Here is a 115343-nt window from a genome sequence, read left to right on the forward strand (position 1 = left end):
TAGACGGGTAACGGAACCAAGCGCACTTTCTCTTCGGAGATGATGAAATGAGCGGGACCGTCATGGCCGAGCATAATCACATCGTCGTTAAAGTCCATCGCGTAGAATTCGGAGAAGCAACCGCCAATCCCCATCAATGCCATTATCTTCATTGCCTGGGCATTTTTGATTTCATATTCTCCGGCTACGGGTATGTTTCTTCCGGTTAGTAAAGTGTTTCCGGCAATCACGGAGGTGATGATATTCTCATACTCGTTTCCGTTCATGCCGGCATAGTAATATGCCATTGATCCCAACCGATGTTTCTCTACTAACCTGTCCAATGCGACGGAGGTCTGTGCTGCCCTTTCGATTTCATCTGAAGAACAGGAAGGATCGATCACAAATGCACCTTCAAACTCCCTGACTTTCCCTTCGATATCCTCCTTGCCGACAGATTTTCTTATGGCTGCCAACTCGCACATCTCAAGCACTTCAATATGCGTGCCGAAAGTTGTGGTCTGCAGGGTCATGTCGGAATAAACATCGACCATTCCCCCGTAATAATTGCCAAGTACTCCCATCCGGTTTTGCCGCATTCCTGCGGAAATTTTTGCGGCTGTGATCCATTCGGCGATCTCTTTCCACGCCTCGTCATCATCCAGGTATCCCGAAACGATGTCATATTTGATATGGGCACGGTTGAAGACCGATGAGAATTCAGGAACAGAACAGGCTTGGCAGTTCGCCAACCATTCACCGGTCATCGCACCCCGGTCGGTCATGCTGTTCAGCTTGTCATATTCAATGGCCGGTAGCGGCTGCATATTGAGTAATATGACCGGTACTTTCAACCAGTTGATAATGGGTATGAGGGTAGAGGAGAGGGCATAAGTGGAAATGAAAATAAACAATAGCTCCACATCCTGTTTTTTCATGAGAGAAGCAGCGTCATTCGCCTTGTCAATGTCATCTACCATACCGGCATCTACCACCTCGATGTTTTTATAAGAGAGCATCTTCTCTTTTATCCTTTCCTGATAACGGGTTAACCGGTCGAGAAGACCATCGAACTGGTTCCAATATGTATTTAGTCCGACGCCTATTAAGCCTATTTTTACTTTTTCCATGTAATTTAGAGTGTTATATGCGCTAAAAGTAGATATTAAATATATTGGGTGGATGTGATAAATGATATGGATGCTGTGTTGGATGATATTTGATTGTTATGTTCTATTTCATCCTATTGATTCGCTTTGGCATCATCTTTTCCGGCGTTTGATTTGTAACCCGATATCAGTAGTGTATTGCGGAGTCAATAAAAGCAATTTACCTCCGGGGTGCTTTATCTTAGGGCTGTTATCATAGAAGAGGCCGGTGGAAGGGTTCATCCACCGTATCTCATATTTTCCTGCCGGAAGGTCAATCGTAAGTTCATCCTGGCGAATGCCGCCGAATGCCTCGTAACCCCATACTTCAGGCTTACCGTCCCCTTTAATCTTGCTTCGATGCAGATATATTGCATATTGTTTCCCTTTCTCACCCAGTACTCTCACAAAAGAAGAATCCGGTTTGGCCAATACCATCTCATAATCGGGAGCCATGCGTGCATAATCGAATCCACTCATGAAACGCTGTAGATTCTGCAGATATTTATTGATCTTTACTGCATCTTCCGTGCCTTCTGCATTGTGGGGAGTATATTCCCAACTGAGGTTATTATAGGCGCCTCCTCCTCGCAAAATATGATCCCATGCTTCTATACGGGTATCGGTGGGATTGGAATGGATCACTGACCCCATCGTTTCATCCATATTTACCACTTTTTTCAGGGTGAGCAGGGTTTCCAGCGGTTTCATCTCTTTTACCCGTACGTAGTGAAAATTGAGTACAGAAACATCAGGGTTATCGAATACGGAGAAACAGGTAGCAATCAAGTGTTTCTTGGGCAGTCCTGCTTCCGTATCCTTGATGAGTTTCACCATATGATTGTGCCACTCGTCCACAGCGGTCGTGTCAGTAATGCCATTATAGGGCTCATTGGATATTTCATAGAAAAGATTGTCAAAATCATTCAGTTCTGTAACGATTTTTCGTACCATAGCCTCCTGATAAGCGAGCAACTGATGGTCATTTTTTGTTTGGAACTTACTCCAGCTTCCTTCCCCTGAAGGACCGATTCGCTGGATATTATTGTCCGGATGCAACGGGCTGTTGCACCATAGTCCGTCACCGTATTGATTCCCGAAAAGTGTAAGTTCTACAATGATATCCTTGGCTTTTGCCTCTGTCAGCAAATCTTTCAGGCGTTCAAAATAGTGTTCGTCCCAACTCTCCAGATCAAATTTATTCCCTCCATTGCGGTATCCCGGCACATTACTACGCGCCCAGGGTACGATAACCCGGTCGGGGCGGGGAGCGAGGGTATTGTTATACTTCATCCAGCCAATATCCTCTTCACGTTCAACAAAAGAGCCGGTAAAGAGCCGGGTATAATTCATCCTGTATTTACTGATAGCATCAAAGTACTTGACATAATCAAAATCGAGGTTGATCAGTGCTCCGTAATGTTCTGCGCTTGTAATCAACAGAATAGGCTTATTCTTATAGCTAAAATAGTTGCTGTTCCCAGGGTGCAGTTTTATCGGCTGACCCAGCAGTGAACCGGTTGAAGGGCCAAAGGCTATCAGGCACATTATTGCTAAAGATAGTAGTCGGCTGTGGCCTGTTTTACCTTTTTGTCGCATAGACATCAATTTTTTGTATTATAAAAATCCCTCTTTTTCCAGTAAGGCCATTGCCTCTATGAGCATGCAGCCACTGGTCTGGCCACGCAGGAAGGAATTCTTGGGTTTGAAGTACCAGCCATAGTTGTATATTAAAACTTCTTTTTCGGCTGTCGCAGAAGCGTAGGCCACCATCGCTTTTGCATTATATTCAATAAACCTGATATACTTATCCTTCTTGTCGGCCGGTAGGTCGGGATGCATGATCAACCGTGTAAAATACCGGATGAAGATACCTTTAAACAGATTGACATCATGGTCTTCCTGTTCTGCCCAGTCGCTCAGTATACGATTTGTCGAGGTGGGGACGGACAGATTCTCCAAAGTCCAGTCGGCTGTTCTGATAGCATCATCCATATAACGCTGCTCTTTTGTCACATCGTATAATTCCATGGCAGCCCCCAGGAAAGTACCGGTATTATAGGTCCAGGCACCGGATTTATTGTTGAAATCATCATAGACACCTCCGGTTGCGGGATCGTGTCTTGCTTCTCTCATCCATTCGTACATCTTTTTTGCCCATGCCAGGTTATTCAGCCCGTCGGTAATCTCAGTATCGCCATATTTCACCCATCTCCTCACTCCGATGATGGTGGCAGGTCCCGTGGAAGGCACACCGGGAGTACTCCCCGGCTCATCGTTCCATTTTATACCGCCTCCGTTATAATCCCATCCTCCCAATATCCACTTCCATAGATCTCTCGCAGACTCTTCATACCGGGAGTCATTGGTCGCTTCAAAAGCGCGGAGGTGGGCAAGCCCATGCCACGCCATATCATCATAAAATGAATTTTTAAATTTATTACCGTTTTTCCTCTTTACGCCTTCATAAAAGTCATAAATGATCTGTTTGTATTTATTATCCTTACTTCTGATATAGGCATCAATGATCACGTCAATAGCATGTGCTTCCGGCCAGTAGTCATACTGGTTGACCTTCCCGGTTAGGCTGTTGTTGAAATGTTTTGCTCCGGAGTTCCAGAATCCTTTCACGAAATCGGAACTGCTCTTCTCCGCGAGAGTCACCCATGAGCTCCCTACACTGCTGAAATCTTCCGACACAGCTTCAATACTGTGGGTGTGGCTGCACATATCCACCATCACTTTCGCCCATTTGTTTTTCAGATTGGATGAGTATCCCCAGACACCATCCCAGAGTTGTGTGTCATGGTTGGTGATTACACTCTCTTTCATGGAAGAGGAGCCGTCAGACACTTTTTCCAGGAATTTATTCACATTTCCTTCGGTCATCCTGAATTTATACCGTGTTTCATCTCCCCATGCTTCTTTTGAGAAATTAATGAGACAGACTGTTTTCCATATTCCACGTCCTTCATATTGAAGGTTTATCGCCCTGTGCTTTATACAATAGTACAGCGAGATGTCTGTGACCTCCTTCATATCGACAGTGGCTGTTGCGATATTGACATGTATCCTGTAAACGCCGGTTTTTGCAATTTCTCCTTCCGAGCCATCTTCCAGGAGCTTATTATTCTTCACTGAAAAGGAGCGGATCTTATCACCTTCATTATTGCTTATAAACCTGAAGGGTTGTCCCGCAGTCAATTCAGAGTAGATGATATATTCGTTGCTATTGACCTTGGTAAATTCCATCGACTCTGCAATATTTTCCCCAAATTCACTCCCTCTCCCGGTCAGGAACAATTTTGTAACCGGTATTTCGGCTTCGGGTCGTGTGATGACAATACGGCGTATCTCCTTTGAAAGGGCAGAGACCGATTCGTGGTAGGCCCGTACCGTCCATTTGATAGTGCCGCTCGAGCCAACTTCAATGCCCGCTTTGACAGAGATCTCATCCAGTTTGGCTTTGTTCAGATTTGCACTATTGGTGGTAGTGGTAATCGTATAAATGGGATCGGAAGGTGCCCCGTTTTCTTTAAAAAATATGATTTCATACTTGGGGGTGATACCTTTGCTTGCTTCGGCTTTTTGCCATTCGAATTTGGTTGAGGGTAGCTCTTTCGTAAGCTCGAATGCGCTGTTATCAGCCGGTGAGATAAGTTTTTCTACCGCATTGACTACTATTATCGTGTTCGTTTCTTCCTCAATTGGGTCTGAACAGGATAAGAACAGGCCTGTGGCAATCAATGAAAACAAGAGGTAGCACCATTTTTTCTCCATAATTTCAAAATATTTTAGTCGTTCATTCATTCGGATTGTGATGTGGTGAGCATATTCCGGAATTTGATTTTTAATGTGATCCCGACCGCAAGATAATAAAATCTTCCATTAATCCATAATCGAGTAAATTATAATCATTCCCCGGGATTTGCTTGTGTACGCCATTCCAATGCCATGGCCCGGCGATACCCTTGTCGCGGTTATAATGAGGCCCTAACAAATTCTTTAGGCTGCCGATCACTCTCACCTCTATCTTGTTATTGCCTTTTTTCAGATAAGGCGTCAGGTCGAAGTGATAGGGTTGGTAGGCAATTATCCCGGCCTTCTTGCCGTTCACATACACCTCCGATAGTGTTCCTTTCCATTCTTTCAATCGGAGTGTATAACGGGAGGAAGTATCGTCTATTCTGTAGCTCTTGCTGTAAGACACATCCCATGAATAATAAGGTTGACCCTGCGTTTTCCAACTACCCGGCTCCAGTCTGTCGACAGGCTTTTGGATGATCCATCCCTTATCTGCCGATTGCAAAGCGAAATCGCCCAATAGATATACCGGTGCGATCTCGGCATATATGCTCATGGGATTCACACTCAGTTCCACGGTGTTTATGCCCGTTTCAACATATTTCCCGATTTCATATACGCTAAAGCGGGAATCCAGCCATCTCTGTTGCGGATTGGCCGATATTGGACGACCGTTTATCTTTACTTTCCAGATATCCGGCTGTTCTGCCACTACCCGAAGTCTCTTTTTGTTGATATTCCCGGGCAGTGTGAAATGATACACTACTTTTATATCGCCGGTTTTGAAAGTGTCTTTCTCCACGATCGTCTGGCGGTATTGAATGGCGGAATTCCAGGGGTTATTCATCCCGAAGTGCCTGTAAAGAAGGATCGCTGCTTCCACGGTATAGAGATCTTTATCACCGTTGCCGTTCTTTATCGTATCGCCATCGATGATCAGGTTGCAAAAGTCGATATTGAGCACATTGTCCTGCTCCCTCTTAATCTTCAACGTACTATTGGCCTTGAGGGGTATGCCGTCAGCCGCCTGAGGCCTCGACGGATAATCACCCTCCTTCGATGCTGTACTGAACAAAATTAGGCTGCCGGCAGGCGATAAAACGAATTCGGCTTCCACAGACTCTCCCCGGGGTGTAAACGGATAAGTGAAAATGTCCCCCGACATTCCATCAATTTCAATCAATGACCTGCTTTCCACCGATATCTTTCCCCCGGCGGTTTCTGTCAGGGACGAATTCACAAGAAATATCAATTCACCGTCGTTATAACTCCGCCTGTGGTGATAGAGGTCGTTGCCCGATATGTTGCTGAAACGGATCTTATGGCTTTGCAACGACTCTTGTATCGCTTGTGATGTCATCTCTCCGGTGTATGTCCGGATCGCCGATGCGTTTTCAGTGAAGAACTGCTTCAATTCGGGGCTCTCCTTTCCATCTACTAAAGTGGGTGTAGAAAATGCAACCAACACCCCGCCAGCATCCACAAACTGCTTTAATAACCGGAAAGTTGCTGCATTCAGGTTTTCGGTCATGGGTGGAATGACCACCTTTTTGTAGGCTCTTTTCCCTACAACAAATTTGTTTCGACTGACCTTGCCATGGTCTTTTATGATATTCTCTGAACCGAGGTCATACTCCACCTGGCTTTTTTCGAGTTGGGTGACGAAATGCTGGAAATTGACACCGATCTCCATTGTTTTGGGATGTCCCTTGATATATGAATAGTAGAGCCAGGCGGTAGTGGTCGGCTCCAGTATCAGTATATCATTGACCTGCTCTCCCTGGCTCAATAGCATTGACAGGCGTGCGAAATAGTCATTCTGAGATTTGTAGTTCGACCACCAGGGTGAGAGGGAGGTGAATACCGGTGGATAATCATATTTCCTTGCACCGGTGATGGTCATATGCGACAAGTGTTGATTCATGAAATTTACACCCAATACATATTCCCAATCGCCCAACCTTTTCAGGTCTTCGAAGGTGACGTCCCATCCTCCGCCGCCGTAGGTCTCACTGAGGGTGCGTACATATCCCATCTGGTTGGCCACACTGCTCAACTCCTTCACCGACCTTATATTCCCAAATTGAGCTTGGGGATGAGAATCGTTGAACTGGTTGAATAGCATGTCAATGGCCGGCATCTGGTGCCATGCGTACATGGCCATGTTGTCGCCTCCATGCGACATGTCGGGCCATCCATGTTCCCAATAATGGCCGGTCCAGTACATACCCTTCTCCTCACAATAGTCGTACCAGGGTTTAGCCCAACGGTCGATAAACATCTGGGTGAGTGTCTCCATATAGTTATGGCGAACCTGTTTCCAGTTTTCTTCCGTTTCACCAAGCAAAGGAAGCACGTTTTTCAGGTCGTAACCCCATTGTTTCTGAAAGATATCGAATAGATCGGGGGTCCAGCGCATGCCACCGGGACTTGATACGTTCGGTTCATCGGTAAAGATACCTTTGATTTCAGTGCCCAGTTTTTCACCGAGATATTTTTCATAGCCCTCCGACATGGTGACTTCTATGAATTTTTCGGTGACGCCGGGATATAGCAGATCTACGTATGAATATCCTCCATGCCAGGCGCTACGACCATAATAGGTCTTATTGTAGAGCCAATATTCTCCTTCGATATTCTTGTATTGGTCCGGATTAGAAGTAATGTCGATAAACGAGTCGCCCTCTTTTTTCAGGCAGAGGAAATACCCATTCGCGTTGTCAGGCAATATCTCTTTTTTTTCGGGATTCAATCCTTGTCCCTGATTGTATGATTCCGGCATCCGGGCCGGTACGTGGCCACCGGCAAAGCCGCTGGGATAGGAGTTCTCGTCATAGATCCAGATATCCAGTCCCAGTTTCTTCCCTGTCTCAAGGCTATATTTGTAGAGATCGAACCACTCGTCCGAAAGATAGTCGCTGATCAAACCCGGCCGGGGATGAACAAATGCCCCTCCGAATCCCTGATCTTTGAGTTCTTGCAACATCCTGTCGATATCATTCCGTGTTACCTTTGTATTCCATACCCATAATGGTGCGGAACGGAACGATCCCGGAGGGTCGTTCAATTTCTTCTTTAATGCTTCGAATTCCATTTCCCTCTTTTGGGAAGGTGATGAATAGGTTGTTAATGTGGCACTGCTCTCGTTTTCTATTTTTATCTCGTAGCCCACAGGTGCTTTTAAGGAGTACATTATTTTGTTATCTGAACGCCGCCATTCTAATTCCAGCAGTTCTTCACCAATAGGAATGGACCCACTGCACTTCTCCAACGCCAGGTCAGTGAAACGGATGGTAATAATCTTATTGTTATGGTCTATATCTTTTATCCCCAGTACATCACGGTATAATACATGCCCGATATATGAGGCAAAACCGTGATTACAACTGGCATGGCTTTGCATGTGTTCCCAGAGTGTGCCGGTTTTTTCTGCCATGGCATAGAAGAAATCCTGCACTTCGTTGATAAGCCGGCTTTGCAGATTGTAACGTGACAGGATGTCCATGCGTAAATAATTTCCTATAAAAGCATTAGCCCGGTACACTTTCGGATAAGTGACAGCAGCATCGCGGTTAGGGCCAAACTCATATACCAGTTTTTTCCATAACTCAGGGTGAGAATCGGGGGTGGCCACATTGAAAAAGAAGGCATAATACTGACATACTTCCGTGGTATTGCCGGTGTTTTTCAGTTTGCCGTTTTCGCGAACAGCATTATCCACGAAAAACTCACCGTTATAGGATTGACGGAGCACGGTTTGACGGATGTTTTCGGCCTTCTTCTTCCATTCACCGTTTCCGTATAGATTGCCGGCGCATGTCAATGCTGCACTATAAAGCATATTGGAAGGGTAACTGACATCCTGGACCAGTTCATTGGCTTTCGACCATTCCACAAATACCCAACGCTCTAACTTTTCGAGCAAACCATCTTCATTCTCAAAACCGGAAAAATAGGAAAGCAACTTTTCTACACGGGGTTGGAGTCGGGCCACCAATGCCGGATCACCTCCGTTCCGGGCATAGTCTTCTAACTGCAGGATAAACCATAGGGACCAGTTAGGTATAAAATTTCCATCGTTATGGTCAGCGGGGTAGCACATCGGTATCATTCCTTCGGGCAGGAACTCGAATTTTCCGGGTAGTGCATAATTCTCCAGAAAGTTGTATGCCACGGTGGAATATCCCGTGAGACTTCTTTCGGTAATGGTGCTGAAATAACTGTCACAGAGCCATCCTGCACGTTCGCGCGAAGGACAATCCATGAAGACATCTACCGAATTCTGCCGGAATGTCTGTTTGGCGGCATCAAATATTTTATTCAGTTTCTCGTTGCTACTTTCAAAAGAAGCTTTTTTATCGTCGGGATAGGCAAATTCACGTAAATAGAGCTTTTCGATTTCACACTCTCCTTCCAGAACGATTACTTTCAAGTATCTGAATGTATAGGATTCCAGTGTTTCCAGATCATATTCCCCCGGCTGAAGTTCATATACGATATGATTGCAGATATCGGCGATTCGTTGTTTAGTCTTTACATCATCATTTGTCAATAACTCATCAAAATAAAGCAGCAATCTGACTGGTTGAGAACATTTTATTTTCGTGCCGATAAAACCGGAAAAATTGGTGCCGAAATCGTAGATATTATATTCATTTTTTTTCAGGTTCCATTTATCCTCTGGAGTAACCGGTTTGCGAATAATCTCCTGTGATGCGGTGGCAATTTCCTGAATTTCCTGCGAAACTGGATATACTTCCAGTTCCTTTTCGGTAAATCCTTTGAGCTTTTCACCTATGGCGGCTAAAGAACGGTCTTTGTGATAGTTTTGTGGTGTAATCTTCTTTATGGTTCCTGTAGAATGAATTTGGCGTGGTTCCTCTATTTCAAATTTCGGCATAGGTACATTACGGGGCAGAAGCTTTACAGCGGGAAATTTCACCAATTTCAATTTTTCCACGGTAATTTTTGGAGATATCCGCCATTGATCATACCCCTCTTTCATTCGATAATATTCCGTGAAAGGACGTTGAAAACTGTATCGTTCCACCTTTTGGAGGCGTTCCTTGATCTGGAATGCCTCAAAATCGTCTGCCGTTCCGGTTGCCAACACCACTTTACCGTCAGTCTCGGCCTCTGCCAATAGAAACGAAGGCTGATCGAGGGTATAATAGGAATTTATATTATAGCCGGCTACTTCTATGGCAAGCACATTCTCTCCTTCCTTCACCCATTTGCTGACAGGGTATTCATCAACCCGATAATAGCCATGGGCAGCCCGTGCAGGACCGGAACCGACAAATTGACCGTTTATAAAGACCCGATAAATGGTGGATGCAGCTATTTTGATCTTGATGTCCTGATCGGGTTTAGCGGCGAATGTACTCCTGAAACCGAGGTTCAGGTTCATTTCCTTCTCCCGTCCTTCTGCCCATACAGGAATAGCTTTTTTTATCTGTCCGCTTTTATCGGTGGAAAAACTTGTCAAACAACACAAGGCTAGAAGGAAGATCATGTATACAACGGAGGCTTTTTTGAAAAGGTACGTTTTCATCTGTTTTACGGTGTTAAATATTGCAGGGACATACTGTGGAGTACGCCCCTGCAAAGTAAATAAATTTTATTGGATTTAATATCCATATACTTCCAATTCCATAAAACTTATATATTGTGAGGTGGAATTGGGGAATGACAACGTTAAGTAACGGCCGGTTGATGGAGTGGGGAAATTGATCCGGAAACTATCTCCTCCACCATAAGTGGCTGAGGCCACAGGCGTCATCCCATCCAGAATAGTGGTAATATTCGGGTCATTGGCATCTATCGGAGATTCTGTCAGGTAGATCTTAATATCTTTTAAATAGCGCCAGTTTGCCGGGCCGGGAGGATATATTACAATATAACTGATTAATACTGACTCTTTCATGTCGGTTACCACACATTGTGGAAACGGTGCGCCTACTTTACTATGCCAACCGGTACCCTTGTTACCGTCGAAAAGAAGTGATGTTTGTCCACCTCCGCCATCACCCCAGGCGTGGTTCCCGTTTCTGGCTTCGGCTGTCCATGCCGATCTGTCGGGTTTATAGGCAAACGGATTATCATACTCTTCCCATTCTTTTGCGATTGGATCAATTCCATTCTTAGGTAAAAATACCGAACGGTATTCGAACAATTCCCCCGGTTTTGCATCCGGACACTCTAGCATAATTTCTTCCGGAAGAGCACGAACGATTTTCTTTTCACCCGAAGAGGTGGTATAACGTACTTCCGTGTATACCAGATCGGACGTTTTCGCATTCCATGTAATGGTCCCCTTGCGATTTGCATCCCGCACGGCTGACGAAATTGTGCGGTTGGTGGTGGTCATTACATAGTTGTCGCCATATGATGTGCCTGATATTTCGGAGGGTATGGAGATATTCCCTTGATGGTCAAAAGTTTTAATATAGAAAGTATAGGTACTTTCTCCCAAATTTTCGATATTTACGGTAATTGTGTCTTTATAATCACCGAGATTGACTCTTAGCGAATCCTGGTAATTATTCCAATAGATCATTGCATGTGTTATGCTTGGGTCTTTTGCCTCAAGCCAGGTAATCCGGAGCCGGTTATAACCGGCGAAAATTTTCAGAGAATCCGGTCTTTGGGGATATTTTAGTCCGTTGGGAATGAGAAATTCCTTATAGACATCGTCCATATCCTTGCAGGATGATATGCTCCCCGTGATAAGCGTTATCAGCAGTAAATATATTATTTTCTTCATACGATTTTTATATTTTTATGAATGTTCTATTCATCATCCTTTAATTGTCCCCAGAAAGTTAACTCTCCAATAATGATCTGGCTCATAGTTGCATCGGTGCCGTAAGTATTGAACGTGGATAATATCTTGAAGCGCAAATGAGTAACCGTTTGATAGGGATCAGGTGCATTTTCGGTAGGAACCAGATTAAATTCTGTTCTGTTATACCAGTAATCTTTATCCTCATCGGTAATAGGCCCAACTTCGCGGCCTTCTCCATAACCTGAAGGCTTGGATTGTTCAAATTCACCCAGCAATTTCCAACTCTCATCCCAACTCCCATTCGGGTTGGGGTTGGTACTACCCCATACCTCGAATGTACGAGGCCCGGTACCGGAATAGAGTTCATAGTTTGAACGCGGCCATTTCTGGATACGGCTGATTGACATTTTATGTCCGAGTTCAATAGTGAACCATTGTGGCATGGGCGCACTGTGTGAGGATGCATAAAAATCACCTGTGTGAGATGCTTCGGGGCCTATCCATAGATTTTCAAGCCTGTATCCGTTATTGCCCTCTGCCGGTGTAAAATAATCTGTGGGAAGTGCAGCATTTCTGAATCTGTCTTTGGGAAGTTTGATCTCCTCGATCGGAATCAATGTCCTATAGATGGTGTCCGATACATTGTTCCATCGGTCGCGCAAATATGCTCCGAAATAGCCCGGTTTGGGATCAAGACCTCTTCTTGCGAACTTCATCGTAGGTGATTTTGTATGGAATGTCTGTAGGTCAACCCACTGTGTACGCGACGTATTTTCTATCGTATCGGCAAGCATCAATACTATAGCCAGGTCGGCACTGGAATGATTTTCCGTCAATGATACCATGACACCACCGAAACTGGCATCAATATCAAAGTTAACCGTTTGTACCGGGGGATTGAGAGGATGTATCGTAGTGGAGACGGGTGTCGACAACTTTTCGTTTACACCCACACTATAGAGTTTCACTTCCTGCGGATCGGTATTTCCAAATCCTTCTACCACCAATGTGTCTACATATCGGGAGGCTTTCGATTCGCATATCTCTCCGTTCCGTGTGTAGACTACCTTTACTCCCAAAAGGTTGTCATCATTGGGTGTTTTGTATTTGATTGTAGCTCCACCCGGTATACTTGTCGTGCCAAGGACTGTAACGGGGGCAGGAGCGGCCACCGAATCGTCGATCTGGTCGATCCGACCCTCTTCTTTACATCCGTAGATGTATAAGGGAATAATTATATATAATAAGTAGAATATTCGTTTCATATGATTCAAATTATTTCATTGTAAGTTAATCCATTCTGCTACCATCCGATATTTTGTACCAGATTCGGATTTTGTTCGATTAGACCTGTCTGGATCGGCCAGAAATAGTCTTTCAATCCGAATTTTTGTTCTGAGAGAAGAATTCTCTGGTAATAATCTTCAGGTTTACTGGCGGTAACCTTGAAGCCGTAGATGCCTTTCTCATATTCTGAAGGTGCTATTTTCCAGCGTCTCAAATCCCAGAAGCGTTGTCCTTCGAAAGAGAGTTCTATCAACCGTTCACGCTGGATGATCTGTCTCATCCCGACCTGTGTGTTGTATTTTCCCGGGTTGTTGCTGTAATAGTCCCAGGCTTCTTTCACTCCGGGCAGCCCGGCCCTGGCACGTACCTTGTCGATATAGAAGAAGAGGTCGCTACTATTTGCTCCGTTAGGGCCTTCCGATTCATTAATGGCTTCGGCATAGAGCAGGTAGAGATCGGCCAGACGTAGCATAGGCCATGGGTAAGTGACTGCATCATAGCCGGTTGCGGAAGTCTGACGATTCTGGTAATGAACTACTTTCTTGAGATAATAGCCGGTAACTGGTCCCCAGTCATATCCTTTCTTCTGTTGTGCTCCACCGGCACGACAAGCTACCCAAAACAGGTCGCCTGGAACAGGATCGTTGACCTCCGGTTTCTGCCCGTACCATAAACCGCCATCGAAACCCATCCATGCGTAGAATCTGGGTTCGCGGTTGAAGTTCATTTCAATAGTGGTGTAATTCCTGCGAAGATACCAACGGTGTGATTCGTCTGCTGTGCGAAGGTTATAAGGATTTACTCCATCCCATTCCGGATCGTTTTCAATCGGTAGGCCGTGATTTGTATAAAACATTTCAACTACCTTTAATGGTGGGTTGATATGGTTATATAAACTGGGCATATCGGGATATTGGTCCCACTGCAGGTTGGGAGAAGATGCCAGTTGCAGGTTCCTGTTTGCTCCCAGAGAAGTATGGGTGTTGGTCCATATAATTTCACTGTTCCATTTCTCGGTAATCACGTTTCTCAGATCCAATTCCTGGTGGATGGTGTCATTCACTCTTACCCGGCTTTGATGCTTATATAGCTCCATATTGGCTTCCTGGCACAGATTGATGGCGTCACGACAGGCGACAACAGCTGCATCCCATCTGGCTTTTACCTCTTCGGCCGTCTTGTCGGTTTTAAATAACTTTACCCCTCTCTTGTCGACCAATGTAGATTGATCGCTGTTGTTGTTGAAAAGAGGACTGGCGGCATAGACCATAATCTTTGCCTTGATCGAGGCTGCGATCGGTTTGGTAATTCTTCCCAGTTCATCCCGGCTCTGTACATTCAGCGGGAGATCGACTATGGCTTCATCAAGCAATTGAATTATATAATCAAAACAATCCTCCATGGGATCACGGTAAACGCGTACCTGTTCCGTACTTGCAGTAATAGGAAGGTTCTCCCTGATAAGCGGGATAGGTCCCCACTTGCGCATCAGATGAAAATGAAACCACGCTTTCAGGAATTTGGCTTCGGCAATCCATTGTAATCTTTCCCATTCGGGAAGGTCGGGTACTTTTTTTGCACTTTCAATGAGGATATTGCAACACCTGATTCCTTCATAAATACCGTCCCAGTCGTTTGCGATGGGACCGCTGGCATTTTGGAACCCCCGTGCTATATTGAACAATCCTCCTCCCCATATTCCTCCACTTTCTCTTCTGTCGTAGATAGACCACAATTCATCACCGGTGATATAACCGTGATCACCGTCCAGGTTTCCTTCAGAGGTTAAGAACCCATAGCAGGTATATAAGTAGCGGATTGCCGTAGAACGCATGGAAAAGGCGGTCTCCATGGTAGCCATACCGTCATCGGGAACAATATCGAGATAATCATTGCAAGCTGGAAGAGCCATCATACAGACGATAGCAAATACCTTCAGCTTGTTTCTGTATATTTTTGGAATATTCATTGTCATATAATGTTATCGGTAAATAGTAATTAATTAAATGTCACATTCACGCCAAAGTTAAGTACCCGCTGTATCGGGTATCCGAGGCCATTCCCAGCCATTTCTACATCCCACAGCTTGAATTTGCTGAATAACAGTAGGTTTGTTCCACTGAAGTAAACTCTTAACTGATTGACATGTAGTGGTTTTTGCCATTTTCCAGGTATGGTGTAACCAACTTCTAGTTGTTTGAGCCTCAGGAAAGAACCGTCCCGCATAAACCATGTGCTTTGTTGAGAGTTATTCGCATTGACGGTTGGACTTAATCTGGGCCAAAATGCATATAAATCTTGGTTATCTTCAGACCAGTGACTATCTGCAATTATTTTGAGGAGCTGCGTTTGATTGGCAAAAGGAGATATCCCTATGAAATTACCACTATTATCGAACCCCGAAGTATTTATCCAGAAAGATTCATTAGCAAGACCCTGAAAAAATATGGAAGCATCGAATCCTTTGTATCCGGCAGAGAATCCGAATCCATAGATTATTTCGGGAGAGGTGGGATTTCCAATTGGAACCATATCTGCCGGAGTGATTTGCCCATCGCGGTTCACATCGGTGTATTTAATATCTCCACCGCCATATTGTCCACCGAACATCTGAGGAGCTGAATTCCGTGCTTCGGCGTCATCCATGAATAATCTTTCCGCAATATACCCCCAATTCTGGTTGAGCGAGCGACCTACACGTGAACGCCAATACTCTTTGTAATCGGGTTCTTCATAAACTTTGTACTTGCTAGTCGACCATGTGAAGTTACCCCGGGCAGATGTCCAGAAATCCTTATTCCATATATGTTGGTAGTCCGACTGGATATCTATACCATGAGCAGTAGCTTCGCCGATATTCGCTCTTACAGGGGCCTGTAATCCCATAGTCGAAGGTATTGCGGCTCGGGTCATCAATATATTTCGACGGTGCTCGGTGAAATATTCCGCAATCACATTGAGCTTATTCCATAATCCGACTTCAACGGCATAATTCTGTTTTGTGGAGGTTTCCCATGTGATGGCATCATTGGCATAGCGGTTGATCCGGATACCGGCGCCTCCTTTATCTACGTTTTCCCCAAAATAAGTACCTCTTGCTCCGTCGTTCATATTTACTTGTGACAAATAAAAGAAACGGTCGCTGCTGCTGCCGATCTGGTCATTTCCAACCAAACCGTAGGAATAGCGTAGTTTCAGGTTGCTGATGGTCGATGAGAGTGGTTCCCAGAATGATTCGTTGGATATTAACCATGCTGCACCTGCAGAGGGGAAAAAACCCCAGCGATTGTTCTCGGCAAAACGTTCGGAACCATTATAACCGAAGTTGAATTCAGCAAAGTACCGGCTATCGTAGGAGTAGGTAGCACGTCCTGCCAAACCCACGTTGCGGGAAGGTAACGAAAGTTGCAGGCTTCCCTGGTTTGCTGCCAACCATTCACGGGTAGTAAATACCAACAAACCGCTCACACTATGAACGCCGAACGTATTGGCATAATTGAGCCGAGACTCGGTATAGGTCGTAGATTCAACCGTCTTGGGACTTTCACTGTATCCGAGGTACTCGGTTCCGTTTTCATTGATCCTTTCCAGATGGTATTCTCCCGTATAACTGTCGTAGTTACCACGCAACTGGTACCAAAAAGGGATATAGGACCTGTTTACACTGTATTCGGCTAATCTGGAGATATTCATCAATGCCATCAAACTGAGTCCCTTGGTGATAAAGTCAAGGTTCTGATTCAATTCCAACATAGCCAGCATCTGGGAACGGGATCTATCCTGATATCCTCTTACCATTTCAGCATAAGGATTCCTATAATTCCCCTGATAATTGCCGAACATAATATGTTTTACATATTTGAAATCTTCATCAATGGGGTAGTAGGCGGGAAAAAGTACAGGGTTAGAGTGCATCACCATTTGATATACCTCTTGTCCTGTATACATAGGCCCAGTGTAATCGTCGAAGTTACCAGAAAGCCTGACTCCGAGTGTAGTCTTTTTGGTGATATCGATATCCACATTTGCCCTTAGGTTGTAATTCTTGAAATCGATATTATTATTAAAACTATTCCGCTTATCCACCTTTAATATTCCGTTATCTTTTGTGAATGCGGCTGCCACGTAGTAGCGGGCGATATTACCTCCTCCCGTTACACTCACATTTCCACGCATATTTTGGGTATAATCATTAAACAGCATCTTATACCAGTCATTTGCCGGATAAATATAGGGGTTCGAACCGGGACGCATTGTATTTTCGATTTTATCCTGGCTGTAAGGAAGTTCGCCCAAAGGATTACGGGTTAATACTGCCTCATTATGTAGCTTCATGTAGGTAACAGGATCAGCAAGTTCAATATTGCTCGTCGGTTGCGATATGGAGTTCTCCAAACGAACGAATATTTTAGCAGGTCCTTCTATCCCTCGCTTGGTCGTCACTAATATTACTCCATTTGCTCCGCGGGCGCCATACAAAGCTGTAGCCGTAGCATCTTTCATAATTGAGAAACTGGCAATATCGTCCGGTTGAAGACGGGCAAGGTCAGTGGAGGTTAATTCTATGTTGTCGATCAATATCAAAGGTCGGGTATTTGCTCCGAAGGTGGTGATACCGCGTACAAAGAAGTCGGCATTATCACGACCAGGCTCTCCACTTCTCTGGTAGGCGATAATACCGGCCATATTACCGGCTAGTGCGGTGGTCAGGTTGCTCGATGGTATTTTCAAATCCGCAGGATTTACCGTGGTGATGGCGCCGATTACACTCTCTTTCTTCTGCTTACCGAAGGCCACGATGGTTACTTCATCCAGTTCGCTGGCCGCTTGACTCATTTTTACTTCGATATAAGTTTTATTCCCTACCTCTATGGTTTGGGATTCCATACCGAGGAAAGAGAATACCAGTTTGTCGGAAGAAGAGGCTCTTATTTCGAAGCTACCATCTATATCGGTGATTACACCTCTGGTTGAACTTGCTATAAGGATACTGACTCCCGGCAGGGGCTCGTTAGTCTCCGCTTCCGTAACTTTCCCCTTTATAAGTGCCTGTTGCGCAGATAGGTAAAGAGGAAAGCACAGTAAAACAGATAGTAGAAAATTTAATTTTTTTTTCATCTCATTTTCATTTGCTTTAGATTAATATTCAGGATTTATTTGCTTTATTCAATACTTCTTTTAGAAAATATTATTACTTATTCGGTACGATAATTATAATTATAATTATCAGGATACTACCGGAATTTCAATCCGGGAACGATTTCTTTGCCAGGGGAAGGATGCAATTCATAAGTGTAATTTCATTTTTAAGTTGTAACTGGCTTATTGATACTTCGAACAATATTGGATAGAAGAGATGTATCGATCGATTGCTTATAACAATAAGAACAGACAATATTTAAATTTTTTATTCTTCTATTAATATAATACAAATATACATGAACTTCAATTTTTGAAAACTGTGATAAATGATATGTAAACTGCGTTAAATGATGTTTTATGTCAAGTTGTGGGGTTGCAATTTTGACAAGAGAGTTCTATTATGTGCTTTTTATCGTTCAACTAAAAAAAATGACTCCCCAATCTGCCTGAAAAATAGGATATTATTCCTCTATTTTTATGAATTTCAGATCTTTTAAGAATAGTTTTTGTCTATTTTTCTTTACCTCTGCCCCGGATAATGGTGGCATCTTTTTTAACTATATAACCAGTAGTATATGAATTCTCCAGAGTTTGCTCTACTATATTTTTAAAAACAACTCTTTTATACTTGCTGTAAATGTATTGTTGATGTAATAACTTTTCTCCCGCTAAGAGAAGAGAAAAGTTAAAATATCATTTATCTAATGTGTTTTATCATATAGATTAGCATCATTTAATAATTTAACATGTATTTTTGTAATTATATTAAAAATGTAATTTTAGAGTCAGGTTGCAAACCTAATAATTTGATTAGATATTCTATTCATTAAGATTATATATGTCTTGAGAGACATTGAGATTCTAAAATTATGTAGTTCGCAAGGAATGAGCATGACTAAATCGTCAAAACCAGTGTAAACCCCGTCACGGATAGTAATTGGCCCGATTTTTTTCGAACTTCATTGTATTTCATTTTGCAATACTCATTTTTCATTTTGCAAAATTATCTGAAAGAGTGCTATAATAAACTAAATATAAACTCTATTAAACTACCATGCTGAAAAGAATCATTAAAATTCATTTATTATTGATACTTTTCTCTTTTCCGGTTATTTTGTATGCTCAAACTCAAAATACGGTAAAGGGAAAAGTAACTGAAGCTGAAACCGGAGAACCTTTACCGGGTGTAAGTATTATGGTTGAGAAATCGACGAGAGGGGTTATTACCGATTTAGACGGGAGTTTCGAAATTAAAGTATTGCCTTCCGATAAATTAGTGTTCTCCTTTGTCGGAATGGAAACACAAGTGATTGAAGTAGGAAATAAAACCTACATCGAAGTAGAATTAAGACAAGTACAAAGCGAATTGGAGGAAGTAACCATCGTGGCTTTCGGAAAACAGAAGAAAGCAAGTGTTATCGGGGCCATTACTACGGTGAACCCGAAAGATCTGAAAGTCCCTTCGAGTAACCTTACCACAGCGCTGGCCGGTAATATGGCCGGTATAATCGCCTATCAGCGAAGCGGAGAACCCGGACAGGATAATGCCGATTTCTTTGTCCGTGGTATCACAACTTTTGGGACAAACAGAAACCCGTTGATATTAATTGACGGTGTTGAACTCACATCAACCGATCTCGCCCGTCTTCGTCCGGACGACATTCAAAGTTTCTCTGTACTGAAGGATGCTACTGCCACAGCTTTGTACGGTGCCCGCGGTGCAAATGGTGTTATTTTGGTAACCACTAAACAGGGGACTGAAGGTCCTGCAAAAATTTCGTTCCGCTTTGAAAACTCGATGTCGGCTCCGACGCAAACTGTTGAACTAGCCGATCCGGTCACCTATATGAAGATGCACAACGAAGCAGTCCTTACCCGGGACCCCTTAGGAACCATCCTATATTCGCAGGAAAAGATCGAAATGACGGAGGCCGGCAGGTATCCTCTTATTTATCCCGCAAACGATTGGAAAAAGATGTTGTTCAAGGATAATACCATGAATCAGCGCGCAAATCTGAATGTCAGTGGTGGAGGTGGGGTTGCCCGCTATTATGTGGCCGGCTCATTTAACCGTGACAACGGTATCCTGAAAGTGGACAAACGCAATAATTTCAACAACAACATCGCGATCAATAATTACGATTTACGTTCGAATGTCAATATTGATGTAACCAAGACCACCGAATTGATTGTACGTTTGAGTGCCAATTTTGAAGAATATAAGGGCCCTTTGCTCGGAGGAACCGATATGTATTATTTAATGATGCATTCCAATCCTGTGCTTTTCCCCGCCTATTACCCTGCGGATGAGGAATTCAAGTATGCAAAGCATATTTTGTTCGGTAACTATAACAATAGTAAAATCAATCCCTATGCAGAAATGGTCCGCGGTTACAAGGAGAAGTCGCGTTCACAGATATTGGCGCAATTGGAATTGAAACAGAATCTGGATTTCATTACCCAGGGACTATCTGCCAGGGGGATGATGAATGTCAGTCGTTTATCGCAATTTGCAGTCAATCGGGTATATAATCCGTTTTATTATGAAATTGCCACATATAACAGATTAACAGGGAATTACAAACTGATGGAAAGTTATATTGGTACTGAATATTTAGGATATGGAGAGCTGCCTGGGGAAAGAGAACAGTATTCCTCGTTTTATTTTGAAGGAAGTGTAAACCATGTGCGTGATTTCGGGAAACATAATATCAGCAGCTTGTTGGTATTCCAGGCCCGTCAGACCTTGAAGGCCAACGCAGGTTCATTACAATTGTCACTCCCCTCCAGAAATTTAGGTCTGTCGGGACGTGCAACCTATTCGTATGACTCTCGTTATTTTGCCGAATTTAACTTTGGTTATAACGGAAGTGAACGTTTTGATAAAGACAACCGTTTTGGCTTTTTCCCGTCGGCAGGTGCTGCATGGCTCATTTCCAACGAAGCCTTCTGGGAAAACATGAAACCTGTTGTGAACAACCTGAAACTGCGTTATTCCTATGGTTTGATCGGTAACGATCAGATAGGAGATGCATACGACCGGTTCTTCTATCTCTCAGAAGTGAATATGAATGATGGGGGCCGGGCAGCTACTTTCGGACAGGAATATAATACGAGATATAACGGAATTACGATTAACCGATATGCCAATCCATATATAACCTGGGAAAAATCATACAAACAGAATTTTGCGCTTGAATTAGGTTTATGGAACGAATTGAGTCTTATCGCTGAGTATTTTACTGAAAAAAGAACCAATATCCTGATGACTCGTTCAAGTATTCCCAGCACAATGGGGTTGACTGCTACTCCGAGGGCGAATGTAGGCGAAGCATCGGGTAGGGGTGTGGATATGACTTTGGAGTACCAGAAAAACTGGAACAAAGATTTTTGGACATCGGCACGTGCTAATTTTACGTATGCCACCAGCCAATATGAAGTATACGAGGAGCCGGAATACAAAGAACCCTGGCGTTCGAGGGTAGGCCTGTCGTTAAATCAGGTAAGCGGTTATATTGCCGAAAGGCTTTTTGTGGATGATGAAGAAGCTGCCAGTTCACCGCCACAATACATAGGTACTTCTAAATATGGCGGAGGCGATATCAAATACCTGGACGTAAACCGTGATGGTAGAATTACAGAAGCTGACAGGGTCCCCATCGGTTATCCTACGGTTCCCGAAATTGTGTATGGATTTGGGATTTCAATGGGATATAAAGGATTCGATTTCTCTGCATTTTTCCAGGGGGCAGACCGGCAATCATTTTGGATCAATGCAAGCGGAGATTCTAAAGGAACAGCTCCTTTTATTAATGATGCTCAAATCCTCAAGGCATATGCCAACAGCTATTGGTCTGAAGAAAATCAAGATGTGTATGCGTTATGGCCAAGATTGAGTACGATAGGGATTTCAAATAATATTGCAACGAGTACATGGTTTATGCGCAATGCCAGTTTTCTGCGTCTCAAACAGATGGAGTTTGGTTATACAATACCCAAGCGTTATACTCAAAAAGTGGGTATGAATAATCTCCGCTTCTATGTCAGCGGAAGCAATCTGCTCCTTTTCAGTAAGTTTAAGATGTGGGATGTGGAAATGGCCGGTAACGGTCTGGGATATCCTATTCAGAGAGTGTTTAACTTTGGATTAAACTTTACTTTTAACTAATCAAAATAAATGGTTTTAATCATATGAAAAAATATAAAATTATAATATTTGCCGCAATAATGAGCTTAACCGCTTGTGGTGATTGGTTGGACGTAGTACCCGACGGTGTTCCTACCTTGGATATGGCATTCAATTCGAGAGCGCAAGCCCTTAAATATCTGTCTACCTGTTATTCGTATATGCCTAAAAATGGAGGCTCGGGTGATCCTACCACATTAGGAGGCGACGATGTATGGACCAGAAAGACTACTCATTTTTCTAATCGTTTCTCCCTTGCCGGCCTTGATATAAGCGAGGGAAATCAGAACGCTACCAGTCCGGTACTTCCGAGATGGGGGAGTATGTATCAGGCGTTGCGTGTTTGCAATACTTTTTTGGAAAATGTGCATCTGGTTCCCGACTTGCAAGCCTGGGAACGTGAACAATGGACTGCTGAGGCAAAAGTTTTAAAGGCTTATTACCATTATAGTCTGGTACAGATGTATGGCCCAGTACCCCTGATCCGGGAGAATATGTCGGTGGATGCGGATGTGTACGCTGTAAAGGTAGAACGGGAACCGGTTGACGTATGTTTTGATTATATAGTGCAATTACTGGATGAAGCTACTGACGGCGACATGCTTCCCACGTTTGTGCTTGATCCGGCAAGTGATTATGGACGCATTACCAAACCTATTGCTCTTTCTCTGAAGGCAAAAGTGCTGGTAACAGCTGCAAGTCCTTTGTTCAACGGCAATAATGATCAGGCGACGTTGAAAAATCGTGATGGCAAACTCCTGTTTGATACAACATTCAAACCTGAAAAATGGGAAGCGGCAATGAGCGCTTGCAAAGCGGCCATTGATATCTGCCATGAGGCAGGGATGATGTTGTACACATATGAAGATGCGGCCAACAGGTTCAATGATACGACCGTCCTGAATGTAACCTTACGGAATGCTTTTAACCTGCGTTCGAGCAGTGAGATTATTTGGGCAAACACGCAAATGATTTCAATTCCTTCCAGTGGCGGGATGATTCATGCATCGATGCCGAAACTGAATCCCGATTATATCAACAGTAATGATATTTGCAAATGGTTGGGTATGCCGATCAAAATTGCCGAAATGTTTTATACCGAGAACGGAGTACCGCTTGAAGAGGATAACACCAGGAATATCGGAGATCTTTACAATCTGAGAACCGCACAGGCGAAGGACAGATTTTATATACGGCAGGGAAGAACCACCGTCGATATGCATTTCGAGCGCGAACCCCGTTTTTATGCATGGGTTGGCTTCGATGGAGGTGTCTGGTTCGGAGCAGGGCAATATAATGATAAAGATGCCTCATCGTTGAGATATCTTGGCTTTAAAATAGGCGAAACGGATGGTACCGAGGGGCAGGGTAACTGGACTGGTTATATTCCTAAAAAATTTATTCCTTATGAAGCCCAGCTTAACGCCATCAACTCTATATCTTCACCAAGCTATGCCTGGCCTATCATGCGGTTAAGCGATCTCTACTTGTTATATGCCGAAGCGATCAACGAAGTAGAAGGCCCTAACGGAGCCAATAGTAACGAATTATTCCAATATATCGACCTTGTTCGCGCCCGTGCGGGTTTAAAAGGAGTGAAGGAATCGTGGAATACCTATACCAATAACCAAAAGTATAGTAATCAAGGTGGTATGCGTGAAATTATACAAAAGGAACGTTTGATCGAACTTTCGTTTGAAGGACAACGCTTTTGGGATATACGCCGGTGGAAAACTGCTCCCAATGAGTACCATGTTCCCCTGAAAGGGTGGAACATGATGGTGTCTGTCATTGACGGGACGGAAGAAGAAGTCAACCGGATGATGTACCAACCGCAACTTTTGGCAGAACAAAAGTTCGGCATACGTGATTATTTTTGGCCTATCAGAACTGCAGATATTGAGGCGAATCCGAACCTGGTACAAAATATTGGATGGTAACAATTAAAATATTACATGATGATGAAGAATAGAATATTATATATCATTATTTTACTAATGTCGATTATCGGGATTAGTTGCAAGGAAGAGGGTCGCGCCGATTTTATTGACGAGAACGCACCGGCTCCTCCTCAGGTGACCAATGTGACAGTAGATAACAGGCCGGGAGGGGCTCTGTTGAAATATACCTTGCCGGTAGATAAAAACCTGTTGTATGTCCGTGCTGAATATGAGATCAAACCAGGCGTAATACGCGAAACGAAATCCTCCTATTTTAAAGATTCATTGGTTTTAGAAGGATTCGGCACCCCGGCCACTTACGATGTGAAACTCTATTCCGTAGGGAAAAATGAAAAAGAGTCGGCACCTCATATCGTACAGATCAACCCCACGACAGCACCCGTGCAACTGGCAACCAAAAAGTTCAGGGATACTTTCGGAGGAGTAGCTATTGATTTCGAAAATCCGGAAAAAGCAAACCTTGCAATCGTGTTGATGGCAGATACTGCGAATTTGGGTTACATGAGTGAGTTAATCACCTATTATACCGCTATGCCAAAAGGAACTTTCACTTACCGCGGTGTGGATGGATTAGATCCTGTGGAGCATGAATTTGCGATGTATGTGCGCGACAGATGGGGTAATTATTCAGATACCTTAACAGCTAAGGTGAAACCTTGGTTTGAAGAGTTTATTCCTAAAGCTACCTGGAAAGATTATACCCTACCCGGTGATATACCTCCGGTTAATTCAGGTTACCCAATAACAAGAATATGGGATGAGAATTATGGCCCAGATGGATTTCATGGTATGGAAACCAAAATGCTTCCCCACAATCTCACATGGGATCTGGGAAGAACCGTTAAATTAAGCCGTTTAAAATATTGGCCTCGCAAGCATGCGGACGATAGATGGAAGAGAGGACATGCAAAGATCTTTGAAATATGGGGCTCTGTTTCGCCCAATCCTACCGGAGTGATGGATGAGAGTTGGATACCGCTCGGACGATTCGAGAGTTTGAAACCATCCGGCCCCGGAACGCAAATTACCCAGGAAGACATTGCTTTTGCAGATGCAGGTATTGAATTTGAGTTCGGCGTGAGTGATTTTGCCCCGAATCCTTTTACTCCGGTCAGGTATATCAGGTTCAGAACCAAAACTACCTATGCTAATGCTTCATTTTCGACTGTTCATATTGTGGAATTGAGTTTCTGGGGAGAATTAATGAATTAAAAATAAATTATTAAAAATCATTTATGATGAAGAATATAATATTTATCATCTTTATTGGGGTCATTTTGGGATTCGCTTCATGCGATAGCCAGACAGACATTTACGAGAAATATGTCGTTCCCAACGGATTGATATACCCGGGACCCGCACAGAGTCCGATTGCATATCCCGGTGATAAACGTATCAAAATATCGTGGTTGAGAGGTACCGATCCCAGAGTACAAAAAGCAAGAATATTCTGGAATAATTACACCGACTCGGTTGAACTATCTGTACCTGCAGGTATAGATACAGTCAGCTATACTATTGCTTCGATTCCTGAAAACACATATTCTTTTATGGTTCGCACTTATGACGATGAAGGCAATATGTCTATTCCTGTTGAAGTGTTGGGTACGGTGTATGGCGATAATTACAGGAACATGTTGATAAATCGTTTGTTGAAGAGTACCTATTATGATGGGCAAGATCTTAAACTGAACTGGGGTGTAGCAGAGAGTTCTGAAGTAGGCATCCATGTGAGTTGGACTGATACAAATGGTGCCAGCCAAAGCGTGGATGTTGATCGATCGGAAACTGAAACGGTGCTTCCATATTTCAACCTCTCTAAGGCCTTGTCTTACAGCACTACTTATAAACCGGACTCGCTGGCAATTGATCTGTTCCAGTCAACAACACTCAACAGAATGATTGATCCGGTGATACAGATCCCAAAGGCCACCTGGGTTGACAAGCCAATGCCCGGGGATATGGGAATGAATGGCAGTTATCCCTTAAGGAACTTATGGAATGGAAATACAACCGATTTCATGCATTCGGACAATCCTATAGCGCTACCCGGTACATTTACATGGGATTTAGGACTGAAAGCAAAACTGAGTAGGATGAGGATCTGGCCCCGTAACAATAATGACGACCGTTGGTCCAAAGGACATCCGAGGATATTTGAAATATACGGATCATTAGATCCAAATCCGGATGGCAGTCTGGATGATAGTTGGACGCTTTTGGGTAAATTTGAATGTGTGCAGCCATCAGGCAATGGAATCGCCAATCCTTGGCAGGCTCCTACTGCTGAAGATATTGCACTTTCCAATAGAGGTATAGATTTTGAATTTGTGCCTGGGGCTTCTGTCGATCCCGACGCCACGATAAGGTATATCCGATTCAGGACTCTTGAGAATTTCAATCCCACTCAACCCCCGCGTGTTTTACTGGCTGAGATCAGTCTCTGGGGAACGTTGGTGAGATAAACCATTGTCACTTCAAAGAAGAGCCTAACAGGTTTTAAAACCTGTTAGGTTTTTATTCTTACTGTATATAGTGTTTAATATACATACCGTCATTATGAAACCAAAATTTCATTATTTAGCAGCAGCAGTAACAGCGACGTTAACTGTATTTTCCTGCATCACAAAGCAGGAAACGGCCCCGACAGTATTTCAAATCTCTCAAGTCGAGATGGAGCAGGGATTTGTCAACCCTCCGGCGTCGGCTAAGCCACATACGTGGTGGCACTGGATGAACGGCAATATCAGTAAGGAGGGTATCACCGCCGACCTTGAGGCAATGGCGGAAGCGGGTATCGGCGGCGCCCAGATATTCAACGCCGCGGAAGGTATCCCTCACGGAGGGGTGATGTTCAACAGCCCCGAATGGATTGAAATGGTGCGCTTTGCATCCGAAGAGGCGGCGCGGCTGGGTTTGGAGATATGCCTGCACAACTGCGGTGGCTGGTCGAGCAGCGGCGGTCCGTGGAATACTCCCGAAAATAGCATGAAAATAGTGGTGATCAGTGAGATACATGCTGAGGGGGCAGATAAGGTGATGAAAGCGCCGCCACAGCCCAAGACCAACAAGGACTTCTACCGCGACATCGCTATTCTTGCTTTCCCCACGCCCGAAAAAGATGGAGAAAATACCGATATCGAACGGCTTAACGACAAGATTTTCATTAACCGCGGGATGGTGCATTACGACGACCCGCTGAAACAACCGGGAAAACAGGCTATCAATCCCGATGCGATTGTTGATATAACCGATTTATTATCAGGATATAACCCTAAAGGGTGGAATGTGCCGTCGGGCGACTGGACAATCCTGCGTCTCGGTTACACCAGCAACGGCAGGAACAACCACCCCGCACCGACGGAAGGCACTGGGCTGGAGTGCGACAAATTGAGCCGCAAAGCCCTCAAGGCCCACTGGGACGGACACGTGGCTAAAGTCCTCGACGTTATCGGAGCTGCAAACATCAACGGTAAGACAGGCTTAAATAATGTATTGATAGATAGTTACGAAGTAGGGACACAAAACTGGACACAGGGCTTTGAGAAAGAGTTTCAAAAGCGAACCGGCTATTCAATAATAAAATACCTCCCTGTATTGAACGGAGTTGTAGTAGGGTCTCCCGAACTGACTGAGCGCTTCCTCTGGGACTTCCGCCGCGTGATAGCCGATATGTTCGCCGAGAACTATTCGTTATACTTCGGCGAACTGGCGCATGAAGCCGGATTACTCTATTCATTAGAACCTTACGGCAATAGTCCGTCCGACGATATTCAGTACGGCAGTTTCTGTGACATCCCTATGGGCGAATTCTGGCAGAACAGTGGACACAGCGTTGACATCGGCAACTCGAAGTTACCGGCGTCAATAGCGCATGTTTATGGCAAGAAATTTGTTGGTGCAGAGGCGTTTACAGCGGCTCCTGATGGCGGAAAGTGGCTGAAAGATGCGTATGCTATTAAGGCTCAGGGAGATGCGGCTTACTGCGGGGGAATCAACCGCATGATATACCACCGCTACGCACATCAGCCGTGGACTAACCCGACACGTTATCCGGGCATGACGATGGGGCAGTGGGGAACACATTTCGAACGCACGCTGACGTGGTGGAAGCAGGCGAAGGACTGGCTCCGCTATCAGGCGCGCGTGCAGTTCATGCTTCAAGAAGGGCTTTTCGTTGCTGATGTACTTTTTTACAGCGGTGAGGGTGCGCCTAACGATCTTAGAAACACGCCCCTCCCTTCTGGTTACGATTACGACGGATGCGACACTAAAGCTCTTAAGATGCTGAAAGTCAAGAATGGATTATTGACCCTCCCATCGGGAATGACATACCGGATGCTCGTTCTGCCGAAAGACGAAACGATGTCGCCCGAAGTACTGGAAACCATTGACCGTCTGGCTGATGCGGGTGCCAAGATAGTTGCGCAGCAGAAGCCTATACATGCTCCTGGACTGAAGAATTATCCGGAAAGTGACCACAAACTGAAAGCCTCACTCGACCGTGTCTGGGCGAAACTCATTACCGACAAGACACCCGAACAGGCTGTACAGGAGATTATTCAGCCCGACTTCCGTTCCGGAGACACATCAGCCGCGCTGAAATATATTCACCGCAACATCGACGGTGCCGATGTTTACTTCGTCTGTACCCCCACGCTTCGCGGCTGTGATGTGGAGTGTACGTTTCGCGTCTCCGGCATGACACCCGAACTGTGGCACCCCGAAAGCGGACAAATTGAGACGGCAGCCGTTTACAGCGAGAAAGACGGTCTGACTACCGTTCCGCTACGCTTCGACCCCTCCGGCTCGGTCTTCGTGGTTTTCCGCAAGCCCGCCGCCGAAGAGCATCTCGTAAGCCTTGGTTTTCAGGTGGAAAAAGATCCTACAGAGCGTCGTCCTGACTTGAAAATTCTCAAAGCGGAGTATGGCTTCTTCGCCGAAGAGGGTTTTGAGAAGTGCTTCGACGTGACAGCCCGAGTACGGAAAGCCGTCGCGGAGGGCAAGCGTGTCATCCGTGCCAACAACGGCGAGATGGGCGGTGATCCCATTTACGGTACAATCAAAAACCTGCGGATAATATACACATTATCGGGTGCCACAAAAGTGGAAGAGGTGAAAGAAGACCAGAGCATCAAGTTGCCCGAAGAAGCGGTCGTCAAATATGCTTACTACGGCGTAACGGCGAATGTTCCTGAAGTGGAACCTGTGCAGCAACTGTCCGATATCACCAAGAATATCAACGCATTAGTTCGGGAAGGTATCCTCAATGTGAAGGTAAGCAATGAACTTAACGGCGGCAAGGACGCTGCTCCCGGCCTGCCTAAGCAGGTTCGCGTGGAATACTCCGTTGACGGCGTGAAAGGTCTGGCGCGCGTGGCCGAGAACGGACGACTGCTGCTGCCACCCGAACCCGAAGAGGATATCACAGTGCCGCTGTGGGACGTGACAGTCATGCCCGATGGCAAGGCTGTTTTTGGCGCATGGCGTACAGGTGTGTTCGAAGCAGTCTGGAAATCAGGTAAAAAAGAGACGTTTAAATCCGTCGTCGTGCCTAAACCGGTGGAAATCACCGGCGAATGGACACTGTCGTTCCCCGCCGGATGGGGTGCGCCAGAAAAGGTTACGCTCGGCAAACTTATCTCATGGACGGAGCATCCCGACGAGGGTGTCAAATACTTTTCAGGTACAGCTGTTTATGACAAAACTTTCGAGTGGAATGCCACCCGCGACGCCTCGCAGCGCCTTATCCTCGACCTCGGCAATCTGAAGAACTTCGCCGAGGTAACACTCAATGGAAAGCAGTTACCCCTGCTGTGGAAGCCGCCATACCGCTTGGATGTATCTGATATCCTGAAACAAGGCGCCAACACGCTGCAAATCAGTGTTACCAACCTCTGGCCCAACCGGCTGATAGGTGACGAGCAACAGCCCGACGACCTGCAGTGGGAAGGTATTCGCCTGAAAGAGATACCCCAGTGGGTCAAAGACGGTAAGCCCAGTACTACAGGACGTTACACCTTCACCACCTGGCATCACTGGAAGAAAGACGACAAACTGCTACCCTCCGGACTCTTCGGACCTGTCATCATCCGCACGGTGGCGGAGAAGTAGATATAGTATTCAAATATTTTGTTGTTCATGAAAAAACATACAAACAATTTTTTACTTCCAATCCTCGTCTTCACCGGGATGATCCTATCCTGTGTCTCTTCTGTGAAGGCCCAGGATTTGCTGGTAACCATACAGCGGGACACCTTGAATTGTAAAATGGGGAAGTTGGCCGGTGATTTTTATCCCATCGAGTTTCAATGGGATGATAAACTGATGACAGGTACGATTCATAGGGATTCTGTCTTATTTTACAGGAAAAATATGTTCAGAAGCATCAATGACAATCGTTTGCGTCCTTGGTACCCAATCGTTTCTTTGGGTATTCATGTCGGTGGAGGCCGTCAATTCGGCCAACTGCGAGTCGGATTGACAGAGGATTTCAAACCGAAAGAGGCTGATTCTTCCGACCGCGGTCTCTTTTATGCAGGGACTGATCTGGTAGTCTACCTGAGCGCACTCACCGGATATGGCTTAAAATATCATTACCGCAGCATGTTGGGGGGAGATATCCGACAAAATTATATCGGCCCTATGATATCTTTCCGTTTCTGGGACAATAAACGGAAAAATCATTGGGTTATGCATGGTTCTGTCGGTTATGGCAGGATGGTGCACCATAATGCCATGATTAAAATAGGAACAAAAGATCCGGAGCCTATTACTCTGACAGCCAATTCGCTCGCGGGCGATATTGGTGTGGGCTATAATCTGAAACTTTCCCGTAATATTTCTTCGCAATTCAAATTATCTTTGACAATAGCTTACCCCGATCATGTCAGGATTTTTGACTATAGCCGGATAAATCCGGGAGGTGCAACCCCTGCTCCTGATATTAGTGGATATTGTCAGAATATGAATAGCGTCAACCTTTCGGTCGGATTTGAATTTCATTAACTTTCTTAATATTTAGACTATTTCTTATTTGAAACTGGCATGATAATCAATCAAAAATATTTTTGGCTATACCTGTTTTTTGTAATTGTTGCATTTGTGGGATGTAAGACCGATGATCCAATTGCAGATGCCCCCGATCCATATGAAGAGGAAAAGCCTACTGACAAGGAACCGGCTACACCGGTGTTGCGGTTTTTATCATTTAGTTTCAACAAATCATTCAATCCTCAATTGACAGATGATGTTCGTGGAACAATAGTAGATAACAAAATAACGATACTACTATCCGGTACAGCATCAGATATGAACCTGAATCTAATCCCGTCGTTTGTCGGCGAATATAAGAGTGTGGAGGTTGCCGGTAAGATTCAGACTTCCGGTGTTACGGTACAAAACTTCGATCGGCCAATTACTTATGTGCTAACCAGCGAAAAAGGAACAACAAAAACCTATGAAGTAACGGTAAAAATTTTCACGGGAATACCGATTGTATGGATAGAAACGGAAAACAGGCAGGCAATCACCAGTAAGGAAGATTATGTGAAAGGGAGTGTTACTATTTCCAAAACGCCTTTTACACAAGGGTATGATGGAACAATGCGTATCAAGGGTAGAGGAAATGCTACATGGGCATCCTATCCCAAAAAACCATACCGGATAAAATTAGATTCCAAATCAATGATATTGGGTATGCCTGCTGATAAAGATTGGGTACTTTTGGCTGAATATTGTGACAAATCGATGCTGCGCTCCACTTATGCCTTTGAGTTGTCGAAATTGATGGAATTTCCATGGACTCCGCGTGGATATCATGTGGAAGTTTTTCTGAACGGCTCGTATAATGGTACTTATTTTCTCTGCGAACATGTAAAAGCAGCTTCAAACCGTGTTAATATTGCCGATGATGGCTATCTGATAGAAGACGATAACTACTGGAATCAAGAACCTATATGGTTCACTACCAATCGTGGATTACATTTTACGTTCAAGCATCCGGATAGTGATGATATGGTGAAAGGCGACGAGAATTACAATTTCATTCTGAATTACATGAATGAATTTGAAAAGGCTTTATATTCCGATCATTTTGACGACCCAAATACCGGATACAGGAAATACATTGATGCCAGAAGTTTTGCCAAATGGTATATTTTGCAGGAAACTTTGGGTAATGCCGAGCCCAATCCTTATTATGTACTTCAATCACGTACAGGAAAATTGGAAATGTATCCTGCCTGGGATTTCGAATGGAGTCTGGGGCTAGCTTACAGGGAGAACAACCGATGGATTTTACCACCCGCAACTTCACCTGTTGCCCATTTATATCATAGGAATGTATATTTCAGCAGATTGTTCCAGGATCCTTATTTCGTTGATATTGCCAAACAGGAGTGGAAGAAAGTAAAAGGTCATTTACCTGTATTAACCACTATCATGAGCGAAAAGGCTGAAAATATAAGATTTGCACAAAATAAAAATTTTTCACGTTGGCCGATACTTGGTAAATACATAAGTGTAGGACTTGTTAAGTTCGACACATGGGAAGAAGAAGTTAATTATGCAAAAGAGTTTTTAGATGCTCGGGTACAATGGTTGGATTTTGAAATTTCAAATTGGTAGCAATATGATTCATTTTTATCGTTCAACTGAAAAAAGATAATTCCCCGATCTTACTTCAAAAACAGCATATTGGCCTTCCATTTTTACAAATTTCATATCTTTCGAAACTGGTTTTTTCCCATTTTCTTTTACCTTTGTTTTAGAAGGTGCCGGAATATAGACAGTTGCCGTAGTGTTACAAGGGATCGTTATCTTCCATTGAAATGAAGTGTCATTCCTTTTCCAGGAACTCCTGATCGTGCCATATACCGAGTGAAAAGATGCATTCACGTGATCTAATTTATCTATAATCTGTGGTTTCATGGTTATCCTTTTGAATCCATAATTTCCAGGCCTGTTTTTTATACCGGCCAAATCCTCATACAACCATATAATCAGGTCTCCTAATTGCATGACGTGATTCTGGGAGTCTATCCAGAGGGGCATCCGATCACCATTCCAATGCTCCCAAATGGTGGTGGCACCTTTTTTAATCATATATCCAAAACCCGGATAGTCTGTTTTCTGTAGCATATGGTATGCAATATCTGCTCTTCCATTATTGGTTAATTCACGCATGAGCCACTGACAACCTATTATTCCCGAACTTACATGTCCCTTGAACTCTCCAAGAGTGCGCTCTGCTATATTTTCAAAGACAACTTTTTTATACTCTTCAGGCACTAAGTCAAAACTTAACGATAATAAGTTCGCTGTAACTGTATTGTTGCTGTAATAACCTTTTTCCCTGTTCAAAAATTTATTGTTATATGCCTCTTTCACTGCAATAGCCTGTCCCGAAAACTCCATAACATCATCGGGTTTATCCAGGATAAGGGCAAACTTTTCAAGAAGTTGAAGCATGTAGTAATAATAGGATGTTCCGATCAATTCCTTATCGGTAATAAGTGTTGGATCTTTGGGGTCCTGGAAAGTAGGATCTTCGGGAGGCGTACACCAATCTCCATATATGTCTCTTGGCATTATATGATCATCGGTAAGATATTTATCCCGCATGTAATAAAGCCACTTCTTCATTGAATCATAGTATTTTGCAATCGGCTCTTTATCGCCAAATTGTTCATACAGCATACTGGAAACCGTCAGATAGGTGCCCGGCCAGGTCATGTTATCGGTATATGAACTCCAATAGCTGGGTGCTATATCGGAAACACTCCCGTTTTCCTGTTGCGTGATCCGTATATCATTCACCCATTTGGCGTATAAATTATGATTATTGAAAATAAAACTTTCACCGTATGAGCCAATTGCGCGATCACCTGTCCATCCCATTCGTTCTGATCGCTGAGGGCAATCGGTGGGCATTCCACGATAATTGCCTTTTATACTCCAATAGGCATTTTTGTATATTTGGTTGACCAGTTCGTTTGATGTTTCAAAGAACCCGGTCTGTTCCATCTCATCATAAACGACACGGCCTTCAAAATCTGATATCGCAGGAGTACCCGGATATCCAGTGATTTCTACAAACCGGAATCCATGGGATGTGAAGCAGGGCTCCCATACTTCGGTTTCTTCTCCTTTCAGGGTATATTTATCGGTTGCAAGTGCACCTCGCAGGTTCTCCTGGTTAATGGTTCCGTCATCGTTTAAAAACTCGGCAAATCGTAATTGCACCTGATCTCCCCTGTTACCTTTTACTTTCATTTGCAACCAGCCGACCATATTTTGCCCCATATCCAGAATAAAAATTCCTTTTCCGAGCTCTTTTATTCCAACCGGTCGCATAATATCCATTATCTTAATATTCTGATTCAACTGTGCGCTTAATATCCCCTGTGGTGGTGAGATCAGTTGGGCATTCATCCATAATTGATCGTCGAACCCGGGCTTATTCCAGTCCGGCATTTCTTTGCAGGCGTCATATTCCTCTCCATCATATTCATTATTCGCCCTGATAGGTCCGTCGGCGGTAACCTTCCAACTCTCATCGCTTGTTATAATTTGTTTGCTTCCATCCGCGAATTCCAGTTCCATCTGCAGAATGAGTTTTGGATATGATGATAAATTGCTACGACGCATATGGAAAAAACGTCCGTTACCTAAAATTATACCAATAGCATTTTCTTCTTTGTTGAGAGTTTCAGTGATGTCGAAAGTGTTATATTTTACTTCTTTGCGGTAATCAGTGGGAGTGGGGGATAGTTCTTGTTCTCCTATCATTTCCCCATTTATATACAATTTATACAAGCCAAGCCCGCAAAGGTAAAGGGTCGCTTTTTCCGGTTGTTGTGACGCGGTAAATTCTTTCCTGAAATATCTGGCCGCAAGCCGTGTATTGTCAGCCGTCGGATCTTCCCATTCGAATGATTGATCCAATCCAATCCATTTCGCATCCCATTCCTGAGGCGTGAGAAGCCCCATTGTCCATTTGGCCGGCTTGCTCCATTCCGATTTTCCTTTATTGGTATTTACGCATACTTTCCAATAGCATTCCATCCGGCTTTTTAATATTTCTCCTCCGTAGGGTATGAATACCGATTCATCCGACTTCACTGTCCTGGAATCCCATAAATCGCCCTCGTTAGCATTCAGTTTTTCCAGTGAAGAGGATACCAATATCCGGTAACTTAGCTGTATCACAGATCTTTCTTTACTATCCAGTTCCCAACTCAACCGTGGAACGGCAATATCAATGCCTACCGGATTGTCAATCAATTCGCACCGGAGATTATTGATCTCAATTTCTATGGTTTTGTCTGCAATACAGGAGGAAAAAACTGTAACAGTTATGAATAATATCCACAACGGCTTTTCGATAAAAGATAGGTCTGTTTTCATTATTTACGGATGAGAATATTGCAAGGACACATTGAAAAAGTGTGTCCCTGCAAGGTGAGAAAATTATAGAAGCTAAGGAAGAGGTTACTAATCCCTTGAAATAACCCTGGTGTAAACAGCGCTGTATCTTCCCGAGGGGAGTAAAACAGCACATTTCAATTCGATGGAATCCCCTTCTATCGATAGAGTGACCGGACCGTTTAGTTCTTTCCCATAGACCGTGGGATCGCTGCCGTCAATAGTGTAGTGCAGGACAGCATCTTCTACAAGCGGCTTCAGGTTGAGGGTTGCCTTGTTGTTGGCAACGGTTATATTGTCCCATCCTTGAGGTTCCGGGATACGGAAAGTAACCCATTGTTTATCCAACTGCTTTAACCGGGCAGGAAGCCTTTTCAGAAAAGAGTCATAATCTTTCTTTGAAATGGGAGACCATCCGATTTCCGACAAAGCCAGTGCACGCGGATAGGCCATATAATCGACATGGTTCTCCTGATGGATGAATTCACCCCATACATTTGCTTGTACGCCTTTGATAAACTTTTGTTGCTCTTTGGATATCTTTTCGGAGTAAGGCTCATAACTGTAATTTCTTTCCAAGGTCACCGGCGGTGCCCAAGTGGCTCCCAATGGTTCATTCACCTTGTCATCACTTTGGAAATAGTCCAGATACATATAATCGTTAGGCGCCATAATTACATCATGTCCCATATTTGCTGCTGCGATACCCCCGGCTTCACCCCGCCAACTCATTACCGTAGCATTAGGAGCAAGCCCTCCTTCCAGTATTTCATCCCATCCGATAATCCTTTTTCCTTTACTGTTAATGAATTTCTCCACCCGCTGAATGAAATAACTTTGTAACTCATGGGTGTCTTTCAGGCCTTCATCCTTGATCCTCTGCCGACACTTCGGACATTCTTCCCAACGTTTCTTGGGGGCTTCATCTCCACCTATATGAATATATTCACTGGGAAACAATTCGATGATTTCAGAGAGTACGTTTTCCAGAAATTCAAAAGTTTTTTCATTCCCGGCACAGAAGATATCTTCCCTGATACCCCAGGTGTTTGGTACCGGAAAAGGCCCTCCTGTACAGGAGAGTTCCGGAAAGACAGAAAGAACACCTAACGTGTGCCCCGGCATTTCTATTTCAGGGATGATGGTCACATGCCGCTCAGCCGCGTATTGAATGATTTCCTTGACATCTTTCTGTGTATAGTACCCCCCATGTGGAATGTGATTCTGCACTTCCCATCCGTAGCCACTTTGGGTGCTACTACGCCAGGCAATCCGTTTGGTCAGTTCGGGATATTTTTTTATTTCGATACGCCAACCACCATCTTCCGTCAGGTGCCAGTGGAACATATTCAACTTGAACTGTGCCATCCTGTCGATGAATTTCTTGATATATTCCTTAGAATAAAAATATCTGCCTACATCCAGCATCAAACCCCGATATCCAAAACGGGGAGAATCACTGATGGTGACACAGGGTACCGACAAAGTACCATCCTTCTCGGTGAGAAGTTGGTTCAGCGTTTGTATTCCATAAAAGACACCTGCCGCATCGCCCGTAATTGTAATTCCTGACGGGCTTACATCTAACATATAGGATTCTTCAGGCATTTTATTGTCCAGCACTAAGTTGATCCTATTTTTACGGGCAGTTCCCTTTTTCAACCGGATATCCCAGTTTTCCTCCAGGAAATGATTGAATAAATCGGCGGTGATATCGGTTTTTGCATTTTTTGACTGTATCCTGGTAGATGGGGAGAGTTTGAAATAGCCTTCTGATATTTTGATCTCCTTTGGTTCGGGAATGAGGCTGATCTCTTGCGCAAAGAGATAGTTGCCTAGAAAAAGAAAAAGAAATAAAGAAAATAGAGGTTTCATACGAGTTTTTTATTTTTTTGTTGTGACCATTACACCGTTTGCCACTGTACGTTCTGTTCCACCGGGATCCGATGGTTTATTGGTTGTTACGCCGTTGACTACCATAGCGGAAGATCCTCCTCCATCGAGGTTGACAGCGGTATGTGCCCCCAGTGCTTTCATAATAGAACCGATCTGTCCGGTGGTAGCTCCTACAGAATAGTTGTTTTGACGTCCGTCTATTACTATCAGATACACTTTCTTCCTGTCTTGTGAGTAGCCGATGGCTGTGCGTGGATGCGCCTCGTTCCATGTATTGGTGATGACTCCGTTTCTCAACATCACATCCCTGGCTCCTATTATATGCATGTGTTTATCTTTCACATTCGTATTGTTGATACCCACATTCATCGTTATTCCGACTTTGTCACCCACACTCAGGTTTGATAGAAACAGTTTGGAGGCGTTGTCCACTGTGCTGGAGGCAGAGTTACCTACCAGAATGGCCCCCTCCCCATTGAACCTTTTACCTCCATATGGAGATGCAGCCGGGATTTTGGTTTCTACATCGTACTCAATACCGGTAACGGTAAATTCCATACGGTCATTTACCCTCCATCCGCCTTCGGGATAAGTAAGAGAAACCATTGTACTGGGATATGGTGACCAGGCCAACGCCGAGTCTGAACCTAAATAAGAGTTCGCCTGATTATTAAACAATACAAGGTCTCCCGCATTGGCATATCCGTTGACTTCTTTCAGTGAGAACGAGGTATTGCCGGTATTTACCGTTCCAGAGAAAGAAACTGTTCCAGCCTGTTCAGGTAGGCCGTCGTCACGAATCACAAATGCTACCCTGAAATCGTTACTGTATGGGGTTTGTATCAACATTCCGTTGGTCACCTCCATACCGAGGGGGCGACGTCTCACATACGCGTAATTTGCCGGAGCATCAGCATCGAGAAGGAAAAAATCACCGTTCATCGTAACCACAGGCTTACGGCCTAAAGGCTCATACTCATTTTTCTTGCGGGTATATACCTGGGAAGGCGTTTCCCTGTTATCTCCTGCCCTCAGCTTCGCAGGCCATACCTCTACTTTGTTCTCGGGGAAAGTGAGATCAACTTCTACAGCATTTACCACTAATCCTTTTCCCAAAGTACCGAAACCGTTTACAAATTCCGGGATTGAGAATTTCAACCAATGGATACCTCCACTAAGGACTTCATAATTCAATGTATCTACATCATAAGTGGTATTACCGATCACAATGCGTAACGTATGGGTAACAGTGACGGAGATTTCCTTTTTTATATCACCCGATTTTACCGTAATCGTGGTCGTTCCTTTTGCTTTTCCTGAGACAATGCCCGTGGAGTTGACAGAGGCAATCTCCTCATCAGCTGATTCCCACGTGAAAGAGACTCCTGTGGCATTTGCCGGTACAGGTGTGGCCGTTATTTGTATCGATTTACCCGTCTCGAGTGAGACCGTCTCAGGTGTTACTGTGATTCCAGTCAGAGGTATACTGTTGTCGATAACAGTAACCGGAACTTTTTTCGTTATTCCTGTACTGACTTTTGCACTTACGGTTATCTCGGCTTTTCCAGCTGACACCCCTTTTACCATACCGGAAGGAGATACCGTAGCGATCTGAATATTATTGGAATTCCATTGTAAAGGAAGTTCACTAGCTTCAACATCCGCCGGAACCGGATTGGCTTTGATATACTGGGTCTCTCCAATTCCCAGTTCAACCTTTTCGGGTGTTACCTCAATTGCTTTTATAGAAGCGGAGTTTTCGCCATCTCCATTACAACTGTAGGTTAAAAAGATAAGCAGACTGATAAGAAACAAAACATTTTTTTTCATATCCATCAGGGGTTTATTAAAAAAATGATTATTTGTTTGAATACTATCCTGAGGTTAGCGGATAATCTTTACCTCTTTGGGTGCATCTATCTCACTTTTTATTTTTCCATCAGCTTGTTTAACATGTTTTACGGTGACAATACCGTAGGGTGTGGGGAATGTTCCTTCGGCAAAGGACAGTTCACCCAGATTCGGTTGTATCCGGATCACTTTTGCCCCCGGTTCCACTACCTGGATACCCAGTACGTGAGCCGTTAACCAGGCGGTCGGCCCCGATGCCCATCCATGGCAAAGACTGGCCCTGAGGCCTACATAACAATGGTCTCCTCCATCGGCATGGATATTGAACTTCGATGTGTTGGGGAGTTGATCAATCGGTAGGGCATCCGTGCGTGCTGCATAGTTGAAGTCTTCCCAGAACGTGGTGGCGCCCAAATCGAGCATGGCTCCCCAGTAATCGGAAATAATATTCATTGCTTCCCGGTATTTGCCGTCTTTGGCCAATGCCTCCAGCATATAATAGCCGTAGAAGGTTGCGAAATCATTGGCTCCGTTGTGGAGGATGACCGAAGAAGCCTTGGTCGGGGAAAGTATGCCGGCCAACGCAAGTAAGGACGCAGCCTGTTTATTTCCGTGATCATTCGGATGATGTCTTTTCAATGATTCTGATGTTTTTGTGCATAGTTTGTTGAGTTCCCTATCGTTCAACCATCCGGCAATATCTTTACCTGCTTCCATGGCCATGAGCGTTAAGGATTGAAGACCGGAATGAATAACATCCGGTGCATTGGCCGTAGGCCAATCAAGGAAACGTCCACCATCAAGATTTTCCTTACCATTCGGATCTATTTTTGAGATGATCTGGTTGATCAGTTGCGATAGATAGGGCTGTTGCGCTTTCAGATAATCCTTATCGCCATGATAGAGATAAAGGTCGCGATGGGTAATAATCCACCATAATGAGTAGGAAGAGATCCCGTTCATCCAGCCGGGTAGGGGAGTAGTCTCCCTTCCGAAATCGAGGCTTTTCTTTACCACTTCCTGGTCTCCGAACACAGTGTTGATGGTCATGATTTCTGGATGGATGTCACCAAGCCATACCAAACGATCTCTTTTTATTCCATCCCACAGGTATTCCTGCATATTCAGATGGACGGTATAGGCTCCTGTTTCCCATATTTCGTTTAGTTGTTCATTGTCGCACTTGAATGATCCCAGATAAGGAATATCCCGGTAGCGGAAGATGCCTCTTACGGACCGTATTGGTAGGTCAACCTCCTTGTCCAGAAGATCTATCCTTACAAAGCGGAAGCCCGAATTTCCCACCTCTATTTTTCCTAGCCAAGGAATTTCGAGTGTGAAATCTCGTAACGAGTGGTCGTTGGTAGCCGAATTCATTCCCGGTACGCTGTTGTCTATCGCGTTACTCATCGCTTCGGAAACCGATTCCCCTAAGCGTACACGTACTTTCAACGCTTTCTTTTCGCCTCTTATCGCAGCGGCTATTTCTATCCCTCCATAGATTTCCGTTCCGAAATCCAATAGTACGGAAGCCTGCATCTCATCATCAGAGCGTAGCACGCACATGCCAGCTCCACTGGTAGAGAGCTGTCCGTCGAATCTGGTGAGGAGTACCTCCGTATTTTTTACTTGGTTGTTTTTAGTGTCTGATTGCCAGACGACTTTCACCGGGGTTATGTAACTCCGGGTGATTTCATCCTTATCCAGGTTGTTCCTGAAATTTTCAGTAAGGACATTTTTTTGCGAATAGACGCTTCCTGTAAATAATAGCGCCAAAGAGAGGCTGATAAAAAAATGCTTCATATGATTATTTAATTTTTGATATTATTCTTTTTTACACGGAGGTTTCCCGCTTCATTGAAATAGAGTCTGCCTATGTATGCAATGCGGTCATCATTCGGTTGTGGGGCATCAAAATTGCGATGAGCATGATAAACGATATGCAATTCCCTCCCATCGACTGATTCTACTATGGAGGAATGTCCGGGTGAGGAGATACCCAACTTTGTGTCGGTAAAAAGTATGGGGTTATCTTTGTCCTTGATCCAAGGACCGAGCGGATGTTTAGCTCTTGCTGTCCCAACCCCGTAGTGACTATAGGAGGTATGGTTTGCCGAATAGGTCATATAGTAATTTCCATCATGTTTCAACACGAAAACACCTTCATTGCACCGGTTGGTTGCATAGTTCACTTTCTCCCATTCCTGCGAGGCTTCACCCACCAGTACGGGCTCACCTTCAAATTTAGACAAGTCTTTTGTTAAGCGTACCACATAGTTTTTCCCATAGGAATAACCTTCTTCAGCTCCATTCTGACTGAAAAAAAGATAAGATGTCTGGTCTTGATCGTCATCCACAAAAATATGACAATCGATAGCAGACTTCCCTATATTGAACCAAGGCGCGTAAAGTTCCCTGAATGGCCCTTCCGGTTTATCACTTACGGCTAACGCAGAGAGGAGAAGGCCACTTTTCTTGTCGAGAGATGAGTAGGTAAGGAAGAACTTCCCCTGATAAAATTTCACCTCGGGTGCCCAAAAGAATCCTTTCCCAAAGTGATTTTCAGAGGGACGAAAAAGCGCTCCCTTATATTCCCATGTTGCCAGATCGTTTGATGTGTAATAATCAAAGCCACTATCAGGATTAGAGGTGCCAGTCATATAATATGTCCCATTATGCTTGTATACAAAAGGATCTCCGAGGGCAACGTACTCTCCGTCATTCGTTTTCAATTGCATGGTGAACACTGGCTGGCTATCTTTACCTGTACAACTGAAAAATATCTGTACGATAAGGAACAGAAGAGAGAAATTGTAAATTTTCATTGATGCCTGTGATTTTTTAGCGTTCTACCACTAAACTCCATTTTCCGGAGCCGACATTCTCAATCACTGAAAAATTTCCTTCCCGTCTATACTTTACAGGAGCTCCATTCATATGCAGAATTTGCTTTTTAGAATAAAGCGGAAGATATATATCAGCGGTAGTATTGGTTGGAATAGTGACCTCGATTTGGAACGATTGACCGGGATCATTGGTGAAATTAACCGTTACGTCACCCCGGATAGTCGGATGTTTGATTTCAGCCGACCTCAGTGACCCCGGCTGAGGTTTGATCCTGATCTTACGGAATCCCGGTTCCAATGGCTCAATCCCCATTAGTTTGCGGGGAATGAGGTTGGCCGGTGCTGCTCCCCAGGCATGATTCCAATCCTGATTGGGTTTATACTTGTTATCCCATGCTTCCAGTGTGATCGTGGAACCGACACGAATCATATTATACCAGCTCCGTTCACCGGTAGAAGTCAGCAGTTGCAGTCCGTATTCCGGATCATTGGCATCGTAGATGGCATCCAATAGGAATTGTGAACCATATACACTGCAAGCCATTCCACGTGAACGAATAAATTCCATCACGCTGCCTACCTGTTTGTCCGGAACCAGTCCGAAAGCAATAGGAAACATATTGGCGTGGAGCGATGCGTGATCCGTTCCAATTCCATCGATATACACTCCTCTTTTTTTGTCGAAAAGATATTTATTAAAAGACTCCTTCAATTTTGTAGCACGCTCATTATAAAACTTCCGGTCATCGGTTTTTCCTAATGTTTCCGCTATTTGTGCCATCAGCGTGAGAGTCCTGTAGTGGAAAGCATTGACAACCGTGTTGATGTCGGTGAAGACAAAACCGTCGGTTTCACCCCCCTCTTCCTTTTCCAGTCCGAGAATGCCGGTGTGGGGCCAATCGACAATATCCCTTATTTCTCCGTTGAAATGAATCGATCGAAGTACTTCCGGGGTTACCTTACCGGTACGTGTACTGATAAATCCGTTTTCATCGGAGAGCGCTATCAGTGTTTTCGCCTGAAGGTCTTCATAGAATTGTGCCAACGAGAGCTTATTACCGGTGTACATATAGTCTGCCCATGCAATAAGGACGGACTGCAGGTTCCACTCAGTGGGCCAGGTTGGTTTTCGGATCAGGTATTCATGCGTGTACCTTGCCATGCTGTAGTCGCGAGCCACGCAGTAGTGTGAGAGTTGATTGATCACCGCATCTCCTTCATAAGCGATCCTTTCCCGGTCGCCATCGACATATACCCCAAGGTAGGATGTGGCTTTGATAGAGTACTTGCTGATATCCCAGACCTGGTTAAGTATAGTGTCGGAACTATGAAAGTGGGAGTCGAAATCGTTGAACGGATAAAAAGCAGTTTCCCGTATCAGATCCTTTTCCTGTAAAAGATGTCTGTAATTTTCGATTTCGCAATAGCGGAACGGGGTTACTTCGCCGATGTATTCCGGCATCAGTATGGCCTGGGAGCCTGTATTCCTTCTATCGGGACGAATGGTGACCACGTAAGTCTTCCATCCTTTTTCAAGTGCAATCTTGTATTGGGAGTAACGAATGGTGGCTCCTGGCGACCGGTTTACTTTACCGTTTTGTTCTGTTTCGCCCAGATGCAGGATTATACTGTCGGTTCCGCTGTCAGAATAAAGATTCAAGCGTATCCTTCCAAAAGATGATTTGCCAAAATCGGCAAAATAACGCATCTCATTGATTCTGTTTATTTTTACTGGATGTTCGTCTTGTTTCCGTATTGGATACCGGTCTGTAGCATAATCGGTCAGATTTTCGGCCGTTTTAAAAGTGGAGATGTGGGAAAAACCGGAATCACTGCCACGTTGATCCCATGTTTTTACTTTCCAGAAGTATACTTTCCCCGGTTCAAGCAGTTTACCCTCGTAAGGAATATTGACGGAGGAATTGTCTTCCACTTTTCCTGAATCCCATAGGTCGGCCGAATCTTTTAGTAAAAACTCTCTTTTCGAAGCAACCAATAGGTGATAGGATAGTTGTCGGGTGTTCTCTTCTCCAGAAGGTATTATCCATCCAAAAAAAGGTGTACGACTGCTTATTTCTGTGAACTGGAAATTTTCTCTTTGAGAGACTGCTTCTTCTATCGGGGTTGTTGCCGGATAACCGTTCAGGTAGACTTGTTCGGTTTTTGATAACAGATTGACTGTTAATTGGTATGGGGTTGCCCGGTCCTGTGCATTGGACACAGCGGATATAAATATAATCGTGAATAATATTATTTTTTTGATATGCATAGATACCTTGATGTTAGGAGCCGTTTTGCTTAACTCGTCCTGAACTCCTGTAGTCCATTGGCGTGACTCCGACTCTTTTCTTGAAAAAGGATAAGAAATACTCATAGGAACTGAAATTCAATTCATAAGAGATCTCTTTGATGGAATAATTGGTTTCCGCCAATAATTCTTTGGCTTTTCTTAATTTTAATTCCTGGAAGTACTGTGCCGGAGCATAACCGGTGTATTCCTTAAATGCTTTTCTGAATAGTGAATAGCTGATACCCAGATTGGTGGCAATCTCTTTGATATCGATATTCTTATGAATATTTTCAATCATGATAACCTTTGCCCGTTCTATCTTCTGCACCGATTCCTTGGACTCGAAGTTCCTGTTCTGCGCCAGGGATAGAATTGTACCGATTATATTAAAAACGATTCCCGCCAAATTTTGCTGTGAGGCAGTTTTATCTTCTTTGGCGATTTTAATGGCCGTAGAGAAGAGATGTACGAGATCTTCATTCACCCCCACATTGAGAATCTGACTCTCGGGAGAGATGAAACCATTCGCTACAATATTGTCGATGATCTTTCCATCAAATCCTATATAATATTCGTTCCAGCCGGTTTCCTTGTTCGGACAGTAAGTGTGCCATTGCCCGGGAAAAAGGAATATAACCTGCCCTTTGCCAATGCTTGTTTTTTTTGTAGAATCGGAAGAAAAAGATCCCCTTCCTTTACTGATATAAACGATCTGATATTCCGATAAAACACGTCCATTATTTGGTGTGAAATAGTAGCTTTTGGGGTGTTCTGTAGAAGGATATACTGTATTCGAAGCAATAGGCTGGAAGCCAACAGTATTGACCGTCAATCCGAATTTCTTATCTCTTTCACTGACGAGTAAATATTTAAAATCGATACCGAAATCGTTGAATCTCATGCCTCTTCTGTTTAGATTTGCCTCTCTATTTTGGTTTGTAAATTTACATAAATAAGCCGAATTATCGTCTATTCGCACTTATAATATTGAAAAAATCATATTAAAATATGATACCTGAAACTGCCGGGGTAATTTCCTGTCGCTTGGGTTGAACAGAAAAGTCTTTATAATAAGGAAATACCCCGGCAGAGAGTATTAAAACAGATTGGGTATAACCAATGAAAATATCAATATCGCCATACCAAGGGCTAGAAAAACAACAGCCTTCTTACCTGCACCTTTCCACTCTTTCAGGATAATTCCCCATACATTACTGAAAACGACATTCAATGACATCAATATACTCCATGAAAATGCCATCATCACACTACCCGGCTCGAAAAAGCTTTGTCCCATACCCAGACCGAAGAATTGGGTGTACCAGAGAAGGCCGGCCAGAGCACAGAACAAAAGATTATTTACCAAAACAGCTTTTGAAGATTTTCTTATCTCACCACCGGTTTTATTTTTCCAGTTCATATAGAGACAATAAACCAGATTGGTCATAAATCCGCCAATAGTAACCAAGAGCGTGACCGGATTTTGTGCGAATAACTCCTTGGCACCGGCAGCAATAGCTGCTTCCTTTACCGGTATCCCTGCACTTAATCCGAGACTGAAACAAGCACTCATCACACCAGCAAACAGGGCGATAAGAAGCCCTTTCTTGAGTGCAAAGTCTTTGATCGCTTTTTTTCTTTCCTCTTCCGACATGTTCTTTGAACGGAGGCTACCAGCGTATCCTACTAATGCAATACCCACCAGTGTAACTGCCACAGCGGCCAGAAGAACCAATCCCTTCGGAGAGAAAAGATCTGTTCCTACAAGCATCGCCGGAATAAGTGTTCCGAAAGCTGCGCAGGTACCTAAAGCAACTGACTGCCCGAGTGCAATACCCAGATAACGCATACTTAACCCGAAAGTCAATCCTCCAATTCCCCAAAGTACTCCATAGCCAATGGCCTGCCATGAGGCGGCTGCGTTGGCACTGTATATCCCTATCAACTCGGAGGGAGAGATGGCGATGAGCGCCCCTACAATAGGAAAGATCAGCCATGCGAAAACTCCTTGGGTTAACCAGAAATTTTCCCACGACCATTCTTTAATTTTATTGATGGGGACGTATGAGCTCGATTGGCCCATACTTCCCACAGCAACAATTAATAAACCCAGAATTGTATTCATCGTTTATACTCTTTTAGATGTTACCTGATCTTCATACTCCTGGATGTCGTTGATATACTCCTCACCGACAGGTATATTCTGCTGTTGGCAATAGTAATTGTAGACAGTGCTCCAAGGCATCGATTTCAATTCTTCGAGATAAGCCATTCGTTGGAAGTTCTTGTCCTGCAACTCAAATTCCCTTAGTTTTTCGGTAGGTTCGAGAAGCGCTTGTAACATGGCTCTTTGCGTTGAGCGGATTCCTACTACGTAGGCTCCGATACGGTTGATGGCTGCATCGAAATAATCGAGACCTACATGCACACGGTCGGCTTGTCCCGAACGGACGATTTCCTGCGATAATGCCAATAATTCGTCGGTTAATATCACCACATGGTCGCTGTCCCATCGTTCTGGCCGGCTTACATGCAGATTAAGTTCGGGGACAAAAAGTAATATGGCTGAGATCTTGTCGGATATCACTTCTGTCGGGTGGAAGTGTCCGGCATCAAGTGTCAGCATCATATTGTTCTTCACCGCGTATCCCATATAAAATTCATGGGATCCAACCACGTAACTCTCACTACCGATGCCGAATAATTTGCATTCTACGCAGTCTTTTAGATAGTCTGTACTGATCTTTTCGGAAAGGACGTCATCGAGTGCTTCTTTCATCAATTCCCTGTGTGCAAAGCGGGAAACGGTTTTGTCCTTTTCTCCGTCGGGAAACCAGATGTTATGCACGCATGGATCTCCCTGTTGACGTCCGATTTCTGCTCCGATACGGCGGCAACGGCGCAGGTGTTCTTTCCAGAATTCCCTGATTTCGGGATCAAAATGGGAAATCATATATCCGCTCTCTCCTTTGGGGTGGGAGAATAGTGTACAGTTGAAATCGAGTTTCACTCCCACTTTTTTAGCCCAGTCGATCCAGGATTGGAAATGCTTTGGTTCAATCTGATCACGGTCTACGAATTCACCGCCGAAATCACCGTAAGAGGCATGCAAACTTATCCTGTGCGCGCCCGGCACTAATGAAACTACCTTCTCCAGGTCATTTCGCAACTCTTCCATCGTTCTGGCTCTTCCGGGATAGTTGCCGGTGGTTTGAATACCGCCAGTAAGCCCCATGCCTGAGTTTTCAAATCCCAGCACGTCATCTCCCTGCCAGCAGTGAATGGAAATGGAGAGATTATTCAGTTTCTCTACAGCCTTATCAACATCTACTCCCAGAGATGCATATTGTGCTTTTGCATCTTCATACGCTCTTTTAAGTTGTTCTTCTTTCATACGATTTTTTATTTTTCTATTTCGGTGTATGGAACTCGCGATAATCGTCATCTTGGGTGTAATGATGTTCATGCTCGTTTCATACGATTATAATTATTATTTTTTTCGAAAATGGTACATTAAAAGTGTAGAGCCAAGACATTATTAATTGACAATGGATAATTGACAATGAATTGCAAATCGACGTAGTCAAATCATGACTTCTTAACTTCAGACTTCTTCGTCATTATTCTCATTGGCATATTGGCACATTATTATATTTCCCTGTAAACAGCGAGATAATCACTGTAGTGATTGTTCCATTGTGCTGTGTTTTCAGGATTGAATGTTTCAATATTGATAGAATTGCGCACTATCTGACGCATCTCTTCTTTGCTATCGACTATTCCGGCAGCTTTGCCCTGAAGTAGAATATTCCCTATGGCCGTAGCTTCCGACGGACCTGCCTGTACGGGTTTACCAATAGCGTCTGCCGTGAAGGTATTAAGCAGTTTGTTCTGGGCGCCACCACCGATAATGTGGAGCGTGTGAATAGGAAATTCTGCCAGTTGCTGAAGGTTTGCCAATACCTGCCTGTAACGGAAGGCAAGACTTTCGTAGATGCAACGGGCAATTTCGCCCATTGTTTGAGGAATGTATTGTGCTGTTTCCTTGCAATATGCCTGTATAGCTGTTATCATGGATCCAGGGGCTGCGAAGCATGGCGAATCGGGATTGATAAAGCACCGGAAAGGAACTGACTGTTCAGCCGCAGTTACTATCTCCTGGTAAGAGACCGGTTGTTTATTTTCCCATTCTTTTTTACATTGTTCAATCAGCCACATGCCACAGATATTCTTCAAAAGCCGGGTAGATCCGTCGGCTCCCCCTTCGTTGGTGAAATTGAGAGCAAACGTTTCATCGTTGATTACCGGTCTGTCCGATTCGATACCCATCAACGACCATGTTCCCGAACTCAGATAAGCAAAGTTCTTGTCTTCTGCAGGTGTGGCCAGAACGGCAGAAGCAGTATCATGTCCGGCAACTGCGATAACGGACAGATCTTGTAAGCCGGTCAGGTGTTGTACTGAAGAAGATATATTTCCGATCTTGTGTCCTGCGAATACAATGGGGGCGAAGTGGTCGCCGGAGAGTTGTATCGCTTCTAACAGTGAAATATCAAACTTATTTGAATGAGGATTTATCATTTGTGAAGTGGATGCGATTGTATATTCCGTCACCATTTTTCCTGTCAGCAGGTAGGAGAGCGCATCCGGCATGAAGAGTACCTTATCTATAACCGGATAAATGGAAGAATTATCTCTCAACAGTGTGTCGAGTTGAAACAAGGAATTGAAATTCATGATCTGAATTCCGGTTTTTTTATAAAGCTCTTCCTTGGGGATTTTGGTAAAAAAACGATCCGGTGCACCAAATGTGCGGGGATCTCTATAGCTGTACGGCATACGTAAGGGTTCTCCATCTTTCCCGAAACATACAAAATCCACTCCCCATGTGTCAATGCCAATGGACGTGATGTTCAGACTGTGAGATTTGACTTCCTGTAATGCGACTATAATCTGGTTATATAAATAAAATAAATCCCAGTATAGACGATCATTTACTTCCATAATCGGATTCGGAAAACGCCTGATCTCTTTTAACTCCAACTTGTCGTTACTAATCGTTCCAAGCATTGCCCTCCCACTACTGGCGCCTAGATCGATGGCTAAGAATGATACTGAATTTTCTACACTCATAATGAGGTTAAATATATTTTTTAAAGATTGTCTGCAAACTTACACGATAAATTAAAAACAGGCAATGGAATAAATGATTTTATGACTATGTTTTTTGATAATGATTTTGTGCAAGGATAGCGTCATTTGTTTTCTCCTGTTTTTTGTTCATAAGAAAATAATAAGAATTTGTAATAGCCTTGGTTTTATTTGTATATTTACAGCACAAATGATTGATACTATGTACAAGTTATTGTGTTCCTTTTTGATAGTGGGGCTGTTGTATGCATTTGATTCATATGGACAGGGTTCTCAGGACGATGGTAAGACAACTGCTGCTTATCACAAAGTGAAGGATATTGTTATCTATGAAGATCCTCAATATTATTCATCTTTCCCCTCAGTGGTGAGGGATGACGAGGGGGATTTCATTGTTGCTTTTCGTCGCGCACCTGATAGGAGGGTATTTGGTGAAGGAGGGAACAGCCACGTGGACCCTAATAGCTACCTGGTATCGGTTCGTTCAAGTGATGGAGAGGTATGGACCCTTGATCCGCAACTCATATACGCCCACCCGTTTGGTGGTTCACAGGATCCTTGTTTATTGAAATTACAGGACGGAACATTACTTTGTGCCAGTTATGGGTGGGCTTTTGTCAGGCCTGGCGGAATCCCAAATCTGAAGAAACCATATTTTGATGCGGGAGGAGCTATTTTCCTTGGAGGATATCTTGTCCACTCTTCAGATAATGGGAAAACGTGGAAAGGACCAGTTTATCCCCCACATGTGAAAGAGGAAATAAACCTTAACGCATTGGGAAACCCTCTTCCTGCCTATAACAGGGGGGCATTATGTGAAGGGAAAAACGGTCGGATTTATTGGGTTGTCGCCGTGAATGATTCTGTGCCTGTAAAAAAAACATCCAACCATTTACTTTTCTCTGAAGATAAAGGTTTAACCTGGCACTATTCTGGTTTAGTGGCATCCGATAATAAAATTTCTTTCAATGAAACATCCATATACGAAACGCCTAAAGGTGATCTGGTCGCATTCATGAGAACTGCTGATTTTGAAGATCAGGCGTGTATTGCCCGTTCTACAGATGGTGGTAAAACCTTCCAGTGGGAATCAATGGGTTTTCAGGGACATCCGCTAAATGCACTTAGATTGGCCGATAATCGTGTGTTACTGACTTATGGTTATCGACACAAGCCTTACGGAATTCGTGCACGGATACTTAATGAAGATTGTACTGATTATGCAATAGCACCTGAATTTGTTTTACGTGATGATGGAGGGAATGGCGATTTAGGGTATACATGGCCTGTTCAATTAGATGCCGGGAGGGTGCTCATTGTTTATTATTTCAATAAAGATAATGGTATACGTCATATCGCAGGCACAATTATAGAGGTGGAATAGATGATTTCAGGAATATTTTAAATTTAAAATTTTAATTATATGAGAAAGAATAAAATTCGTATTAGTTTGCTATTCGTGATCGGATTTATTTTTGGAAATATCCTCGAAGTGCAGTCCCAGACTGTTAAACAGAGTGATGAAAATGAATATTATGTGGCAGCTTATATCTGGCCATCATGCCATGATGATCCATTGGCAAGGAAAAAATTATGGTCGGAAGGGATCGGTGAGTGGGAAGTTATCAAAAAAGGGAATCCCAGGTATGAAGGTCATTATCAACCCCGTCAGCCATTGTGGGGGTATGAGTTGGATAACGACCCTGAAGTAGTTGAACGTTGGATCGACGTAGCGGTTGACCATGGCGTGAATGTATTTGTATACGACTGGTACTGGTATGAGGAAGGTCCCTATTTGGAGAGCGCCCTGAATGACGGTTTCCTGAAAGCCGGAAACAACCACAAGATGCAGTTCTATATTATGTGGGCTAACCATGATGTAAAGCATAACTATTGGAATTATCACCGTTATGGAGACGATGAGTCTATCCTGTGGAATGCTAAAGTGGATTGGAAGAATTATAAGATTATAGTTGACAGGGTGATCAATCAATATTTTAAACAGCCTAATTATTTAAAAATCAATGGAGAACCAGTCTTTTCTATTTTCAGCATAGATAAATTGAAGGAGAGTTTCGGAGGAAGTCTGGAGGAAACTCGTAAGGCCCTGGATTATTTCAGGGATGAAGTGAAAAAGGCCGGATTCCCGGGACTCCATATCCAGTGGAACCAGGGCGGGGGATCGCTTATGTCGGAAGAAAGAGCGCGAGAATTCAGAAAAAATGTAGATTCAATGGGATTTAACAGTATAGCCATGTATAATATGGGAGGTTTGGCAGAAGATTATCTTGTGTATGGTGCAAATTCGATCAAAATAAGGGAACAGATGGACGAAATCCTGGATGTCCCTGTATTCCCCTGTGTATCAATTGGATGGGATGATACTCCGCGATTTCCGGCAAAGGGAATGAAAGAAACCGTTCATTATCATAATACGCCTGCAAGTTTTGCCGCACTACTTTCTAAAGCAAAAGAATACGTCGACAAACACCCCGGACAGACAAAACTGATTACCATTAATGCATGGAACGAGTGGGTAGAGGGTAGTTACCTGCTCCCGGATATGCTTCATGGCTTTGGTTATCTGGAAGCGGTGAAAGAAGTTTTCATTGACAAGAAATACGATCGATATTAAAAACAAATGGTATACGTCAATATTGCAGGCACAATTCTTGAGGTTGAGTGAATAAAAATAGGGCCGGTAACTTACAGTTATAATTAAATATGTGTAAAGATTAAAATAAATCAAAATAATACAAAACAGATATCCTGTCTGAAAAAATATATTATGTTTGCAAGATAAAGATTTTTTGTATAGAATTAGTCAACCGGTTTAGCAGATATGAAACGAGTATCCATGCAAGATATAGCTGACAAGTTGGGACTTTCCAAAGGGACGGTCTCACTTGTATTGAGCGGTAAGGCGAAAGGAAGTCGCGTAAGCGAGGAGACATCTAAGAAGGTCATACAGATGGCAGAGGAGATGAACTATCAGCCCAATGAAATAGCCCGAAGTCTCAGCACTGGAAAAAGTATGTCTATAGGTGTAGTTGTCACGGATATCTCTAACGAGTTTTTCGGGAATCTCACATTTCATATACAAGAACAGGCGAAAAAATATGGCTACACTGTGATTACTTCAAACACAAACGAGAGCCTGGAAGAATTCCGTAATGCGATTGCCACATTACTCAATAAACAGGTGGATGGTATTATCCTTGTCCCTGTAGATGAAGGACAGGAGATGGTGCTCAAAATCATGAAAAGAAATCTTCCTATGGTGCAGATTGACCGTTACTATCCTGGTATCAAGGCCAACTATATTATTATTGATAACTATAAAGTATCGCGCAATGTAATTGAAGTTCTTATCGGAAAGGGCTTGCGAAGGATTGCCGTAGTTTGTTATGATATTAACCTGAATGCATTGACCGAAAGACGACAAGGGTATATTGATGCATTGACTCATCATAAATTACTGGATACTGCATTGATTAAAAATATCAACTATGAGAACCAGGAGGAAGAGATAAAACAGGCTATTATCGACCTAAAGAATAATCCTGATAAGGTGGACGCCATTTTCTTCTGTTCCAGAAAGGTATTTATTACCGGAGTAAAATATATGCACAGAGAAGGGATAAAGATACCCGAACAAATGGAAGTAGTCTGTTTTGATGAAATCGATTCTTTTTCAATTACCAATATGCCTATTACCTACATTAAGCAACCGATCAGGCAAATGGGAGAAAAAGCCGTAGACATTCTTATGGAACAGATGAGTGGATCAGGAGATGTCAATGAGTACGTCTTTGATGCTGAAATAGAATATTCTATCTGATTTTTGAATGATATATAAGCGATGAGATTTTTTATAATATGTTAGTCAACCGGTTTAGTTAATCAGATAGAGAGCGTTAAATCTTTTGTGCGGATAAAAAATAGGAAAATAATTATTGAATGGTAATTTGACTTAACCCTGTTTCATTATGGAATACTTTAAATATTCATATTTTCTCCTCTATGTTTTATTATTCTTGTATGCATGTCAGGGAGATAAGGAGAAGAAAAGGGATCCATACCCGACTATGGCTGATTATTGGGAAGGCAATGCAGATTGGCAATTGTATTATGATCTACCAATTTCGGGCTGGCATGAAGCGGCAGGTACCTCTATACGTGTAGTAGATGGAATCTGGTATTGGTTCCAGCGCTATCAGGTTCCTGAAGATCCGAATCGGTTAGGTATAGAATGCCGTAAATCGACCGATAAAGGTATGACATGGTCTGATCCGGTGAAAGTGATTAATCCCGAAGCCGGTACTCCCTGGGAGAGGATGGCTACTGACGGTGATTTTTTTTACGATGCGTCGGCTAATAAATGGCGATGCCTCTTTCAGAGCCTGGCTTACACGGGAGGATGGACCTGTTCCTATCTCGAACGGGATGGTGAAGATCCTATGGGATTGTTTACAACCCCGTCAGGATTTAGCAATCCAGCTATCGATGCGAAGGAGATATGGAGTAAGATAGCGGATGATCCCGATGATGATGCAGTGAAGTTGTGCGGCGGAGAACTGAACCAGATATATGATGAAGGTACACCCGAAATCCTATGGCAAGGTGGCGATACAATCTATGTCACATTTCATGGTGCGGCAAATATCGGTGCATCGATCTACGGTTTTCGTGGGATTGCAATTACTACCGACTTTCAGTATTATACACCTGCTGCCCCCGATTGTATCATGGACGCATATGACACCAATAAATGGAATGTCTCCTGGCAGGGAGACTTGAACGGAAATGTGGGCAGTATAGGTGTAGGTGCGGCTACAACCCTTCAGGAAGGTCCCTATTGGTATACTTTGATTGAAGGTGCTGACAAAAGCCTGGGAGGAACTGACGGTCAGAACTGGACTTTCGGATTGTTTCGGAGTACTTCCCTGACTAGTACCCATTGGGAAAACTGGGCTGATAATCCAGTTCCTGTGTTTGCACCTCATAAGGAATTGCTTGAATGGCAGTATGCCCGGCTGTTTAAGGATGAGGGTATTACCTATTGTGCGATAAACAGGGCCAATCCCGAATCGGAGAGATCATTCCGGATTTACAAATTGGTAAGAGATATTGCTAATTAGGTTAAACTGCCGGCTCCGTTGGTGCTGTCGGCGGGAACTATGAGCGTACTTTTATTGCTGATGAAATATCTGCTGCATTGTTCAAGAGTTATACAGGAAGAAAAATAAATATCAATTATCTAACATTAAAATTTAAAAAGGATGAAACGTAGCGAGATCAATCAGATTATTTCGGATGCAAAAGCATTTATAGGAGAGTGGAAGTTTTCATTGCCGCCGTGGGCGTATTGGAGCCTGTCAGATTGGGGAAAAAATAAAGAAATTGCGACTGAAGTGATTAACAACATGCTTGGATGGGATATTACCGATTTCGGATCCGGAGATTTTTACAAAAGAGGATTATTTTTATTCACTTTGAGAAATGGTAAGCTCAATGTGGATAAAAAACCGTATGCTGAAAAAATAATGATTGTAGGAGAAAATCAAGAAACCCCCATGCATTATCATTGGTATAAGATGGAAGATATAATTAACAGGGGAGGTGGGAATTTGGTTATTGAATTATATAATTCTACCCCTGACAATCAATTTGACGTGACCGATGTGAGATGTAGAAAAGATGGTATTAGTATAGTTGTTCCTGCAGGTGGAAGAGTGATTCTGGCGCCAGGAGAAAGTATTACGCTGGAACAGGGTGTGTATCACCGTTTTTATGGAGAAGAGGGGAAAGGAACGGTGTTAGTGGGTGAAGTGAGTATGGTAAATGATGATGCTACGGATAACTGCTTCTATGAACTGGTAGGACGATTCCCTTCCGTGGAAGAAGATGTGGAGCCGTTGCACCTGTTGGTGTCGGATTATAAAAAATATTTGGATTGATGATAAAGAAAAAATTTAAAATATCCGGTGTCGGATGTGCTTTGGTGGACTACCTTTTCTCTCCTGTAGACTTTAATGGGGGTGCTTTTAGCCGTTATATATCCATGAAACCAGGCGATGGGGGGCTATCTCCGGGGAAGCTTGTTTTTAGGGACGAGTTTGAAGCATTTTCGGGCAGAGATTACATGGAAGTAAGAAAACAGCTTACGGCGGGCAATCCTCCGGTAACATTGAATATCGGCGGGCCATCTATTGTTTCACTGATTCATGCAGCCCAGGTATTAAACGGTACTGGGGCGGAAGTTTACTTTTACGGTAGTAAAGGTCGTGACAAAGATGCGTTATTTATTGATGAGCGACTACAAAAGACGCCGTTGAAGATTGGAAAATATAAGGAGTCAGATCAATATACTGCTTTTACAGATGTACTTTCAGATCCTAATTACGACCAGGGGTTAGGTGAACGTATTTTTATCAATAATATAGGAGCTGCATGGGATTTGTACCCTGAAGATATGGATGACGCGTTTTTTAAAAGTGATATAGTTGTATTTGGAGGGACTGCTTTGGTCCCTCATATTCACCGGTCGTTATTGGAACTGCTCAAAAAAGCCAAAAACGAGAGAGCGGTAACCGTAGTCAATACCGTTTATGATTTTCTCAACGAAAAGAATAATTCTGAAAAAGCCTGGCCTTTAGGAGCCAATATCGAAACCTATAGTTATATAGATTTATTGATTACTGATATGGAGGAAGCCCTTCGGTTAAGTGGGCAGGTAACCATTGAAGGAGCCCTCTCTTTCTTCAAAAGAACACGTGTCGGAGCGGTGATTGTCACACATGGAGCGAATCCTCTTTACTATTTTAGTAATAGTGAACTGTTTGGTAGATCGGAAGGTAGTAAACCGGTTTCGGAAAGGGTCAGGGAGGAAATTGTGCTCTATCCGGAACAAGTGGGTGATACTACAGGGTGTGGAGATAATTTTGCCGGAGGAGCAATTGCATCTATTGCCAGGCAATTGGTGGAGCCTCACCTCCAAAGCGTAAGTATAGATGAAGTGATCGCGTGGGGTACGGTGTCGGGTGGGTATGCCTGTTTCTATCATGGAGGAACATTTTATGAGAAATATCCGGGTCAGAAACGGGAACTGATTGAGCCTTATTACAGGGATTATCTGCTTCAGAAGGAAAATAAGCCTTTAATTTCTGAATACAGATAATTCGATGGATGAGAAAAAAATTGTTATTTTTGGTGCCGGGAAGATTGGCCGCTCATTTATAGGACAGGTATTCAATTTATCAGGCTATGAAGTTGTTTTTGTAGATATAAACAAACAACTGGTCGATTTGATGAACCAACAGAAGCAATACCGGATAGTTATCAAAAATGGAGAGAAGGATGAGATGCTGATCATTCGTAATGTAAGAGGCATCTGCCTTGAGGAAGAGGAACGGCTGATCGCAGAATTGAGCGATACGAAAATTATATCCTTCTCCGTGGGGCAACAGGGACTGGCTGCGGCAATTCCTATATTGACCAGATCGTTAGTTGTTCGCCGGGAAAAACATGGAGATGTTCCTTTGGATATAATTATTGCGGAGAATATAAGAAATGCGGACACTCTTATCCGGGAAGAATTGAAAAAACAGTTGCCGTCTGATTATCTTTTGGAGCAACTAGTTGGATTGGTGGAGACGAGCATTGGTAAAATGGTGCCTATAATGACACAAAAGGATATCGAAGAAGATCCCTTACAGGTATTTGCCGAATCCTACAATTCTCTGATCGTCGCAAAAAAAAGTTTTAAGAACCCAATTCCTGATGTCCCTTTCTTGGCACCTAAAGAGAATATCAAAGCATGGGTCGACCGAAAGTTGTTTATTCATAACTTAGGACATGCCACGACGGCTTATCTGGGATTTAAAACCTATCCGGATGCTGTATATATCAGTGAAATATTAGAAGATAAAAAACTCCTTGACACTGTAAAGCAGACAATGTTGCAATCAGCAGACATTCTTCAGGCATTGTATCCTGGGGAGTTCACACCAGTCCAATTGGAAGAACATATCGATGACCTGATAGGTCGTTTTAGAAATAAGAGTTTAAAAGATACCATCTTTCGCGTAGGGTGTGACCTGTATCGAAAACTGGGGTCGGAAGATCGGTTGGCTGGGCCCGTACATGCTGCTCTCCGATTGGACAAGCCTTATCACCTCATCCTTGATGCAATCATAGCCGGCATATCCTTCAGAGCTAAAGATGAAAACGGAAATTATTTTCCTTCGGACAGATTGTTCTTTGAAGAGGCAACAAAGGGAATACGGTATATATTGGAAAATGTGTGTAGGATAAAGTGAGAAAATGGGAAGGTGAAAGAGTGGAAAGGTGGAAGAGAAGTTAAGAAGTGAATGATTTCATAATCTTGAAATCCTAAATTCTATAATCTAAAATTTTAAATATATGAGAAAAATAATCCTATTGACAGTTCTGTCTGGAATGATATTGAGTAGTTGCGGAGAAACAATAAACAGTTCCACACAAAAGAAGGAACCGGTCGATTACGTAAATAACCGTATTGGCAATATCAGTATTCTGTTGGTGCCTACATTTCCGGTGACACACTTGCCCAACAGTATGTTGCGCATGATGCCGGCTCATAGGGAATTTGTCACCGATCGTATGGAGGGATTGCCCTTGAACGTGCCTTCGCACCGTCAGGGAGATGTGTTATATCTGATGCCTTATTGCGGCGAACCGGACGGGTTAACGTCCAACCTGAATTATCGCTACGACCATGAAAAGTCAACACCCTACCATTATTCGGTGTATCTCGACGATCATGGTATTACTGCCCGTTTTGCTCCTGCTGCTCGTGGAGCGGTATTCGCTCTCACTTTTGAGGAAAAGGCTCCCCGATATGTGATGCTGCGTACCGTCGGCAATGGAGAATTGTGTGCCGAGGGCAATACAATGCAGGGATTTGAGATTTATCATGGAACGAAGCATTATTTCTATCTTGAGTTCGATCAGGAGCCTATTGAAACTGGTAACCGGGATACAGAACACAGAAAAGCCTGTTATGCCGCATTCGATCAGAGCGTGAAAGAAGTACGCATACGATATGGTATTTCCTTTATAAGTGAAGAGCAGGCACGCTTGAATCTGGAAAAAGAGGTGCCCGGTTATGATATTGATGCACTGGCGAAGGTTGCCCGTGCAGAATGGAATAAAGCCTTGGGTAAAATAGAGGTGGAAGGTGCTACCGAAGATCAGAAAACAGTCTTTTACACTTCTCTCTACCGTGCACATGAACGTATGATCAATATATCGGAAGATGGAAAATATTATAACGGTTTTGATGGGAAAGTGCATGATGATGGAGGTGTACCCTTCTGGACGGACGATTGGATCTGGGATAATTATCTGGCACTTCACCCGTTGCAAACTATATTAAATCCCAAAGAGCAGGAAGAGAAGCTGGCTTCGTATATCCGGATGTGGGAATATTCAAAAGAGAAATGGATGCCTACATTTCCCTGTGTATTTGGTGATGCACACTGTATGAATGGCAACCATGCCGCCGTGATGTTTGCCGATGCATTGGCCAAAGGCATTCCGTTTGATGTGGAAAAGGCTTTTGAGGGAATGAAGAATACCGTACTGACCGAGACGATGGTCCCTTGGGCGCGTGCACCTAAAACCGAGTTGGATGATTTCTATCATGAACATGGGTGGTTTCCTGCTCTTTACCCCGATGAAAAGGAGACTGTTCCTGTTGTGAGTGATTTCGAGAAACGAAATGCAGTGGCTGTAACCCAGGCTGCTTCGTATGACGACTGGAGTATCGCACAGATGGCTAAATCGTTGGGAAAAGAGGATGATTACCAGTTCTTCCTGAATCGTGGATTCAATTATCGACATCTCTTTAATAAGGAAACGGGATTTTTTCATCCGAAAGATAAGGAGGGAAAATTTATTCAGCCATTCGATTATATATTTTCCGGTGGAATCGGCGCAAGGGCGTATTACGATGAAAACAATGCCTGGACATATATCTGGGATGTGCACCATAATGTTGCTGACCTGATAGACTTGTTTGGAGGCAATCAACCCTTTATTGATAAGTTGGATCAGTTGTTTGTGGAAGATTTGAAATTATCCAAATGGCAATATTATGCTATCCATCCTGATGCGACAGGGAATGTTGGACAGTTTGTAATGGGGAACGAGCCCAGTTTTCATATTCCCTACCTCTATAACTATGCCGGTCAGCCATGGAAAACTCAAAAACGTATACGTATGTTGCTCGAAAGCTGGTTCCGTAACGATCTGATGGGTATCCCCGGCGATGAGGACGGTGGAGGTATGACTGCTTTTGTGGTCTTTTCACAATTGGGATTCTATCCGGTATCTCCCGGTATACCGGTTTATACAATCGGTAGTCCCATCTTTACAAAGTCGAGTATCAAACTGAGTAATGGAAAGGTTTTCACGGTGAAGGCAGAAAATGCTTCATGGAGTAACAAGTATATACAATCGGCTACACTCAACGGACAACCGTTGAATCGTACCTGGTTTACACATGAGGACCTGATTAATGGCGGAACGCTGGAACTGATCATGGGTGACCGTCCGAATAAAAAATGGGGACTGGAATCACCTCCTCCATCGGCCGCTGATATGCAGGGGAATTGAAAATGTTTAATCGTTTAATTGTTAAAATGTTAAAGATGGTGTCCCGAATCTTGGCTCTTATGTCCTGCTTCTTCATTCTAATTTCTAACTTCTAACTATATGAGAATATTACTAGCTATATGTATATCAATCTGGATTACCGGATCTTACTCACAGATTGTAGAAAAGGTTTCCGATCCGGTGGAATGGGTTAATCCGTTAATGGGGACAAAATCAAAATAATAATGAGAAAAATAATCGGATATTTGGCAGAGGCGCTGTTTCTTGTTTTCGTTATCCTATTTATTTTGCTTTCCTGTAGAGAAAAGCAAGAAGATGCTATCGGGCTATATGATTTGAGATATACCCTCTCTTATGATTTAAAAGACACCAAACAGGTTGAGAGTTTATGGGATGATATCCATGCTGTTGCCACTTTACAGGGGGTTGTAAACAGAAAAGGGCCGAGATTATTTATTCATTATATTGTTACCCATGGTACGGATATAGACAGTTATTGGTGGAATAAATACCGTGAGCCTGGAAAATGGCTGCATGAAAAAGATACCGTGGTATACCCGGATATTGTACAATTGATAGAGGCATATAAAAAGGATATCAACGGCGTTGTACTCTATGATTCATCCATCGCATCGACAAGTAATGTGGCTTCTGCTGTGGCTGGGATTGAAGATCTGATAGCTATTCGTTATGATACTGACCCCCACAGCCTCTATTCACGTATTGTACTCAATGGGCCAAAATTGAAAGTGAAAGAACGGCTGATCAAAGAAGACGGTACCTCTCTTTTCACGGGTGATGGTGTTATCCCCGGAACAAACCGGAAGTCGACCGGCTCCCTGAAAAATGATCCTTATATATGGTTTATCGAAAATTATATGAAGAGTGATCGTTGTTCCGGAGAGTTTGGGGCTTATTATATCGATCAGAAATGGCGGGAGAAACCTACGGCTACGGTGGTGAATCATCATACCCTTACCAATCATGATTTCTTCGTGAGCAAGAAAGCATTTTTCTTTGATCTTTCTCCCTGGGGCGATGAATCGGCTACCGATGATCCCGATCAACCGGTAGGGGCTGATTTAGCGACCCTGAAAGAGTTCCTGTCTGAGGCATACCGGATTAATGAAGGAAAGAAAATGTGCTATATCGGTGGTTTTCCGTCGTGGGCGTTTAAATATACGCAACATGCAGGTGGAATCCATGAAGATGTAGCCACCGAGTGGGAGTTCTCCAAATTAATCGGCGATTATAATGCTTTCAAGGATGCTGATGCGATCGGATATGGTGCCTTGGCGAATGCTTCCTTCTGGACTCATTTCCCGTTGAAAGAGAAATATCCCCAACGAAGCGTCTCCATCGATGAGTTGAAGCACAGGGGATATCTGGATGAAGAGGGAAAAGTTGATTTCAGAGGAAGAGAATTTTTTATATTTTATGTGGGTGATTATGATGCCTCTTCATGGATCGTACAACGCACGCCCTCTATTTGGGATGATAAAAACAGGGGTAAAGTGCCTATGATGTGGGCGATCAGTCCGGTGTTGGAAAACAGGATCCCGATGGCGCTGGATTATTACCGGGAGAGTGCGACCCCTAATGACTATTTTGTCGCAGCCGATAACGGTGCCGGCTATCTTATGCCGGGGATGTTGCAAGAACCGAGGAAATCGGGCCTTGAGTCTGGATTGGATACCTGGGCAAATCACTGTAGACCGTACTACGAACGCTGGGACTTAACCATCACCGGCTTTGTCATTGATGGAACTGCCCCCGGTCTCTCCAAAGAAGGGCTGGATTGTTATGCTTCCTTCAGTCCGAATGGCATTGTACCCCAAAAGGTGCCTCTGACCCTGTTGCATGGTGATATGCCGGTATTGCGGTCCGACTATGATATTGTTTCCGATGACCCTAAAGCCGCTGTCCAACTCATGCTGGAAAGAATAAAAATAAGACCGGTACCCTTTCATTGGTTCAGGAATATCCTTAAGACACCTACCTGGTATGTTGAAGTAATGGATGAACTGTATAAGATCGATCCCTCCATTGAATTGTTGGATGCTCCGACTTTCTTTGAATTATATAGGATATGGTTACGGCAGAACCCTGACGCAGCCGGTGGCCATATAAAAATGGAATGAGCATATCTCCAAAGGATTTATTTAAAAAAAAACTTGTGTCAAAAAGAATATATGAAAGATCAATTTTTGAATCGATAGGGAATTCAAATTTCCTATATTTGCCGGTCTTTTTCGTGAAGCTAAATAAGGAGGAGAAAAGCCTGCTTATAAGTGCTGTTGCGGAAATAGTATAAAGTAATCAAAATTAGTATATTTCCAGAATATAGGATGTGCCTTGGAATAACTCAACAAAGCTTGATTCTTCTCCCGGCTTTCACTATATTTGCATACTTAAATCATGCATAAATGGCAGTTGTAGTAATCATGCCCAAACAAGGGCAATCAGTAGAGAGTTGTATCATTACCGAACTGAAAAAGAAAAAAGGTGATACCGTACAAAAGGGAGATATCCTCTTTTCCTATGAAACAGATAAGGCTTCATTTGAAGAAGAAGCCCCGTCAGAGGGAGTTGTACTCGAATGCTTCTACGGTGAAGGAGATGAGGTGCCCGTATTGGAAAATATGATGGTGATCGGGCAACCTGGAGAAGATATCTCTTCATTGTTAGGTGGGGGTAAAGCCTCGAAAGAGGATGCGAAAGAGACAATTACTGATAGTAATTCCCATTCCTCCGGGACAATAGTGGAAGTAGCCACAGAAGCTTCTTCTACCGGTGAAATTCCAGCACGGACCGGAGGTGCAGCTCCTGTGAACGTTCAAGCCGGTGCAAGCCCTGTTTCACCCCGTGCAAGGAAATTGGCAGGGAAAAATGCCGTAGATACCTCTTCCCTCTCCGGAAGCGGTCCCAAAGGACGTATTATAGAGAAGGATGTCCAGTCGGTGTTGCAGGATCGTCCAAAGATGACACCGTTGGCGAAGAAACTGGCGACCGAAGAAGGTATGATGCCTCAATCGGCGGGAACAGGACTTGCGGGAACAGCCAGGGCTGCAGATCTTTCCGTACCGGTGAACAGTATATATGGTAAAGATTATGAAGATCGGAAGATCTCCAATATGCGTAAGATTATCGCCCGTTCGATGCATGCATCCCTGCAGAATTCGGCGCAACTTACCCACCATTTGGGAGCAGATGCGCGACAAATATTGGCGCTCAGAAAGAAAGCAAAAGCAATGCTGGACGAAGGCAAGCTCGATGTCAATATCACGTTGAACGACATGGTCTGCTTCTCTGTGATCAAGGCGCTGAAGAAATTCCCCAACGTGAATACCCATTTTCTGGGCGACAGTATCCGGTACTTCAATAAGATACACCTTGGATTGGCAGTAGATACCGAGAGAGGGTTGATGGTGCCGGTCGTACGCAATGCCGATGACCTCTCCATTACCGGTTTGGCGCGTCAGTTCAAGGAAATTGCCGCTGCATGCAGGAATGGCAGTGTGAATCCGGATATCCTTTCTCCCGAAGCCGGAACCTTTACTGTGTCGAATCTGGGAAATTATGGCGTGGAGATATTTACGCCGGTCATCAACCTGCCACAATCCGCTATCCTAGGTGTAAATACAATCGTGCCGCGTCCCAAAGATATTGGTGATGGTGTATATGCTTTTGTTCCTTTTATCGGATTGAGTCTTACTTACGATCACCGGTCATTGGATGGAGGAGAAGCGACCCGCTTCCTGAAGCAGATTGCCGTTGAAATTGAGAATATGGAATTGGACGTTTAACAATGTGCCAATAAAATTAATGTGCCAATGTGCCAATAAGACTAATGTGCCAATCCTAATAAATCGGGACAAATAGTATCAATTGAAAAAATGACTATATAGGCTAATTTATTGAAATTAAAATTTATAATAATTAAATGTGGAGCCAGCCGTGTGTCTATAGGCATTATTGGCATATTGGCATATTTTCACATTGACAAATTAAAATATTATGTACGATTTACTAATTATCGGAGGTGGTCCCGCCGGGTATGTAGCGGCGGAACGGGCCGGACATAAAGGGCTGAATGTGGTATTGTTCGAGAAAAAGTCGATGGGAGGGGTATGCCTGAATGAAGGATGCATTCCTACCAAAACATTGCTTTATAGTGCCAAGACCTATGAAAATGCTTTGCATGGAGATCTCTACGGTGTTTTTGGGGATAATATCCGTTTTGATTACGAGAAAATGGTTTCCCGTAAGAAGAAAGTGGTCCGTAAACTCGTACTTGGGGTAGAAGGCAAGATGAAAGCCAATAAGGTGACAGTGATAAAGGGAGAAGCTCTTATCAACGGACGTTCATCGGAAGGGATTGAGATCACCAGTAACGGTGAAAAATATATTGGAAAAAATCTTCTTGTCTGTACGGGATCGGAAGCATCCGTACCGCCTATACCCGGATTGAAAGAGGCCGGTGAGATCATCGTCACCAACCGTGAGATACTGGAACTGACTGAACGTCCCGAATCACTCGTCGTAATTGGCGGTGGTGTGATCGGTATGGAGTTTGCCAGCTTCTATAATAGCCTGGGATCAAAGGTTACTGTAGTGGAGATGCTTCCAGAGATCCTTGGAGGCCTCGATTTCGAAATATCTGCCATGCTTCGCGATATATACACAAAGAAAGGGATTACTTTCCATCTGAATGCAAAAGTTACTCAGGTAGATGGTCACAAAGTCATTTTTGAGAAAGAGGGAAAAACCGAAACGATAGAAGGTGAAAAGATCCTTCTGAGTGTTGGTCGTCGTCCTGTTACACAAGGATTCGGATTGGAGAATCTGGGTGTTGAATTGGTAAGAGGCGGCATCAAGGTGGATGAGAAGATGCGGACCAATGTTCCGGGTGTATACGCAGCCGGAGATGTGACCGGCTTTTCTTTGCTGGCCCATACTGCAAGCCGTGAAGGTGAAGTGGTTGTCAACAACCTCACCGGCAGAAGCGATATCATGCGTTACAATGCCATCCCGGGTGTGGTCTATACCAATCCTGAAGTGGCCGGAGTGGGGGAGACCGAAGAGTCGGCCAAAGCAAAAAATATCGCCTATAAGGCTCTTAAGTTGCCGATGGCTTATGCCGGACGTTTTGTTGCTGAAAACGAAGGTGGAAGCGGATTATGCAAGGTGATTGTGGGTGAAAAACATGGCGAGGTGATTGGTGTACACATGCTGGGAAATCCCGTCAGTGAAATCATTTACGGCGCCTGTATCGCCATTGAACAGGAAATGACCCTGAAAGAGCTGCAGGAGGTGGTTTTCCCGCATCCTACCGTCAGTGAAATAATCAAGGAGACTGTGTTTCTGTAGTTCAATAGTAGTTCGGTAGTTATTCGGTAGTTGTTCAGTTGTAATTCGGTGGTAATTATCCCGCAGGGTGGAAAACAACATGAACGAAGTGAATGAATAACGGCGAAGCCGAATAACGCGAAGCGAATAACATGCGAAGCATGAATAACAACAGAATAACATGCGAAGCATGAATAACAATTGAATAACGCGAAGCGCAAATAACAATAGATTAAAATCAACAAATCAATATAATATGCCCAAAGTACAACTAATAGATCCGAGCGAAGCCCGTAAACCGGGGTTTGTGGAGTTTCAACCGATACCTGTCAACCAGTACCGGAAAACAATAAAAGAGGAAAAAGAAAATTTTACCACAGAGGAGTTCAAAGCGATCTACCACGATATGGTATTGATCCGTGAATTCGAGACGATGATTAATCTGATAAAGATTCAGGGAGAGTACAATGGTACGCCCTATAACCACCCCGGTCCCGCCCACCTGTCCATCGGACAGGAGTCGTCGGCAGTAGGTATGGCCTGGACGTTGAGCGTGGATGATTTTATTTTCGGAAGTCACCGTTCGCATGGTGAGATTCTGGCTAAGGGGATGTCGGCCATCCACCAGTTAGACGACCAACAGCTCCAGGATATCATGGAGAAGTTCTTTGATGGTGCGATCTATGAGATCGTGAAAAAAGATTTCGAAGGATCTGTCAAGGAACTCGCAAGGAGATTTTTAGTGTATGGTACACTGGCTGAAATCTTTGCCCGTAAGACCGGATTCAATAAGGGATTGGGAGGATCGATGCATGCTTTCTTCACACCCTTTGGTGTTTATCCCAATAATGCTATCGTAGGTGGATCGGGAGATATAGCTGTCGGAGCGGCATTGTACAAGAAAGTGAACCGTAAACCGGGGATGGTCGTGGCCAATATCGGAGATGCATCCATGGCGTGCGGTCCGGTATGGGAAGGGATCACCTTTTCTGCGATGGATCAATTCAACCAACTTTGGGAGGGTGACATGAAGGGTGGTCTTCCGGTGATTATCAATATAATGAATAACCAGTACGGTATGGGTGGGCAGACCTGTGGTGAGACCATGGGATATGGTATTGCTGCCCGTATTGGAGCCGGAGTGAATCCGGATCAGATGCATGCCGAACGGGTGGACGGATACAACCCGCTGGCCGTCATCGATGCCTATAAGCGCAAACGCAAGATCATCGAAGAAAAGAGAGGGCCGGTGTTACTGGATGTGCTTACTTACCGTTACAGCGGACACTCTCCTTCCGATGCTTCTTCCTATCGTTCGAAAGAAGAGGTGGAAGCATGGGAATCGCAGGACTGTATCCGCAGCTATGGTGAACAGTTGATTCAGGCGGGTGTGGCTACTCAAGCCGATCTTGACTCAATCTCCGACAATATACGTGCACTGGTCAATGAGATGTTCCTCAAAGCGATCGATGACAATATCTCGCCCAAGATGGAAAATCCGGATGTGATTGGTGATATGATGTTCTCTGACGGATCGGTGGATAGTTTCTCGGATGCCAAGCCGGAAGTATTAATGCCGCTGGAAGAAAATCCGAGGGTAAAGAAGATCGCAGCCAAGGAGCGTTTTGCATTCGATGCCGAAGGTAAACCGTTCAGCAAAATGAAACAGTTCCACCTTCGGGATGGCCTTTTTGAAGCGATCATCGACCGTTTCTATAAGGATGCTTCTCTCATTGCGTATGGTGAGGAGAACCGTGACTGGGGCGGTGCATTTGCCGTGTATGGCGGACTGACCGAATCATTGCCTTACCACCGTCTGTTTAACTCGCCTATTGCGGAGGCTTCCATCATAGGAACGGCTATCGGTTATGCGATGTGTGGTGGAAGGGTAATCCCGGAAATCATGTATTGCGACTTTATCGGGCGTGCAGGAGATGAGATCTTCAATCAGTTGCCCAAGTGGCAGGCGATGAGTGGTAATGTGCTGAAAATGCCGATGGTGGTACGTGTTTCTGTCGGATCGAAATATGGAGCACAACACTCGCAGGACTGGACGTCGCTGGTAGCCCATATTCCGGGCCTGAAAGTGTGCTTCCCTGTAACACCTTATGATGCCAAAGGCTTGATGAATGCCGCTTTGCAAGGTACAGACCCGGTCATTTTCTTTGAAAGCCAACGTATCTATGATATCGGTGAGCAGTTCCATCAAGGGGGTGTTCCTGCCGGTTATTATGAAATAGCTATTGGTGAGCCAGATGTGAAGAAAGAGGGTAAAGATATTACCTTCCTGACCATCGGACATACCCTTTATCCTGCCTTGAAAGCTGCGAAAGAACTGGAAGAGAAATACGGTATGAGTGCCGAAGTAATTGATGCCCGTTCACTGGTACCATTCAATTATGAAAAGGTGTTGGCGTCGGTGAAGAAAACCGGGAAAATTATTGTCGGCGGTGATGCCACCGCGCGCGGCTCTTTCCTGAACGACCTTGCAGCCAATATCGGTCAACTTGCATTCGATTATCTCGATGCTCCCGTCTGTGTGCTGGGTTCACGCAACTGGATCACTCCCGCATTCGAACTTGAAGAGTCGTTCTTCCCGCAGCCAAGCTGGTTTCTGGATATGATCAACGAACGGATCCAACCACTCAAGGATTATATTCCGGTACAGAATTTTACAGATGCAGAATTTATCAGGAGAGCTAAAAAGGGTGTTTAATGTGACTAATGTGCCAATATGCCAATGTGACTAATCCCGACAAGTCGGGACAGGTAGCGCCAATTGAGATGTAGCCCGGATTTTGAAATGATGGGATATAATTAATGGGTAAATTGGTTGAATGGTGTTTATAAGATAGATTGCAAATGGTGAAAGTAAATGCACATATGCATACACCGTATTCGTTCAGTGCGTTTTCCGATGTGGATGACGCACTGGACAGGGCGGTTGCCGAGGGGGTGAAAGTGGTAGGTATAAATGATTTTTATACTACCGAGGGGTATCGGGAGTGGGCAGATGGTTGTGCCAAGCGACATCTTTACCCGCTTTTTGGGATCGAGTTTATCAGTTTGAATGAGGAGGATCAAAAAGCAGGATTGCGAGTGAATGACCCCGCCAATCCCGGACGTACCTATCTTAGCGGAAAAGGATTGTCATACCCTTTCCGGTTGGAGGAACCTTATGCAACAATGTTATCCCATGTGCGGGATGAGGCCAATAGGCAGGTGGAAGCGATGTGCGCTAAACTAAACGACCTGCTCCGACAGAAAGAGTGTGGTTTCACCCTTGACCTACAGCAGATAGCGGACGAACTGACCAAAGGCCAGCTCCGTGAGCGCCACCTGGCAAAAGCGTTGAGGTTAGCTGTCTACAATGCTTGCGATAACGATGCTTCCCGTATAAAAGAGTTGTTGGAAAAGCTTTTTGATGGAAAGGGACTGAAATCCTCGGTGGATAATGTTGCCGGTGTGGAGAACGAGATCCGTGCCAACCTGCTGAAAGCGGGTGGGGCAGCATTTGTACCGGAAGAACCTGCCGCTTTCCTGCCAATGGAGACCGTACAGAAAATCATCATTGCCGCCGGTGGTATCCCGACCTATCCCTTCCTGGCAGATGATGCGAACGGGAATTATACCGACTTTGAAAATGACCTCGAACGGGTTGCGAAGCAACTTACCGAACGGGGATTCCATTCGGTGGAGTTCATCACAACGCGCAATGATGTCCGGCTTTTGGAGAAATATGCGGAATATCTCTACGGACAGGGGTTTGTAGTCACTTTCGGCAGTGAGCATAATACGCCTGCAATGGAACCCATCGAACTGTTCGCCAGCGGAGGAACTCCTTTGACCACGAAACTTATGGAAATCAACTACAAGGGAGCTTGTGTCATTGCGGCCCATCAGCATCTGGTAAAGCAGGGCCTGAATGGGTATATTGATCAAGCCGGTGATGCCGACCGTTCTAAACGGCATGAGTTGGAATCCTTAGGAGATCAACTTATTTCAAATTGATACTTATAAAAACAGATAAAGATGGAACAGTATTCTCAAGCCTTTTTACCAGAGGATGATATTTTTGGAATACGGGATTTAATATATATATCACGGTTTTACGGTCAAGATAGCCGCTATGTAATTGCCGGTGGAGGTAATACATCCTATAAGAATAAAGAGAAGATATGGGTGAAGGCCAGTGGTGCTGCATTGGCAACGATTACCGGGGAGGGCTTTGCCGTGCTCGACAGAAGCAAGCTCAACAACATGTCGGAGAAAGTGTATAGTACAGATCCGACAGAGCGGGAAGAGCAGGTGAAGAACGATCTGGCAGAGGCTACCCTTACCAAAGGGAAGCGCCCTTCGGTGGAGACATCGATGCATAATGTGATCAATTACCCCTTTGTAGTACACCTGCATCCTACGGCAGTAAACGGATTGATGTGCGCACAAAATGCGGAGTCCGACCTGAAAAGGCTTTTCGGCGAAAAGGCATTGTATGTTGAATACACTGATCCGGGGTATGTGCTGTTCAAGAAGGTATACGACCGTATCCAGGAATACCGCAAAGCCTACAGCGAAGAACCGCAAGTGATCTGGTTGCAGAATCACGGCATCTTTGTCGCTGCAAACACCATTGTAGAGATAAAAGCTATCTATGCCGATATCCATCAAAAAATAGATGAGGCTGTTTCTACACCGCTACTCATAGGTGAAAGAGATACCTGCACTTGTACCGGACAGATTGTGCCGGCACTCCGTATGATGTTGTCGGGCGACGGGTTAAAGACGTTGAAAGTAAGGAAAAACGAACTGATCAAATATTTCTACGATAGCCCCCAAAAACAGCAGGATATTGCCAAACCATTTACACCGGATGCCATCGTCTATTGCAAATCGAACTATATTTTCCTGAATGATGAGACACCCGAAACAGTATTGGCAGAGGCTGTGAAAGTGATACCTGCCTTTACTGCGAAACAGGGCTATCAACCCAAGGTGATAGTGATTAAAGGAATCGGCTTGGTGGCTGTCGGTGACAACGCCAAGCAGTGTGATACCATCCTCGACGTGTTTGAAGACGCGATGAAGATCGCCTATCTTGCACATTCATTTGGAGGGCCACATCCGATGACACAGCCTCAGATCGATTTTATCGACAACTGGGAGGTAGAGAACTACCGCCGTAGTGTGGCTGCCGGCGCTTCTGCCGGCCGTGCCGAGCATAAGACGATTGTAATTACCGGTGCTGCTCAGGGATTTGGTGAGGGTATCGGTCGTTGTCTGTTGCAGGAAGGTGCCAATATCGTGATTGCCGACCTCAATGAAGCGGTGGGCAAGGCGACGGCAGAGAGGTTCAACAGCCTGGCAAAGAGTAACAGGGCTTACTTCGTGAAGACGAACGTGTCCGACTTGGCAAGCTTGGAAAATCTTGTCCACGAAACCGTATGCCAGTTCGGGGCCATTGACTGTTTTATCAGCAATGCCGGCGTATTGCGTGCGGGTGGTCTGGAGGATATGACACCCGAGAACTTCGACTTCGTCACCAAGATCAATTATAGTGCCTATTTTTACTGCACCAAGATTGTCAGCAAGGTAATGAAGTTGCAAACTGAATATGCTTCCGACGACTACTATGCCGACATTGTCCAGATCAATTCCAAATCGGGCTTACAAGGAAGTAAAGCCAACTTCGCCTATGCCGGAGGAAAATTCGGCGGTATTGGACTTACCCAGTCTTTCGCACTGGAACTGGCTCCATTCCGTATAAAGGTCAACTCCGTCTGCCCGGGCAACTTCTACGAAGGGCCTCTCTGGAGCGACCCCGATAATGGCCTGTTCGTGCAGTACCTGAGGGCAGGTAAAGTGCCCGGTGCCAAAACAATAGAGGATGTAAGAGCGTTCTATCTATCGAAAGTGCCTATGGGAAAAGGATGTACGCCCGAAGATGTGACGAAAGGAGTGCTTTACCTGATGGATCAGTGTGGTGAGACCGGACAGGCGTTGCCGATCACCGGCGGACAGGTGATGCTTTCTTAGACAGTGTATAGGTGGACAGGTGATAAGGTTTTGAATGTAAACAAATAATATAATAATGAGAACAAGAGCAGTGAGATTGTATGGCAAGAAGGATTTGCGTCTGGAAGAATTTGATTTGCCGACCATTAAGGAGGATGAAATCCTGGCCAAGGTGGTGACCGATTCGTTGTGTATGTCATCCTACAAAGCTTCGTCACAGGGAACAGATCATAAACGTATTCCCAATGATGTAGCCGAGAATCCTATCATTATCGGTCACGAATTTGCCGGTGAATTGCTGGAAGTGGGTTCTAAATGGGCACATAAATTCAAGGTAGGGGATAAGTTCTCCATTCAGCCGGCACTCTACTACGAAAATGGCCCTGTGGGTATCCTGAGCGCTCCCGGTTACAGCTACAAATATATCGGCGGTGATGCTACCTATGTGGTTATTCCTAATGAAGTGATGGAACAGAATTGCTTATTGAAATTTACCGGTGAAGGTTACTATCCTGCGTCGCTGGCAGAACCGCTCTCCTGCGTGATCGGTGCGATGCATGCCAACTATCATACTACTCCCGGCAGTTATATACACAAGATGGAGATTGTGGATGGAGGAAAGATGGCTATTCTTGCTGGTGTAGGCCCGATGGGGCTTGCAGCGATCAATTATGCTCTCCATCGTGAAGACCGGAAACCATCGCTCCTGGTGGTGACCGATGTAGACCAGACACGACTGGACAGGGCCGGTTCAATTTATACGGTTGAGTTTGCCGCTTCCAGGGGAATTGATCTCCGTTATATTAATACAGGAGTGGTGGACGATCCGGTGAGGGAATTGAAAGCTGTCAGTGGTGATACAGGGTATGATGATGTATTTGTCTTTGCACCGGTAAAACCGGTAGTAGAACAGGGGGATGCTATCCTGGCATTCGACGGTTGTTTGAATTTCTTCGCTGGTCCCAGTGATCCAAATTTCAGTGCTACCTTTAACTTCTATAATGTACACTATGCCTATACACATATTGTGGGCACCAGTGGAGGTAATAACGATGATATGGTGGAAGCGCTTGATATTATGGGTAAAGGACTTGATCCGGCAGGATTGATCACCCATATTGGTGGATTGAACGCGGTAGCCGATGCTACGAACAACTTGCCTCATATTCCCGGAGGAAAGAAATTGATCTATACGCATATCGATATGCCACTTACCCCGATATCCGATTTTGAAAAGCTTGGTGAAACCAACGAGCTATTTAAGGAACTGGCTGTTATTTGTAGTCGGCATAACGGATTATGGAGCGTGGAAGCGGAAAATTTCCTGCTGGAGAATTATAAATAATGTGCCAATGTGCCAATGAGAATAATAAGAATAATGAAATAATAACCCAATTGTCTTGGATCTTGTGTCTTGGATCTTGGTTCTAAAAGAAAAATATGAAACAATTAGATGTGAATTTGATGCATCCGGTGGAACAGATCAATGTGATTATCGGACGGATCTATAGTAGAGGAATGACCACTACTTCGGGGGGAAATATCTCCATCAGGGATAAAAATGGTGATATCTGGATCACCCCTTCTGGAGTGGATAAAGGGTCGCTTACCACCAAAGATATCATGCAGGTAAAAAGGGATGGAACCATTGTCGGGTTGCATAGGCCATCGTCGGAACTCCCCTTTCACAGAGCTATCTATGAATCCAGACCGGAAATAACAGCTATCATTCATGCGCATCCGCCGGCACTGGTTGCGTTTAGCATTGCTGGTATCGTACCTGATACAAAGATTGTTCCGCAGGCCCATAATATTTGTGGTGATATAGGCTTCGCCCCTTATGGAACTCCCGGTAGTGAGGATCTGGGCGAAAAGATCGCGTTTGAATTCAAAGATATCCGCTATAAAGCGGTGATCATGGAAAATCATGGTGTGGTACTGGGTGGAACCGATATGATGGATGCGTACCAGCGGTTTGAGACGTTGGAGTTTTGTTGCCGTACCATTGTAAATGCCAAAAGATTGGGGCAAGTGAATTATCTAAGTGATGAACAGGTTTCGCAATATGTAAATCACCTACCGACCAATATTTCCCATTTTATGGATATTGATCATCCTTCCGATGAACGGGCAATTCGTACGGAGATGGTGAATATTATCCGCCGGGCTTGCGACCAAGGAATGATGATATCGACTTATGGGACTGTATCGGTACGCTGGAGAGGCAACGATTTCCTGATCACTCCAAGTAATGTGGCGCGGTGGGATATTGTGCCGGGTGATATTGTCCAGATAAAAAACGGTATGGCTGAAGCAGGGAAAACACCCAGCAGGTCGGTAGCTCTCCATCAACGTATCTATCAATTGAATCCACATATCAATTCCATTATCTGTACACAGTCGGTGAACCTGATGGCGCATGCTGTGAGCGGCTCAAAATTTGATGTACGTACTATCCCCGAAAGTTGGATCTTCCTGCAGGATGTTCCATCTATACCTTTTGGATTGATTTATAATGACGTGGATAGTGTAGCCAAAATGTTCAATCATAACCGTGTTATTCTCGTAGAGAATGATAGCGTCTTTGTTACAGGTGATAAATTGCTGAGTACGTTCGACTATCTGGAAGTAGCTGAATTTTCGGCTAATTCGCTTGTGATGGCCTCCTCGATCGGCTCTTTACAGCCAATGGGTGATAAAGAGATCGATGAGCTGAGGATCGCATTTAATGTAAAATGATAATAGTGTCATTCTATAATCAGTATCCAGTCGTTGTTTTTTCCTGAAGACAGCGGACTGGCCACGAAAGAGCCTTTGGTTGCTTTGGTACCTATTCTGCGATTTTCACCTATAATGGGTGAAACCAGATAAGTTTTATTTTTTTATTCCGGAAATATCCTATAGTGATACCTCTACGCTATTTCCATGTGGGAGGTATACGAATACATATCCATCTCCTTTTGTCATGATAGTGTAATTCTTATTCTCTGTTTGTGGCGTTAAAATAATGATGTGTCATCAGCATGGCACTTGTAATTGAGAAATCCCTGATGGGATTTAGTAATCTGATCATGGAACTCGATGACAAAAAGGCTCTACCATTGCAAACTCAGGCAATGCGAGCACTTATTTTCATAAAAATCACTCTAATTATTGAAGACTGTTGTGCCGTTTATCTGTAAAAACATAGATAGACGTTCTAATGGCAAATATAATATATTTTTATGCAAATATTGTATCCTATTTTAATGCTATAAACTTATATTTTTGTATAAATGAAAAGAATAATGATACGCTTGAACTTACAAAATAATTACTGTAATTCTAATGAAAAGAAAATTTGAAATAACAAATCCTGACCTAGAATTAAGCCCTATGACAGGTATGACAAGAGAGCATTACATTGATTTGGCAAAATTTCTTTTAGAGGGAGCTTTTTCTCACGTTGATTCCATGGATCAGCATATGAGTTTTCCTATTGTTCCGGGTAAGACTTACCCTCAGCCAAACGCACCCGAGTGGCGATATAGGGCAGCTGATTTTGAGGCTTTAGAACGAACATTCACGTTAGCAGGTCCGCTGATACATATTGATCCTGACACTACGATCAAAGGTATTAAATTAAGAGATTATTATTCTTTACACTTTTATAGGGCTTTTACACCCGGTCACCCCAATTCAATACCGCTACCGGATGAGCTGCCCGACTCCAATTATCAATTCACTTGTGAGTTTGGAGGATTATTCAAGACATTACTTCTGATGCCGGATACCATCTGGACACACTATACTGAAGAACAAAAAAATGAGATGGTTGAATGCATATCAAAATGGGCTCACCACCGAACTACACAAAACAACTGGCGTATTTTTAACATTATAGCACTTTCCTTTTTAAAGAAATATGGATATGAAATTGATGATGAGCTATTAAAAAGTCATTTGCTATGGATAGCGTCTTACCATTCAGGGAATGGGTGGTATTTGGAACAAACTTATAATTATTATTCAATCAGCCTTTTTATTGTCTATACAACTATATGGAATCGAACATTCGGAGACGAATATTATCCCGAAATTGCTGAGATAATAGAAAGGTCTGCACAGCAACTCATGAAGTCATTGCCCGGTTTTTTTGGTCGTGATGGATATATAAACATGTGGTCACGGAGTATCTGTTACCGGACTTGGGTTTCAGGGGCTTTCCCGGTCTCGTTTATGTTGAAAAACCCGGAATTACTGGATCCGGGATGGGCGAGGCGTCTTTGCTCAGGCTCCTTATTGCAGTTCGTAACACGTGAAGATTTTTATTACAATGAAATTCCCAGTTTGGGATTTTATGGACAGAGGGAGTATATGGTGCAAAACTACAGTTGCGCCGGAAGTCCATTTTTAATGTTCCTTCCTTTTATTTGCCTGGCACTTCCTGAGAATTCGCCCTTCTGGACAGCAAAGGAAAACGATGGACTCTGGGAATCCCTTGGCAATGACTCTAATAAATTGGTTCTTGAGAATCCGGGCCTCGTGTTGGTAAACCATGGAAAAACAGGAACCTCAGAGATAATTCCAGGAAAGGTGTACTACGATGATCCAAATTACTCAAAGTTATCTTATAATACACATTTTCCATGGGAAGATCATGATCCTTCCGGAGGTACTGCCATGGAATACTCTTACCGTAGCCTGGATCCCCGCGACTTGAGAGGAGATGATGTGAATTTTTACCTTACCGGGCTCACTATTGACAATGACGCGCTGGAAAATCAAAAATTCACGATTTCACAAAGTATGGTGTTCAATGGAGTTATTGACGACATATTATACCGTCAAGCTATAATGCGCAAGCCTCCTAACAACGGGGTTGGATACATTCTCGACTTGGCAGAAATCGCTATTCCAGAGGGAGTTATCAGGGTAGACCGTACACGCCTGGCTTTTGAATACGAAATTACTCTCGGACATTATGGTTTACCTCATTTGGATGGAAAAAATGCAGTAGTTAAACAGTTTGAGAAGGGTGAGAGGAAAGTAATAACAGCTTCTATTCAAGGTAGGAGCCTAGCTTTAATATCTTATACAGGTTGGGATCAACTTGAAAGCCTTGTTCATTCGAACCGGAATGCAGAAGCAGATGAAAGTACGGTTATATTTGCCCGAAAAAAATGCCTTGAGAAGAATCCCCCTATGGAATTAATCGTGACAGTTATGCTACACAAGATGGATGACAGTGATTGGACCGAAGAGGAGTTGAACCCAATAAAGAATATTGATATAAAATATGTTACCAAAAATTATTCCACATTGGGCGCGACTATTACCCTATCTGATAATAAGATATTTAAAGTTGATTTTCAAGATATCGATGGAAGAAGAAGATGCTGAATTGTCAATTACAATTGTTGTCTTATGGAAAGTTGCAGTGGTTTATTTTTATGTAAGGATGAAATTTCGTGGTGTCCGGCTGGTGCTGGGGTACGAAGGCAAATCTTAGGATTTGATACGCAAATTATGCTCGTAAAAGTAGAATTTGAAAAAGGAGCGGTGGGGTCTGAACATTCTCATTATCATAGCCAGAGTACCTATGTGGCAAGTGGAGTTTTTGAATTCACCGTGGATGGGATCATGAAAAAGGTCAAGGAAGGGGATGGAATATATATTCCCCCGAATGTGAAGCATAGTACGAAATGCATTGAGTCGGGAATGTTAATAGATGCGTTCAGCCCCATGCGGGAAGATTTTATTTAAAAATAGAGTGCCGATGTTCATAGTCTGTGGGATTCAGAACTGTTCAATTAAAAAATATGGAAAGAACAAAAATAACTTGCCTGTGTATTCTGATTGCCATGCTTGCCAATTGCAGAGGGGGCGGCCAAAAATCCGGATATATATTTGATGGATCCGGAATAACCAGGGATAATCTTGAAAACTATCTTGGCAGGGCGGTTACAATGGCAGAATTTCTAACGGTAGACCCTTTTTGTAACGATGCGACTTATCCCGATAAGGAACGTGATATAAAATTGATACAAAATATTGGCGCTAAATTTATCGGACGATCTATTTATCGTTGGGGTGGAGAGGAAGCATTTAATAATCCTGATTTTTTAGATAATGCGAAAATGCTGGCTGCAAAAGTGCATGAAAATGATCCTGATATTATTTTTCAGGCAGCGCTTTTTGAAGCGGTAAGTAGTCAGGTGAATAATATCAGGATTCCCGAATGGGTCTTTGCTGAATTTAGCATGTCTGCTGAACAGCGTAATTTTTGCTACGATGATATGTTGAATCCGGATGGGAAATTTGTTGGATTTTGGGGTAAAAAGACAAGTGTGCCTGATATTACCCAAACAGAAACAAAATTGTGGTTTATGTTTTTAGCCGGTTCTTATATAAATGTAGGTTGTGAAGCACTTCATCTCGGACAAATTGCCCTGATAGGCATGGAAGACCGAAATTATGAACATTGGAGGGAAACACTTGATAAAATACGGAGTTATGCAGGAAAACATGCACGTAGAAATTGGGTATTACTCGATGCCCATACACCTTTTGGAGGTATGGTTGTTGGCGGGAAAAGCCTGTTGGATTTCAACTCTTTTCCTTTACGGATTAAAGAAATACCGGAAAACCCTCAACATTGTATCTTGGAAAAAGGATATATTGACGCTTTCTTCGGTCGCAGTGAAGGAGGTATCACACCTTCCGGATGGTATTGCGAATCGCTGCCCTATTTAGTGGAGTTCGATAATTTCGGAGTGAGTGAAACCCCGGGACAAGCAACAGTCGACTCTCATTTTGTGTGGGGGTATGATGAGATTACATGGTTTTGTCTTCAGGACGAATCATATCAAAAAGATTGGTTGCGTTACGCATATGACTGGATGCGAGAAAATGATTCTGTCGGATTCCTACAGATGCCTGTATGCCGGATCATGGTTACCGGAAATGGTCAACCTGTCAGAAAATGCCATGCCAATACCCGTACACCCGATTTTCCTCAAGGGATGAACTTGGAGGAAACAATTAAAAAGATATGGCAGTAAATGTATCTTTATCCATTGCAGTATAGTATTGAACTGGTGTTATCAGGAATCTTGGCCTTCGGCGGCAAAATCCGAACCGATCATTGAGCTACCGCTTGTTATGTAGGCAAAGCCATTCATAACGTAATTGGGTTTCTGTCTTTTTGTGGTTTCCGGTATTCAACTAGGGCCTGCAATCGGAACGGTACTGAATAGTTTCAATTCGGCATCATGGGTCAATTGAAGGATACCACGTGCCAGGACTACTTCTTCGAAAAAATATTCCCCTTTTGCAAGTTCCAAGTCCCATTTATTAAAATAAATTTTTCCGGTGGTTAAGCCAAAAAACGGTAAGCGAGGGAAACATCAATCTTATCACCACTCCGGAAATGTCGGTTGGATTGACCTCCGGAGTGGGACAAGATTCAAAAAGAGATAATCAGATTGTATCGCTTATGCTACCCAACTGGAATAAAAGAGATTACTCCCGGACATAAGTATATGCTTCAACCTCGGCAATGACAACGTTATTGGTAGCACCCCATGGTTCTTTGCACACGATACTGAAATACCGGATATTCTGTGGAAGGATAAAATCAAAATCCTGCACGACATCCGCCAAATTTTCCACGCTGTATAACCCCATCATATCCCAGTTTTCCCCGTCAATGCTCACAAATATATCAATTAACCGGGGGGATTCGTTTCGTCGTTGCACAACCAGGGAGACGCCACCCACATCATGTTTAATCTCTCCCATGTCAATATAAAGGGTATGGGGGAAAAATGTCTGCGGTGAAATCTGGTTTACCCAAAGGGTTGCCTTATTGCCGTCTATCGTGTGCTCGGGCGGGCGATATGAAGCACCGGCGCGCGAGTCGAAGCTGGAAGCGGTAGCCACCCATCCCGCTTTCGGAAAATAGACAGGGGCACCTCTTACGGCAACTGTTTTTATGGCCGTGTAGAATGTATCGATCGACGTGGGAGGAACATATACCGTTCGGTAGGTGATGGAGGGAGAGGATTCAAAATCGTAGTCGAGGATGATAGTGGACTTTTCGTCATTACCCACATTCACTTTGCTCTGCGTACCCAGGGTATTCCTGTAATAGATTTCGCTCCCGATTGCGGTATCATCACCCTGAACTCCCCATGTGATTTTGAGGGTATCCTTGGCAAAAAGCGCACTTTGCATAAACCGGGCCAGAAGAGTACGTTCATATGTGTTGCCGTAAACATTCCCAATGCCTTCCCGCGGTACAGATCTGTTCCCCTTATTGTCATAGGTGAATATTTCGAAGGAATAGGAGCCTTCGGCCATGTTATCGATAATGATAAAGGTGCTATCTTTCACACTCTGCGGCTGAAATGGAACATCCAACGAATCGGACCGATTATTCCAGAATATTCTCACCAAGTTTACGTTGGGGTCTCCAAGAACCCTCCAAGATATCCCTGCCCGGTTTTTACCTGCATACAGTTTCAGTGAATCGGCGGGTGCCGGGTATACTTTTTCCCCGTCCTCCCAAAAATGCCTGTAGGTCGCATCCATCTTATCACAGGTTGTAAAACCGATTACAAATACGATACAAAGCATAAAACAAATCTTATTGATTCTATTACTCATTATTGTTCTGTTTAATTAAATTATCACATAGAATATGCTGAAAATTTCATACGATTTTTTTATTTTGGTGTATGGAACTCGCAATATTGACTCTGTCGATTACAAAGTAATTCATGTTCCCGGGTGAGAACGGTTTTCATACTCGTTTCATATCAGAAAGTTTCCAAAACTTCTCCCCAGAACGTCAATTCACCAATATAAATATAGGTGACTCCACCCCAGACCTTGGTAACTCTAAACCGAAGGTAACGTACCGGCTCTATGTCAGGAAACTCAAAATCTTCACCATCGTAACAAGCAAATTGTATATCTTCTGTAGTCCAACCCGATGCCAATCCCGATGGTTTGATGGATTCAAACGTTCCCAACAAGGTCCAACTATCCCAGCTCCCATCCGGATTGGGGTTATTGCTGCCATACACCTCCATTATCTGGGGATCCCCCGCTGAATACTGGCCGTCGGAGCCTGCCCCGCTGCTACCAGCAAGCCTATGGTGAAATTTAAATCGGCTTAGTCTGGCCTTCGCTCCGAGATCGAAGGTAAACCACTGAGGAATACCTGTATTTGGCTTCGTATGGAAAGCGGCTCCGGTTCCCCATACATTGTTCCAAAGTTGGTCTAAAGTATATGTAGAACTCGAATGAGCCTCATTGGTATCGGAAGGCAAATTCATTGCCCTGAACTTGAACTTATCCAGTTGTTCTTCGAACCAAGGCTCCAGGTTCACAAAAATTGTGTCCGAATAGTTATTCCAACGGTCCAGGACATAGAGCCCGAATGTCCGTTCTTCCGCATCGAAACCCCTGATGGAAAAATTTCCATCTTTTCGTTTGGTATAATAGATATCTACCGGATATATCTCTCCGTCTGAATCGGTGGTCAGCACGGTTAATTTAACCTCCGCCTCGCTATCGTTCTCAAAGTGAATTTTTATTCCTCCAAAGGTAGGTTCCATCACAATAGAATTGAAAATTGAAACGATCGGTGGGGTCAAAGGAGTCACGCTCACATTCACCGGATCAGATTTCATCCCGTCGCGGGAGACCGAATAGAGTTTTAAATTGTACTCCTTAGTATCCGGAAAACCTTCGATGATCAAATGAGCACTGTAAAAAGATGATTTCTTGGAAATTATTCTATTTCCGATGGAATACTCGGCCATCACGTAAAGCAAGATATCGCTCTCGGGCAATGTATAAGTGATATCCGCACCGCCGGGGGTTGCGGTCACTTGAACATTTGTGACTGGTGGTGGAGCCGGTGCGTTTTCGCTGGTCGGGATCCCACGCCATACTTCATCCGAGCAGTTCACCATGCTAATGGCAATAAATACCAGTAAAATATATTTTTTCATACTTCTGTTATTTTTAATAATATAACATTTTACCATCCCGGATTTTGAACCAACATGGGATTTGCCAACATTGTATTTTCATTGAGGGGCCATAGATAATCCCTGAGTCGGAAGGTTTGATTAAAAATCAATCGCTCCCTATAATATCCTTCTGCCGAGGATTGATCCAGGTCCCATCCGGTAATGGGGACATTTAACTCACTCACAGCGGTCTTCCATCTCCTCAGATCCCAAAAACGCTGCCCTTCAAATATCAACTCGATGGTCCGCTCCCGATGGATAATTTCCCTCAAGCCGGCCTGAGTTTTATATTTATCGGGGTTTATCGAGAAAACATTCCATGCTGCCTCAATTCCGGGCAGACCAGCCCTGGCACGGATCTTATCCAAGTAAAAATAAACCTCTGTGCTCGGGCCGCTTACTTCGTTCAAAGCCTCGGCATATAACAGGTACAGATCGTTAAGTTTGATCACCGGCCACGGATAATTCTCCCGGGTAAAAGTGCTTCCCGTTCCGATGACACTTTGGAAATGGGTGTATTTTTTTGGCCAGAAACCGGTTGTGGAGTAAGAGGACAAATTGATCGGGGCTGCGGGTTGCCCTTGTTTTGATGAAACAAACAGTATATCGTCCCCCTCATCATTGTAGCGCCCCTGTCCATACCAAATTCCACCATCAAAACCGAGGGACGCGTAATAGCGGTTTTCCCGGTCGAAATGCAGTTGCACGGTAGTATATCCTTGTTTCAGATTAAACCGGTGATCGTGTCCCGGAATCCGAAGATTAAACCGATTGGTGTAATCCCAAGTGATATCCTCGTCAATCGGAACGCCGTTATCGCTATAAAACAGTTCGGCTATTTTTAACGGCGGGGCAATATTCCCTTGTGCCCCGGTACTGGCCGTGAGGGCGGGATCCAACCCCCTCGGGGTTGAATTCCCTTGTAAGCCGGATGACATGCTGTTGGTGTTCGCCCAGATGATCTCCGGGTTCCATTTTTCGTTGAAGGCATTCCGTATGCTCATCTGTATCATCGTAGTATCTGAAAGGTTATACTGCGAAAACAGAGGAATATATTCATATAACCTGTGGCCTAAGGAATCACAAAAATCAACTGCCACCTTGCAGGCATCTGCCGCTTTTTGCCATTTGGTTTCGTCGAATGTTGTATTGAACAGGGGAGTACCGTCCTTATTGGTGAATCCGGTATAATCGGTATTGCCATTAAAGAGAGGGCTTGCCGCGGTTACCAGTACCTTTGCCTTAAGAGAAAGTGCGATGGCTTGAGTGATTCGTCCCAGTTCCGACACTTCAAATTCTATTTTTACCGGTAAATCGGGTAATGCCTCGTCGATTAATTGAATCACATAATCGAAACATTCGTCCACAGGGGAGCGGGGTATCCTTACTTCATCCGGAGAAGCCGATACCGGCAGGTTTTCCTTGATCAAGACAATGGGGCCATACATCCGTACCAGATAATAGTGATAATAAGCCTTTAGGAATTTTACCTCCGAAATCCATCTTCTTCTTTCGGTTTCGGTAATATCGGGCACCAGACCAATATTTTCTAAAAACACATTACACTCGCGTATGCCTTGGTAAATATCTTTGGGACCATTGGCACCCTGCCAAGCATTCCCGTATGGGTTCACTATTCGTTGGTTGCCTCGGGCAATTTGCCAGATAGGATTGCTATTGGTGGCTACCAGCCATAATTCATCCCCACCAAGCAATGCGGGATTTTCATTCAACGAAGCGTGGGAAGGCATATAGGAATAACAGGTGAAAAGGAATCTTTCCGCCGTTGTCCGCATCCTGAATGCATGGTCAATGGTTGCGATATTGTCCGGCGTGACATTTAGGAAATCTTCGCATCCGGGTGAAAAAACCAATGTGAAGATTATTGATAATTTGAGTATATTTTTCATCTTCATTGCTTTAAAAATTTAATTGAAGTCCAACGTTAAACGATTTCTGTATGGGATAACCAAGCCCATTGCCTCCCATCTCCACATCCCAGAGATCAAATTTACTCCAGTTAAACAGATTGGTCCCGGTAAAATAGATCCTGAAGTTTTCCATATGCATATTTTTCAGAAACAGTGACGGGAAGGTATAGCCAATCTCCAGCTGTTTCAAACGCAAGAAACTGCCATCCCGCATAAACCAGGTACTGGTTTGCGAGTTGTTAGTATGGCCGATAGCAGAAGTGGAAAGCCGGGGCCATAATGCATAAATGTTCTGATTATCTTCTGACCAATAGTCGTCCGCATATGCTTTTAACAACTGGTTCTGTGGACGTCCGGGCAATGATTCCTCCGAATAGTAAAATTCCCTGAATGGAGCGGTAGCATTCGGATTGATCCAGAACGACTCCCTACCTAATCCTTGAAAGAACATGGATAAATCGATATTCTTATATCCAAGGGAAAATCCAAAACCATAGACAATCTCAGGCACGGTGGGATATCCAATGGGCACCAGGTCCAACTCTGTGATCTGACCGTCGTTATTCATATCCCTATACTTGATGTCGCCTCCCCCGTATTCTCCGAAGTTCTGTTTCGGTGATTTAGACGCTTCCTCGTCGTCAACAAACAAACGCTCTGCCAAGTATCCCCACGATTGATTGATGGAATAACCAATTCGGGATCTCCAAGGTGCAATATCGTTGTAATAATATTCCTCATAGATCAGGAATTTACTTTTGGCATAGGTGAAATTAAAGCGTCCCTGCAACCAGAGATCCTTGTTGAACACTTTATTATAATCCACTGAGATATCGATTCCTTTTCCTTCCGCTTTTCCAATATTAGCCTGGGGTTGAGCTGATAACCCCATTTCTGCAGGCGTAGATACACGGGTTTGCAGGATATTGCTCCTCACTTCTTTGTATATGTCGGCTTGTATCTGAAATGCATTTAATAGGCCAAGCTCTAATCCCAGGTTTGATTTTGTGGCTATCTCCCACGTTATTTCCGGATCGGAGTATCTTCTTATTGATATTCCGTTCCGTCCATACGCATTATCTCTCCCGAAAACGGCGCTTCTAGCGCCATCGTTCATGTTCACCTCCGACAGGTACAGGAAGCGGCCGGTTCCGATCGCATCATTCCCTGATTGACCGTACGTTCCCCTGATCCGGAAGGTGTTCGCGACATTTTTTAATGATTTCCAAAAATGTTCGTTCGAGACGTTCCATGAAAAACCATATGAGGGAAAAGCGCCCCACCTGTGTGATTTATGGAAGCGCTCAGAGGCATCGGCACCCAAATTAAATTCTAAGTTGTATCGAGAATCATAGGTGTATGTGGCCCGCATAGCCAAGTTTATGTTGCGATAAGGCAAAGAGCCCTCTAAAGTACTGGCATTCCCTGTGGTTCTGTTTTGTGTCAGAAATACAAACAATCCGTTTACCACATGCTTTTTGTTAAAGGTTTGGTCATAGCTTAACACCGACTCAGAATAGAAATCTGAAGATACTTCTTTACTGCCTGGGTTATAATTGAGCCATTCAGTTCCACGGTCCTCATTCAACAGCGACAACTTAAATGTATCTGTGACCCGGTCATAGCTGGAGGCCTGATACCAGAACGGGATATATTCCCTAGTCGTTTCGAAATAGCTGTTTCTGCGCGTATTGGCCATGATACGGAATCGAAGCCCTTCCAATAACCAGCTCAGGTTCTCCTTTATTTCAAATTGGGCGGTCATCAGAGACCGGGAGTAGGTTTTATATCCCTTGACCATTTCCGCATAAGGGTTTAGATAGTAAAAATTACTGCCATCGTCGTAGTTTCCAAACAGAATGTGTTGCACATAGGCATGATCAGCATCAGGCTCGTAATAGGGTGCAAACATAACGGGATTCGTACGCATCACATTCCTGTAAACCTGTGTTCCTCCGGTGATGGGGCCGGTGTATTCATCAAACGTGCCATTTACCCTGACATCCAATTGCGTAGTTTTTGTTAAGTTCACGTTTACATTGGTACGAACGGAATAGGTCTTTAAATCGATATTGCTATTGAAATTATTGCGTTGATCCACCTTCAGGAGCCCACTATTCTGGGCAAATCCTCCGGAGACAAAGTATCGCGCAACGGTTCCCCCTCCACTCACATTCAGGTTTACGGTATGGTTCATCGTATGATCCTTGATCAACTCCTTTTTCCAATCGGTGACCGGATACATAATCTTGTTCAATCCTGATGCGGTGTAATCAATCTTTTGCTTAGTATAAGGCAATATCCCCAGCGGGTCCCGCGTGAGGATCGCCTCGTTATGCATGTTCATATAGGTGATGGGATCGGCCAACTCCACATCCTGCGTGGGCATGGACATATAATTTTCTACCCGCAAGGATAATTTTGCTTTTCCTTCCTTTCCCTCTTTGGTTTTAATTAAAATCACCCCGTTTGCGGCACGGCTCCCATAGAGGGAGGTGGCGGTAGCATCTTTCAAGATGGAGAAGCTGGCAATGTCGTCAGTCTGCAGGCGCGCCAGATCGGTAGATGAACTCTCAATCCCGTCGATAAGGATAAGAGGATCTTTCTTATAACCGAAGGTGGTTACCCCGCGGATAAAAAAATCGGCATTGTCGAGGCCGGGTTCTCCACTCCTCTGGTAAGAGATTACTCCGGCAACACGTCCTGCCAATGCAGTTGTTAAGTTACTCGAAGGTACCTTGAGTTCGCTCGGATTAATGGTGGTGACCGCTCCGACAACATTTTCCCTTTTCTGTGTTGCAAAAGCAACAACAGTAACCTCCTCCAGCATATCTATCCGTTCTTCCAATACCACATTCAGCACCCTCTGGTTATTTACAGGAACAACTTTTGTCTCTAATCCAACAAAAGAGAACTGAAGTTGGTCTGTAGGTAATACTGAAATTGAATAGTTACCTTCGATATCGGTAATTACCCCTCTGGGAGATCCCACCACCGTGATGGTTACCCCTGGCAGAGGATTATTTTCCGAATCGGTTACCGTTCCTGTTACAGTAATGTTTTGAGCAAACATTACAAAGGATGCCATCCATGTAAATAGGAATAGAAGTCCTCCTTTTAGTTTTAATGAATTTTCTTTTTCCATTCTCGTGTTTTTAGTGATATATAATATATTATAAAATAGAATAATATTGATAACGTCAAAATAATTTTTAAAAATCAAAGACCCTTTCGCGCCATTTCTAGCGCAGTTGTCGTTATGAAATATTTCGATAGGGTATTCGATACCTCCCACTCCGGCATATCCCGGTTGACGAGATATCCGAAATATCTTTCGGCTACCATCCCAAAGTAGTCCTCATGTCCTTTCCTGAATTCCACAGGAGCAATAATCTTGTATCTTCCTTCTGATACTTTTTCTGCAGATAAAAAAGAATAGGATTTCTGCAGATCGGTGATGGATTTCGTCATATTAGCGTTGAAGGTATTCTCGTCCAAAGACTCATCTTTTTGAATAAATAATTCCTTGATATAGTTCACTGAGGCATCCTGTACGATCTCTATAGTTGCTTTTGTGCCCTTAATCCGTCCGTTATAGGTATCACCGCCACCTTCAGGCGCTTGATAATTCCATAGCACGGTAACCGAAATATTCTTTCCTTTTACCTGATAATCGATTTTACCGTTACCAAAAACTTCGAGTGTATCATTATTGACGTACTTCTGCAGGAAATCAGGGAAAGCATTCAGTTTCGTGGATCGGGTGAAATCATCTAATGTCAATCGGGTAGGCCAATGGTTCGCAGCCATCAACTTCACATCGCTGGTATGATCAATCACTTCATTGGGGAAGCATTGCCAGTTGATCAAATCTACCAAATGTACCGATACATCCGCCATCCCTTCTCCCTGTTGTTCCACATCGTAGAACCAGGCTGGCCGAACCAGTGTATTTCCTGAAACCTCCTTGTAATAATGGTGTACACTTTCCATTGTAATAGCCGGATCATCGGAAGAACCCGATCGCAGTTCTCCAAATAACTCCTCCTTGTGTATCAATTCACGGGTAAGTGTATTGATCATGTCGTTCCTTTCGGTCATTACGTCTAACAAATAGGCGTCATGTGTTCGTGCACATTCATACGCTGATTTTAAAAGATTGAAGTTCTTTTCGTTGATTGCCATGGGTTTGTCAGCAAGTACATTGAAACCGGCATTGAGTGATTGGAAGATATACTCTGTTTTCTTCCTGTTATTTCCGGCCAATATCACTACATTCCCATTCTTCTCTTCAATCATTTTTTCGAGATAATCTTGTCCGGCGTACAGTTCTATATGCCAATTGGTGGGATTTTCTTCACGTTGGTTGTAACTTTCAATACTGGCAAGATATTGTTGAAGTTCATCCCCTTCCGGTGCATAGACATAGACGGTATCGTTTACTCTTCGTTGAGGGAACTTTTGAAGCAAACTGGCATGGAAGTGCCCGGGATCGAGTACCACCAGTTTGACTTCTCCATCCTGCCCTGTAAACTGTTGTTTTTCGGTTTCCTTGTTCATATTGCATGAAAAGAGTAAAAGGCTACCAAGAATAACCGATATTTGAAAAAGAATATTTTTCATTGCTTCTATTCTCTTTAATGGTTATTAAATTTTGATATAATCCGTACCGTATGGAAACCTCTGCGATCTTTTCAACATTGCGTTGGCCAATTCACTATTCCTGAACTTTTCGAGTTTGGGATCCCATTCCAGTTTTTTCCCTACTTTCATCGCGATGTGGCTGATCAGGCAGATAGTGCAGGCGCGGTGTCCAATTTCTACCGGGGATATAGGTTCCTTTCTCGATTCGATGCAGTCGAGCCAATTGCCGTGCTGATTGTCACTTTTATAGAGGTGAATTTCATTTTCACCGATTTCGGAAGTCAATATCTTCGGGTCACTGGCATCCAGTGCTTTTGCGTTATTATCCTTGGCTACTGGGTCGCTGGTAGATGCTACGTAGTCACCCCGGGATACAAAAATCCATCCTTTGCTTCCTTCGTACCTGATCCCATTGGGATAACCGCCGCTTGTGAGCATGGTTATTCCATTTTCGTATTCGGCTTTTACCATAAAATCGCCATGGACATCCCACAATCCTGATTTAGGGAATTGCGCGACAGCTTCCACTGATATAGGGCCTGTGTATTCCGTGTCCATACCCCAAGCAGCCGACTCAAAATGGTGTTGCCCCCATCCGGTAATCATACCTGACCCGAACTGTTCGCATCGCAACCATCCGGGACGTCCGTAGTTGTTCTGGGGATGCACCCTCATTTCAGTATAATAGATATCAGGGGTTGATCCGAGCCACATGTCATAGTTCAGATTTTCGGGAATCGGCATTTCAGGTGCTTCAGGACCTGCGGGGTCACCTGGTAAACCGATTTTCACGGTATGCAACTTGCCGATCCTCCCGTTCCTTACCAACTCTGCTGCTATCCTGAACTGAGGTGATGAGCGTTGCTGTGTACCTACCTGAAGGATTACATTCTGATGGCGTACTACGTCGCTTAAAAGACGTCCTTCGTCAACGGTTAAAGAGGTGGGCTTCTGCAGATATATGTCTTTTTTTGCGAATGCTGCACGAATGGCTGGTTCAGAATGCCAATGATCAGGAGTACTGATAATTACGGCATCAATATTCTTGTCATCCAGCATATCGATGTAATTTTCATATGTCTTCGCATTTGAATAGGAGCTTTTACCGCTCTTTTTAGCGTAATAGTCATCGATATACTTTTTCCCGTCTGCAAGACGTTTCCTATCCACATCACAAACAGCTACAAATTGAGCTTTGTCATACCTTATCGTTTCCGCCATATCGTGGTCTTTGGCAATCCTGCCAAAACCAATCTGACCGATATGGATCTTATTACTTGGTGCATTCTTGCCGAATACCGACGACGGAACAATACTGGGGAAAACCACAGTTCCTACCGCGGTTGCCGCTGTCTTTTTTAAAAATACTCTTCTTTGCATATGATTTGTTTTATAAAATTCGTAACTCTTCATTATTAATTACTTCTCCGATTTGTACTTTTCGAATTCTTTGGCTATTTCGGCTTCAATATGATTGCCGCTATGTATGATTATCCTGTATCTGAGTTTGATTATATCTCCTTTTTTGAGCAGGGTATTTTTGTCATTCTCCGGCCAATACATGGGGGTGGGGGAGAAAAATCCATAATCACGTGTAAACCAGGGAGCAGGATACCAGTCGTTGGAGGGATGTTGCATGATAGCTATTCCCTCAGTTTTTCCCAATCTCTTACCATGACAGTCTATCCATGGAGAACGTTTTCCGAAAGTCCCTTTTTCTCCGGTTTCCCCTTCGGCATTGATCATTGTTCCTCCGTTAATCACTGCCAAATCGGGATCTACGCGCCCACTAAACAGTGAGTGGTTTGTTTTTTCAATTGTCACATCCATCAGCATCTCCATCGTGACATCAACATCTATCTGAAATCTTTCTTTTGACGGGGCAGTAATAGTGATAAAACGTTTGTCTTTGACGGGAGCGTCGGCGCCTGGACGCCTCCAGATACATTCATTTTCGATGACTACCTTCTCATTTCCTGTCTCGATAATATCAGCCCTTAGGGAGATAATCTGTCCTCTTCCTAAGCCTTCCTGCCAGTAATTACCCCCATTCACTCTGTCACAGCCAAAAAAAAGCGAGCTGTGATGTGGAAAATTTGCATTTCGCATCGAGGTAACGGACGCATTCGAAGGCCCGTTTACCGGGAAGAAAAAAGGATATTTCTCGTGTTCAGAGAAGATATAATTGGTGAACAGGTTGCCGTTGATCTTTATTTCAATTCTATCACCTACCTTCTCAGCACTTACTTTCGATTGAGCAAAGGCAATATTGTACATCAATCCGGTAATAAAAAGAATAAATACGATTTTTTTCATGTTTTATTTGTTTTTTGATATAAATTCTATTTTGGGTGACGAAGAAAAACTGTTCCAATACATTTCCGCGGTCTCTTTATCAATTTCACCATCAAATACGATCATCCTGTATGTAAGCACATAGCTATTCCCCTTTATCAGTTTCCATGATTCATGGCGAATAGGTGTAAACTCGAAGTACATGTCACCCCTTCCGCCATTGGCATCCATCGGCCAAACACGCATAGGTTCAGGATGAGCACGATTGAGAGGATGGCTTAAGAAGAGAATACCCGACCGGCCTTCCTGCACACCCGATTCGCCTTCTACAATACACCAACGCGCATTGCTGCCATCTGCATCCTTTCTTGTTTTTCCTTCGGAAGTCAGCACCGTAGAGTTGTCTTTCGTCCATTTTTCTGTTGCCCTGAATCCAATGCCTCCGCCATATCTATAGGCATCGAGCATAATACCTTCCGTCAATGGAGTATTCAATATACTGGTATAATCGATAATCCTCACTTTATCGTTTATGTCCCAGACTCTTACATCCAGAACCTCATTGATGGCTATCTGGTCTTTACCCTTTGCTCCAAAATCGATATGTTGCTGCAATACGGTAAAACCAGTGTATACACTGCCGGATATTTCAGACAGGAATGATTCAAATTTTACGGTTCCCTGACCTTTATACAAGTTCCAGAAATCCACTTCGCGATTGCCTATATGCGTCAATGTCCATGGACCCCAGATACCGTAATGATGATAGTGATCAGGTGCTTGTACCCGTGTAAGTACCTCTCCGCCGGGTGAACACAGTGGATGAATGAAGCCCGATCTTGTGAACAAAGGGTCAACTCCTTTGGGAGGAGACATGGGGGTGTAACGATATTTCAATACTAATTGATCTTCATACTGGATAACCAGATCATTATTCTCCTTAATCAAGTTGAGTTTAGATATTTTCGGGGTTGTGGATACCGTCTCTTTTACTTTTGCAACAAATGTTCTTTTGGTGCCTCTTCGCATAAATCCATCCAATATAAACCACACTTTCGGTGAATAGCCTGCTTCCACTTGGACTTGCATTGCTTTTTCTTTCTTGTCAATCAATTCATATACGGCAATTGAATCGGGATCAGCATGAAAGCCCAGCTCCATTAAAGAAAGAGAAACAGGAATATCTACACAGTCATTATTTACCGTAACTGTAAAATTTTTGCTGTTGATTGCTGCTATTGATAAAGAAAATGATAGCGAAAAAAAGAATAGTATTGCCTTCATATTTTTTCACATTTATTTGTTTGTGTTCGTAAACACCTATGATATTATATTAATCATAGACATTCTTTAACGGTAATATCTTTTGCAAATATATGGTGGTATATAGTTAAGAGCAAATATTATTTTTGCATAGATTGGTACTAATTTTGCAACATTTTATCTCCTTTGAATAAATTCTATCAGACAATAAAATTATTTACATTTATTAATGTTTGCAAATGCTATATTAGCAATAATTGATACTATATTTGCGAAAAATCAAGAGGCTATGGCACACATAATGCATGAAAAATTGAATCTGAGCAGTGGATCCCCCATCAAGATAAAATGGTGTGACTATGATTATTTCAAATTCCCCTGGCATTTTCATGAAGAGTATGAGATTGTGTATGTTTTGAAAAGTACAGGTACCCGTTTTGTAGGAAACAATATAGAACCGTTTTCTGATGATGATCTTGTGTTGTTGGGTAGCAGCGTTCCCCATATGTACAGGAATGATATTCAATACTACCAAAACGATCCGAAGTATAGGGTACACGCTATCACACTTCAATTTTCCAAAGAATTTTTCAAGTACTCGTTGGAGCAATATCCTGAATTTTCCCAGATAAAGAATTTGCTTGAGGACGCCAAATATGGGATTTATTTTGAGAAAGATGCAAATAGGGCAATAAGAAAAAAGATGGTAAAGGCACTTCATCTGAGCGGACTCGATCTGCTTTTGGAGATAATAAAAATCCTGTCACTGATGAGCCAGTCAGAGTCAAAAAGACTGTTGAGGGATGAAAGTGAAGATACGCTGGCGCTTACCGACGATAAGGATCCCCGTATAATTAAAGTCAAAGCTTTCTTGCATCGTGAATACACCGGTATTGTTTCATTACAACGTGTTGCTGATATTGCGGGGATGAATGAGAGTGCATTCTGCCGGTATTTCCTGAAAAAAACAAGTAAAACCTGCTTTCAATATATTAATGAACTTCGCATTACCTATGCTTGTAAACTTTTATTAGAAAGGAGATTGACGATTTCCCAGATTTGCTATGAGTCCGGCTACAATAATATTTCCAATTTTAACAGGCAATTTAAGAAGATAACCGGTTATTCGCCTACCGACTACGTGCATGTATTTAATAAAGCAGTATAACTATAGTGCATTCATCCTGTGATATTCTGCTAAAATTGAAAATTAATTTGTTACTTTGCGTGAGCAATTACACTTATTTTGTTTATTCGTTAATATGTCAGTCAATTAGATACTGACAAGATTCTCTTACATAATATGCAACGAAAAATACGTATTAAGGATATCGCCGAGATGGCAGGAGTGTCGGCTGGTACCGTAGACAGGATACTCCATAATCGTGGGAATGTGTCGGAACCGGCACGTATGGCCGTAGAGGAAGTCCTGAAAAAAGTGAACTACCGCCCTAATATCCATATTTCCGGCTTATCATTGAAAAGGAAATACAAGGTGGTAATCACCACTCCCAACGTCATGGAGGGAGAATATTGGGAGAGTATTCATTCGGGTATCCAGCATGCATTGGAAGAGTTCGAGAATATCCGGGTACAATGTCTTGTGTATACCTACAACCAATATGACATCTATTCCTGTAGGGAAGTGCATCATCAGGTTGCACAGGTTAATGCCGATGCTGTCATCATCGGCGCTACTTTTAAGGATGAGGCGGTTCGACTAGCCAAACAACTCGATGAAAAAAAAATCCCCTATGTTTTCGTCGATTCTACCCTCGAGAATACATCACCACTGGCTTTCTTTACTTCCGATCATTATGTGTGCGGTTATCTGATGGCCAAACTGATTACATCCATTATCCCTGCCGGTAGTGATATCGGCATGTTGCAGGCGGTAAGGATAGGAGATGAGAGTGCCAACACAAGTATATTGAGAAAACAGGGCTTTCACGATTATCTCAAAGAGAAGAATATTTCTAATACAGTAAGGATGATACCTTCCGCTGTGATGGAACCTGAAAAGTTTGATGAGCAACTGGCACAGTTTTTTCAAGAACATCACAATATAGGGGGAATGGTAGTGCTCAATTCAAGAGGGGGGATGGTAGCCGATTACTTTGAGAGAAAAGGAATAGATAATGTAAGGTTGATTTGCCTGGATCTCACGGCTCCCAATGTGAAAGGATTGCAAAAAGGATATATTGATTTTCTGATTGGACAGGAGCCGGTACATCAGGGATTTCTTGCGATGAAGACATTAATTGAGTATCTGGTATACCGTAATCCGGTAAAAGTAGAGAAGTACACCCAACTCGATATTCTCACCCAGGAGACCATTGGTTATTACAACCAGTTTAATTTCATATGATTGGCTATATTTCGAGCATACTACATATTCATAATTTTCTTGCACAATTCTTGTCATGGATATAATCTTGTCTCACTCTATCTCGCCGACATTTAACCTGGCTGCCGAAGAGTATCTTTTTTCAAAGATAGAAGACGATTTTTTATTTTTGTACACCAATGAACCGAGTGTGATCATCGGATCCAATCAAGCGGTATTGAATGAGGTGGATCAGGATTTCTGCATTGAACATGATATCCGGATTGTACGACGTTTGTCAGGTGGAGGAGCGGTATTTCACGATAAAGGTAACCTTAATTACAGTTTTATTCATGGAAAGAGAGGGGAACCGTTGAGTGCGCGTTTCCTTGATCCGGTAGTGGAAACGCTTTGTGCGTTGCATATACCCGTTGAAGTAGGGAAAAGGAAAGACCTGTGGCTGGAGGGATATAAGATTTCAGGCACGGCTTCACATCTTTCAAAAGGGAGGGAGATGCATCATGGGACTTTACTTTATGACACCGACCTCGATATGCTTTTGAAGGCGTTGAGTGCGGAAAAAAGAGATATGGTCGCTAAAGCGACGGTATCTGTACCAAGTCCCGTGAGAAATATCCGGCCATACTTGGAAGCGAAATGGGGGAGTAGCCTCGAAACGGAGCATTTTATTCAACAATTTGCCAGTCAGATAATACTATTGCTGGGAGTAGACCATACCGATACTTTCAGTGACGAAGAAAAGAGGAGGATAGGAGAGCTCCAGAGAGACAAGTACGTGCAGCGAAGCTGGAATTACAGGCTGTAATATCGTCCCTGCCATGTATTTCTTTCCCTGAAGCGTTTCATAATCTTCTCGGTAACCACATAATTCTTTTGATCCCATGCGGGAGCGATCAGCAGTTTCTTAGGCGACTGGGAGGTAAATCGTTCGATGCAGATTTCGGGATTCAACCGTTCAGCAAAATCTACACACAGATCCACATATTCATCCAGATCGAAAAGGTGAAATGATTCGGGTAATAACCGGAACTCTTTTGCCATCGCGGTCCCTCTGATAATCTGCAACTGATGTAGTTTCAAGGATGTCAGAGGAAGTTTCGAAAGTTTGTCGGCATGAGAAAGGATCTCTTTCGTACTTTCTCCGGGGAGACCTAAAATCATGTGTCCCCCCGTGATGATATTTCTTCTTGCAGTTTTCCGGATCATCTCTGCCGATTCCTCATAACTGTGCTGCCTGTTTATCCTCTCCAGAGTCCTGTTCAACGTGGATTCCACCCCATATTCCACCATGACAAATGTTTTTTTACTAAGGGATTCAAAGTAGTCGAGCAATTCGTCGGGCATACAATCTGGACGCGTACCCACGATCAATCCCACCACATCAGGGTAGGAGAGTGCTTCTTCATATTTGGAGGTTAGTGAGTCCAGTCCGTCATAAGTGTTGGTATAGGATTGGAAGTAAGCCAGGTATTTCATCTCCGGATATTTGTGAGAGAAGAAGTCGATACCGTCTGCCATTTGCTCCGTGATGGTTCTGGTCGGTTTGCCATAACCGGGACTAAAACTCTGGTTATTACAGTAAGTACATCCTCCACGTCCTTTGCTGCCATCCCTGTTGGGACAGGTAAAGCCTGCATTGACCGATATCTTCTGTACTTTATAGGGGAATTTTGCTGAAAGAAATTCGGCAAAATCGTGATATGGTTTATTGTTTGAAAACACACGTGTTGTTTTTAGTTCTTTGAATGACTGTGACGCCGCTTTTATTCTTATCATAAACAATTGCGGGAATAAAATGTTTTTAGGAGGCCGGAGCGGGATAAAACGAAAATAACGGGAATAGGACTCACGCCATATCCCCGTCCACAAATTTATATTAAAAAAGTAGAGTAACGAAAATTTCAGCCAATGATGTATGGGATTACTTTTTCTCCTTGATTACATATGTTTCCCATTTCACAACGATATTTCCACCGCCGTTCTGGATGACTTGCACTTCTTCTTCCCGCATGTCAGAGAGTTTACGTACATATTCCGATATACGGTTGCTTTTACCATTGCGGACGTAGGAAGTATTTTCAAATTTATCAGCCGCTATTGCCTTATCGACTTCCGAAAGAAAACTTTTCTGAAAACTCTCGTCGGCAGAGTTCAGGATAAGCATTTTCTCATTTTCTTTATTACGGCCCGATTTGAAGCGGATATTATATGCCCCTGTCTGTAGAGTTTCCAGATCTGTTCTGTTCAATACATAACCGGTATCTCCTTTTCTATAAATATAATTGAAGCGCTCATCCTCCATGTATTTACCGAATAATTTTTCTACCTGTTGTTGGGCGGATACTGCTGCTGAAATTGTCAGCATTATAAGCATGAGTGAAAAAATCTTCTTCATGATGTATTGAATTTTAATATTGATAATTTGTTTTTATGAATTCTATTTTTTGATCAGTCTCTTTTAATATCTTCTCAGCGTTTAGTTCCTCTTTTATATCAGCTACTTCTTGGAGAGGCTGATATGAGTTCTCTACGATCTTTTCAGTTTTCGAAAACATATACTCGGCATATTGTTGTGCTGTATGTTGGTCGTCAATCTGTTTCCCGTTCATAATGACCACATATTCCGGATGCTGCGGTGGTGTGCGGCTCAAAGTTGGGAATATGACAGCCAGCAACGCTATAGCCGCTGATCCGGCCAATAGGACGATTATATGTCGTGTAGAGACACTCTTCTTCTTCCTTTTTTCAGTGAAAGTCAATATCGGCGCCTTTATCTGCTTTTCCCTATTGAAAACAGAAAAAATCGGTCTGTATATTTCGTGTTCGGGAAGTATCCCATTACCCGCGAAATATTTTTTCAGCTCTTTCTCTTCTTCAGTCGTCGATACGCCACTGAAGTACTTCCCGAGCAGTTTATCTATATCGTTCATATACTTTGTTTTCTTCTTGTCGGCTGTGCATAATCATATCACGAAGTCTTTTTCGTGCCCTCGAGAGATTTACGGTGACGGCATTTTCCGTCATCGACATTATCTGTGCTATCTCCTTCAATTCCATCTCTTCCACATCCTTCATCCGTAAGATGGTGCGTTGCAATTCGGGTAGTGCATCGATGAGGTTGCAGATGTGATTTATCATATCAACCTGTTCTGTTTGTTGATAGGGGTTAGGAATATTGGATTCGGTGTCAGCCGGAATTTCATCTGTATATATCGGTTTACGGATCATGTCAAGACAGAGGTTGCGCATTGATGTGAGCACAAATGCCTGATGATTGGTAATAGCCTCCAGTTGGTCCCGTTTCTCCCACAACTTCATCATAAGTTCCTGCAATGCATCTTTTGCACTATTTTCCTCTTTTAGTATTGATAGCGCCATCCGGTATGATTTATCGGAGTGGCAGAGGATTTGGTGTTGGAACTCTCGGACATTCATATAGTATATAGACGGATCAACAGTGAAATTCTTACATCACCTGATCGTTTTTTAATAAAAAAACTGCCCGGATTCATTTCCGGGCAGTTTTATATTATGTATATAAAGAGTTATATTTTATTACTCTTTTTCAGCTTCAGGTTGTTCAGCGTCTGTAGATTCCGCTTTTTCTTCTGCTTTAGGCGCTTCTTCGGCTTTTGTTTCTTCCACCGTTTCAACAACTTCGGCTTTCACTTCTTCTACTTTTGCTTCTGCTTCAGCAGCTTTGGCTTCCTTGGCAGCTTCTTCCTGTTTCACTTTCTTGTTGAGTGCTTCTATCTTCTGGTTGTCAAGCTTTTCTTTCAAAGCAGCCAATTCTTCGATGTCACCCAAGGTGGTTTTTTCCATTGCGGGTATGGCCGCAGCGGCTTCATTACCACCGTCTTTCCTACCACCACTGGCACGCTTGTTATTGCTTTTCTTTCTGGTGTCATCGGCCAGATCTTCATGGATGCGGCTGTGAGAAACAATGATACGTTTTGCATCTTTGTTGAACTCGATCACTTTGAATTCCAGTTTCTCATCCATTTGTGCCTGAGAGTTGTCCTCTTTCACAAGATGTTTGGGAGTAGCAAATCCTTCTACGCCGTAGGGGAGAGATACCACAGCACCTTTGTCGAGCATTTCGATGATGGTGCCTTCATGGATAGAACCTACAGTAAAGATGGTTTCAAATACATCCCACGGGTTTTCTTCCAGTTGTTTGTGACCAAGGCTCAAACGACGATTTTCCTTGTCGATATCGAGTACCTGTACTTTTATAGGAGCACCGATTTCGGTTATTTCGCTCGGGTGTTTGATCTTCTTCGTCCAGGAAAGGTCGGAGATATGGATCAATCCTTCTACGCCGTCTTCAATTTCCACAAATGCACCGAAGTTGGTAAAGTTACGCACGGTAGCAGTGTGCGTGCTGCCAACCGGATATTTCTGTTCGATATCTTCCCATGGATCGGGTTTGAGTTGTTTGATACCAAGCGACATTTTGCGTTCGTCGCGGTCGAGCGTCAGGATGACTGCTTCTACCTCTTCACCTACATGCATAAAGTCTTGTGCGCTGTGCAGGTGTTGTGTCCAGCTCATTTCTGAAACGTGGATCAATCCTTCTACGCCCGGAGCAATCTCTACAAATGCACCGTAATCGGCGATCACAACCACTTTACCTTTGACGATATCGCCCACTTTCAGGGTTTCGCTCAAAGAATCCCATGGGTGCGGGGTCAACTGTTTCAGACCGAGTGCGATACGTTTTTTTTCATTGTCGAAGTCGAGGATTACCACATTGATCTTGTCGTCCAGTTTCACCACTTCATCCGGGTGCTGAATGCGTCCCCAAGAGAGGTCGGTAATGTGTACGAGGCCGTCCACGCCCCCAAGGTCGACGAATACACCGTAAGAAGTGATATTCTTCACGACACCTTCGAGTACCTGGCCCTTTTCGAGTTTTGAGATAATCTCTTTCTTCTGTTGTTCGAGTTCTTCCTCGATAAGCGCTTTGTGTGATACAACGACGTTCTTGTATTCAGGATTAATTTTTACTACCTTGAATTCCATTGTCTTGTCAACAAAGATATCGTAGTCGCGGATCGGTTTCACGTCGATCTGTGATCCCGGGAGGAAGGCTTCGATACCGAATACATCCACGATCATACCGCCTTTTGTACGGCATTTGATGTATCCGTTGATAATTTCGTTGTTTTCAAGCGCGGCATTGACCCGATCCCAGGAGCGGGAAGCACGTGCTTTTTTGTGAGAAAGGATCAATTGTCCTTTTTTATCTTCCTGGCTTTCGATGTATACTTCTACTTCGTCGCCAATTTTCAGGTTTGGGTTGTAGCGGAATTCATTCATCGATACCACACCATCGGACTTGTAACCGATGTTTACAACCACTTCTCGTTTGTTCATGGAGGTAACAGTACCGTTTACTACTTCCTTGTCATTGATTTTGTTCAAGGTGTTGTCGTAGCTTTCGGTAAGCTTTTCTTTGCTTTCTTTGCTGTAAGAATCTCCTTCAGCATAGGCGGCCCAGTCGAAATCTTCTATAGGAGCCACATTGTTTAAATTTTCTGTCATTTGTTGTGAAATAAATTTCAATTAAATAAGTGAGACATTATGTGAATATAAAAAACGGTGCAAAGGTAGTTGTTTCTTTGTTAATAGACAACATTTTCGCTAAGCAATATGAGCAAAAGTCAAGCTTGCTTGGATTTTGCCATTGCGAGAATTAACAATCGAGGAGCGAAGGCTACTCAAAAAGCCTAACTTTAGTGAACTATCTGCACCATTAATTTTGCGAGTTAGAGGAACTCTATAGAACATTGAATGGTCTCCTCTTTAGTCATATCCTTACTTGTGAAAATCAGAGGAGTAATCCGTTTTGTACTTCCTGCCGCGTTTTAAGTCCTACAATCTGTTCTACTAATCTTAGTGCAAAGTCGAATGTAAGGCCGGGACCTCTTCCTGTGGTGATATTGCTGTCGACCACTACATTTTCACCTATTGCTCGTGCTCCTGTCAGTTCTGCTTCAAAACCAGGGTAGCAGGTGGCGCGTTTATCCCTGAGCAGGCCAAGTCCACCCAATACCATGGGTGCGGCACAGATGGCTGCGATCTGCTTTTCTTCCTCATTGAATTTTGTAATCAATTGCTTTAATCCCTCATGTTCGTTGAGGTTTTTTGCACCCGGCATACCACCCGGTAAGATCAGTACCTCTACATCTGAGAAATCAGCTTCCTGGAAGGTCTTGTCAGCAATGACCGGTAGATTGTGTGCACCGGTTACTGTTTTTTCATTCGAAATGGATATGGTTTCAACCGGTATCTGCGCTCTTCTCAAAATATCCACGGTCGCGAGCGCTTCAATTTCTTCAAAACCGTTAGCTAAAAAGAGGGCTACTTTCTTCATGATTCCTGTTTTTTTAGTGAAACTTAAAAATCACCTTATTTATTAGTATATAAGTTATTTAAGTGCCTGCCAATACTGTTTTTATCTGAGTCTGAAATTATACGTGATGGTTCCCTTTTGGTTGTTGCCCGAAGTGATAGCGTTGAATTTAGTGCGTTTTGCGGCTGTCATAGCCTCGTTCCGAAGGGTTGTATTTCCTGTATTTGTTCCGCTTCCAATCTCTGCATGAATTACATTACCCTCGGGATCAACTGTGATATTTACAACGACTTTACCTTCATCATTCACCGTGTAATTGGGTTGAATAAGTCCTCCACTTCCTCTGAGGCTGCGTCCTCCCAAATCATAGGTACCTATTCCTCCAGTACCTGAAGTTGCCCCTTGAGTGGAATTTCCGGTAGAAACTCCTTGTACTCCTTCTCCCTGAGTATTACCCCGGCTTCCCGAACTTTCTCCGAAAAGTCCCGACATCTGTTGGTTAATTTGTCGCTTCTTGGCCTCCTCTTCATTTCTGCGTCGTAGAGCTTCTTCCTGTGCCCGGCGTTCTGCCGCAGCTTGTTCCCTACGTCGTTCTTCTTCCTTTTCTGCTTCCACGTCGATAGTTGGTTCCGTGGTCTGGGTGATTAACGGTTCTGCAGGAGAATTAGATGGAATTACAGGAGAATGGGGTGGAACCGCAGGGGCTTGGGTAGGGGTAGGTGTCGCTACTACCTCAGTCATGGGTGGCTCATGAGTACCAAAAGCATCCGGTGTGGAGCCAAACATTACCGGTATTCCTTCCAGTTCCTCGGGAGGAAATGAAAATGTAAAAACAGAGAATAACAGAATAAGGAAAAGCAATACTGTAAAAAGTATCGTTCCTATTGCTGCTGCTATTTTTTCTCTTGTGATCATATATCTCTGATAACTGGATTTGTACATATACCAGGGGCGTTTTTATTCGCTCCGATATCTTATCATTATTTCTTTGAATAATTCGGCCGTGGTGGGCGGGGTGTAAGAAACCGCGTTAGCACCGGCCTCAATTATTTTTTGAATAGTCTCATCGCTTTTTCCACCTGTGGCTATAATAGGGATGTTGTCATCTATGTCCCTGATCTTTTTGACGATATCTGTCGTTTTCTCGGCTCCTGAGACATTGAAGATATCTATTCCTGCATTGATTCGCTCTTTTATGTCATCTTTATCCGATACGATAGTGATGATGATGGGAATATCAATTTTCATCTTCATCTTCCGGATCATATCGTTTTGTGCAGGTTTGTTCAATATAACACCCAATGCACCCTGAAATTCCGCATCGATGGCAAGTTCTATACATCTTTCCCCTGTGGTGATCCCCCCTCCAACACCGCAGAATATGGGTTTATCGGCAGCAAGGATAAGCGCATGCGATATCAGTGGCTGCGGTGTAAACGGATAAACAGCAATAATCGCATCAGCATTGGTGTTGCGGATGATAGCCACGTCGGTACTGAATAAGAAAGACTTGAGCGACTGTCCGAAGATATTAATCCCCGAGCAGGTTTCGATAATTTCAGGAACCTTCACTATATTTTTCCTGAGTCGACTGGGATATGCGGGAGCCTTTCTCATCACGATTGTTCCTATTAATTCGGTCGTGTCATCAGTACCATTTTAAATCGGTTCTGATTGGCAATGTCCAGTACCCGTACAATCTCGCGGTAGGGTATAGTTTCATCGGCATAAAGTGCCACAAATATATTAGGATCAGCCGTATAAGCCGATTGTAGGAAAGGAGTAATCGCTTCGAAAGGCACTTGTCTTTCCTTCTCATGGGCGTTAGCTATATAATAATTGAGATCCTTGTCTATCGTCACCCTTGTAATGGGTTTTGCCTGCGCCTGTTGTTGCGACCGGGGCAATAATACCTGTATCGCGTTCGGTACAACAATAGTGGAAGTGATCATAAAGAAAATAAGTAACAGGAAGATCATATCAGTCATAGACGCCATGCTGAAATTCGATTCTATCGAAAACCGTTGTTTTAAAGCCATAATGCTAATAGTTTTTCGCTTCGCGTTATTCGTGCTTCGCACGTTGTTCGGCTTTGCCGTTATTTATTCGCTTCGCCCATGTTATTTTAGAAGAACAACCGAATATTTACAGAACAATTATTGAAAATCTACTGAATAACGACTGAATAATTATGCTGCCGGTTCATTGAGGATGTCCATGAACTCCATAATTCTCATCTCTAACCTGTTTACAATACCCTTGATACGATTGGTAAGGTAATTGAAAGCAAACAGGGCGATGATACCCACAATAAGACCGGCAACAGTAGTTACCAATGCTTCATAAATACCGGCAGAGAGCGTGGTTATACTCACGTTGGAGCCAGCACTTGCCATACTCATAAATGCTTTTACCATTCCGGTCACAGTTCCCAAAAATCCCACCATAGGTGCTCCCGACGAGGAAGTTGCCAATGCGGCAATTCCTTTCTCAAGTTTCGATATTTCTATGTTCCCTTGATTTTCAATGGCCGACATCACATCGGCTGTCGGTCTTCCCAGGCGGGAAATACCTTTTTCCACCATACGTGAGGATGGGGTATCGGTGTTCCGGCAAAGCGCCACAGCTGCATCAATTTTTCCATCAAGGATGTAATCTTTGATACGGTTCATGAATGAATTATCATCTTTACTGGCTTTATTGATGACTAGCGCTCTTTCGATAAGGACGTATATAGTCATCAGTAGAAGGATGAGAAGAATAATCATCAACCAACCGCCTTTCAGCGCCAGGTCGAAAGCATTCATAGTGGCAGCCTCTGTCTGGGCAGTCGCCATCTGCTGCATAGTGTTGTAAATTGCCTGGGCTGTATCTCCCGGCACAGGTATTTGCAATAGATTCATTTGATACTATTTTTTCTTTAGTAAACTCTATATATTTACAATGTCGATTATTTCGTAATTCATATTCCCGTGTGCAATGATTTTTCTGCTCGTTTCAATGCTTATCCTAAAAGGAAGTTTCTCGATGCTGTTTTGTGGATAAAGGTAGTTAATTTGAATTGTCAAACCTCGCCCAGGGATTCTTTTAAACAATTTTTATACGCTTTTATTGTTTCTTTTAATCCCATATATAGCGCATCACTGATAAGCGAATGGCCGATAGATACCTCCTTCAACCAGGGAATATTTATGTAGAGATAAGCGAGGTTCTCCAGATTCAGATCGTGTCCGGCATTTACGCCCAAACCGAGATTCTTTGCCAGGGTAGCTGCTTCAATAAAAGGAGCGATCGCCTTTTCTTTATTTGCACGATATTTTTCGGCATAGGGGCCGGTATATAGTTCGACCCTGTCCGTTCCTATTTGCGATGCCATCCGTACCATTTCCGGCTCTGCATTGATAAAAATAGAGGTACGCACTCCCATCGATTGAAATTCATTCACCACATCCGACAGAAAATCCTTATTGGTAATGGTATCCCATCCGGTGTTGGATGTAATTGCGTCATGAGCGTCGGGAACAAGCGTTACCTGGGTGGGTCTGATCTTTCTGATCAGGGAGATGAATTCCGGAGTTGGATTACCTTCAATATTGAATTCTGTATATACTTTTGCCTGCAAATCGAATACATCGGTATAACGCACATGTCGCTGATCGGGGCGAGGATGAACCGTGATACCATCAGCCCCGAAAAGCTGGCAGTCAGTAACTACCTGCACCAGATCGGGAATATTCCCGCCACGTGCATTCCTCAAAGTAGCTACTTTGTTTACATTAACACTAAGCTTAGTCATAAATTTTTACAAACAATTTGTCATACGATTATTTTTAGACAAAATTTTGCCATCTTTGTAAATCAGATACAAAAGTAATACGAAATAACTGTTTTGAGCAATGTCGACCAAAGAATTTATCAAAGATCAGGTAGAAAAATTCAGTTCATCGCTTACACCGGAGCAGTTTACTGAACTTTCCATGATGGAAAATTCTCTTATCATCCTGGAAGTCCCGTTGAAAGATTATACACTTACGGATATAGCCCGTATTGTGGAGAGTAACAATACCCATATAACAGCACTCAACACCATACCTATCTCAGGAGGAGAGCACCTGTTGGTCTCTTTAAAGCTTGATATAGATGATGTGACCGTACTCTTAAGAAGTTTTGAACGATTCAATTATAATATTGTTTATTATTTCATGAAAGAAGGGGAAGTGACCGATACACAAAAGAAGAGGTTAGATGAGTTGATCTATTATTTGGAAATGTGATGGTTGATGTGATGATGTGCCAATGAGAATAATGAGGAGAAATACCAAGAGCCAAGACTTCTTGACTCTTCTCAGTTCTAATTTTCAACTTCTATAATTTCTAACAATAAAAAAGATGAAATTTGCTTTATTCGGGAGTATGTTCCCCGACAGAACTGCCAAGGCCGAAGAGCAGATATGTGGGGTGTGTGAAGCCATTAATAGAAATGGAGGAGAGTTATGTCTGCCTACGGCTTTTTTTGATAGTTTGCCGGCACCTTTACGACAACGAATTACCCCGCTTTGCACGTTGGAAGAAAAATTGCCTCCCGTGGATATGGCGGTGAGTGTAGGGGGTGACGGAACATTCCTGAGAACGGCAGGTACAGTGGCCAATTCGGGTATTCCTATCCTGGGTATCAATACGGGGCGGTTGGGTTTTCTGGCAGCCATTAATTATACCGATATGGAAGAAACAATCCTGGAGGTGATGGAAGGAACTTATAAGATTGAAGATCGTACATTATTGAAATTGTCGACCGATGAAGCTTTTCCTCCGGAACAGTTTAATGTGCATGCACTGAATGAAGTCGCTATTCTGAAGCAGGATACGGCTTCCATGCTCTCAATCCATGCTTATATTAATAACGATTATCTTACTTCCTATCAGGCAGACGGTTTAGTGATATCAACACCCACCGGATCTACTGCCTATTCGCTGAGTATCGGCGGCTCCATTTTATCACCTACTACTCCCAGCATTATTCTTTCGGCTATTGCTCCCCATAACCTTACATCAAGGTCGTTGGTGGTCGACGATAGCAGTATTATCTCATTGAAAGTGGAGAGTCGTAGCCGTATGTTTCTTGTCTCGGTGGATGGTGAATCGAGGGTATTGGATGAATCAGTAAGTATCCAGGTGAGAAAAGATGATTATACGCTTCGTGTGGTGAAACGGGTAGGGCATACTTTCTATGAAACACTTCGTGATAAATTGATGTGGGGAGCAGATGTAAGAAAACAAAACAGGTAAGCGGAAGTCCACTTACCTGTTTTTATAAGAGATATCCTCACAATTAACTTCACTCTTTTCTACTTCTCCTCTTTTTCGGGAAGAAATTTATCAAGAGCAAGAATGAGCAGGTAAAAGACAGCCATGAAAATGAAAATCCCGACTATTCCAATTCCTGCGATGACCAGTGCTGTTTGTACTGTTGGTGACATAATCAATTTGTTTTAAGCGAATAAAGGAACAAGGGTTAATATGATACCTCCCGCAACCACTGAACCTATCTGACCTCCTACATTGGCGCTGATGGCCGGCATAAGCAGGAAGTTGTAGGGATCCTCTTTTTGTCCCATCTGATGGATTACACGGGCAGACATGGGGAATGCAGAGATACCGCAGGCACCCACCATCGGATTGATCTTATTACCCTCCTTACGGAACAGGTTCAGGAATTTTGCGAAGATCACTCCTCCGAAAGTATCAAAGATAAAGGCAAAAAGACCTAACCCAATGATAAGAAGCGTATCGAGACGGATAAAACGGTCGGCTGTCATCGTACTGGCAATCGTGATACCAAGCAACAGGGTTACCAGACTTGCCAGTTCATTCTGTGCAGATAATGACAATTTATTCAATACGCCGCATTCACGGATCAGATTACCGAACATCAGGAATCCGATCAAAGAGAGCGAAGAAGGAGCAATGATCCCAGCCACGATAGTCACTACGACGGGGAAGGCGATCAACGCTTTTTTCGATATCTTTTTGTTATTGTGGTCTGCAGATGACATTCTGATAAGCCGTTCTTTACGGGTAGTCAGCAACCGGATGACCGGTGGCTGGATAATGGGTACGAGCGCCATGTAAGAGTATGCTGCCACGGATATGGGGCCTAGCAGATTAGGTGCAAACCGTGATGCCACAACAATAGAGGTGGGTCCGTCTGCCGCACCGATAATTCCGATGGACGCAGCCTCCCTTAAGTCGTAGCCCAGAGAAGTAGCAAGCAACATCGTCATAAATATACCGAATTGGGCTGCCGCTCCAAACAGCAATAAAGAAGGATTCCGGAATAAGGGGCCGAAATCGATCATTGCCCCGATAGCAATAAATATAAGCAACGGAAAGATCTCCGTAGCAATTCCCGCTTCAAAGAAGACGTTAAGCACACCTTCTACTGCTTGTCCTGTTGCCGGATCAATTTGAGTGAGTGCTGAGGACCAGGGAATGTTCACCATAATGGCGCCAAACCCCATTGGGAGCAGTAGTGTCGGTTCATACTCTTTGGCGATAGCCAGATAGACGAGTAGAAGTCCTACCCCTATCATTATCAAGTCTTGCCATGTCATATCTGCAATGGCAGGTAACAGTTGTTCTAAACCCATAAATCTATTTTGTTAATTTTTCTGTTATTAGAAAAATGCGACTATAGCTTTATCAAGCTATAATAAGCAGTTCTGCTCCCTCCAACACTGAGTCGCCTTTTGTTACTTTGATATCTTTAATTGTACCGTCTCTGTCTGCTATGATATTGTTTTCCATTTTCATCGCTTCCAGCACAAGTACTTTTTGTCCTTTCTTTACAGTATCTCCCACCTTGCAGGCAATTTCAAGTATGATACCAGGTAATGGTGATTTCAAAGCATTACTACCCGTATTTGAAGGCTGTCTGGCAACTGGTGTTTTTACGTCAGGCTGAGGTTTCCCTGCCTGTGCCGGTTTTTTGAAAGCGGAAGTTATCTTTTTCTTTTTCGGCTCTATCTGAACGGAGTAAGTAGTCCCGTTCACTTCCACTTCGGCAGCTTCCTCGTTGATATTGTTCACGACGACATTGTAAGGATTGCCGTTGATTTTGTATTTATATTGTTTCATACGATTATTTTACTTTTTTTATTTCGGTGTATGGAACTCGCAATATTGACATTTTTATGCTCGTTTCATTTCGATAATTAATTTGAAATAATTTATAAACTGAGTGGATTTATCTGTGCGGAAGTTCCCTTAATCCATAGATTTTCGAATTCCAGGGAGAGTAATTCCTGATCACCGGTTCAAGCGTAAGGACGGTATTCTCGACGTCATGTACCTCTTCCTGCTCTTCATGCAATGCCATAAATATAGCAGTCAACACTTCGCCGGGTATTTCATTACTGGTTGTTGTTTCTCCAGTTGTGCCGCTTGATGTGCCTTCGCTTTGTTTTTGGCGGGATTTTGCAGAATTTTTTCTCGCACTCCTGATTATAATAAACAGAAGTACAAGAACCGCAACTATTATTAATATTGTTTGAATTGTCATAGCTACTCCAAATTAAATTTACAACGGCAGGTTATCATGCTTCTTAGGCAGATTTACCAGCTTCTTGGTCTGTAATTGTTGTAAGGCACGAATGATACGGAACCGGGTATTCCTCGGCTCGATCACATCATCGATATATCCGTAGCGTGCAGCTTCGTAAGGATTAGCAAACAGATTGTTGTATTCCTGTTTCTTTTCTTCTGTGACAGTGGCTTTCAGTGCAGGATCGGTTTCAGAGGCTATCTCCCTGCTGTAAAGTACTTCTACAGCCCCGTCTGCACCCATCACTGCGATTTCAGCGGTTGGCCATGCATAATTGATGTCACCGCGAAGTTGCTTGCAACTCATCACAATATGAGCTCCTCCATAGGATTTACGTAGGGTAACGGTTACTTTTGGGACAGTGGCTTCACCATAGGCATATAGTAATTTTGCTCCGTGAGTAATCACTCCGCCGTACTCTTGACCTGTTCCGGGCAGGAAGCCGGGAACGTCTACCAAAGAAACAATTGCAATATTAAATGCATCACAAAAACGTACAAAGCGGGCTGCCTTACGTGAAGCATTTATATCGAGTACCCCTGCAAGATATTTAGGCTGGTTAGCTACAATTCCGACTGATTGTCCGTTGAATCGAGCAAAACCTACAATGATATTTTTCGCATAATCGGCATGTACTTCCAAGAACTCACCATTATCAACGATGCCTCCTATCACTTCATACATGTCGTACGGTTTGTTGGGACTATCGGGGATGATTTCGTTGAGGCCGTCTTCCAATCTGTCGATCGGGTCTTCGTTTGGTTGTAATGGAGCTTCTTCCAGGTTGTTCTGTGGAATATAGCTGAGCAGTTTACGGATGAGTGCCATTCCGTCCTCTTCGGTCTCTACCTGGAATTGTGATACACCTGATTTAGAGGAGTGAACACTTGCACCTCCCAACTCTTCCTGGGTAACATCTTCACCGGTAACTGTTTTTACCACTTTCGGACCGGTGAGGAACATATATGATGTGCCTTTGCTCATAATGATAAAATCGGTCAGGGCGGGGGAATAAACTGCTCCGCCGGCACAAGGGCCGAAAATTCCCGATATCTGAGGGATCACACCTGATGCCAGGATATTGCGTTGGAATATTTCGGCATAGCCTGCCAATGCATTGATACCTTCCTGAATACGTGCACCACCAGAGTCATTGATGCCAATCAGAGGTGCACCCATTTTCAGAGCCTGATCCATCACTTTACAGATTTTTTTTGCCTGCATTTCGGATAAGGAACCGCCTGAGACGGTGAAATCCTGTGCGAAAACATAGGTGAGTCGTCCGTCAATGGTTCCGTAACCGGTTACTACTCCGTCTCCCAGGAATTTGGTTTTCTCCATTCCGAAATTGTGACAACGATGTTCCACGAACATGTCGAATTCTTCGAAACTGCCTTCGTCTAAAAGCATGGAAATACGTTCACGTGCTGTGTATTTTCCCTTCTGGTGTTGTGATTCAATTCTTTTTTCACCGCCACCCAGACGGGCTTTTTCACGCAATTGGATAAGTTCTTTTACCTTTTCGAGTTGGTTGCTCATATGAATGATTTATTAAAATTAGTTGTTTTCGGTACTTTTATGCTTGGGTTATTCAGGATGCTCACATAGTTCAGTGAGGACACTACCCGTAGATTTGGGATGCAGAAAAGCGATACGTAAACCTTCAGCACCACCGCGCGCTTCACGGTCTATCAATCTCACCCCTTTACCATCCAATTCATTCAAGGCTTCGTTTACATTTTCTGTGGCATAAGCGATATGATGTATTCCTTCACCTCTTTTTTCGATAAATTTAGCGATGGTACTCTCTTCATCGGTCGGCTCGAGAAGTTCAATCTTGGTCTGTCCCACCATGAAAAATGCAGTTTTTACCTTTTGATCTTCTACTGTCTCGATGTTGTAGCATTTTAGCCCTAAAATCCCTTCATAATAAGGGAGTTGCTCTTCTATGCTTTTTACGGCTATACCGATGTGTTCAATGTGTGTAATTTTCATATTGTTATGTTTCTAAGTTTGACTGCAAATGTACGTCTTTCAATCATAAAAAAGAATAAAAAAGATATATTTATTTTTTGAATGATTTTCAGATAGAAGAAATCGTTAGATGGAGGAGATACGTAGTACCTCCAGCATTTCCCTGCTGATTTCCCTGTCTTTTTTAATGGCTCTCTTGAAGGGAACATAAACTATCTCGTTTTCCCTGATACCAATCATCACGTTACGTTGATATTCCATCAAAGCCTGTATAGCTGCCACACCCATCCGGCTTGCCAGGATACGGTCCTGTGCTGTGGGTGAGCCGCCACGCTGCAAGTGCCCGAGTATGGAGACACGTACATCATATTGTGGATATTCGGTTTTTACACGTTCTGCCAACTTCATGGCGCCACCGGTTACTTCGCTTTCGGTAACAAGTACCATGCTACTGTTCTTTGACTTGCGGAAACCCTGCTCGATCAGTTCAGCCAACTGGTCTTTTTCTATACTTATTTCGGGGATGATGGCGGCTTCGGCTCCCGAGGCAATAGCGCTGTTGAGAGCCAGATAACCGCAGTTACGCCCCATCACTTCGATGAAGAACAGGCGCTCGTGAGAAGTAGCCGTATCGCGTATTTTGTCCATCGACTGCATAATAGTGTTTAGAGCAGTATCGTATCCGATCGTCGTATCGGTGCCGTTCAGGTCATTGTCAATGGTGCCGGGAAGTCCTACTACCGGGATATTATATTCGCTGGCGAAAATAGCTGCCCCTGTAAGAGAGCCATCTCCACCAATCACAACCAGAGCTTCGATACCATGCTTCTGCATGTTCTCATAAGCGACTCTGCGACCTTCTTCGGTCATGAAATCAGCCGAACGGGCTGTCTTCAACATAGTCCCTCCCTGCTGGATGATATTACTTACGCTATTGGTCTTGAACTCCACTATCTCGTCTGAGATCAGGCCTCTATATCCTCTATAGATGCCGTATACTTTCATGTTGTTGAATATTGCGGCACGTGTAACCGCACGGATGGCGGCATTCATACCAGGTGCGTCTCCCCCTGAAGTGAGGACACCTACGCTTTTTATATTAGAATCCATAGTTGAAATGTTAGTCTTTGAAGATTTGGGTGTTATTTATCTGAGTTTCTAAAAAAACTCCTTTACAATAACGAGACGCAAAGATAGATTTTTTTAACGATGCACACAAAAAAAGCTGCTTAAAAAGCAGCTTTTTCAACTTCCATCAGAGGTTGTAGTCTCGCAATGTTTTGCGCTACAGCCTCCATTTGCCACATCGGGGTGGAGGTGGCCCCGCAAATGCCTATCCTGATGTCTTCCTTCAGGAGTGCGGGATCTATCTCATCAGGGTGATGGATAAGATATGAATTGGGATTCTTTTTCTTACACTCGGCAAACAATACTTTTCCATTGGAACTTTTTTCTCCAGCTATGAAAAAGATGAGATCATGATTTTCCGCAAATTCCTGTATATTGGGAACTCTGTTGGATACCTGCCGGCAGATGGTGTCATAAAATTCAAATTTCGCACCGTTCTGCATGCGTGATCTGATCAGTTCTCCTACTTCCCGGAATCCTTCAAGAGATTTGGTGGTCTGAGAAAAGAGATTGATATCCTTTGTGAAGTCCAGCTTTTCGATCTCCTCTTTACTCTCTATGACAATGGCAGATTCATCGGTCTGGCCAAGCAGTCCATTTACCTCTGCGTGTCCTCTTTTCCCGAATATGACGATCTGCGTGTCGTCGCTTTCCGCATTTACGAACTTCTTTTTGATCCTTTTCTGTAAACCTAACACTACCGGACAAGAAGCATCAATAAGTTCAATATTATTTTGTCTGGCTATTTCGTAAGTGCTGGGGGGTTCGCCGTGTGCACGAAGCAATACCCTTACATTTTTTAATTCTTTGAACTGCTCATGATTGATGGTAATCATCCCCATCTTTTCCAGGCGTTCCACCTCTATATTATTGTGCACAATATCGCCCAGACAATAAAGGGTGCCTCCTTTTTGCAATTCTTCCTCTGCCCTGATAATCGCTTTCTCCACTCCAAAGCAGCATCCGGATTTCCTGTCTATTTCAATTTTGCTCATTTTTTGCTGTGATTCTGTGAAACATATCCAATGCCCATTGCAATTGTCCATCGATATTGACATGGGTGTTGTCGAGTTCGATGGCATCATCTGCCTTGCGTAACGGGCTTTCGGCACGGGTAGTGTCGCGCAGGTCGCGTTCCTTTACATTGGCCAAGATCTCTTCATACGCCGGCGGATTAATCCCTTTGGCCTGCATTTCGTCGAAACGTCGCTGTGCCCGTATTTCAGCGGGCGCTGTGATGAAGAGTTTTAACTCTGCATCCGGAAAAACCACGGTTCCTATATCCCGACCGTCCATGACGACGCCCTTTTCTTTCCCCATCTGCTGTTGTTGGCGGACCAGTTCTTTGCGTACAAAACCAAGGGTGCTGACCCGGCTGGCACCGTTGGCCACCTCTAAAGTACGGATCTCGTTCTCCACATTTTCTCCGTTCAGATAAGTTTCCTGTATACCTTGTACATTGGGGGTAAATGTTATTTTTATTTCAGAAACATGTTCACGAAGAGCCTCTTCGTTCATAGCTGTTTCCGTAATCCAGCCTTTCCTGATGGCGTATAAAGCTATGGCGCGATACATGGCGCCACTGTCGATATAGGTATATCCTAACTGCCTGGCCAGGTCTTTGGCCATTGTGCTTTTGCCACATGAGGAAAAACCGTCGATAGCTATATTAATCTTCTTTGCGTGCATATTATAATATGTAATTCTCTTTTCTATCCTTTCCCCGTGATAACCTGCAATGGATAAATATCCCGATTGAGATAAACAAAGTACAAAGATAGAATGTTTTTGTGAGATCGTTAATTAACAACAAAGTCTATACCTCTTTATCCGCTTCGAAATTGTATTCAAACAACCAAAATAAATTTCTTCAAATAGATCATGATCGCACGTTTTTTATCAGTGCATTATTTTCCGAGTGCCAATAGGTATTTGTCGATATAGAGTTCCTTCTCTTTCGACTTGTATTGTTGGATATATCGTGGATGCTCCAGAACGGTCATCCGGTTGAAAAGTTTCTCCTCCTTGTTGAGCTTGCCGATGAAGTCGGCATTCTTTTTCCCGAGGATAAATACTTCAGAGGTATCGAGGCCTATGTCGATATGTTTTTTGAGGGATTCAATCATAAATCCTTTTACCATTTCGAATAGCTTTTTGTCGTCATAGTAATTGGCGTTAAGCCAACTACCATCTTTCGTAGCCCGAATGATCGTCAGGGGAAAGGGTGAATTGATATAAAATTGGCTGTAGAACTCCTCCACTCCGCCATAGGCTTCAATCATATCGTACATGAACCACGAAGAAACTTCATGGGTATGGGCTGAATGCATGGTGATACCGCATACACTCTCTAGCCGTTTGGTATCGGTGAAAGGAACTCCTGTTACGCCCGCTCCGTGACGGCTCGGGTTGATACCGATGATAAATCTGCGCTGGTTGCTATCATTATAGTATTTGCGGTAAAAAGCCTCCATCACCTGCATTGTCTCCGGATTTTCCAGAAAAGGGTTCATTACCTGAAAGCCTTCAGGTAACCCCCCTGTGTAACGCAATTCCCGGTTGAAAGCAATGACCTTATTCGCAATATTTTGTATCATATGGTCAAACTATTATCATTCTTATTCAATCTTTTTCTCATACGGATAACTCTCCCTGCCAATAGGAATAGGTTTTGGTTTGTCCGTCGTCTAATCTAAAATTATACGATATCTTTTTTGCCTGAGATATTGAAAATTTCACTTCTTTCCTAAATATTCCCCCGGCATATGCTAGCGTGTGGTATTCTCCGTTTTCACCACAAATATCTATCTCGTCAGGGAATAAATTTATCGATTCCTTATCCAATTCTTTTCCGATAAATGTTCCATCCAGTTTGTCGGCTTGGGTAACGATAATTTTTGTTTTAATCCCTGATTGGAGGAAATGATCCATCACCTCTGCGGACGATTTACTCCAAAGGGGTTCTACCACCTCAATCCCTAATGGGGTGAGCCTATCCTCCCTATATTTTCTTACGTCCGCCAGAAAAATATCACCAAATATAAAATGGGTAACACCTTGTCTTTTGAAATGGTGTGTTGCCTCACTCATTTTGTCGTCGTAATCACCCGGTTTCTTTTCCAAAGCTACTGCGTAAAGGGGAATCCCTATACTCTCTGCTTGTCTTGACAGTATCTCCAGAGGGATGGCATGAATGGAAGAAGCCTGCGTATCCTCATTGATGGTGGTCAATAATGAGACAACCTCAAATTCGTTCTCTTGCAGCACCTTCTGAAGTGCCAGGGCTGAGTCCTTGCCTCCACTCCAGTTAAAAACCGCTTTCTTTCTTTGTCTCATTTTATTTAACAATCTTTCTCATGTAGCCAATTTTGTTGTTAGGAACTATCGGGTCGTCGATGTCGGTTAATACTTCAATCCCTTTTAATGTGATAAGCGTATCGGAATAAGATTGGATAATGAAGCTCATGGAGTTATTTCCAAAGTGAAAATGGAGGAGATCTTTTCCCGAATATGAAACTGGTACAATACTTTTGAGGTTTGAATCAGACAGCACTTTTCCATCCTCTTTTAGTGTTGCATCCATAGTTAGTGTATCGAGGGTTATGTGGTATTTTCCGGCGATCCATTGTTGTTTGATTATAGTATATCCTGTAAAAGCTTCATACTCCCATCCTAATTTGCCTAAATTGTCTTTGACAATACGATTATAGAGGTATTCGATGTCTTTAGCGGTTATTATCCGCATGATTGCATCATCTATTTCGATTATTTTAAACACAAAATTACCGTTTTTATCAATGGCCGAGGAGTCAGGTCTTAATTCTAAACGGTCCGGTTCGATGAAAAAAGGCTTGTTACAGTACACATATCTGTTGGTGTCTGAAACAATATCGGAATAAAATGTAATTGTTTTTTCAGCCTTGGTCAGAGAGTTAGAATTATATAGGCTGTTTTTAAATTCTTCAGAAACCCATAATACGCCGAATAACTTACTTTTTAAGTC

80 protein-coding genes and 2 pseudogenes (2 of these 82 only partly in view) are annotated in these 115343 nt (G+C 43.5%); 31 read left to right on the forward strand and 51 right to left on the reverse strand.

Annotated elements, in window-relative coordinates; all coding sequences use genetic code 11:
• The 8 genes from VB073_RS09945 to VB073_RS09980 form a co-directional block, all read right to left on the reverse strand.
• Window positions 1–1109, reverse strand: partial view of an L-fucose/L-arabinose isomerase family protein gene (locus tag VB073_RS09945; RefSeq protein ID WP_323404013.1) — the 5' portion only. 313 nt of this gene lie to the left of the window's left edge; the window shows 1109 of its 1422 coding nt (coding positions 1–1109); its start codon is at window positions 1107–1109; the stop codon falls past the left edge of the window.
• 132 nt (window positions 1110–1241) lie between these two features.
• Window positions 1242–2726 carry a cellulase family glycosylhydrolase gene (locus tag VB073_RS09950; RefSeq protein ID WP_323404014.1) on the reverse strand — a complete coding sequence of 495 codons (1485 nt, stop codon included), beginning with the start codon at window positions 2724–2726 and terminating at the stop codon, window positions 1242–1244.
• A gap of 18 nt (window positions 2727–2744) precedes the next feature.
• Window positions 2745–4907: a glycoside hydrolase family 76 protein gene (locus VB073_RS09955; protein ID WP_323404015.1), complete on the reverse strand. Its 2163-nt coding sequence runs from the start codon at window positions 4905–4907 to the stop codon at window positions 2745–2747.
• Window positions 4908–4977: 70 nt separating this feature from the next.
• On the reverse strand, window positions 4978–10485 hold the full coding sequence (locus tag VB073_RS09960) for a glycosyl hydrolase (protein ID WP_323404016.1): 5508 nt from the start codon (window positions 10483–10485) through the stop codon (window positions 4978–4980).
• 75 nt (window positions 10486–10560) lie between these two features.
• Window positions 10561–11697: a DUF4998 domain-containing protein gene (locus VB073_RS09965; RefSeq protein WP_323404017.1), complete on the reverse strand. Its 1137-nt coding sequence runs from the start codon at window positions 11695–11697 to the stop codon at window positions 10561–10563.
• Between the two features lie 26 nt (window positions 11698–11723).
• Window positions 11724–12983, reverse strand: a complete 1260-nt coding sequence (locus VB073_RS09970; protein ID WP_323404018.1) for a DUF4959 domain-containing protein — start codon at window positions 12981–12983, stop codon at window positions 11724–11726.
• Between the two features lie 38 nt (window positions 12984–13021).
• Entirely contained in the window at window positions 13022–14974 is a 1953-nt protein-coding gene (locus tag VB073_RS09975; protein WP_323404019.1) for a RagB/SusD family nutrient uptake outer membrane protein, read from the reverse strand.
• A 29-nt stretch (window positions 14975–15003) separates the two neighbouring features.
• Window positions 15004–18123, reverse strand: a complete 3120-nt coding sequence (locus VB073_RS09980) for a TonB-dependent receptor (RefSeq protein ID WP_323404020.1) — start codon at window positions 18121–18123, stop codon at window positions 15004–15006.
• Between the two features lie 1078 nt (window positions 18124–19201).
• On the opposite strand from VB073_RS09980, the gene VB073_RS09985 reads away from it, so the two are divergent.
• The 7 genes from VB073_RS09985 (at window position 19202) to VB073_RS10015 (ending at window position 32922) form a co-directional block, all read left to right on the forward strand.
• Window positions 19202–22315: a TonB-dependent receptor gene (locus VB073_RS09985; RefSeq protein ID WP_323404021.1), complete on the forward strand. Its 3114-nt coding sequence runs from the start codon at window positions 19202–19204 to the stop codon at window positions 22313–22315.
• Between the two features lie 23 nt (window positions 22316–22338).
• Complete coding sequence (locus VB073_RS09990; RefSeq protein ID WP_323404022.1) at window positions 22339–24273, forward strand: RagB/SusD family nutrient uptake outer membrane protein; 1935 nt, start codon at window positions 22339–22341, stop codon at window positions 24271–24273.
• 21 nt (window positions 24274–24294) lie between these two features.
• Window positions 24295–25506 carry a DUF4959 domain-containing protein gene (locus VB073_RS09995; protein WP_323404023.1) on the forward strand — a complete coding sequence of 404 codons (1212 nt, stop codon included), beginning with the start codon at window positions 24295–24297 and terminating at the stop codon, window positions 25504–25506.
• 23 nt (window positions 25507–25529) lie between these two features.
• Window positions 25530–26759: a DUF4998 domain-containing protein gene (locus VB073_RS10000; RefSeq protein WP_323404024.1), complete on the forward strand. Its 1230-nt coding sequence runs from the start codon at window positions 25530–25532 to the stop codon at window positions 26757–26759.
• Between the two features lie 94 nt (window positions 26760–26853).
• Complete coding sequence (locus VB073_RS10005; RefSeq protein WP_323404025.1) at window positions 26854–30408, forward strand: glycosyl hydrolase; 3555 nt, start codon at window positions 26854–26856, stop codon at window positions 30406–30408.
• Window positions 30409–30435: 27 nt separating this feature from the next.
• Window positions 30436–31302, forward strand: coding sequence for a hypothetical protein (locus VB073_RS10010; RefSeq protein ID WP_323404026.1), 867 nt, complete (start codon window positions 30436–30438; stop codon window positions 31300–31302).
• Between the two features lie 39 nt (window positions 31303–31341).
• Complete coding sequence (locus VB073_RS10015; protein ID WP_323404027.1) at window positions 31342–32922, forward strand: CotH kinase family protein; 1581 nt, start codon at window positions 31342–31344, stop codon at window positions 32920–32922.
• 15 nt (window positions 32923–32937) lie between these two features.
• On the opposite strand, the gene VB073_RS10020 is transcribed toward VB073_RS10015, so the two are convergent.
• The 10 genes from VB073_RS10020 to rhaB all read right to left on the reverse strand — a co-directional run bounded on the left by VB073_RS10020 (window position 32938) and on the right by rhaB (window position 49737).
• Window positions 32938–35703, reverse strand: coding sequence for a glycoside hydrolase family 78 protein (locus tag VB073_RS10020; protein ID WP_323404028.1), 2766 nt, complete (start codon window positions 35701–35703; stop codon window positions 32938–32940).
• Window positions 35704–35790: 87 nt separating this feature from the next.
• Window positions 35791–37596, reverse strand: a complete 1806-nt coding sequence (locus tag VB073_RS10025; protein ID WP_323404029.1) for a beta-N-acetylhexosaminidase — start codon at window positions 37594–37596, stop codon at window positions 35791–35793.
• Window positions 37597–37605: 9 nt separating this feature from the next.
• The gene (locus tag VB073_RS10030; protein ID WP_323404030.1) at window positions 37606–39447 is read right to left on the reverse strand and encodes a phosphodiester glycosidase family protein; all 1842 of its coding nucleotides are present in this window, start codon (window positions 39445–39447) and stop codon (window positions 37606–37608) included.
• A 54-nt stretch (window positions 39448–39501) separates the two neighbouring features.
• Window positions 39502–41271 (reverse strand): alpha-L-rhamnosidase C-terminal domain-containing protein, encoded by a 1770-nt coding sequence (locus tag VB073_RS10035; protein ID WP_323404031.1) that lies wholly within the window; start codon window positions 41269–41271, stop codon window positions 39502–39504.
• 8 nt (window positions 41272–41279) lie between these two features.
• Window positions 41280–42293 carry a glycoside hydrolase family 43 protein gene (locus tag VB073_RS10040; RefSeq protein ID WP_323404032.1) on the reverse strand — a complete coding sequence of 338 codons (1014 nt, stop codon included), beginning with the start codon at window positions 42291–42293 and terminating at the stop codon, window positions 41280–41282.
• A 16-nt stretch (window positions 42294–42309) separates the two neighbouring features.
• On the reverse strand, window positions 42310–44688 hold the full coding sequence (locus tag VB073_RS10045; protein ID WP_323404033.1) for an alpha-L-rhamnosidase C-terminal domain-containing protein: 2379 nt from the start codon (window positions 44686–44688) through the stop codon (window positions 42310–42312).
• Window positions 44597–45505 (reverse strand): AraC family transcriptional regulator, encoded by a 909-nt coding sequence (locus VB073_RS10050; protein ID WP_323404034.1) that lies wholly within the window; start codon window positions 45503–45505, stop codon window positions 44597–44599. The genes VB073_RS10045 and VB073_RS10050 overlap by 92 nt, the downstream gene beginning before the upstream one ends.
• 195 nt (window positions 45506–45700) lie before the next feature.
• Window positions 45701–46729, reverse strand: coding sequence for an L-rhamnose/proton symporter RhaT (gene rhaT, locus VB073_RS10055; RefSeq protein ID WP_323404035.1), 1029 nt, complete (start codon window positions 46727–46729; stop codon window positions 45701–45703).
• 3 nt (window positions 46730–46732) lie between these two features.
• The gene (locus tag VB073_RS10060) at window positions 46733–47998 is read right to left on the reverse strand and encodes an L-rhamnose isomerase (protein WP_323404036.1); all 1266 of its coding nucleotides are present in this window, start codon (window positions 47996–47998) and stop codon (window positions 46733–46735) included.
• 254 nt (window positions 47999–48252) lie between these two features.
• The gene (gene rhaB, locus VB073_RS10065) at window positions 48253–49737 is read right to left on the reverse strand and encodes a rhamnulokinase (RefSeq protein WP_323404037.1); all 1485 of its coding nucleotides are present in this window, start codon (window positions 49735–49737) and stop codon (window positions 48253–48255) included.
• Between the two features lie 220 nt (window positions 49738–49957).
• Here rhaB and VB073_RS10070 point away from each other — a divergent pair, with 220 nt between their 5' ends.
• The 16 genes from VB073_RS10070 (at window position 49958) to VB073_RS10145 (ending at window position 74514) form a co-directional block, all read left to right on the forward strand.
• On the forward strand, window positions 49958–51139 hold the full coding sequence (locus VB073_RS10070; protein WP_323404038.1) for a sialidase family protein: 1182 nt from the start codon (window positions 49958–49960) through the stop codon (window positions 51137–51139).
• Window positions 51140–51178: 39 nt separating this feature from the next.
• Window positions 51179–52390, forward strand: coding sequence for a glycoside hydrolase family 99-like domain-containing protein (locus VB073_RS10075; protein WP_323404039.1), 1212 nt, complete (start codon window positions 51179–51181; stop codon window positions 52388–52390).
• 207 nt (window positions 52391–52597) lie between these two features.
• Complete coding sequence (locus VB073_RS10080; RefSeq protein ID WP_323404040.1) at window positions 52598–53596, forward strand: LacI family DNA-binding transcriptional regulator; 999 nt, start codon at window positions 52598–52600, stop codon at window positions 53594–53596.
• A gap of 148 nt (window positions 53597–53744) precedes the next feature.
• A complete protein-coding gene (locus VB073_RS10085; RefSeq protein ID WP_323404041.1) occupies window positions 53745–54896 on the forward strand; it encodes a hypothetical protein in 1152 nt (383 codons plus the stop codon).
• Window positions 54897–55037: 141 nt separating this feature from the next.
• Window positions 55038–55715, forward strand: a complete 678-nt coding sequence (locus VB073_RS10090; protein WP_323404042.1) for a D-lyxose/D-mannose family sugar isomerase — start codon at window positions 55038–55040, stop codon at window positions 55713–55715.
• On the forward strand, window positions 55715–56935 hold the full coding sequence (locus VB073_RS10095; RefSeq protein WP_323404043.1) for a carbohydrate kinase family protein: 1221 nt from the start codon (window positions 55715–55717) through the stop codon (window positions 56933–56935). The genes VB073_RS10090 and VB073_RS10095 overlap by 1 nt, the downstream gene beginning before the upstream one ends.
• A gap of 4 nt (window positions 56936–56939) precedes the next feature.
• Complete coding sequence (locus VB073_RS10100) at window positions 56940–58076, forward strand: hypothetical protein (RefSeq protein ID WP_323404044.1); 1137 nt, start codon at window positions 56940–56942, stop codon at window positions 58074–58076.
• Window positions 58077–58179: 103 nt separating this feature from the next.
• Complete coding sequence (locus VB073_RS10105; protein ID WP_323404045.1) at window positions 58180–60414, forward strand: GH92 family glycosyl hydrolase; 2235 nt, start codon at window positions 58180–58182, stop codon at window positions 60412–60414.
• 224 nt (window positions 60415–60638) lie between these two features.
• Complete coding sequence (locus tag VB073_RS10110) at window positions 60639–62555, forward strand: hypothetical protein (protein ID WP_323404046.1); 1917 nt, start codon at window positions 60639–60641, stop codon at window positions 62553–62555.
• Between the two features lie 285 nt (window positions 62556–62840).
• Window positions 62841–64220: a dihydrolipoamide acetyltransferase family protein gene (locus VB073_RS10115; RefSeq protein ID WP_323404047.1), complete on the forward strand. Its 1380-nt coding sequence runs from the start codon at window positions 62841–62843 to the stop codon at window positions 64218–64220.
• 211 nt (window positions 64221–64431) lie between these two features.
• Window positions 64432–65784, forward strand: coding sequence for a dihydrolipoyl dehydrogenase (gene lpdA, locus VB073_RS10120; protein WP_323404048.1), 1353 nt, complete (start codon window positions 64432–64434; stop codon window positions 65782–65784).
• 235 nt (window positions 65785–66019) lie between these two features.
• Window positions 66020–68479, forward strand: coding sequence for an alpha-ketoacid dehydrogenase subunit alpha/beta (locus tag VB073_RS10125; protein WP_323404049.1), 2460 nt, complete (start codon window positions 66020–66022; stop codon window positions 68477–68479).
• Between the two features lie 167 nt (window positions 68480–68646).
• Window positions 68647–69774, forward strand: a complete 1128-nt coding sequence (locus VB073_RS10130; RefSeq protein ID WP_323404050.1) for a hypothetical protein — start codon at window positions 68647–68649, stop codon at window positions 69772–69774.
• 21 nt (window positions 69775–69795) lie between these two features.
• Entirely contained in the window at window positions 69796–71796 is a 2001-nt protein-coding gene (locus VB073_RS10135; RefSeq protein WP_323404051.1) for an SDR family NAD(P)-dependent oxidoreductase, read from the forward strand.
• Window positions 71797–71851: 55 nt separating this feature from the next.
• The gene (locus VB073_RS10140; protein ID WP_323404052.1) at window positions 71852–73120 is read left to right on the forward strand and encodes a zinc-binding dehydrogenase; all 1269 of its coding nucleotides are present in this window, start codon (window positions 71852–71854) and stop codon (window positions 73118–73120) included.
• A gap of 95 nt (window positions 73121–73215) precedes the next feature.
• Entirely contained in the window at window positions 73216–74514 is a 1299-nt protein-coding gene (locus VB073_RS10145) for a class II aldolase/adducin family protein (protein WP_323404053.1), read from the forward strand.
• Window positions 74515–74673: 159 nt separating this feature from the next.
• Here the strand turns inward: VB073_RS10145 and VB073_RS17455 are convergent, their stop codons facing one another.
• On the reverse strand, window positions 74674–74787 hold the full coding sequence (locus tag VB073_RS17455; RefSeq protein WP_416349536.1) for a putative collagen-binding domain-containing protein: 114 nt from the start codon (window positions 74785–74787) through the stop codon (window positions 74674–74676).
• A 315-nt stretch (window positions 74788–75102) separates the two neighbouring features.
• Here VB073_RS17455 and VB073_RS10150 point away from each other — a divergent pair, with 315 nt between their 5' ends.
• Genes VB073_RS10150 through VB073_RS10160 form a run of 3 tightly spaced genes read left to right on the forward strand, consistent with a single transcriptional unit; the run spans window position 75103 to window position 78818 of the window.
• Entirely contained in the window at window positions 75103–77157 is a 2055-nt protein-coding gene (locus VB073_RS10150) for a DUF2264 domain-containing protein (protein WP_323404054.1), read from the forward strand.
• 24 nt (window positions 77158–77181) lie between these two features.
• Window positions 77182–77520: a cupin domain-containing protein gene (locus VB073_RS10155; RefSeq protein ID WP_416349526.1), complete on the forward strand. Its 339-nt coding sequence runs from the start codon at window positions 77182–77184 to the stop codon at window positions 77518–77520.
• Window positions 77521–77576: 56 nt separating this feature from the next.
• On the forward strand, window positions 77577–78818 hold the full coding sequence (locus VB073_RS10160; protein ID WP_323404056.1) for a hypothetical protein: 1242 nt from the start codon (window positions 77577–77579) through the stop codon (window positions 78816–78818).
• Between the two features lie 159 nt (window positions 78819–78977).
• Here VB073_RS10160 and VB073_RS10165 read toward each other — a convergent pair whose 3' ends face one another.
• From VB073_RS10165 to VB073_RS10205, 9 genes are all read right to left on the reverse strand, one after another.
• A complete protein-coding gene (locus VB073_RS10165; protein WP_323404057.1) occupies window positions 78978–79100 on the reverse strand; it encodes a hypothetical protein in 123 nt (40 codons plus the stop codon).
• A 178-nt stretch (window positions 79101–79278) separates the two neighbouring features.
• Entirely contained in the window at window positions 79279–80424 is a 1146-nt protein-coding gene (locus tag VB073_RS10170; protein WP_323404058.1) for a DUF4998 domain-containing protein, read from the reverse strand.
• A gap of 152 nt (window positions 80425–80576) precedes the next feature.
• The gene (locus tag VB073_RS10175; protein ID WP_323404059.1) at window positions 80577–81779 is read right to left on the reverse strand and encodes a DUF5000 domain-containing lipoprotein; all 1203 of its coding nucleotides are present in this window, start codon (window positions 81777–81779) and stop codon (window positions 80577–80579) included.
• A gap of 29 nt (window positions 81780–81808) precedes the next feature.
• Window positions 81809–83710 carry a RagB/SusD family nutrient uptake outer membrane protein gene (locus VB073_RS10180; protein WP_323404060.1) on the reverse strand — a complete coding sequence of 634 codons (1902 nt, stop codon included), beginning with the start codon at window positions 83708–83710 and terminating at the stop codon, window positions 81809–81811.
• Between the two features lie 10 nt (window positions 83711–83720).
• Window positions 83721–86876, reverse strand: a complete 3156-nt coding sequence (locus VB073_RS10185) for a TonB-dependent receptor (RefSeq protein ID WP_323404061.1) — start codon at window positions 86874–86876, stop codon at window positions 83721–83723.
• A 74-nt stretch (window positions 86877–86950) separates the two neighbouring features.
• A complete protein-coding gene (locus tag VB073_RS10190; protein WP_323404062.1) occupies window positions 86951–88354 on the reverse strand; it encodes a putative oxidoreductase C-terminal domain-containing protein in 1404 nt (467 codons plus the stop codon).
• Between the two features lie 24 nt (window positions 88355–88378).
• Window positions 88379–89755: a Gfo/Idh/MocA family oxidoreductase gene (locus VB073_RS10195; protein WP_323404063.1), complete on the reverse strand. Its 1377-nt coding sequence runs from the start codon at window positions 89753–89755 to the stop codon at window positions 88379–88381.
• Between the two features lie 39 nt (window positions 89756–89794).
• Window positions 89795–90691 carry a PmoA family protein gene (locus tag VB073_RS10200; RefSeq protein ID WP_323404064.1) on the reverse strand — a complete coding sequence of 299 codons (897 nt, stop codon included), beginning with the start codon at window positions 90689–90691 and terminating at the stop codon, window positions 89795–89797.
• Between the two features lie 3 nt (window positions 90692–90694).
• A complete protein-coding gene (locus VB073_RS10205; RefSeq protein ID WP_323404065.1) occupies window positions 90695–91954 on the reverse strand; it encodes a PmoA family protein in 1260 nt (419 codons plus the stop codon).
• Between the two features lie 268 nt (window positions 91955–92222).
• Here VB073_RS10205 and VB073_RS10210 point away from each other — a divergent pair, with 268 nt between their 5' ends.
• From VB073_RS10210 to VB073_RS10220, 3 genes are all read left to right on the forward strand, one after another.
• Entirely contained in the window at window positions 92223–93101 is an 879-nt protein-coding gene (locus VB073_RS10210; protein WP_323404066.1) for an AraC family transcriptional regulator, read from the forward strand.
• Between the two features lie 135 nt (window positions 93102–93236).
• Window positions 93237–94301, forward strand: a complete 1065-nt coding sequence (locus VB073_RS10215; protein ID WP_323404067.1) for a LacI family DNA-binding transcriptional regulator — start codon at window positions 93237–93239, stop codon at window positions 94299–94301.
• A gap of 55 nt (window positions 94302–94356) precedes the next feature.
• On the forward strand, window positions 94357–95085 hold the full coding sequence (locus VB073_RS10220) for a lipoate--protein ligase family protein (protein ID WP_323404068.1): 729 nt from the start codon (window positions 94357–94359) through the stop codon (window positions 95083–95085).
• Here VB073_RS10220 and VB073_RS10225 read toward each other — a convergent pair.
• The 11 genes and pseudogenes from VB073_RS10225 to VB073_RS10275 all read right to left on the reverse strand — a co-directional run bounded on the left by VB073_RS10225 (window position 95073) and on the right by VB073_RS10275 (window position 104434).
• Window positions 95073–96056 carry a TIGR01212 family radical SAM protein gene (locus tag VB073_RS10225; protein ID WP_323404069.1) on the reverse strand — a complete coding sequence of 328 codons (984 nt, stop codon included), beginning with the start codon at window positions 96054–96056 and terminating at the stop codon, window positions 95073–95075. The genes VB073_RS10220 and VB073_RS10225 overlap by 13 nt on opposite strands.
• A 145-nt stretch (window positions 96057–96201) precedes the next feature.
• The gene (locus VB073_RS10230) at window positions 96202–96675 is read right to left on the reverse strand and encodes a hypothetical protein (RefSeq protein WP_323404070.1); all 474 of its coding nucleotides are present in this window, start codon (window positions 96673–96675) and stop codon (window positions 96202–96204) included.
• Between the two features lie 13 nt (window positions 96676–96688).
• Window positions 96689–97210, reverse strand: coding sequence for a hypothetical protein (locus VB073_RS10235; RefSeq protein ID WP_323404071.1), 522 nt, complete (start codon window positions 97208–97210; stop codon window positions 96689–96691).
• Window positions 97194–97715 (reverse strand): sigma-70 family RNA polymerase sigma factor, encoded by a 522-nt coding sequence (locus tag VB073_RS10240; RefSeq protein ID WP_323404072.1) that lies wholly within the window; start codon window positions 97713–97715, stop codon window positions 97194–97196. Before VB073_RS10240 ends, VB073_RS10235 begins: the two co-directional genes overlap by 17 nt.
• 321 nt (window positions 97716–98036) lie before the next feature.
• Window positions 98037–99827: pseudogene (rpsA, locus tag VB073_RS10245) on the reverse strand (30S ribosomal protein S1); the annotation flags it as partial.
• Window positions 99828–100113: 286 nt separating this feature from the next.
• The gene (locus VB073_RS10250; protein ID WP_323404074.1) at window positions 100114–100659 is read right to left on the reverse strand and encodes a DJ-1 family glyoxalase III; all 546 of its coding nucleotides are present in this window, start codon (window positions 100657–100659) and stop codon (window positions 100114–100116) included.
• A gap of 81 nt (window positions 100660–100740) precedes the next feature.
• Entirely contained in the window at window positions 100741–101553 is an 813-nt protein-coding gene (locus VB073_RS10255; protein ID WP_323404075.1) for a TonB family protein, read from the reverse strand.
• Window positions 101554–101595: 42 nt separating this feature from the next.
• Window positions 101596–102255 carry a hydrolase gene (locus VB073_RS10260; RefSeq protein ID WP_323404076.1) on the reverse strand — a complete coding sequence of 220 codons (660 nt, stop codon included), beginning with the start codon at window positions 102253–102255 and terminating at the stop codon, window positions 101596–101598.
• A 14-nt stretch (window positions 102256–102269) separates the two neighbouring features.
• Window positions 102270–102677 (reverse strand): biopolymer transporter ExbD, encoded by a 408-nt coding sequence (locus tag VB073_RS10265; protein WP_323404077.1) that lies wholly within the window; start codon window positions 102675–102677, stop codon window positions 102270–102272.
• A gap of 150 nt (window positions 102678–102827) precedes the next feature.
• On the reverse strand, window positions 102828–103484 hold the full coding sequence (locus VB073_RS10270) for a MotA/TolQ/ExbB proton channel family protein (protein WP_323404278.1): 657 nt from the start codon (window positions 103482–103484) through the stop codon (window positions 102828–102830).
• A 218-nt stretch (window positions 103485–103702) separates the two neighbouring features.
• Window positions 103703–104434 (reverse strand): pyridoxine 5'-phosphate synthase, encoded by a 732-nt coding sequence (locus tag VB073_RS10275; protein ID WP_323404078.1) that lies wholly within the window; start codon window positions 104432–104434, stop codon window positions 103703–103705.
• 100 nt (window positions 104435–104534) lie between these two features.
• Here VB073_RS10275 and VB073_RS10280 point away from each other — a divergent pair, with 100 nt between their 5' ends.
• A complete protein-coding gene (locus VB073_RS10280) occupies window positions 104535–104912 on the forward strand; it encodes a hypothetical protein (RefSeq protein WP_323404079.1) in 378 nt (125 codons plus the stop codon).
• Between the two features lie 115 nt (window positions 104913–105027).
• The gene (locus VB073_RS10285; RefSeq protein WP_323404080.1) at window positions 105028–105924 is read left to right on the forward strand and encodes an NAD kinase; all 897 of its coding nucleotides are present in this window, start codon (window positions 105028–105030) and stop codon (window positions 105922–105924) included.
• A gap of 59 nt (window positions 105925–105983) precedes the next feature.
• Here VB073_RS10285 and VB073_RS10290 read toward each other — a convergent pair whose 3' ends face one another.
• From VB073_RS10290 to VB073_RS10345, 12 genes and pseudogenes are all read right to left on the reverse strand, one after another.
• On the reverse strand, window positions 105984–106115 hold the full coding sequence (locus VB073_RS10290) for an OadG-related small transporter subunit (RefSeq protein WP_323404081.1): 132 nt from the start codon (window positions 106113–106115) through the stop codon (window positions 105984–105986).
• A gap of 12 nt (window positions 106116–106127) precedes the next feature.
• On the reverse strand, window positions 106128–107285 hold the full coding sequence (locus VB073_RS10295; protein WP_323404082.1) for a sodium ion-translocating decarboxylase subunit beta: 1158 nt from the start codon (window positions 107283–107285) through the stop codon (window positions 106128–106130).
• 52 nt (window positions 107286–107337) lie between these two features.
• Window positions 107338–107772 carry a biotin/lipoyl-containing protein gene (locus tag VB073_RS10300; protein WP_323404083.1) on the reverse strand — a complete coding sequence of 145 codons (435 nt, stop codon included), beginning with the start codon at window positions 107770–107772 and terminating at the stop codon, window positions 107338–107340.
• 109 nt (window positions 107773–107881) lie between these two features.
• Window positions 107882–108043: pseudogene (locus VB073_RS17460) on the reverse strand (lamin tail domain-containing protein); the annotation flags it as partial.
• A 171-nt stretch (window positions 108044–108214) separates the two neighbouring features.
• Window positions 108215–109777, reverse strand: a complete 1563-nt coding sequence (locus VB073_RS10310) for an acyl-CoA carboxylase subunit beta (protein ID WP_323404085.1) — start codon at window positions 109775–109777, stop codon at window positions 108215–108217.
• A gap of 48 nt (window positions 109778–109825) precedes the next feature.
• Window positions 109826–110233, reverse strand: coding sequence for a methylmalonyl-CoA epimerase (mce, locus tag VB073_RS10315; RefSeq protein WP_323404086.1), 408 nt, complete (start codon window positions 110231–110233; stop codon window positions 109826–109828).
• 105 nt (window positions 110234–110338) lie between these two features.
• Window positions 110339–111322, reverse strand: a complete 984-nt coding sequence (pfkA, locus tag VB073_RS10320) for a 6-phosphofructokinase (RefSeq protein ID WP_323404087.1) — start codon at window positions 111320–111322, stop codon at window positions 110339–110341.
• Between the two features lie 119 nt (window positions 111323–111441).
• A complete protein-coding gene (locus VB073_RS10325) occupies window positions 111442–112335 on the reverse strand; it encodes a 4-hydroxy-3-methylbut-2-enyl diphosphate reductase (protein WP_323404088.1) in 894 nt (297 codons plus the stop codon).
• On the reverse strand, window positions 112322–113029 hold the full coding sequence (gene cmk, locus VB073_RS10330; RefSeq protein ID WP_323404089.1) for a (d)CMP kinase: 708 nt from the start codon (window positions 113027–113029) through the stop codon (window positions 112322–112324). The genes VB073_RS10325 and cmk overlap by 14 nt, the downstream gene beginning before the upstream one ends.
• Before the next feature lie 218 nt (window positions 113030–113247).
• Window positions 113248–113937: an SMUG2 DNA glycosylase family protein gene (locus VB073_RS10335; protein ID WP_323404090.1), complete on the reverse strand. Its 690-nt coding sequence runs from the start codon at window positions 113935–113937 to the stop codon at window positions 113248–113250.
• A 37-nt stretch (window positions 113938–113974) separates the two neighbouring features.
• On the reverse strand, window positions 113975–114676 hold the full coding sequence (locus VB073_RS10340; protein ID WP_323404091.1) for a diphthine--ammonia ligase: 702 nt from the start codon (window positions 114674–114676) through the stop codon (window positions 113975–113977).
• 1 nt (window position 114677) lies between these two features.
• On the reverse strand, window positions 114678–115343 hold the 3' portion of the coding sequence (locus VB073_RS10345; RefSeq protein ID WP_323404092.1) for a hypothetical protein. The gene runs 168 nt beyond the window's last position; the window shows 666 of its 834 coding nt (coding positions 169–834); its start codon lies beyond the right edge, outside the window; it ends in the stop codon at window positions 114678–114680.

This window comes from Proteiniphilum sp., from assembly GCF_034927365.1.
In the GTDB taxonomy this organism is placed as follows: Bacteria; Bacteroidota; Bacteroidia; order Bacteroidales; family Dysgonomonadaceae; genus Proteiniphilum.

Coding starts and splice junctions, on each gene's coding strand:
- VB073_RS09950 (WP_323404014.1), bottom strand. CDS start 2,726: ATGCGACAAAAAGGTAAAACAGGCCACAGCCGACTACTATCTTTAGCA.
- VB073_RS09955 (WP_323404015.1), bottom strand. CDS start 4,907: ATGGAGAAAAAATGGTGCTACCTCTTGTTTTCATTGATTGCCACAGGC.
- VB073_RS09960 (WP_323404016.1), bottom strand. CDS start 10,485: ATGAAAACGTACCTTTTCAAAAAAGCCTCCGTTGTATACATGATCTTC.
- VB073_RS09965 (WP_323404017.1), bottom strand. CDS start 11,697: ATGAAGAAAATAATATATTTACTGCTGATAACGCTTATCACGGGGAGC.
- VB073_RS09970 (WP_323404018.1), bottom strand. CDS start 12,983: ATGAAACGAATATTCTACTTATTATATATAATTATTCCCTTATACATC.
- VB073_RS09975 (WP_323404019.1), bottom strand. CDS start 14,974: ATGAATATTCCAAAAATATACAGAAACAAGCTGAAGGTATTTGCTATC.
- VB073_RS09980 (WP_323404020.1), bottom strand. CDS start 18,123: ATGAAAAAAAAATTAAATTTTCTACTATCTGTTTTACTGTGCTTTCCT.
- VB073_RS09985 (WP_323404021.1), top strand. CDS start 19,202: ATGCTGAAAAGAATCATTAAAATTCATTTATTATTGATACTTTTCTCT.
- VB073_RS09990 (WP_323404022.1), top strand. CDS start 22,339: ATGAAAAAATATAAAATTATAATATTTGCCGCAATAATGAGCTTAACC.
- VB073_RS09995 (WP_323404023.1), top strand. CDS start 24,295: ATGAAGAATAGAATATTATATATCATTATTTTACTAATGTCGATTATC.
- VB073_RS10000 (WP_323404024.1), top strand. CDS start 25,530: ATGATGAAGAATATAATATTTATCATCTTTATTGGGGTCATTTTGGGA.
- VB073_RS10005 (WP_323404025.1), top strand. CDS start 26,854: ATGAAACCAAAATTTCATTATTTAGCAGCAGCAGTAACAGCGACGTTA.
- VB073_RS10010 (WP_323404026.1), top strand. CDS start 30,436: ATGAAAAAACATACAAACAATTTTTTACTTCCAATCCTCGTCTTCACC.
- VB073_RS10015 (WP_323404027.1), top strand. CDS start 31,342: ATGATAATCAATCAAAAATATTTTTGGCTATACCTGTTTTTTGTAATT.
- VB073_RS10020 (WP_323404028.1), bottom strand. CDS start 35,703: ATGAAAACAGACCTATCTTTTATCGAAAAGCCGTTGTGGATATTATTC.
- VB073_RS10025 (WP_323404029.1), bottom strand. CDS start 37,596: ATGAAACCTCTATTTTCTTTATTTCTTTTTCTTTTTCTAGGCAACTAT.
- VB073_RS10030 (WP_323404030.1), bottom strand. CDS start 39,447: ATGAAAAAAAATGTTTTGTTTCTTATCAGTCTGCTTATCTTTTTAACC.
- VB073_RS10035 (WP_323404031.1), bottom strand. CDS start 41,271: ATGAAGCATTTTTTTATCAGCCTCTCTTTGGCGCTATTATTTACAGGA.
- VB073_RS10040 (WP_323404032.1), bottom strand. CDS start 42,293: ATGAAAATTTACAATTTCTCTCTTCTGTTCCTTATCGTACAGATATTT.
- VB073_RS10045 (WP_323404033.1), bottom strand. CDS start 44,688: ATGAGTATTTCTTATCCTTTTTCAAGAAAAGAGTCGGAGTCACGCCAA.
- VB073_RS10050 (WP_323404034.1), bottom strand. CDS start 45,505: ATGAGATTCAACGATTTCGGTATCGATTTTAAATATTTACTCGTCAGT.
- rhaT (WP_323404035.1), bottom strand. CDS start 46,729: ATGAATACAATTCTGGGTTTATTAATTGTTGCTGTGGGAAGTATGGGC.
- VB073_RS10060 (WP_323404036.1), bottom strand. CDS start 47,998: ATGAAAGAAGAACAACTTAAAAGAGCGTATGAAGATGCAAAAGCACAA.
- rhaB (WP_323404037.1), bottom strand. CDS start 49,737: ATGAGTGTAGAAAATTCAGTATCATTCTTAGCCATCGATCTAGGCGCC.
- VB073_RS10070 (WP_323404038.1), top strand. CDS start 49,958: ATGTACAAGTTATTGTGTTCCTTTTTGATAGTGGGGCTGTTGTATGCA.
- VB073_RS10075 (WP_323404039.1), top strand. CDS start 51,179: ATGAGAAAGAATAAAATTCGTATTAGTTTGCTATTCGTGATCGGATTT.
- VB073_RS10080 (WP_323404040.1), top strand. CDS start 52,598: ATGAAACGAGTATCCATGCAAGATATAGCTGACAAGTTGGGACTTTCC.
- VB073_RS10085 (WP_323404041.1), top strand. CDS start 53,745: ATGGAATACTTTAAATATTCATATTTTCTCCTCTATGTTTTATTATTC.
- VB073_RS10090 (WP_323404042.1), top strand. CDS start 55,038: ATGAAACGTAGCGAGATCAATCAGATTATTTCGGATGCAAAAGCATTT.
- VB073_RS10095 (WP_323404043.1), top strand. CDS start 55,715: ATGATAAAGAAAAAATTTAAAATATCCGGTGTCGGATGTGCTTTGGTG.
- VB073_RS10100 (WP_323404044.1), top strand. CDS start 56,940: ATGGATGAGAAAAAAATTGTTATTTTTGGTGCCGGGAAGATTGGCCGC.
- VB073_RS10105 (WP_323404045.1), top strand. CDS start 58,180: ATGAGAAAAATAATCCTATTGACAGTTCTGTCTGGAATGATATTGAGT.
- VB073_RS10110 (WP_323404046.1), top strand. CDS start 60,639: ATGAGAAAAATAATCGGATATTTGGCAGAGGCGCTGTTTCTTGTTTTC.
- VB073_RS10115 (WP_323404047.1), top strand. CDS start 62,841: ATGGCAGTTGTAGTAATCATGCCCAAACAAGGGCAATCAGTAGAGAGT.
- lpdA (WP_323404048.1), top strand. CDS start 64,432: ATGTACGATTTACTAATTATCGGAGGTGGTCCCGCCGGGTATGTAGCG.
- VB073_RS10125 (WP_323404049.1), top strand. CDS start 66,020: ATGCCCAAAGTACAACTAATAGATCCGAGCGAAGCCCGTAAACCGGGG.
- VB073_RS10130 (WP_323404050.1), top strand. CDS start 68,647: ATGCATACACCGTATTCGTTCAGTGCGTTTTCCGATGTGGATGACGCA.
- VB073_RS10135 (WP_323404051.1), top strand. CDS start 69,796: ATGGAACAGTATTCTCAAGCCTTTTTACCAGAGGATGATATTTTTGGA.
- VB073_RS10140 (WP_323404052.1), top strand. CDS start 71,852: ATGAGAACAAGAGCAGTGAGATTGTATGGCAAGAAGGATTTGCGTCTG.
- VB073_RS10145 (WP_323404053.1), top strand. CDS start 73,216: ATGAAACAATTAGATGTGAATTTGATGCATCCGGTGGAACAGATCAAT.
- VB073_RS10150 (WP_323404054.1), top strand. CDS start 75,103: ATGAAAAGAAAATTTGAAATAACAAATCCTGACCTAGAATTAAGCCCT.
- VB073_RS10155 (WP_416349526.1), top strand. CDS start 77,182: ATGGAAAGTTGCAGTGGTTTATTTTTATGTAAGGATGAAATTTCGTGG.
- VB073_RS10160 (WP_323404056.1), top strand. CDS start 77,577: ATGGAAAGAACAAAAATAACTTGCCTGTGTATTCTGATTGCCATGCTT.
- VB073_RS10170 (WP_323404058.1), bottom strand. CDS start 80,424: ATGAGTAATAGAATCAATAAGATTTGTTTTATGCTTTGTATCGTATTT.
- VB073_RS10175 (WP_323404059.1), bottom strand. CDS start 81,779: ATGAAAAAATATATTTTACTGGTATTTATTGCCATTAGCATGGTGAAC.
- VB073_RS10180 (WP_323404060.1), bottom strand. CDS start 83,710: ATGAAAAATATACTCAAATTATCAATAATCTTCACATTGGTTTTTTCA.
- VB073_RS10185 (WP_323404061.1), bottom strand. CDS start 86,876: ATGGAAAAAGAAAATTCATTAAAACTAAAAGGAGGACTTCTATTCCTA.
- VB073_RS10190 (WP_323404062.1), bottom strand. CDS start 88,354: ATGAAAAATATTCTTTTTCAAATATCGGTTATTCTTGGTAGCCTTTTA.
- VB073_RS10195 (WP_323404063.1), bottom strand. CDS start 89,755: ATGCAAAGAAGAGTATTTTTAAAAAAGACAGCGGCAACCGCGGTAGGA.
- VB073_RS10200 (WP_323404064.1), bottom strand. CDS start 90,691: ATGAAAAAAATCGTATTTATTCTTTTTATTACCGGATTGATGTACAAT.
- VB073_RS10205 (WP_323404065.1), bottom strand. CDS start 91,954: ATGAAGGCAATACTATTCTTTTTTTCGCTATCATTTTCTTTATCAATA.
- VB073_RS10210 (WP_323404066.1), top strand. CDS start 92,223: ATGGCACACATAATGCATGAAAAATTGAATCTGAGCAGTGGATCCCCC.
- VB073_RS10215 (WP_323404067.1), top strand. CDS start 93,237: ATGCAACGAAAAATACGTATTAAGGATATCGCCGAGATGGCAGGAGTG.
- VB073_RS10220 (WP_323404068.1), top strand. CDS start 94,357: ATGGATATAATCTTGTCTCACTCTATCTCGCCGACATTTAACCTGGCT.
- VB073_RS10225 (WP_323404069.1), bottom strand. CDS start 96,056: ATGATAAGAATAAAAGCGGCGTCACAGTCATTCAAAGAACTAAAAACA.
- VB073_RS10230 (WP_323404070.1), bottom strand. CDS start 96,675: ATGAAGAAGATTTTTTCACTCATGCTTATAATGCTGACAATTTCAGCA.
- VB073_RS10235 (WP_323404071.1), bottom strand. CDS start 97,210: ATGAACGATATAGATAAACTGCTCGGGAAGTACTTCAGTGGCGTATCG.
- VB073_RS10240 (WP_323404072.1), bottom strand. CDS start 97,715: ATGAATGTCCGAGAGTTCCAACACCAAATCCTCTGCCACTCCGATAAA.
- VB073_RS10250 (WP_323404074.1), bottom strand. CDS start 100,659: ATGAAGAAAGTAGCCCTCTTTTTAGCTAACGGTTTTGAAGAAATTGAA.
- VB073_RS10255 (WP_323404075.1), bottom strand. CDS start 101,553: ATGATCACAAGAGAAAAAATAGCAGCAGCAATAGGAACGATACTTTTT.
- VB073_RS10260 (WP_323404076.1), bottom strand. CDS start 102,255: ATGAGAAAGGCTCCCGCATATCCCAGTCGACTCAGGAAAAATATAGTG.
- VB073_RS10265 (WP_323404077.1), bottom strand. CDS start 102,677: ATGGCTTTAAAACAACGGTTTTCGATAGAATCGAATTTCAGCATGGCG.
- VB073_RS10270 (WP_323404278.1), bottom strand. CDS start 103,484: ATGCAGCAGATGGCGACTGCCCAGACAGAGGCTGCCACTATGAATGCT.
- VB073_RS10275 (WP_323404078.1), bottom strand. CDS start 104,434: ATGACTAAGCTTAGTGTTAATGTAAACAAAGTAGCTACTTTGAGGAAT.
- VB073_RS10280 (WP_323404079.1), top strand. CDS start 104,535: ATGTCGACCAAAGAATTTATCAAAGATCAGGTAGAAAAATTCAGTTCA.
- VB073_RS10285 (WP_323404080.1), top strand. CDS start 105,028: ATGAAATTTGCTTTATTCGGGAGTATGTTCCCCGACAGAACTGCCAAG.
- VB073_RS10290 (WP_323404081.1), bottom strand. CDS start 106,115: ATGTCACCAACAGTACAAACAGCACTGGTCATCGCAGGAATTGGAATA.
- VB073_RS10295 (WP_323404082.1), bottom strand. CDS start 107,285: ATGGGTTTAGAACAACTGTTACCTGCCATTGCAGATATGACATGGCAA.
- VB073_RS10300 (WP_323404083.1), bottom strand. CDS start 107,772: ATGAAACAATATAAATACAAAATCAACGGCAATCCTTACAATGTCGTC.
- VB073_RS10310 (WP_323404085.1), bottom strand. CDS start 109,777: ATGAGCAACCAACTCGAAAAGGTAAAAGAACTTATCCAATTGCGTGAA.
- mce (WP_323404086.1), bottom strand. CDS start 110,233: ATGAAAATTACACACATTGAACACATCGGTATAGCCGTAAAAAGCATA.
- pfkA (WP_323404087.1), bottom strand. CDS start 111,322: ATGGATTCTAATATAAAAAGCGTAGGTGTCCTCACTTCAGGGGGAGAC.
- VB073_RS10325 (WP_323404088.1), bottom strand. CDS start 112,335: ATGAGCAAAATTGAAATAGACAGGAAATCCGGATGCTGCTTTGGAGTG.
- cmk (WP_323404089.1), bottom strand. CDS start 113,029: ATGCACGCAAAGAAGATTAATATAGCTATCGACGGTTTTTCCTCATGT.
- VB073_RS10335 (WP_323404090.1), bottom strand. CDS start 113,937: ATGATACAAAATATTGCGAATAAGGTCATTGCTTTCAACCGGGAATTG.
- VB073_RS10340 (WP_323404091.1), bottom strand. CDS start 114,676: ATGAGACAAAGAAAGAAAGCGGTTTTTAACTGGAGTGGAGGCAAGGAC.